Origin of the sequence: Lachnoanaerobaculum sanguinis, from assembly GCF_033242365.1 — a bacterium.
Taxonomy (GTDB): Bacteria; Bacillota; Clostridia; order Lachnospirales; family Lachnospiraceae; genus Lachnoanaerobaculum; species Lachnoanaerobaculum sanguinis.
Map to the genome: position 1 here is coordinate 1 of NZ_BTHK01000004.1, position 115,343 is coordinate 115,343.

General features: G+C 36.2%; 121 protein-coding genes, 2 pseudogenes, 1 riboswitch and 1 other annotated feature (1 of these 125 running past the window's edge). Of the genes and pseudogenes, 18 read left to right on the plus strand and 105 right to left on the minus strand.

The genetic code is table 11. The features are described 5' to 3' along the window. Positions 1-283, plus strand: a pseudogene (locus SBH76_RS03385) (IS1634 family transposase); the annotation flags it as partial. 299 nt (positions 284-582) lie between these two features. Further along, positions 583-996, plus strand: coding sequence for a TOBE domain-containing protein (locus SBH76_RS03390; RefSeq protein WP_034214430.1), 414 nt, complete (start codon positions 583-585; stop codon positions 994-996). Positions 997-1,063: 67 nt separating this feature from the next. On the opposite strand, the gene htpG is transcribed toward SBH76_RS03390, so the two are convergent. The 4 genes from htpG to SBH76_RS03410 form a co-directional block, all read right to left on the minus strand. After that, positions 1,064-3,112, minus strand: coding sequence for a molecular chaperone HtpG (gene htpG / locus SBH76_RS03395; RefSeq protein WP_317976778.1), 2,049 nt, complete (start codon positions 3,110-3,112; stop codon positions 1,064-1,066). A gap of 132 nt (positions 3,113-3,244) precedes the next feature. After that, a complete protein-coding gene (locus SBH76_RS03400) occupies positions 3,245-4,768 on the minus strand; it encodes a 4Fe-4S dicluster domain-containing protein (RefSeq protein WP_009662580.1) in 1,524 nt (507 codons plus the stop codon). Between the two features lie 242 nt (positions 4,769-5,010). Next, positions 5,011-5,640: a sortase B protein-sorting domain-containing protein gene (locus tag SBH76_RS03405; RefSeq protein WP_317976779.1), complete on the minus strand. Its 630-nt coding sequence runs from the start codon at positions 5,638-5,640 to the stop codon at positions 5,011-5,013. A gap of 143 nt (positions 5,641-5,783) precedes the next feature. Beyond that, positions 5,784-7,886 (minus strand): elongation factor G, encoded by a 2,103-nt coding sequence (locus SBH76_RS03410; protein WP_317976780.1) that lies wholly within the window; start codon positions 7,884-7,886, stop codon positions 5,784-5,786. 304 nt (positions 7,887-8,190) lie between these two features. Between SBH76_RS03410 and SBH76_RS03415 the strand changes: the two genes are divergently transcribed. Together SBH76_RS03415 and aroA are read left to right on the plus strand one after the other, a co-directional pair. Then, positions 8,191-9,282 carry a prephenate dehydrogenase gene (locus SBH76_RS03415; protein WP_317976781.1) on the plus strand — a complete coding sequence of 364 codons (1,092 nt, stop codon included), beginning with the start codon at positions 8,191-8,193 and terminating at the stop codon, positions 9,280-9,282. A gap of 10 nt (positions 9,283-9,292) precedes the next feature. After that, complete coding sequence (gene aroA, locus SBH76_RS03420) at positions 9,293-10,543, plus strand: 3-phosphoshikimate 1-carboxyvinyltransferase (RefSeq protein WP_317976782.1); 1,251 nt, start codon at positions 9,293-9,295, stop codon at positions 10,541-10,543. 53 nt (positions 10,544-10,596) lie between these two features. Here the strand turns inward: aroA and SBH76_RS03425 are convergent, their stop codons facing one another. Beyond that, complete coding sequence (locus tag SBH76_RS03425; RefSeq protein WP_317976783.1) at positions 10,597-11,403, minus strand: CAP domain-containing protein; 807 nt, start codon at positions 11,401-11,403, stop codon at positions 10,597-10,599. 196 nt (positions 11,404-11,599) lie between these two features. Between SBH76_RS03425 and SBH76_RS03430 the strand changes: the two genes are divergently transcribed. Beyond that, positions 11,600-12,082 (plus strand): RNHCP domain-containing protein, encoded by a 483-nt coding sequence (locus SBH76_RS03430; protein WP_290649608.1) that lies wholly within the window; start codon positions 11,600-11,602, stop codon positions 12,080-12,082. Between the two features lie 64 nt (positions 12,083-12,146). Here SBH76_RS03430 and thrS read toward each other — a convergent pair whose 3' ends face one another. The 5 genes from thrS to SBH76_RS03455 form a co-directional block, all read right to left on the minus strand. Next, a complete protein-coding gene (gene thrS / locus SBH76_RS03435) occupies positions 12,147-14,102 on the minus strand; it encodes a threonine--tRNA ligase (RefSeq protein WP_317976784.1) in 1,956 nt (651 codons plus the stop codon). A 44-nt stretch (positions 14,103-14,146) separates the two neighbouring features. After that, positions 14,147-14,339, minus strand: a binding site (T-box leader). A gap of 52 nt (positions 14,340-14,391) precedes the next feature. After that, positions 14,392-15,609, minus strand: coding sequence for an FAD-dependent oxidoreductase (locus SBH76_RS03440; RefSeq protein WP_034214449.1), 1,218 nt, complete (start codon positions 15,607-15,609; stop codon positions 14,392-14,394). A gap of 156 nt (positions 15,610-15,765) precedes the next feature. Beyond that, positions 15,766-16,131, minus strand: coding sequence for a metal-dependent transcriptional regulator (locus tag SBH76_RS03445; protein ID WP_317976785.1), 366 nt, complete (start codon positions 16,129-16,131; stop codon positions 15,766-15,768). A gap of 151 nt (positions 16,132-16,282) precedes the next feature. Then, positions 16,283-18,319 carry a heavy metal translocating P-type ATPase gene (locus SBH76_RS03450; protein ID WP_009662584.1) on the minus strand — a complete coding sequence of 679 codons (2,037 nt, stop codon included), beginning with the start codon at positions 18,317-18,319 and terminating at the stop codon, positions 16,283-16,285. 134 nt (positions 18,320-18,453) lie between these two features. After that, positions 18,454-18,720, minus strand: coding sequence for a DUF6110 family protein (locus SBH76_RS03455; protein WP_007591321.1), 267 nt, complete (start codon positions 18,718-18,720; stop codon positions 18,454-18,456). A gap of 297 nt (positions 18,721-19,017) precedes the next feature. Here SBH76_RS03455 and SBH76_RS03460 point away from each other — a divergent pair, with 297 nt between their 5' ends. The 4 genes from SBH76_RS03460 to SBH76_RS03475 all read left to right on the plus strand — a co-directional run bounded on the left by SBH76_RS03460 (position 19,018) and on the right by SBH76_RS03475 (position 21,893). Continuing rightward, the gene (locus tag SBH76_RS03460) at positions 19,018-19,230 is read left to right on the plus strand and encodes a FeoA family protein (protein WP_007591319.1); all 213 of its coding nucleotides are present in this window, start codon (positions 19,018-19,020) and stop codon (positions 19,228-19,230) included. A 106-nt stretch (positions 19,231-19,336) separates the two neighbouring features. Then, positions 19,337-19,561 (plus strand): FeoA family protein, encoded by a 225-nt coding sequence (locus tag SBH76_RS03465; RefSeq protein WP_317976786.1) that lies wholly within the window; start codon positions 19,337-19,339, stop codon positions 19,559-19,561. Between the two features lie 9 nt (positions 19,562-19,570). Beyond that, positions 19,571-21,700, plus strand: coding sequence for a ferrous iron transport protein B (feoB, locus tag SBH76_RS03470; protein ID WP_317976787.1), 2,130 nt, complete (start codon positions 19,571-19,573; stop codon positions 21,698-21,700). 52 nt (positions 21,701-21,752) lie between these two features. Beyond that, positions 21,753-21,893: a FeoB-associated Cys-rich membrane protein gene (locus SBH76_RS03475; RefSeq protein ID WP_317976788.1), complete on the plus strand. Its 141-nt coding sequence runs from the start codon at positions 21,753-21,755 to the stop codon at positions 21,891-21,893. Between the two features lie 51 nt (positions 21,894-21,944). Here SBH76_RS03475 and SBH76_RS03480 read toward each other — a convergent pair whose 3' ends face one another. The 11 genes from SBH76_RS03480 to rpmG form a co-directional block, all read right to left on the minus strand. After that, positions 21,945-24,554: a translation factor GTPase family protein gene (locus tag SBH76_RS03480; RefSeq protein WP_317976789.1), complete on the minus strand. Its 2,610-nt coding sequence runs from the start codon at positions 24,552-24,554 to the stop codon at positions 21,945-21,947. Positions 24,555-24,563: 9 nt separating this feature from the next. Beyond that, the gene (gene ybaK, locus SBH76_RS03485; RefSeq protein WP_317976790.1) at positions 24,564-25,031 is read right to left on the minus strand and encodes a Cys-tRNA(Pro) deacylase; all 468 of its coding nucleotides are present in this window, start codon (positions 25,029-25,031) and stop codon (positions 24,564-24,566) included. A 24-nt stretch (positions 25,032-25,055) separates the two neighbouring features. Further along, positions 25,056-26,420 (minus strand): DNA repair protein RadA, encoded by a 1,365-nt coding sequence (gene radA / locus SBH76_RS03490; protein ID WP_317976791.1) that lies wholly within the window; start codon positions 26,418-26,420, stop codon positions 25,056-25,058. A 54-nt stretch (positions 26,421-26,474) separates the two neighbouring features. After that, complete coding sequence (locus SBH76_RS03495) at positions 26,475-26,885, minus strand: hypothetical protein (protein ID WP_007591309.1); 411 nt, start codon at positions 26,883-26,885, stop codon at positions 26,475-26,477. 302 nt (positions 26,886-27,187) lie between these two features. Further along, entirely contained in the window at positions 27,188-28,843 is a 1,656-nt protein-coding gene (locus SBH76_RS03500) for a leucine-rich repeat domain-containing protein (protein ID WP_317976792.1), read from the minus strand. Between the two features lie 203 nt (positions 28,844-29,046). Beyond that, positions 29,047-29,235 (minus strand): hypothetical protein, encoded by a 189-nt coding sequence (locus tag SBH76_RS03505; protein ID WP_317976793.1) that lies wholly within the window; start codon positions 29,233-29,235, stop codon positions 29,047-29,049. 96 nt (positions 29,236-29,331) lie between these two features. Next, positions 29,332-30,027, minus strand: coding sequence for a 50S ribosomal protein L1 (gene rplA / locus SBH76_RS03510; RefSeq protein ID WP_007591304.1), 696 nt, complete (start codon positions 30,025-30,027; stop codon positions 29,332-29,334). 17 nt (positions 30,028-30,044) lie between these two features. Continuing rightward, on the minus strand, positions 30,045-30,470 hold the full coding sequence (gene rplK / locus SBH76_RS03515) for a 50S ribosomal protein L11 (protein WP_009662424.1): 426 nt from the start codon (positions 30,468-30,470) through the stop codon (positions 30,045-30,047). Positions 30,471-30,541: 71 nt separating this feature from the next. Then, complete coding sequence (gene nusG / locus SBH76_RS03520) at positions 30,542-31,075, minus strand: transcription termination/antitermination protein NusG (RefSeq protein WP_007591300.1); 534 nt, start codon at positions 31,073-31,075, stop codon at positions 30,542-30,544. Between the two features lie 8 nt (positions 31,076-31,083). Beyond that, positions 31,084-31,281 carry a preprotein translocase subunit SecE gene (gene secE, locus SBH76_RS03525; protein WP_007591298.1) on the minus strand — a complete coding sequence of 66 codons (198 nt, stop codon included), beginning with the start codon at positions 31,279-31,281 and terminating at the stop codon, positions 31,084-31,086. 8 nt (positions 31,282-31,289) lie between these two features. Then, the gene (gene rpmG, locus SBH76_RS03530; RefSeq protein ID WP_278321299.1) at positions 31,290-31,454 is read right to left on the minus strand and encodes a 50S ribosomal protein L33; all 165 of its coding nucleotides are present in this window, start codon (positions 31,452-31,454) and stop codon (positions 31,290-31,292) included. Positions 31,455-31,625: 171 nt separating this feature from the next. On the opposite strand from rpmG, the gene SBH76_RS03535 reads away from it, so the two are divergent. Beyond that, complete coding sequence (locus tag SBH76_RS03535) at positions 31,626-32,714, plus strand: PTS sugar transporter subunit IIC (RefSeq protein WP_007591297.1); 1,089 nt, start codon at positions 31,626-31,628, stop codon at positions 32,712-32,714. 49 nt (positions 32,715-32,763) lie between these two features. Here SBH76_RS03535 and SBH76_RS03540 read toward each other — a convergent pair whose 3' ends face one another. From SBH76_RS03540 to SBH76_RS03610, 15 genes are all read right to left on the minus strand, one after another. Further along, the gene (locus tag SBH76_RS03540) at positions 32,764-33,891 is read right to left on the minus strand and encodes a glycerate kinase family protein (protein WP_317976794.1); all 1,128 of its coding nucleotides are present in this window, start codon (positions 33,889-33,891) and stop codon (positions 32,764-32,766) included. 80 nt (positions 33,892-33,971) lie between these two features. Then, entirely contained in the window at positions 33,972-34,712 is a 741-nt protein-coding gene (locus tag SBH76_RS03545; protein WP_317976795.1) for a hypothetical protein, read from the minus strand. 56 nt (positions 34,713-34,768) lie between these two features. Then, positions 34,769-35,176 carry a hypothetical protein gene (locus SBH76_RS03550; RefSeq protein WP_317976796.1) on the minus strand — a complete coding sequence of 136 codons (408 nt, stop codon included), beginning with the start codon at positions 35,174-35,176 and terminating at the stop codon, positions 34,769-34,771. A 262-nt stretch (positions 35,177-35,438) separates the two neighbouring features. Next, on the minus strand, positions 35,439-36,770 hold the full coding sequence (locus SBH76_RS03555; protein WP_317976797.1) for a tagaturonate reductase: 1,332 nt from the start codon (positions 36,768-36,770) through the stop codon (positions 35,439-35,441). Between the two features lie 256 nt (positions 36,771-37,026). Further along, positions 37,027-37,293: a hypothetical protein gene (locus SBH76_RS03560; RefSeq protein WP_317976798.1), complete on the minus strand. Its 267-nt coding sequence runs from the start codon at positions 37,291-37,293 to the stop codon at positions 37,027-37,029. 49 nt (positions 37,294-37,342) lie between these two features. Continuing rightward, entirely contained in the window at positions 37,343-37,759 is a 417-nt protein-coding gene (locus tag SBH76_RS03565) for a 2-thiouracil desulfurase family protein (RefSeq protein ID WP_317976799.1), read from the minus strand. Further along, positions 37,756-38,271: a GrpB family protein gene (locus SBH76_RS03570; RefSeq protein ID WP_317976800.1), complete on the minus strand. Its 516-nt coding sequence runs from the start codon at positions 38,269-38,271 to the stop codon at positions 37,756-37,758. The genes SBH76_RS03565 and SBH76_RS03570 overlap by 4 nt, the downstream gene beginning before the upstream one ends. A 37-nt stretch (positions 38,272-38,308) precedes the next feature. Then, positions 38,309-38,815: a GNAT family N-acetyltransferase gene (locus SBH76_RS03575; protein ID WP_317976801.1), complete on the minus strand. Its 507-nt coding sequence runs from the start codon at positions 38,813-38,815 to the stop codon at positions 38,309-38,311. Positions 38,816-38,948: 133 nt separating this feature from the next. Then, on the minus strand, positions 38,949-39,263 hold the full coding sequence (locus tag SBH76_RS03580) for a hypothetical protein (RefSeq protein WP_317976802.1): 315 nt from the start codon (positions 39,261-39,263) through the stop codon (positions 38,949-38,951). Positions 39,264-39,406: 143 nt separating this feature from the next. After that, positions 39,407-39,952, minus strand: a complete 546-nt coding sequence (locus tag SBH76_RS03585; RefSeq protein ID WP_317976803.1) for a DUF1697 domain-containing protein — start codon at positions 39,950-39,952, stop codon at positions 39,407-39,409. A 25-nt stretch (positions 39,953-39,977) separates the two neighbouring features. Beyond that, complete coding sequence (locus SBH76_RS03590; protein WP_317976804.1) at positions 39,978-40,523, minus strand: DUF6609 family protein; 546 nt, start codon at positions 40,521-40,523, stop codon at positions 39,978-39,980. Positions 40,524-40,560: 37 nt separating this feature from the next. Then, a complete protein-coding gene (locus tag SBH76_RS03595; RefSeq protein WP_317976805.1) occupies positions 40,561-41,589 on the minus strand; it encodes a S66 family peptidase in 1,029 nt (342 codons plus the stop codon). 39 nt (positions 41,590-41,628) lie between these two features. Further along, complete coding sequence (locus SBH76_RS03600) at positions 41,629-42,264, minus strand: hypothetical protein (protein WP_317976806.1); 636 nt, start codon at positions 42,262-42,264, stop codon at positions 41,629-41,631. 167 nt (positions 42,265-42,431) lie between these two features. Next, positions 42,432-43,394: a ComEC/Rec2 family competence protein gene (locus SBH76_RS03605; protein ID WP_317976807.1), complete on the minus strand. Its 963-nt coding sequence runs from the start codon at positions 43,392-43,394 to the stop codon at positions 42,432-42,434. After that, positions 43,391-43,936: a hypothetical protein gene (locus tag SBH76_RS03610; protein WP_009662573.1), complete on the minus strand. Its 546-nt coding sequence runs from the start codon at positions 43,934-43,936 to the stop codon at positions 43,391-43,393. Before SBH76_RS03610 ends, SBH76_RS03605 begins: the two co-directional genes overlap by 4 nt. 187 nt (positions 43,937-44,123) lie before the next feature. Here SBH76_RS03610 and SBH76_RS03615 point away from each other — a divergent pair, with 187 nt between their 5' ends. Beyond that, the gene (locus SBH76_RS03615) at positions 44,124-45,620 is read left to right on the plus strand and encodes a BCCT family transporter (protein ID WP_314098971.1); all 1,497 of its coding nucleotides are present in this window, start codon (positions 44,124-44,126) and stop codon (positions 45,618-45,620) included. Here SBH76_RS03615 and SBH76_RS03620 read toward each other — a convergent pair. The 8 genes from SBH76_RS03620 to SBH76_RS03655 all read right to left on the minus strand — a co-directional run bounded on the left by SBH76_RS03620 (position 45,607) and on the right by SBH76_RS03655 (position 55,387). Further along, positions 45,607-45,834 (minus strand): helix-turn-helix domain-containing protein, encoded by a 228-nt coding sequence (locus SBH76_RS03620; RefSeq protein WP_317976808.1) that lies wholly within the window; start codon positions 45,832-45,834, stop codon positions 45,607-45,609. The genes SBH76_RS03615 and SBH76_RS03620 overlap by 14 nt on opposite strands. Before the next feature lie 87 nt (positions 45,835-45,921). Further along, on the minus strand, positions 45,922-46,851 hold the full coding sequence (locus SBH76_RS03625) for a glycosyltransferase family 2 protein (RefSeq protein ID WP_317976809.1): 930 nt from the start codon (positions 46,849-46,851) through the stop codon (positions 45,922-45,924). Then, a complete protein-coding gene (locus tag SBH76_RS03630) occupies positions 46,844-47,689 on the minus strand; it encodes a LicD family protein (RefSeq protein WP_317976810.1) in 846 nt (281 codons plus the stop codon). Before SBH76_RS03630 ends, SBH76_RS03625 begins: the two co-directional genes overlap by 8 nt. A 102-nt stretch (positions 47,690-47,791) precedes the next feature. After that, the gene (locus SBH76_RS03635) at positions 47,792-49,132 is read right to left on the minus strand and encodes a hypothetical protein (RefSeq protein WP_317976811.1); all 1,341 of its coding nucleotides are present in this window, start codon (positions 49,130-49,132) and stop codon (positions 47,792-47,794) included. An 11-nt stretch (positions 49,133-49,143) separates the two neighbouring features. Next, positions 49,144-50,994 (minus strand): beta-carotene 15,15'-monooxygenase, encoded by a 1,851-nt coding sequence (locus tag SBH76_RS03640; protein ID WP_317976812.1) that lies wholly within the window; start codon positions 50,992-50,994, stop codon positions 49,144-49,146. Positions 50,995-51,002: 8 nt separating this feature from the next. After that, positions 51,003-51,797 carry a glycosyltransferase family A protein gene (locus SBH76_RS03645; RefSeq protein ID WP_317976813.1) on the minus strand — a complete coding sequence of 265 codons (795 nt, stop codon included), beginning with the start codon at positions 51,795-51,797 and terminating at the stop codon, positions 51,003-51,005. 137 nt (positions 51,798-51,934) lie between these two features. Then, entirely contained in the window at positions 51,935-53,602 is a 1,668-nt protein-coding gene (locus tag SBH76_RS03650) for a DUF5722 domain-containing protein (RefSeq protein ID WP_317976814.1), read from the minus strand. 102 nt (positions 53,603-53,704) lie between these two features. Beyond that, positions 53,705-55,387, minus strand: a complete 1,683-nt coding sequence (locus SBH76_RS03655) for a DUF2142 domain-containing protein (protein ID WP_317976815.1) — start codon at positions 55,385-55,387, stop codon at positions 53,705-53,707. Positions 55,388-55,464: 77 nt separating this feature from the next. Here SBH76_RS03655 and SBH76_RS03660 point away from each other — a divergent pair, with 77 nt between their 5' ends. Next, a complete protein-coding gene (locus SBH76_RS03660) occupies positions 55,465-56,028 on the plus strand; it encodes a hypothetical protein (protein WP_007591250.1) in 564 nt (187 codons plus the stop codon). Between the two features lie 22 nt (positions 56,029-56,050). On the opposite strand, the gene SBH76_RS03665 is transcribed toward SBH76_RS03660, so the two are convergent. The 7 genes from SBH76_RS03665 to SBH76_RS03690 form a co-directional block, all read right to left on the minus strand. Then, complete coding sequence (locus SBH76_RS03665; protein ID WP_007591248.1) at positions 56,051-57,397, minus strand: citrate synthase; 1,347 nt, start codon at positions 57,395-57,397, stop codon at positions 56,051-56,053. 1 nt (position 57,398) lies between these two features. Continuing rightward, positions 57,399-58,031 (minus strand): cytidylate kinase-like family protein, encoded by a 633-nt coding sequence (locus SBH76_RS03670; RefSeq protein WP_034214528.1) that lies wholly within the window; start codon positions 58,029-58,031, stop codon positions 57,399-57,401. A gap of 22 nt (positions 58,032-58,053) precedes the next feature. Further along, the gene (locus tag SBH76_RS03675; protein WP_034214530.1) at positions 58,054-58,851 is read right to left on the minus strand and encodes an ABC transporter ATP-binding protein; all 798 of its coding nucleotides are present in this window, start codon (positions 58,849-58,851) and stop codon (positions 58,054-58,056) included. A gap of 1 nt (position 58,852) precedes the next feature. Then, positions 58,853-59,704, minus strand: a complete 852-nt coding sequence (locus SBH76_RS03680) for an ABC transporter permease (RefSeq protein WP_432706862.1) — start codon at positions 59,702-59,704, stop codon at positions 58,853-58,855. After that, a complete protein-coding gene (locus tag SBH76_RS13915) occupies positions 59,676-59,759 on the minus strand; it encodes a hypothetical protein (protein ID WP_432706863.1) in 84 nt (27 codons plus the stop codon). Before SBH76_RS13915 ends, SBH76_RS03680 begins: the two co-directional genes overlap by 29 nt. Before the next feature lie 140 nt (positions 59,760-59,899). Then, on the minus strand, positions 59,900-60,889 hold the full coding sequence (locus SBH76_RS03685; protein ID WP_317976816.1) for an ABC transporter substrate-binding protein: 990 nt from the start codon (positions 60,887-60,889) through the stop codon (positions 59,900-59,902). A gap of 88 nt (positions 60,890-60,977) precedes the next feature. Next, positions 60,978-61,844, minus strand: a complete 867-nt coding sequence (locus SBH76_RS03690) for a patatin-like phospholipase family protein (RefSeq protein WP_317976817.1) — start codon at positions 61,842-61,844, stop codon at positions 60,978-60,980. Positions 61,845-61,976: 132 nt separating this feature from the next. Here SBH76_RS03690 and SBH76_RS03695 point away from each other — a divergent pair, with 132 nt between their 5' ends. Next, positions 61,977-62,495 (plus strand): COG2426 family protein, encoded by a 519-nt coding sequence (locus tag SBH76_RS03695; protein ID WP_007591235.1) that lies wholly within the window; start codon positions 61,977-61,979, stop codon positions 62,493-62,495. A 45-nt stretch (positions 62,496-62,540) separates the two neighbouring features. On the opposite strand, the gene SBH76_RS03700 is transcribed toward SBH76_RS03695, so the two are convergent. From SBH76_RS03700 to SBH76_RS03775, 16 genes are all read right to left on the minus strand, one after another. Continuing rightward, on the minus strand, positions 62,541-64,145 hold the full coding sequence (locus tag SBH76_RS03700; RefSeq protein ID WP_317976907.1) for a potassium/proton antiporter: 1,605 nt from the start codon (positions 64,143-64,145) through the stop codon (positions 62,541-62,543). Positions 64,146-64,147: 2 nt separating this feature from the next. After that, positions 64,148-64,513, minus strand: a complete 366-nt coding sequence (locus SBH76_RS03705) for a phosphoribosyl-AMP cyclohydrolase (RefSeq protein WP_314758074.1) — start codon at positions 64,511-64,513, stop codon at positions 64,148-64,150. Positions 64,514-64,550: 37 nt separating this feature from the next. After that, positions 64,551-65,084 carry a Holliday junction resolvase RecU gene (locus tag SBH76_RS03710; protein ID WP_317976818.1) on the minus strand — a complete coding sequence of 178 codons (534 nt, stop codon included), beginning with the start codon at positions 65,082-65,084 and terminating at the stop codon, positions 64,551-64,553. Next, a complete protein-coding gene (locus tag SBH76_RS03715) occupies positions 65,056-66,078 on the minus strand; it encodes an RluA family pseudouridine synthase (RefSeq protein ID WP_317976819.1) in 1,023 nt (340 codons plus the stop codon). Before SBH76_RS03715 ends, SBH76_RS03710 begins: the two co-directional genes overlap by 29 nt. Next, positions 66,078-66,617 carry a hypothetical protein gene (locus SBH76_RS03720; RefSeq protein ID WP_317976820.1) on the minus strand — a complete coding sequence of 180 codons (540 nt, stop codon included), beginning with the start codon at positions 66,615-66,617 and terminating at the stop codon, positions 66,078-66,080. The genes SBH76_RS03715 and SBH76_RS03720 overlap by 1 nt, the downstream gene beginning before the upstream one ends. Beyond that, positions 66,614-67,258: an HAD family hydrolase gene (locus SBH76_RS03725; RefSeq protein ID WP_317976821.1), complete on the minus strand. Its 645-nt coding sequence runs from the start codon at positions 67,256-67,258 to the stop codon at positions 66,614-66,616. Before SBH76_RS03725 ends, SBH76_RS03720 begins: the two co-directional genes overlap by 4 nt. After that, positions 67,255-70,413 (minus strand): AAA domain-containing protein, encoded by a 3,159-nt coding sequence (locus tag SBH76_RS03730; protein ID WP_317976822.1) that lies wholly within the window; start codon positions 70,411-70,413, stop codon positions 67,255-67,257. Before SBH76_RS03730 ends, SBH76_RS03725 begins: the two co-directional genes overlap by 4 nt. After that, on the minus strand, positions 70,410-71,111 hold the full coding sequence (locus tag SBH76_RS03735) for a pseudouridine synthase (protein ID WP_317976823.1): 702 nt from the start codon (positions 71,109-71,111) through the stop codon (positions 70,410-70,412). The genes SBH76_RS03730 and SBH76_RS03735 overlap by 4 nt, the downstream gene beginning before the upstream one ends. Beyond that, positions 71,111-72,517 (minus strand): RsmB/NOP family class I SAM-dependent RNA methyltransferase, encoded by a 1,407-nt coding sequence (locus SBH76_RS03740; protein ID WP_317976824.1) that lies wholly within the window; start codon positions 72,515-72,517, stop codon positions 71,111-71,113. The genes SBH76_RS03735 and SBH76_RS03740 overlap by 1 nt, the downstream gene beginning before the upstream one ends. A gap of 66 nt (positions 72,518-72,583) precedes the next feature. Beyond that, entirely contained in the window at positions 72,584-73,249 is a 666-nt protein-coding gene (locus SBH76_RS03745) for a hypothetical protein (protein WP_034214565.1), read from the minus strand. Then, the gene (gene coaD, locus SBH76_RS03750) at positions 73,242-73,745 is read right to left on the minus strand and encodes a pantetheine-phosphate adenylyltransferase (protein ID WP_315086317.1); all 504 of its coding nucleotides are present in this window, start codon (positions 73,743-73,745) and stop codon (positions 73,242-73,244) included. The genes SBH76_RS03745 and coaD overlap by 8 nt, the downstream gene beginning before the upstream one ends. 2 nt (positions 73,746-73,747) lie before the next feature. After that, on the minus strand, positions 73,748-74,302 hold the full coding sequence (rsmD, locus tag SBH76_RS03755; RefSeq protein ID WP_317976825.1) for a 16S rRNA (guanine(966)-N(2))-methyltransferase RsmD: 555 nt from the start codon (positions 74,300-74,302) through the stop codon (positions 73,748-73,750). A gap of 3 nt (positions 74,303-74,305) precedes the next feature. Further along, on the minus strand, positions 74,306-75,865 hold the full coding sequence (locus SBH76_RS03760; protein ID WP_317976826.1) for a L,D-transpeptidase family protein: 1,560 nt from the start codon (positions 75,863-75,865) through the stop codon (positions 74,306-74,308). Positions 75,866-75,875: 10 nt separating this feature from the next. Further along, the gene (gene recG, locus SBH76_RS03765) at positions 75,876-77,927 is read right to left on the minus strand and encodes an ATP-dependent DNA helicase RecG (RefSeq protein WP_317976827.1); all 2,052 of its coding nucleotides are present in this window, start codon (positions 77,925-77,927) and stop codon (positions 75,876-75,878) included. Between the two features lie 70 nt (positions 77,928-77,997). Beyond that, on the minus strand, positions 77,998-79,653 hold the full coding sequence (locus SBH76_RS03770; protein ID WP_317976828.1) for a DAK2 domain-containing protein: 1,656 nt from the start codon (positions 79,651-79,653) through the stop codon (positions 77,998-78,000). Between the two features lie 12 nt (positions 79,654-79,665). Then, positions 79,666-80,025 carry an Asp23/Gls24 family envelope stress response protein gene (locus SBH76_RS03775; RefSeq protein ID WP_007591205.1) on the minus strand — a complete coding sequence of 120 codons (360 nt, stop codon included), beginning with the start codon at positions 80,023-80,025 and terminating at the stop codon, positions 79,666-79,668. Between the two features lie 288 nt (positions 80,026-80,313). Between SBH76_RS03775 and SBH76_RS03780 the strand changes: the two genes are divergently transcribed. Next, positions 80,314-81,036, plus strand: a complete 723-nt coding sequence (locus SBH76_RS03780; RefSeq protein ID WP_317976829.1) for an AzlC family ABC transporter permease — start codon at positions 80,314-80,316, stop codon at positions 81,034-81,036. Continuing rightward, the gene (locus SBH76_RS03785) at positions 81,029-81,331 is read left to right on the plus strand and encodes an AzlD domain-containing protein (RefSeq protein WP_315086326.1); all 303 of its coding nucleotides are present in this window, start codon (positions 81,029-81,031) and stop codon (positions 81,329-81,331) included. The genes SBH76_RS03780 and SBH76_RS03785 overlap by 8 nt, the downstream gene beginning before the upstream one ends. Before the next feature lie 31 nt (positions 81,332-81,362). On the opposite strand, the gene SBH76_RS03790 is transcribed toward SBH76_RS03785, so the two are convergent. The 34 genes and pseudogenes from SBH76_RS03790 to SBH76_RS03955 form a co-directional block, all read right to left on the minus strand. Next, complete coding sequence (locus SBH76_RS03790; protein ID WP_317976830.1) at positions 81,363-82,052, minus strand: response regulator transcription factor; 690 nt, start codon at positions 82,050-82,052, stop codon at positions 81,363-81,365. A 10-nt stretch (positions 82,053-82,062) separates the two neighbouring features. Then, entirely contained in the window at positions 82,063-83,019 is a 957-nt protein-coding gene (locus SBH76_RS03795) for a sensor histidine kinase (RefSeq protein ID WP_317976831.1), read from the minus strand. A 74-nt stretch (positions 83,020-83,093) separates the two neighbouring features. Beyond that, positions 83,094-84,278 carry a methionine adenosyltransferase gene (metK, locus tag SBH76_RS03800; RefSeq protein ID WP_317976832.1) on the minus strand — a complete coding sequence of 395 codons (1,185 nt, stop codon included), beginning with the start codon at positions 84,276-84,278 and terminating at the stop codon, positions 83,094-83,096. A gap of 60 nt (positions 84,279-84,338) precedes the next feature. Continuing rightward, positions 84,339-84,434: riboswitch (SAM riboswitch) on the minus strand. A 96-nt stretch (positions 84,435-84,530) separates the two neighbouring features. Continuing rightward, complete coding sequence (locus tag SBH76_RS03805; protein ID WP_317976833.1) at positions 84,531-85,490, minus strand: DUF4846 domain-containing protein; 960 nt, start codon at positions 85,488-85,490, stop codon at positions 84,531-84,533. A 44-nt stretch (positions 85,491-85,534) separates the two neighbouring features. Continuing rightward, complete coding sequence (locus tag SBH76_RS03810; RefSeq protein WP_317976834.1) at positions 85,535-86,152, minus strand: SAP domain-containing protein; 618 nt, start codon at positions 86,150-86,152, stop codon at positions 85,535-85,537. A 77-nt stretch (positions 86,153-86,229) separates the two neighbouring features. Then, positions 86,230-86,640 (minus strand): annotated as a pseudogene (locus tag SBH76_RS13825) (GNAT family N-acetyltransferase). Positions 86,641-86,719: 79 nt separating this feature from the next. Further along, positions 86,720-87,004, minus strand: coding sequence for a hypothetical protein (locus SBH76_RS03820; RefSeq protein WP_317976835.1), 285 nt, complete (start codon positions 87,002-87,004; stop codon positions 86,720-86,722). 38 nt (positions 87,005-87,042) lie between these two features. After that, the gene (lsa(C), locus tag SBH76_RS03825; protein WP_317976836.1) at positions 87,043-88,521 is read right to left on the minus strand and encodes an ABC-F type ribosomal protection protein Lsa(C); all 1,479 of its coding nucleotides are present in this window, start codon (positions 88,519-88,521) and stop codon (positions 87,043-87,045) included. A gap of 27 nt (positions 88,522-88,548) precedes the next feature. Further along, positions 88,549-88,938 (minus strand): bleomycin resistance protein, encoded by a 390-nt coding sequence (locus SBH76_RS03830; protein ID WP_317976837.1) that lies wholly within the window; start codon positions 88,936-88,938, stop codon positions 88,549-88,551. A gap of 28 nt (positions 88,939-88,966) precedes the next feature. Further along, a complete protein-coding gene (locus SBH76_RS03835) occupies positions 88,967-89,725 on the minus strand; it encodes a class I SAM-dependent methyltransferase (protein WP_317976909.1) in 759 nt (252 codons plus the stop codon). A 108-nt stretch (positions 89,726-89,833) separates the two neighbouring features. Beyond that, positions 89,834-90,244, minus strand: coding sequence for a GNAT family N-acetyltransferase (locus SBH76_RS03840; RefSeq protein ID WP_315086338.1), 411 nt, complete (start codon positions 90,242-90,244; stop codon positions 89,834-89,836). Between the two features lie 151 nt (positions 90,245-90,395). Then, positions 90,396-90,920: an ORF6N domain-containing protein gene (locus SBH76_RS03845; RefSeq protein WP_331678087.1), complete on the minus strand. Its 525-nt coding sequence runs from the start codon at positions 90,918-90,920 to the stop codon at positions 90,396-90,398. Between the two features lie 14 nt (positions 90,921-90,934). Further along, the gene (locus tag SBH76_RS03850) at positions 90,935-91,255 is read right to left on the minus strand and encodes a DUF2651 family protein (RefSeq protein WP_317976838.1); all 321 of its coding nucleotides are present in this window, start codon (positions 91,253-91,255) and stop codon (positions 90,935-90,937) included. A gap of 47 nt (positions 91,256-91,302) precedes the next feature. After that, positions 91,303-91,683: a hypothetical protein gene (locus tag SBH76_RS03855; protein WP_007591136.1), complete on the minus strand. Its 381-nt coding sequence runs from the start codon at positions 91,681-91,683 to the stop codon at positions 91,303-91,305. Between the two features lie 274 nt (positions 91,684-91,957). Continuing rightward, positions 91,958-92,800, minus strand: a complete 843-nt coding sequence (locus tag SBH76_RS03860; protein ID WP_317976839.1) for an AraC family transcriptional regulator — start codon at positions 92,798-92,800, stop codon at positions 91,958-91,960. Between the two features lie 136 nt (positions 92,801-92,936). Then, on the minus strand, positions 92,937-93,296 hold the full coding sequence (locus SBH76_RS03865) for an inorganic diphosphatase (RefSeq protein ID WP_317976840.1): 360 nt from the start codon (positions 93,294-93,296) through the stop codon (positions 92,937-92,939). Continuing rightward, positions 93,297-93,719, minus strand: coding sequence for an Imm12 family immunity protein (locus SBH76_RS03870; protein ID WP_317976841.1), 423 nt, complete (start codon positions 93,717-93,719; stop codon positions 93,297-93,299). A gap of 100 nt (positions 93,720-93,819) precedes the next feature. Next, the gene (gene ispD, locus SBH76_RS03875) at positions 93,820-94,515 is read right to left on the minus strand and encodes a 2-C-methyl-D-erythritol 4-phosphate cytidylyltransferase (protein ID WP_317976911.1); all 696 of its coding nucleotides are present in this window, start codon (positions 94,513-94,515) and stop codon (positions 93,820-93,822) included. Positions 94,516-94,550: 35 nt separating this feature from the next. Beyond that, positions 94,551-95,567 (minus strand): tRNA (adenosine(37)-N6)-threonylcarbamoyltransferase complex transferase subunit TsaD, encoded by a 1,017-nt coding sequence (tsaD, locus tag SBH76_RS03880; protein ID WP_317976842.1) that lies wholly within the window; start codon positions 95,565-95,567, stop codon positions 94,551-94,553. Beyond that, positions 95,554-96,465: a ribonuclease Z gene (locus SBH76_RS03885; RefSeq protein ID WP_317976843.1), complete on the minus strand. Its 912-nt coding sequence runs from the start codon at positions 96,463-96,465 to the stop codon at positions 95,554-95,556. The genes tsaD and SBH76_RS03885 overlap by 14 nt, the downstream gene beginning before the upstream one ends. Then, the gene (gene rimI / locus SBH76_RS03890; protein ID WP_315086289.1) at positions 96,459-96,899 is read right to left on the minus strand and encodes a ribosomal protein S18-alanine N-acetyltransferase; all 441 of its coding nucleotides are present in this window, start codon (positions 96,897-96,899) and stop codon (positions 96,459-96,461) included. The genes SBH76_RS03885 and rimI overlap by 7 nt, the downstream gene beginning before the upstream one ends. Beyond that, complete coding sequence (gene tsaB / locus SBH76_RS03895) at positions 96,889-97,599, minus strand: tRNA (adenosine(37)-N6)-threonylcarbamoyltransferase complex dimerization subunit type 1 TsaB (RefSeq protein ID WP_317976844.1); 711 nt, start codon at positions 97,597-97,599, stop codon at positions 96,889-96,891. Before tsaB ends, rimI begins: the two co-directional genes overlap by 11 nt. Next, positions 97,577-98,038, minus strand: coding sequence for a tRNA (adenosine(37)-N6)-threonylcarbamoyltransferase complex ATPase subunit type 1 TsaE (gene tsaE, locus SBH76_RS03900; RefSeq protein WP_034214653.1), 462 nt, complete (start codon positions 98,036-98,038; stop codon positions 97,577-97,579). Before tsaE ends, tsaB begins: the two co-directional genes overlap by 23 nt. 52 nt (positions 98,039-98,090) lie before the next feature. After that, on the minus strand, positions 98,091-98,579 hold the full coding sequence (locus tag SBH76_RS03905; protein ID WP_317976845.1) for a YcxB family protein: 489 nt from the start codon (positions 98,577-98,579) through the stop codon (positions 98,091-98,093). A gap of 1 nt (position 98,580) precedes the next feature. Next, entirely contained in the window at positions 98,581-100,734 is a 2,154-nt protein-coding gene (locus SBH76_RS03910) for a Tex family protein (protein ID WP_009662412.1), read from the minus strand. Between the two features lie 24 nt (positions 100,735-100,758). Next, positions 100,759-101,112: a hypothetical protein gene (locus SBH76_RS03915; RefSeq protein ID WP_007591106.1), complete on the minus strand. Its 354-nt coding sequence runs from the start codon at positions 101,110-101,112 to the stop codon at positions 100,759-100,761. A 13-nt stretch (positions 101,113-101,125) separates the two neighbouring features. Further along, positions 101,126-101,467 carry a DUF2752 domain-containing protein gene (locus SBH76_RS03920; RefSeq protein WP_009662703.1) on the minus strand — a complete coding sequence of 114 codons (342 nt, stop codon included), beginning with the start codon at positions 101,465-101,467 and terminating at the stop codon, positions 101,126-101,128. 50 nt (positions 101,468-101,517) lie between these two features. Further along, positions 101,518-102,735 (minus strand): homoserine dehydrogenase, encoded by a 1,218-nt coding sequence (locus SBH76_RS03925; protein WP_317976846.1) that lies wholly within the window; start codon positions 102,733-102,735, stop codon positions 101,518-101,520. A gap of 3 nt (positions 102,736-102,738) precedes the next feature. Next, positions 102,739-103,182, minus strand: a complete 444-nt coding sequence (locus SBH76_RS03930) for an ACT domain-containing protein (protein ID WP_007591092.1) — start codon at positions 103,180-103,182, stop codon at positions 102,739-102,741. A gap of 125 nt (positions 103,183-103,307) precedes the next feature. Beyond that, positions 103,308-105,023 (minus strand): phospho-sugar mutase, encoded by a 1,716-nt coding sequence (locus tag SBH76_RS03935; RefSeq protein WP_009662532.1) that lies wholly within the window; start codon positions 105,021-105,023, stop codon positions 103,308-103,310. A gap of 71 nt (positions 105,024-105,094) precedes the next feature. Beyond that, on the minus strand, positions 105,095-105,943 hold the full coding sequence (locus SBH76_RS03940) for a DNA-3-methyladenine glycosylase family protein (protein ID WP_009662613.1): 849 nt from the start codon (positions 105,941-105,943) through the stop codon (positions 105,095-105,097). Next, complete coding sequence (locus SBH76_RS03945; RefSeq protein ID WP_009662712.1) at positions 105,936-106,829, minus strand: RluA family pseudouridine synthase; 894 nt, start codon at positions 106,827-106,829, stop codon at positions 105,936-105,938. The genes SBH76_RS03940 and SBH76_RS03945 overlap by 8 nt, the downstream gene beginning before the upstream one ends. After that, positions 106,829-107,101 (minus strand): metal-sensing transcriptional repressor, encoded by a 273-nt coding sequence (locus tag SBH76_RS03950; protein WP_009662435.1) that lies wholly within the window; start codon positions 107,099-107,101, stop codon positions 106,829-106,831. The genes SBH76_RS03945 and SBH76_RS03950 overlap by 1 nt, the downstream gene beginning before the upstream one ends. Then, on the minus strand, positions 107,101-109,647 hold the full coding sequence (locus SBH76_RS03955) for a heavy metal translocating P-type ATPase (protein ID WP_009662559.1): 2,547 nt from the start codon (positions 109,645-109,647) through the stop codon (positions 107,101-107,103). The genes SBH76_RS03950 and SBH76_RS03955 overlap by 1 nt, the downstream gene beginning before the upstream one ends. A gap of 273 nt (positions 109,648-109,920) precedes the next feature. Between SBH76_RS03955 and SBH76_RS03960 the strand changes: the two genes are divergently transcribed. From SBH76_RS03960 to SBH76_RS03970, 3 genes are all read left to right on the plus strand, one after another. Continuing rightward, a complete protein-coding gene (locus tag SBH76_RS03960; protein WP_255347314.1) occupies positions 109,921-110,220 on the plus strand; it encodes an HU family DNA-binding protein in 300 nt (99 codons plus the stop codon). Beyond that, on the plus strand, positions 110,220-110,459 hold the full coding sequence (locus SBH76_RS03965) for an RNA-binding S4 domain-containing protein (RefSeq protein ID WP_007591079.1): 240 nt from the start codon (positions 110,220-110,222) through the stop codon (positions 110,457-110,459). Before SBH76_RS03960 ends, SBH76_RS03965 begins: the two co-directional genes overlap by 1 nt. A gap of 94 nt (positions 110,460-110,553) precedes the next feature. Then, complete coding sequence (locus tag SBH76_RS03970; protein WP_317976847.1) at positions 110,554-111,441, plus strand: class I SAM-dependent methyltransferase; 888 nt, start codon at positions 110,554-110,556, stop codon at positions 111,439-111,441. A gap of 94 nt (positions 111,442-111,535) precedes the next feature. Here the strand turns inward: SBH76_RS03970 and SBH76_RS03975 are convergent, their stop codons facing one another. From SBH76_RS03975 to msrB, 4 genes are all read right to left on the minus strand, one after another. Next, positions 111,536-112,855 carry an HAD-IIIA family hydrolase gene (locus SBH76_RS03975; protein ID WP_317976848.1) on the minus strand — a complete coding sequence of 440 codons (1,320 nt, stop codon included), beginning with the start codon at positions 112,853-112,855 and terminating at the stop codon, positions 111,536-111,538. After that, positions 112,852-113,811, minus strand: a complete 960-nt coding sequence (locus tag SBH76_RS03980) for a carbohydrate kinase family protein (protein ID WP_009662535.1) — start codon at positions 113,809-113,811, stop codon at positions 112,852-112,854. Before SBH76_RS03980 ends, SBH76_RS03975 begins: the two co-directional genes overlap by 4 nt. Positions 113,812-113,862: 51 nt before the next feature. Next, positions 113,863-115,269, minus strand: a complete 1,407-nt coding sequence (locus SBH76_RS03985; RefSeq protein WP_317976849.1) for a sodium-dependent transporter — start codon at positions 115,267-115,269, stop codon at positions 113,863-113,865. A gap of 67 nt (positions 115,270-115,336) precedes the next feature. Beyond that, positions 115,337-115,343 carry the end of a peptide-methionine (R)-S-oxide reductase MsrB gene (gene msrB, locus SBH76_RS03990; RefSeq protein ID WP_317976850.1) on the minus strand. The gene runs 938 nt beyond the window's last position, so 7 of the gene's 945 nt are visible here — the last part of the coding sequence; its start codon lies beyond the right edge, outside the window; it ends in the stop codon at positions 115,337-115,339.

The window sequence follows — 115,343 nt, forward strand, 5'->3', positions numbered from 1 at the left end:
AATCTATGGGCATTTTTTGATATGCTACCTTAGCTTGTTTCTTTTAAGAGTATTAGAAATCAAGTGCTTCAAAAATAAAATAAACTCTTATGACTTGATTAACTTTATGCGTGATTTTAGGGTGGTAAATAAAGTTGATAATACATATATAAATATATCAAGAGACCAGGCCGTTAACGAAAAGGTTAAAAAACTGGTTGGTTTTAGTAACCTTGATGCCCTTTATTTAACCAAAGCTGAAGTCGACAATTTCTTTCAAAACTGCATGCTCTTGGATACCTAGAGTACTAGGTTTTGAGAGAAACGACGGAAGTCAGGTTTTATATAAATGTCAATATAAAAATACATATTTTTTATATTTAGTATAATTATAACAGCTATCGTTTAGTGTTTTTTATAGAACAAGTGATTATTTTAATTTAATAAATATTATTATTGAAAGTCTAATTAACAACACACCCTCCAACCTTCTCCTACACCTCCTCTATAAATACCGCTTGCTATAATTAAAATTTATGCTAAAATCTATAGTATTGCTTAAGTTTTTTAAGCAAAATATTTTTGACCGGAGGTTTTTACACAATGAAATTAAGTGCAAGAAATCAATTCAAGGGAATTGTAAAGAATGTTAATGAGGGTGCTGTTAACGGCATCGTTACTATTGAAGTAAACGGAGAGGCTGTTTCAGCTACTATTTCTGTTAATGCTATCAAGGAGCTCGGATTAAAGGACGGAGCTGCCGCAATCGCTGTTATCAAGGCTACAGAGGTTATGGTTGCTACAGAGCTTCCAAAGATTTCTGCAAGAAACAAGTTCAAAGGTGTTGTAAAGAGCATTGAGGAAGGTGCTGTTAATGATATCGTAGCTGTTGAGACAAAGCTTGGTGTAGTTTCCGCTACAATCTCAAAGAATGCTGTAAAAGAGCTTGAACTTGCCGTAGGTAAAGAAGCTTATGCTATTATCAAGGCTACTTCGGTAATGGTAGGTATTGAATAATATTTTTAATCAAAAAAGACTGCCCTTAAGATTTCTCAATCTTTAAGTAGCAGTCTTTTTTATTTTATTATTTTAACTTAAGCATAAGCTCATTGCTTCTTTTTATAAACGCACTCATTCTCTCAGGTGAAAGCGGACTGTGTGATATTGAAGCCAGATCATACAACTGTTCACAGATCATGTCAAATAACTCTTCATGATTGTTTTCAAGAAGTTCCTTTACAAGCGGATGATTTGCATTGAGAACCAAAGTCTCTCCCTCTCCTCCAAACATTGAAGGATCCATACCCATCATTCCGTACTGCTTCATCATCTCCTGCATTCTTCTGCTCTCTTCAGATATTGTGATTACTGAAGAAATATCATCGCTCTTTAAAAGCTGTACAGAAACTTTTAATCTGTCATTGTGAAGAGCGGTCTTTACCTTTTCAGATAATGCATCATATGAAGACTTTGTATCTTCAGCTACCTCCTCAGTTCTCATATCATCTGTCATATCGGAATCTATTCTAAGGAATTTTACATTATCTCTTTTCATCTCAAGAGTTGAGATAAAAGGTACATCAATGCTGTGTGGCAATACTACAGCATCCTTTCCGGCAGACTTAAAGATATTTACATACTGGCTCTGCTCTTTTACATCATTTACATAGAATATCTGAGTTTTTTCAACCTCTTTTTTCTCTTCGGAGTTCTCAATATTCTCATCTGCAGAAGTTTCAACCTTATCCTCGGAATTTTTACTTTCATCAACAAGCTCGTTTAATGTAAGGTATTTATCATTTATATTTTTAAATAATATATAATCTTCTACCTTTTTACCGAACTTCTCGTCCTTAAGATAACCGTACTTTATAAACGGTGCGATATCATCCCAGTATTTCTCATACTTATCTCTCTCGGTCTTGCACATACCTGAAAGCTTATCTGCAACTTTCTTTGCAATATATTCAGAGATTTTTCTTACAGAACCGTCATTTTGCAATGCGGATCTTGAAACATTAAGCGGAATGTCCGCACTGTCTATTACACCCTTTAACAGTAATAAAAACTCCGGAATAACTTCCTTTATATTGTCGGCGATAAATACCTGATTGTTGTAAAGTTTTATTGTTCCCTCTATAGAATCATACTCCGTATTTATCTTAGGGAAGTATAAGATTCCTTTTAGGTTAAAAGGATAATCCATATTTAAATGAATCCAGAAGAGCGGCTCCTTATAATCCATAAAGACTTTTCTGTAGAACTCAATATATTCTTCATCGCTGCACTCATTAGGATGCTTAGTCCAAAGCGGATGTATATCATTTAGCGCTACAGGACGCTTTTTAATCTTTATCTTTTCCTTTGCAGGCTCTATTTCAACCTCTTCCTTAGTACCGTCTTCTTTTTCTTTTTCCTCTGTCTTTGCAGGCTCAATTATAGTCTCTATTACGGTATCGCTTTCTAAAAGCTCATCCTTTTCTATAATTTCAGTAGCTTCCTCGGCATCGATATCCTTTAAGAATATCTCTACAGGCATAAATGAACAGTACTTGTTAAGTATCTCTCTTACTCTGAACTCGTTTGCAAACTCATGGCAGTTATCATTAAGGTATAATGTAATAGCAGTTCCTCTCGAAGCTCTGTTGCCTTCTCCCATCTCAAACTCAAGACCGCCGTCACTTACCCAATGTACAGGCTTTGCGCCTTCTTTGTATGACAGTGTGTCAATGCTTACCTTATCCGCTACCATAAATGCGGAGTAAAATCCAAGACCGAAATGACCTATTATCTGCTCTTCATTTGTCTTATCCTTATATTTTTCTATAAAATCCACAGCACCTGAAAAGGCTATCTGATTTATATACTTTTCCACCTCTTCTTCAGTCATACCTATACCGTTATCTATAAAACGAATAAGTTTTTGTTTAGGACTGACTTCTACATTTATCTTATATTCATCTCCTTCAGGCTTTGTAAACTCACCTGCAAGGCTTAATTTTTTCAACTTTGTTATAGCATCTGTTGCATTTGAAATCAATTCTCTTACAAATATATCATGATCTGAATACAACCATTTCTTTATAATCGGAAATATGTTTTCACTGTTTATTGATAAGTTTCCCTTTTTCATTTCATCACCTCTCTAATAAATTTGCAAATATATTATTTGCTTTGCTATAACTATTATAACCATGAAAATATAAAAGTCAATAAAAAATTGGCACTCACCTAATATGAGTGCCAACAATCTTTTTTATATGTATTATTTAACCAACTTATCAAGCTCTTTTACAGATTCAGTCTCAATAGCAATACCATGTGTTGCCTTAGCCGCATACTGATTTACCGCACCTTGGGATTTCTTGATATTCTGCATTGTTCCCGGTCCTGCCACGCAGCCTCCCGGACATGCCATTCCCTCAAGAAGATATCCCGGATACTTTCCTGCTTTAGCCATTGTCATCATCTTTTTGCAATCTGCAAGGCCTTCCGCATTCATTACCTTTACTTCTCTGTCAGGATACTGACTCTTAATAACTCCTACAACCGCCTTTGCAACTCCTCCGGATACCGCAAAGTTTCTTCCGTCTGTAGATGCATCGTTGACACCGTTCGGATCTTCTTCAAGGTTTTCAATATCTATATGTTTTGCATCAAATATTCCGGCCATCTCTTCAAATGTAAGCACAAAGTCCACTTCACTTCTTACCTCTGTCCACATAGCCTCAAGCTTCTTTGCGGAACATGGTCCGATAAATACCACTTTTCCGTCCGGATGCTGTTTCTTTATAAGTCTTGCCGTAAGTGTCATAGGTGTAAGTGCCATTGATATACATTCAGCCTGATCCGGGAACACTTTCTTTGCCATCAATGACCACGAAGGACAACATGATGTACCCATAAAAGGTAATTTCTCAGGCACTTCATCAAGGAAGTCAAACGCCTCTTGTGTGGCACAAAGATCGGCACCTATAGCAACCTCAAATACATCTGCAAAGCCCAGCGCTTTCATTGCCGCACGAAGTTTTCCCGGTGTAACCTTAGGACCGAACTGACCTACGAAAGCAGGAGCAATAGCCGCATATACTCTGTCTCCCGACTGAATAGCTCTTATAGTCTGGAAGATCTGTGATTTATCTGAAATAGCACCGAACGGACAGTTTACAAGACACTGTCCACATGATACACATTTATCGTAGTCAATATCGGCCTTACCGTTTTCATCTGAAGATATTGCATCCATACCGCATGAAGCCGCACAAGGTCTTGTCTGAATAATGATTGCATTATATGCGCAAACATTTGCACATCTTCCGCATTTGATACACTTTTCCTGATTGATACTTGAGAATCCGCTCTCTTTATCTATCTTTACGGCACCTGTAGGACAAACCTCCGAACATGGATGTGCTAAGCATCCCTGACAACCGTTAGTTACATATACTCTCTTTTCAACACAACCATGACATGCAAATTTAATTATATTAATTAACGGTGGTGTATAATATGTCTCCGCCTTATCCGCAAGCTCTATACCCTCAGACAAAGGAGCATGATTAGCCGCACTTCTGTAAGGCAATCCCATAGCAAGTCTGAGCCTCTCACCTACTATAGCTCTTTCCAGGAAAACATTATTTCTGAAATTTCCCACTTCACCGGGAATAATCTTATAAGGAAGCTCCTCTATTCTTTTATCTACCGGCCACTCTGTGTGATAAGCCATTCTGGCAACTTCTCTAAAGATTCTATGTCTTATTTCCTGAATTCTTGTTTCAACACCTCTCACAATTTTCCTCCACTAAAAAAATTTTCCGTTTATAGTGACAATAGTTTCAGTATTTCTAAAACCGTCTTCTATACTGAGCAATGATATAATACTATATTTAAAAAATAAAATAAAGGCATATTGTTATTTTTTTATCAATTTCTTGTTTTTTATAAGAAACATACAAAATTGCATTAAAAAAAACGCAAAAACGGCAGACTGTACAGCCTGCCGTAAAATGTCTTATTTAATTTAACTTAAGATTAGTTCTCTTTCTTCTTTGTTGCAATTACAAATGCACCTGCTACAGTTGAAAGACCGAGTAATGCTGCATAAAGTCCCATTGCTGAAGCATCAGCTGTCTTCGGTACATTTAATTTTCCGCGCTTAGCTGCTGTCACATCACCCTTAGTAGAAACATTTGTGTTTCCTGCTGCAGGACCTACATTAGTTGCAGGAGCAGATGTGTTTGTAGGTGCAGGACCGTAGTTTGAAGCAGGAGTATTTGTAGGTACTGTTGTTGCAGTAACAGCTCTTGAACTTCCACTTCTTGATGAGCTGCTTGATGAACCGCCTCTAGATGAACCGCCTCTGCTGCTTGACGCTGTAGAGTTTGAATAAGTAGCTATAGATGGTGTTGCATTAGATGCTGTTGATCTTACTACAACTGTAGAAGTACCCGGTATAATAATCTTTGAAGGTGCCTTCTCTCCCTCTATTCCTATAATACGAGTTACATTTCCCTCATTAATAACCTGTGCGCTTGCAGCATCTGCAGGTTTTCCAGGAACGATTATCTGTGATGGTGCAGCAAAAGCAACTACACTACCTGAAACTAAACCTAAAGCTAATGTTAATGATAAAACTGTTTTTTTGATTATTGATAAATGCATGATATGATATCTCCTTTTTCATATAAGTTTTTTGATGAAGCTAATATATAACCTTATGAAAAAATTTTCAAGCACTTTAGTCAATATGTAAAGTTATAGTAAGATTTCTTACGATTGAACATATTTTCTTATAAATATATTTATTATTCCGTATCATTTTCAAGTTTGGAAGCTCTTGCCTCAACTTCCTTCTTCTGGATATCTCCCGGTGTCTGCTCATACCTTGCAAATTCATAGCTGAATACACCCATACCTCCGGTCATTGAACGAAGCTCGGTATTGTATCCGAAAAGCTCCAACATAGGAACATCGGCTCTTATAAGCTGTTTTCCGTGATTGATTGACTCCATACCGAGAACCCTACCACGTCTCTTGTTAAGATCACCCATAACATCACCTGTGAATTTATCGGGAACTATTACACTTACTGTATAAATAGGCTCCAAAAGTACAGGTGCGGCCTTCATAAATCCGTCCTTGAATGCGATTGTGGCAGCCATCTTAAATGCCATCTCGGAAGAATCAACAGGGTGATATGAACCGTCCAAAAGCACAGCCTTTACACCTACTACAGGATATGCGGCCAAAGGTCCCTTAATACAGCACTCAGCCACTCCCTTTTCAACTGCAGGGAAATAGTTCTTAGGTACCGAACCTCCGAATACAGTCTCCTCAAATACATATGGCTTCTCAAGATCTCCTGAAGGTTCAAAGCTCATCTTTACATCACCGAACTGACCGTGTCCACCTGATTGCTTCTTATATCTTCCAGCAGCCTCAACCTTTTGTCTGATAGTCTCTTTGAAAGCCACCTTAGGTCTTGAAAGTTCTATCTTTACTTTATATCTATCTAAAAGTTTGCTAACTACGATTTCAAGTTGTTGATCACCTATTCCGTAAAGAAGAGTCTGTCTGTTTAAAGTATCGTTCATATGCTTTAATGTCAAATCTTCTTCCATAAGTTTTGACAGACCTGATGAAAGTTTATCCTCTTCGCCCTTGTTTACGATCTTATATCTCATACATGTGTATGGTGATGAGATCTTTGGTCCGTGATAAAGGATAGGTGCATTCTTTAATGCAATAGTATCACCTGTAGTTGTTACACTAAGCTTAGCCATAGCGCCGATATCACCGGCAACAAGCTCAGGTACTTCTATAGCGTTCTTTCCTCTGAGTACATATATCTTTCCGGATTTCTCCTCTGTTTCCTTACCTACATTGTAGATTGTACTGTCAGGCTTTAGTGTACCTGTACAAACCTTAACCAAAGAGTATTTTCCTATGAAAGGATCCACTATTGTCTTAAATACTCTTGCAGATAATGAAACCTCTTTATTATATTTTGCTGTGAAATGCTCACCGTTACTTACGTCCACTCCCACACACTCTTTATAATCAGGTGACGGGAAATACTTTTCAATTGCCATCATAAGTGCCTTAAATCCCTGTGCGTCCACTCCTGAACCCATCATTACAGGCACGATATCTCCGTTGCAAATATTTTCTTTGAGTGCTGTTGAAATTTCATCATCACTGAATTCCTCACCTGAAAGATATCTTTCCATGTATTCTTCGCTTGTCTCGGCAACGGCCTCCATCAAGGCCTCTCTTGCAATCTTTAGGTTGGCTTCAACATAATCAGGTATCTCACACTCTACATAATCTGATAAATTTGTAAATCTTCTACCCTTCATCTTTACGACATTTACAAATCCCACGAACTTCTCATTTTCTCTAATTGGAAGATGGAAAGGTGCCACTTTTCTTCCGAAGCGAGTTTCAAGCTTCAGAAGCAGTTCACGATAGCTTGCCTTGTCATCGTCCATATTTGTAACAAAGAATATTCTCGGTAAACCGTATTCTTCACACAACTCCCATGCTTTTACTGTACCTACTTCAATTCCGGCCTTGCAATTGACTACAATAATGGCAGCGTCTGCAGCTGATACGGCTTCTTCCACCTCGCCTACGAAGTCGAAATATCCCGGAGTATCCAAAAGATTTATCTTTACACTTCCGGTATCTCCTTCATATTCTACCGGAATCAAAGATGTACTGATGGAAAAACCTCTTTTAATTTCTTCTTTGTCATAGTCGCTGATGGTATTTCCGCTTGAAATACTTCCCATCTTTGAAATATTTCCTGCAACAAAGCTCATGGCCTCTGCCACTGTAGTCTTACCCGAGCCTCCATGGCCAAGTAGTACGACGTTACGAATCTGTTTAGTTTCATAAACCTTCATAAGAGTATCCCTCCTTTTTAGTCAATAGACTTTTCTGATAAAGATATTTTACTAAACATACGATAAAATTTCAAGTTTTATATTCAATTTAGACAATGTAATTTACACTTTTATTATAGTTAAATCGTAATATATTTTTATAAAGTTTTTGTATAAATAGACTGTTTTAGTAAAGATAAATAGTCCGTATAAAGCCATATTACTATATCACTTTAAATTATTAAAGTAAAAGTAATTGACTAATGACTCCAAATGTACTAGACTTTTTATATTTAAAATTGACGTAATGTCGGAACGGAGGATTATGCAATACAATAATATAGCTTTTATAGGCTTTGGACTTATAGCTGGATCTATCGCCAAAGCAATAAGAAAATACAGACCCGAATCAATAATCTATGCCTATACAAACAACCGTTCCGAGCTGTTAAAAGGTAAAAGCGACGGGATTATCGACATTATTCTTGAAGGTATAGACAACACTCTTTCAGACTGTGATATAGTGTTTTTATGTACTCCGGTAGAGTTCAATGATAAATATCTTAAAGATATAAAACCTTATATAAGAAAGGATGCAATCATAACGGATGTGGGGTCCACAAAGTCCTCAATTCACAGTCTTGCAAAAGAACTTGAACTTGAGGATGTCTTTATAGGCGGACATCCTATGGCAGGTTCTGAAAAAACGGGGTATGACGCCTCGGATGCTCTGCTTTTGGAAAATGCTTATTATATGATCACTCCTTCCTCAAAAATAAATGCCGAAAAATTAAAGGTATTTTCAGGAATAATCGAATCAATAAAGGCTATTCCCTTTGTAATAGATTATCAAAAGCATGACAAAGTTGTTGCCACTATAAGCCATTTGCCTCATATTATTGCGGCTACACTTGTAAATCTGGTAAGTGAAAATGACTATGATGACAGAGTAATGAAAAGAGTTGCCGCAGGGGGATTTAAAGATATTACAAGGATAGCCTCGGCTTCTCCAATCATGTGGGAACAGATATGTATGCTTAATTCCGAGCCTATAAATATGATGCTTAGAAAATATATAGATACTTTAGAGGATGTATACTCACATTTGTCTTCCAAGTCAAGTACATATATCAACAATATGTTTGCAAAATCCGGTGAATACAGAAATTCTCTTGATACAAACTCTCAGGGACTTATTATTTCAAAACATGATTTAAGCGTGCATATACAGGATAAACCGGGAGCAATTTCCGTTATCTCCGCCATATTGGCCGCAAATTCTATAAATATTAAAAATATCGGTATCAATCACAACAGAGAAAAGGGCGAGGGTGCTTTAAATATTTCTTTCTATGATGCCGATTCCTGTGAAATGGCAGGCAAATTATTGAAGGAATATAATTATAAAATTATTTAACGGAGGAAATATGATAAAAGGTAGATTAAGGGTTCCCGGCGATAAATCAATTTCTCACAGAGCTGTTATGTTCGGTGCCATATCCAAGGGTATTACAAATATAAAAGGCTTTTTAACAGGTGCCGACTGCATCTCAACAATATCAATTTTTAAAAAAATGGGTATTGATATAGAAATAAAAAATACTGATGTTACAGTAAAGGGAAAGGGACTTTACGGCCTCTCTAAACCGGGTGAAATACTTGACTGCGGCAACAGCGGTACTACAACCAGACTTGTAAGCGGTATTTTATCCGCACAAAACTTCACTTCTGTCCTCACAGGTGACAAGTCTATACAAAAAAGGCCTATGAACAGAATTATAGCTCCTCTCACATTGATGGGCGCCGATATTAAAAGTAATAACGGTTTTGCACCTCTTACCATTACAGGAAGCTCGCTTCACGGTATTGAATATAACTCTCCCGTTGCCAGTGCGCAGGTAAAATCTGCAATACTTCTTGCAGGATTATATGCAGATTCTCCGACTACTGTGATTGAGCCTGCAAAATCAAGAGACCATACCGAATTGATGTTAAAAAAATTCGGTGCAGATTTATATACGACAAAAACCTCAGCAACAATAAATCCATGTAAGGAACTTTTTGCAACCGATATAGACATTCCTTCCGATATATCATCAGCTGCTTTTTTTATGGCTGCCGCAGTTTTGGTCCCGGGTTCGGAGCTTATACTTGAAAATGTAGGTATAAACCCTACAAGAGACGGTGTAATAAAAGTTTTAAAAGATATGGGTTCAAATATAGAAATAATCAATTCAAATGATGAGTTTGAGCCTGTAGCCGATATCAAAGTATCCTATTCAAAGCTTCATGCAACTACTATAGGAGGAGAAATTATACCGACTCTTATAGATGAACTGCCTTTACTTGCCGCCGTAGCTTCATTAGCTGAAGGTAAAACAATTATAAAGGATGCTGCAGAACTTAAGGTAAAAGAATCCAACAGAATAAAGGTAATGTGTGAGGAACTTTCAAAACTCGGTGTAAATGTAGTAGAAACCGAGGACGGTATGGAGATTGAGGGAACAAACAAACTTTTGGGAAATGTCACCATATCTACTCATGACGATCACAGAATCGCAATGACATTTGCAATTCTTGGACTGATTTCAGACGGTGAAATAAAACTTGATAATAAAAACTGTGTTGAAATATCATATCCGGGATTTTTTGACGATTTAAGAAAAGTAAATATTTAAAAAAAGCCGCCATCGATATATAACTGTGAGTATATACCGGTGGCGGCTTTTGTTTATTTCTGATGTCCGAAAAGCATTGCTACATAATAAAATCCGTTACTGTAATAATATCCGACTCCGGCATATATTGTAGATGCCGGCAGATTTTCTATAAACCCCTCACTTTGAAGCATAAGTTCATTATGCTTTGGTGAATTCTTAAATGATGCAATCTTTATATCTGTAGATGAGGAATTGTCCATTGTCAATATCTCAGATACTCCGATATAATTATTCGTTATATTGTTCACAGTATAAAAAGCCTGTCCGTCAGGTCTGGTATGTGCAAACGATACTGCACTCTCCTTTGCTCTTTGCTGTGCCGCAGCCATAAGTTCACTGCTTATCACCATTTCAGGCAATCCCTTGCTTTTTCTGTACTCATTTAACTTAATGAAAAGCTCCGCTCTTTCACCTGTATTCTCTCCTGTGATATGCATTGCCATATCAAGTCCTGCCTGTCCGGATTTTGTCATTACAATTCCGTTCTGCGTCCAGGCGCCCTCTCCGTTTAAATCATATCCGTCAGGTGATTTGGTATTCCTTAGCATTGCACTTTGCGGAAAAGCGCTGTTTCTTCCGTCATTAAAGAAATAAGCTTTACCGTCCACCCACTGCCAGCCTGTTAAAGTATATCCCTTTGTATTGAAGTAATACCAGTTTCCGTCGATATTTTTCCACTGTGATACGGGATATTTGTAATCATCAGTCAAGTACCATGTTCCCTTTGAATCATGCTGCCAATTACCTGCATATGAGACCATAGAAAGTCCCATACTCATTGACAAAGCCGCTGCCAAAACAACTAATCTCTTCTTCATTTTTTCTCCTACAACTCATCCTAAATCCATCAAAATATATTTTACATATGCAAATTTCTTGAGTATAATACAAAAACAAGTATTTTTATAACTTTTATACAATATAATTATATCAGACACATTAGGTAATTCATAGTGCCTGTTTGGTTAAACCAAATGAAGTATATTGTAAGAAATAGACAATGGAGAAGAAAATATGAGTCAAGATAAATTTGATTTGGAAGCGGCTCTAAAAAACCTTAACAGCGCCCCTTCATCACAGAAGAAAACCGGTACAATCAAAAAGAAAAATTCCGTAAAAATAGAACCTGATTACAGATATGAAGCATGCAATGACTCTTTCCCCTGTGCCAATTGTGGAAAAATGATAAATCCTGAAGGTGCAGGTACACATCACAGAAACCATTGCCCCTACTGCCTGTCTTCCATTCATGTGGACAATGAACCCGGAGATCGTAAAAGTGATTGCAAAGGCATTATGGAGCCTATTTCCATATGGGTTAAGGATAAGGGTGAATGGGCAATAGTTCACAGATGTAAAAAATGCGGTAAACTTAACACAAACAGAAGCGCCGCAGACGACAACCCTGTACTTTTGATGTCGATAGCCGTAAAGCCTTTGGCCTCACCGCCTTTCCCGCTACATTTACTGGAAAACGCACTTGATAAACAAAAATAAAGAGAGGGCAAAGATCTTTTAAAGGTCTTTGCCCCCTTCTAAATTCACATTTTATTCAGTTATTTTATTCAGTTACTTCTTCTTTTCTGATTTCTTTTGTTCTTATCTCTTTGCAGATCATATCCACAAAGTCTGAAAGCTTTTTACTTCCCTCATCTCCTGCAAATCTGCTTCTTACAGATACGCTTCCTTCAGCTTCTTCCTTTTCACCTACTACAAGCATATATGGAAGTCTTGAAAGTCTTGCATCTCTTATCTTAAATCCTATCTTCTCCGTTCTGGTATCAACAGTAGCGTCAACACCGTTTCTCTTAAGTTCTTTCAAAACGGAGTTTGCATAGTCTGCATATTTGTCTGATATAGGAAGAATTCTTACCTGCTCAGGGCATAACCATGTAGGGAACTTTCCTGCATATTTTTCTATAAGCCATGCAAGTGTTCTCTCATAGCAACCAAGTGAAGTTCTGTGTACAATATAAGGTCTTACCTTTGCACCGTTTTGGTCTATATAGTAAAGGTCAAAGTTTTCTGCAATAGCGGCATCAAGCTGAATTGTAATCATTGTATCCTCTTTGCCGTAAACATTCTTTGCCTGAATATCAATCTTAGGTCCGTAGAATGCAGCCTCACCGTCAGCCTCTGTAAAAGGAAGTCCCTTTTCTACCAGAATATTTCTAAGTGCAGCCTGTGTTCCTTCCCAATACGCCTCATCTCCAAGGTATTTTTCCTTATTATTCTTATCCCACTTTGAAAGTCTGAATGTTATATCATCTCTAAGACCAAGTGTATCAAGTACATATATTGCAAGGTTAAGACAGCTTTGAAGCTCTTCTTCAGCCTGATCCGGTCTTATTACATTGTGACCTTCGGAAATAGTAAACTGTCTTACTCTTGTAAGTCCGTGCATTTCTCCCGAATCTTCATTTCTGAAAAGTGTTGAAGTCTCACCCATACGATATGGAAGATCTCTGTAGGATTTTTGAGTATTCTTGTATACATAATACTGGAACGGACATGTCATAGGTCTGAGTGCAAGGATTTCTCCGTCATGCTGAGGATCTCCCAAAATAAACATACCGTCCTGATAGTGATCCCAGTGTCCTGAAATCTTATAAAGATCCGACTTTGCCATAAGAGGAGTCTTTGTTCTTACATAGCCCCACTCATTGTCCTCAAGATCTTCAATCCATCTTTGGAGTTTCTGAATCATCTTTGTACCCTTCGGTAACATAAGAGGGAGTCCCTGACCCACTACATCTACAGTTGTAAAGAGTTCCATCTCTCTTCCAAGCTTGTTGTGATCTCTAAGCTTGATATCCTCAAGATGTTTTAAATGTGCCTCAAGCTCCTCTTTTGAATTATAAGCTGTACCGTATATTCTTTGAAGCTTTGCCTTATTTGAATCTCCTCTCCAATATGCCATTGATGATGATATAAGTTTAAATGCCTTTATATCCTTTGTTCTTTGAAGATGAGGTCCGGCACAAAGATCAGTGAAATCTCCCTGTTTATAGAAAGATATCTTCTCACCCTCCGGCAAATCTTTTATAAGCTCTACCTTATAAGGCTCATTTTTTTCTTCCATAAACTTGATAGCTTCTTCTCTTGGAAGCTCAAATTTTTCTATATGCGCACCTTCTTTTATAATCTTTTTCATTTCGGCCTCAAGCTTGTCAAGGTCTTCTCTTGAGAAAGGCTCGTGGTCAAAATCATAGTAAAATCCTTCCGCAATGCTTGGTCCGATAGCAAGCTTGGCATCCGGGAAAACCCTTTTTACAGCCTCTGCAAGTACATGTGATGCTGAATGTCTTATAACTGAAAGTCCTTCCTTATCCTTTAGTGTAATAAGATTGAGCTCACAATCAGCTTCAAGTTCATCTCTTAAATCATGCATAACACCGTTTACTTCACCGGCAACCACATTTCTTGCCAAACCCTCACTGATGTCCTTAGCAATATCAATAATACTTTTTTTGCTCTCATATTCTTTTACTGAGCCGTCTTTTAATGTTATCTTCATATTTCCTCCATTTCCAATAATAAAAAATCGCCCCTAAACTTTCGTTTAAGGGCGATTGACGCGGTTCCACCTTAATTCAGATATATAAATATATCCCTCATTTGATTATAACGTAATCAACGTGCTGTATTAAAGCCACTCCGAGACGGTCTTCACATATATTTCCATAAGTTGCTCTCAGCCTCCAACTCTCTCTGTAATTTCCACATATGCTACTTTTCTCTTCTTCGTTTATGCACAATATAATATTACTTGATTTTACCTTTGTCAAGGTCTCAGTGTATTTTATTTATAAATTTTCCAAATAATTGAGCATACCTTCTACAGCAACCTTTGCCTGAGCGACCGCATCAACTACGGTTTTTGAGCCGTGAACCACATCACCTGCAGCAAAAACACCTTCAACAGTTGTCATGCAGTTTTCATCTACTATCAAAAGCCCTTTATCCGATGCTCTAAGTCCGTCTGTTGTAAGAACAAGCTTATTCTTAGGTCCGTTACTTACCGATATGATTGTGGAATCGGCATCTACATAGTCGAGTTCTTTTTCATAGTCGATTACATTGTCTTCTTCATCAAATATTGCAGTCTTAAATACAGGACCGTCATATGTAATAGCTTCAATAGCCTTACCGAATATAAACTCGGCGCCTTCATATTTGGCCGCCTCCACCTCTACAGAGTTTGCTGCAACTCTTTTACTTCTGGCATAGAGCTTTACCGTTCTTGAACCTCTCCTAAGAGCTGTTCTTGCCACATCCATTGCGGCATTTCCCATACCGATTATAGCAACACTGTCTCCAAGCTTATGTCCGTCAGGATTTGCCAGATAGTCCACACTGAAATGTACATTCGGCATACTCTCACCTGCAATACCAAGAGTCTTTGCTCTCCACACTCCGGTTCCTACAAATACAGCCTTGTAGCCGTCTCTGAAAAGATCCTTTATCTCCAAAGCTCCGCCTACTGCGGTATTGTTTCTTATCTTTATTCCCATTTTTTCCATCTTGTCATAGTATCTTTGCATTAAAGACTTCGGCAATCTGAAATCAGGAATACCGTACTGAAGCACTCCGCCTATTGTATTCTTTTCATCAAAAATAGTTACATCATAGCCTTCTTTTATCATCTTAATCGCTACAGTCATACCCGCAGGACCTCCGCCTATGACTGCGACCATCACATTCTTTCTCGGCTTTTTTACAAATTCCATTCTGTCCAGATAAAAGTCCGATATAAACTTTTCTATATCACAAAATCTTACCGGATTGTTTTTTCTGTTCATTATACAATTACCGAGACATTGAGCTTCATGGTCACAAACTATTGAGCAAACCAAAGATAAAGGATTGTTATCAAAGAGAATTTCTCCGGCCTCCATTATCTTTCCTTCTTTAAAAAGTGATATAACCTGTGGTATTGATGTTGTTATAGGACAATGACTGCTGCAAAGCGGTTTTTTACATTGCAGACATTTATTGGCCTCATTTACTATATGTAATCCCATATTTTACCTCTTACTTCCAACTAACTTAATATAAATCGGGTTAAGTTTACAGTGTAAATAAATATTTTTCAATAAAGTATCTGATAAAATACATTTAGATATTTTTTTGACAAAAGCCCATAAATCCGTCACAGATCTATAGGCTTTTTCTTTAGACTATTTATTCTTAAAATATTCCTTAAAACATTCAAATGTCTCTTCACTGATATAGTGTTCTATTCTGCAGGCATCTTCTATCGCTGTTTCCTTGCTTACACCCATCTTTTGTAAAATTTCACCTAATGCGATATGTCTTTCAAGTGTAGATTCAGCAATCTCCAGGCCCTTTTCAGTCAATGTGATATGTCCTTCATTGTCAACTTCAACATAGCCGTTTTCTCTGAACTTTTTCATCTGCTCACTTATAGTCGGCTTTGAATATCCCATTTCTCTTGCAATGTCAACTGCCCTTACAACTCCCGTCTTTTTCTTTAAACTGAGTATTGTCTCCAGATACATCTCGGCAGCTTCCTGTATAACCATAATTACCTCCTTCTTTAATAAATTCCTGCTTACTGTTTATGCTGATATTATACCTAAAAATGTCACAATTATCAAATATTTGCAACTTTTTTGGTTATCTTTGTAAAAATCGGACATCAAAAGATGTCCGAATATATTAAAATCATTTTTCTTAATTCTCCGGTAAGAGATTTGTCATACTTGAAAGTGATATACCTACAGTTGACAAATTGTGAAGCAGTGATGATGTTCCCGGAGCAAGTATTCCCAAAATACCAAGACCTATCAGAGAACCGTTAAATCCCATAATAAATCTGAAGTTTGAGTGAACTCTTCTTGTAAGCTTATTTGAAAGTTCTTTTAATCTTACAAGATCATTTAAATCATCAGCTGATATACATACATCAGCTATCTCTCTGGCAATTGCCGCACCTTCACTGATTGCAATACCGCAGTCTGCAGCCGATAATGCAGGTGAGTCGTTTATACCGTCACCGATCATTATTACGGTTCTGCCCTTTGCCTTTTCTTTTTCCACGTAGCTTGCCTTATCCTCAGGCAATACTTCAGCGTAGAATTTATCTACTCCTACCTCTTTTGCAATAGCTTCGGCCGTGTGGATATTATCTCCTGTCATCATAACTGTCTTTTTAATTCCGAGAGCTTTTAATTTCTTTAAAACATCCTTTGCTTCGGCTCTTAGAGGATCTGCAATCTCAATAATAGCTGCAAGTCTTCCTGCAATAGCCATAAACAGATGTGAATATCTGTGATCAAGCTCTGAAAGCTTTTTCTTAGCATCTTCACTAAGAAAAGCTTTTTCATCCTCAATTACAAAATGATAACTTCCTATTACAACTTTGTCACCTTCTATTTTACTTGCAATACCATGTGCAACTATATACTGCACCTCTGAATGCATCTCTTTATGACGAATCTTTCTTTCTTTAGCCTCTTTTACCACAGCATTTGCAATAGAGTGAGGATAGTGCTCCTCAAGACATGCAGCAATCTTTAAGAGCTGATTCTCATCATCTCCGTCAATTCCGATAATTCTTTCTACCTTTGGGCAAGCATAAGTCAGAGTACCTGTCTTGTCAAATACTATAGTATCCGCATTTGCAATTGCCTCCATAAACTTTCCACCCTTTACAGTGATTTTACTATTTCCGGCCTCTCTCATTGCAGAAAGTACCGCAAGAGGCATGGAAAGCTTCAATGCACATGAGAAATCCACCATAAGAACCGACAATGCTCTTGTTACATTTCTTGTAAACAGATATGTAAGTCCTGTTGCAAGTAATGAATAAGGTACAAGTCTGTCTGCAAGTCTGTTTGCCATATTTTCAGTATTTGATTTAAGCTTTTCACTCTCCTCAATCATAGATACGATTTTATCATATCTGCTCTGTCCTGTAGTAACAGTTACCTTTAACAGACATTCTCCCTCTTCTACTACTGTTCCTGCATAAACTCTTGATCCTGTTCTTTTTTCCACAGGAACGGATTCACCTGTAAGAGATGCCTGATTTAACATAGCCTCACCACTTACCATCTCTCCGTCAACAGGCACTACATTTCCTGTATGTACTCTGATTATGTCACCTGACTGAATCTGTGAAATAGGAACCGAAACCTCGCCGTCATCTGTTACAAGCCATACCTTATCTACATTTAATGACATACTTCTCGCAAGGTCGTCTACAGACTTCTTATGTGTCCAGTCCTCAAGCTCATTACCTACACCAAGCAAAAGCATAAGTGAACCTGCTGTTGAGAAATTACCCTGTGCAATAGATATTCCTATTGAAAGTGCATCAAGCAAATCAACCTCAAACTTTAACTTAAACAAACACTTAAGTCCTTTATATATGTAAGGAGCAGCCTTAACAATTGTATAAATATTGTTGATTATATTTGGGAAAAACATATTTCTCACGCCTGTAAACATGAGCATTCCCACCATCTTCTCCTGAAAATCTCTTGTTATCTGTCTTCCTGAAGTACTTGGCATACTCTCAAGGAGCTTAGGATTATTATAATCAAATTTTTTAAGTTTATTTATAACTGCATCTCTTGTATTATCCTTATAATAAATAGCGACATCGCAGGTTCTTTCATATACAACGGCTTTTCTGATAAAATCAAAGCCTTCCAAATAATACTGAAGCAAATCCGCTTCTTTTACCGACATTCTTTTTTGAGCCATGCGCACACGCATTCTTCTGTTTGACTCATGCAAAATTCTACAATTCACTTTTTATCCCTCTACATCTTCTTATAACTTAAGGAAGAGTCAGACTCTTCCTTATACTAAAAACTTTATATTACTGATAAGAGAAATTACTCTTCGATGTTACCTTCAGCTTCCTTTGCTGCACGCTCTTCGTTGATATCCTTAGCCTCTGCTAAAATATCACTTGCATTCTCCTGTACACATGAAACTGTATCCATTACACATTCCTTCATACGAAGCACTGCTGCTGTACCCTGTGCATATGCCTTCTTAGCATCCTTGCTTGAAAGCAACTTAATTCCTGCTGTACCAAAGAGTGTACCTGCTGCAAACAAACCGAACTTCTTCCATCCAAAACCATTAAGTAAAAACATATTAACCTCCTTAAGTTAGCTTTAACTAAATTTAACAATTATATTTTATAAAATTTATTACGGTAATAATATAGCATAAACTTAAATTCTTGTAAATAGAAAATTTACCCCAAAACAAGGCTTTTCCACGTGAATATTGTATTTTATTAAATACTTTTTAGTTAGTTTTTGCTAATATTTGGCAAATTCAGTAAGTAAACTCTAACTTTTCCTTAAAAAAATCTTGCATTTAATGTTAGTGTATGCTAACCTATAGAATGTATTAGTATTAGACATGTTTCATGAAAAGGAGGAGTTATGATGCCATTACTTATGGCTAACTTAGGTGAAGAATACACAATAAAGCAAATCGGAGGTCGTGAAAAAGATAAGACTTTTTTAGCAACCCTCGGCTTTGTTGTTGACGGCAAAATCACTGTTGTCAATGCTATGGCAGGAAACTTGATAGTTAATATCAAGGATTCAAGAGTAGCAATCAGCAAGGAATTGGCCTCAAAAATAATGATCTAAGTTGCCCCTAAATTTTAATTATAGAATGTAAGCACTACATTCGCCAATGGATTTTCCATTGTATGTTTTCAGAAATCACTTATTATAATGCGGAAAGGAGAATGGAATGGATACTTTAAGAGATGTAAAAATCGGTGAGACCGTTACTGTTGCCAGAGTTCATGGCGAAGGTCCTATAAAAAGAAGAATCATGGATATGGGTGTAACAAAGGGTACAACTATTCATGTACGTAAGGTAGCTCCTCTTGGTGACCCTATTGAGGTTACTGTTAGAGGATACGAGCTTTCTATCAGAAAAGCAGATGCGGAAAATATTGAAATAACAAGATAAGGAGCTAATATGGCAATCAGAATTGCGCTTACCGGAAACCCGAATACCGGTAAAACTACTTTATTTAATGCCTTGACAGGTTCAAACCAGACAGTTGGAAACTGGCCCGGTGTTACCGTTGAAAAGAAGGAAGGAAAACTTAAAGGACATACAGATGTTATTATTACAGACCTTCCGGGTGTTTATTCTCTCTCTCCATATACATTGGAGGAAGTTGTAGCAAGAAACTATGTTCTCAATGAAAAGCCTGATGCGATACTTAATATAATCGACGGTACAAACCTTGAGAGAAACTTATATCTTACTTCACAGGTCACAGAGTTAGGTGTACCTGTTGTTATCGCGGTAAACATGCTCGATGTGCTTGAAAAAAGCGGAAACAAGCTTGATCTTGATAAAATGAGTGAAAAGCTTGGCTGCCCTGTTGTGGAAATATCCGCACTTAAGGGTACAGGTGTTATGGAAGCTGCAGAAAAAGCTATTGAAATAGCTAAGAGTCACACTCTTCCAAAGGAAAAGCAAGAGTTTGACAAGAATGTAGAAGAAGCTATCAAAGATATCATCGCTCTTCTTCCAAGCAGTGTACCCGAGCTTCAAAGAAGATGGTACGGAGTTAAGTTGTTCCAAAGAGATGACAAGGCTATTGAGCAGTTAAATCTTTCAGACAGCACATTGGCTAAAATTGAAAAAATTATAACAAAATGTGAAGATACTATGGATGATGAAGCCGAAAGTATTATCACATCCGAGAGATACAATTATATATCAACAGTTATTGCAAGTTTTTATAAGGTTAAAAATAAAGACTATGTAAGTCTTTCAGATAGGATTGATAAGATAGTTACAAACAGAATTTTGGGTCTTCCGATATTCGCAGCTATCATGTTTGCCGTTTATTATATTTCTATTACCACTGTAGGTACAGCAATGACCGATTGGGTAAATGATGTTTTGGTTGCAGAAATTATTCAGCCCGGTGTTCAAGGTTTCCTTGAGTCTGCCGGCGTTGCCGAGTGGCTTGTCGGTCTTATTGTAAACGGTATTATTGCCGGTGTAGGTGCCGTACTCGGATTCCTTCCTCAGATGCTTACACTCTTCTTCTTCCTCGCTTTCTTAGAGGCTTGCGGATATATGGCGAGAATTGCATTCGTTATGGACAGGGTTTTTAGAAGATTCGGACTTTCAGGTAAGAGCTTTATTCCAATCCTTATAGGTACAGGTTGTGGTGTTCCTGGAATTATGGCTTCAAGAACTATTGAGAGTGAGCATGACAGAAGAATGACGGTTATTACAACCACATTTATTCCATGTTCTGCAAAACTTCCTATTATAGCACTTATATCAGGTGCATTGTTTGATAATGACGCGTGGGTTGCTTCATCAGCTTACTTTGTAGGTATTGCCGCTATTGTCGTCTCAGGTATCATGCTTAAGAAGACCAAGCTGTTTTCAGGCGATCCTTCACCTTTTGTTATAGAGCTTCCTGCATATCACCTTCCTACAGCAGGTTCAATCCTCAGATCAATGGCTGAAAGAGGTTGGAGCTTCGTAAAAAAGGCAGGTACAGTTATTACACTTGCAACTATCCTTATATGGTTCCTCAGCTATTTCGGATTTGTAGACGGTTCATTTACATATCTTACTGAAGATCAGATGGATATTTCTCTTCTTGCAAATATCGGAAACGCATTTGCTTGGATTTTCGCTCCTCTTGGATGGGGTACATGGAAGCCTGCAGTTGCAGCTATCACAGGACTTATGGCAAAAGAGAATGTCGTAGGTACATTCGGTATTCTATACCATGTATCTGATGTCAATGCCGACACAGGTGAGGGTATCTGGCAGCTTTTACGTGCCGACTACACACCTATCTCAGCATATTCATTCCTTGTATTCAACCTTCTGTGTGCTCCTTGTATTGCAGCGATGAGTGCTATCAGAAGAGAGATGAACAGTGTAAAATGGTTCTGGACTGCTGTAGGATATCAATGTGTGTTTGCCTATATCGTAGCTATGATTATATATCAGATAGGATCACTTATAATTACAGGTAAGTTCGGTATCGGTACAATCTTCGGATTTATCGGAATCGCAGCTATTATTTACGGTCTTGTGCGCAAGCCTTCTGAAGAAAAATAATATATTCTAAAAGCTTACGCATAAATTGTTTTATTAAAGAAAGGAGATCATTATGGTAGCAACAGTTGTTATTTCAGCTGCATTGGTCGGCGTAGTAGGTCTTATTATAAGATCAATTTATAAAGATAAGAAAAGTGGAAAATCCTCCTGTGGTGGAGGATGTGGTGGTTGCTCAGGCAGCTGTCATACCTGATTCTTTATTCAAATATTGGTATCCAATAAAAAGAAAGAGCCCCGGCATTTGCTAGGGCTCTTCTTTTTTACCAAGTCTGATGTTTTCTATTTTTTCTTTTAACTCTCCTTCTAAAGAATCAAACAATCTGTTTGTAACTGAAGTCTTTTCTATATGTTCTTTTCTGAAAGCCTCTTTGGTATCCTCAAGATTCTTTAAAAACTCCCTTGCAGAGATAAGTATTGCCCCCTTACCTCTTATAATAATCTGCTCAATACCGTCTGATGTTGCTACGGTGACATCATATCTTTTTATCATTTCATGTGTTGTCTTTTCTATATACTGATCGGCTGTTTCCGCAGTCTTTGTATATACCACATATACACCCGAGAAATTCTGCACCTCCGTAGGATGATTTACAAGTCTGTAGGCATCAAATACAACAATAATCTCATAATCCTTATAGGCATTATAATCTATAAGAAGTTCAACAAGTCTGTCTCTTGCCGCATCTATATTTATCTGTGCAAGTTCATTTAACGACTTTGAAGCAAAAATAATATTATATCCGTCAACCAGCAAGTAATGTCTCTTTTTTGCTCTTTCTTTATAAACATACTCTCTTTCAGGTGTTCTCTTTACAGGTGCATCCCAGTCTCCTATTCTTGGAGTCACCTTACCGTATGTTCTTTCAAATATGGCCAAAAGCTCTTCGCTGTCGGCTTTTGTGGCATCATAAGTGGAACGTACTGTCTCTATCTTCTCCTCTTTTTTTACAAGCTCAAACTTCTTTAAAGGCAAATGCATATAGTTAAATACTTCACTCCACGGCACTATAAAACTCTCGCCATGAGAACAAAATACGGAGTCCGGAGTATTCTTTGTATCAAACTCCGCAATATACGAACTGCTCTCTATAATCTCATCTGCATTATGGCATGGCAAAAATCCTCTTAGACTAAATCCTATCTGTCCAAGACCTTTGGTATATGATAAAAGCGTACTTCCATAGTTTTGTATATTGACGGTAGGTGCATATCCCGTCACTCTGAGAGTCTCTCCACCCTCATAGCTTATATCCTCTGCATTCATATTGTTTAAATCATTTAAAAGCCTACCAAGCGAAGTCATAGGTATGTTTATTTCAAAATCATAGTACGGCTCCAATAAAATTGATTTGGCATACATCAATCCATGCCTTACAGCTCTGTTTACAGCTTCAAGAAAATCTCCGCCCTCGGTATGCTTTTCATGCGCTTTACCTGCTACCAAGGTAAGCACCACATCAGTAAGCTCGCTGCCTGTAAGTACACCTCTAAACTTTGAAGATTCAACAATATTTCTTACCTGACTCTGATAATTTTTAGGAAGCTCATCATCCGACACCTCATTTACAAATACTATGCCGCTTCCTCTCTCGCCTTCACTGATAAGTATATGCACTTCGGCATAATGTCTTAAAGGCTCAAAGTGACCTACACCCTCGATATATCCTGCTATAGTTTCCTTATAAATAATACCGCCGTCTATAAAATCGCAGTTTAACCCGAGTCTCTCACCGATAAGATTTTTTATAAGATCTATCTGAACTTCACCCATCAAGTTTACCTTGATTTTAGCAAGTTCTTCATCATACTCCATTTTTATTTCAGGTATCTCATCAAATATCTGTAAAAGCTTCGGGTATATTTGATTTATACTTATATCGTCGGGGAATACCATATTGTAGCTGAGTACCGGTAAAAGCTTTTGTACAGGCCTTTTCACATCTCCGAATGTATCACCTGCATGAACTTTTGACAGTCCTGTTACTGCTATAATATCACCTGCAAAGGCATTTTCTATAGCTATGTATTTTTCACCGTCATAAGCTCTTATCTGATTTATCTTTTCATCAAAGAGTGTATCCTTTACCTTCAGGCTTCCACCAAGAAGCTTTATAAAGGAAAGTCTGTTTCCGTTTTCATCATATTTTATCTTGTATACTATTCCTGAAAGTTCATCCGAATACGTCTTTTCGTGTACATATTCTTTTATAATTTCAAGTATTCCTTCTATATTAATAAGTTTTAATCCGGAACCGAATATAGTAGGAAATACCTTTGAATTCTCTATACAAAAGCTTATATCGGATTTTGTTATATCTTCCCCTTCAATAAACTTTTCTATAAGGTCCTCATCACAGGCTGCAACCTCTTCTAAAAGCATCTTATTTTCCTTTGAAAAGTCCACTATATTTTTTGAAAGAGATTTTTTAAGACCCTCCAATACTTTAGCCTTGTCAAACTTATCACTGTCTATTTTATTTACAAATATTACAGTAGGTATATTTGCTTCTCTTAATAATCTGAAAAGAGTATGTGAATGTGATTGTACGCCTTCACTTCCGCTGATTACGAGAACTGCAATATCAAGTACGGAAATAGTTCTTTCCATTTCCGCACTGAAATCTACATGTCCCGGGGTATCAATTATATTTATTTCTATATCATCTATACTTGTTCTTGCAAGCTTTGAAAATATAGTTATTCCTCTTTTCCTTTCATATTCGTCATTATCCAAAAAGCTGTCCCCGAAATCCACTCTTCCTGTTTTTCTGAGCTTTCCTGTCTTGTAGAGTATCGCCTCTATCAATGTAGTTTTTCCGGCATCTACATGTGCCAACACACCGACATTTATCATGGACTTAACCTATGTCAATGCGGCAAAACTTACAGGCACAAATTTTTCAATTTCTTTTGGATCCATCTCCACCTGATAACCGATTTTGCCTGCACTGAATATAATATTTTCATAATCCAAAGCTGTTGAATCAACTACAGTGGTAAATCTCTTTTTCATACCTATCGGAGAACAACCCCCATGTATATATCCTGTAAGAGGCAATAAATCCTTTGACTTCAACATTTCTATAGATTTTTCACCTACAGCTTTTGCCGCCTCCTTTAAGTTAAGCTCCTCTGCCACCGGTATTACAAATACATAGTTTGCCTTACTCTTTCCAACTGTTACCAATGTCTTAAAAACCATTCTCTCATCCTGATTTAAGAGATTTGCAACTTCTACACCATTTGTAGCCGGAGTATCTATATACGAATAATGATTATACTTTATCTTCTTTTGATCCAAAAGTCTCATTACATTTGTTTTCTCATCCATTTTTTCTCTTTCCTTTAACTTTTATCAATTTAAAAGTGAGACCGCTTCATTTATATTTCTTACACCTATAAGCTTTATATTTCCCTTAAATGAAATCTTCTCAAGGCATACCATCGGTAAAATACAAATCTCAAATCCAAGCTTCATAGCCTCTCTAATCCTAATCTCAGGCATACTTACAGCTCTTACTTCGCCTGATAGTCCCACCTCTCCGAATATTACCGTCTTTTCATCTATTGTCCTGTTTTTCATACTTGAGATAAGCGACATAATAATTGACAAATCCAGTGCAGGCTCATTTATTCTAAGTCCACCGGCTATATTTATATATGCATCATATCTGCTCATTGCAAGTGCACATCTTTTTTCTATAACCGCCATCAAAAGATTTATTCTGTTTACATCCGTTCCGGTGGAAGTTCTCCTCGGAAGTCCGAACGCCGTGGGTACCACCAAAGCCTGTACTTCAACCAGTATCGGTCTTGTCCCCTCCATCAAACAAGCTACGGCCGCTCCTGTAGCATTCTGCGGTCTGCCGGATAGCATAAATTCGGAAGGATTTTTTACTTCTATAAGTCCCACCTGCTGCATTTCAAATACACCTATCTCATTTGTAGAACCGAATCTGTTCTTGACAGCACGGAGTATTCTGTATGAAGCAAATCTGTCACCTTCAAAATATAGTACCGTATCTACCATATGCTCAAGCACTCTCGGACCTGCAACCTGTCCTTCTTTTGTTACATGTCCGACTATAAATATAGCAATATTATTTTCCTTTGCCACCTGCATTAATAGATTTGTGGATTCTCTTACCTGACTTACACTACCCGGAGCCGACGCCACCTCTTCATTAAACATAGTCTGTATAGAGTCTATGACTACCACATCCGGCTTTTCACTCAGCACGGTTTCTTTTATAATATTGAGATTGGTCTCACATAGAAAACTTAAATTATCTGTGATTTCTCCCACTCTCTTTGCTCTCATCTTTATCTGCTTTAAACTCTCCTCACCTGAGATATAAAGCACTGTTCTGTTATCATCCGATATGTTCTTACAAACCTGAAGCAATAATGTGGACTTTCCAATTCCCGGATCTCCACCTACCAAAACAAGTGAACCTCTTACCACTCCACCGCCAAGTACTCTGTCAAGTTCCTCAAAACCTGTCTTAAATCTGTCCTCATCTTCCAGCTGTATTTCAGACAGCTTAGCAGGCTTTTTATATGTATTTGCAGATATTCCTCTGCTTACCGTCTTTGTCTTTGCTACAGGCTCTTCCACAAGACTGTTCCATGCCTTACACATAGGGCATTGTCCCAACCATTTCGGTGACTCATATCCGCATTCCTTACAAAAGAATGCACTGGACTTTGCTTTTGCCATAAAAACCTTTCTATTTAAAATGGGCATATCCGGCTTACCGATATGCCCATGCAACTATCTTTTTTTGATTAAAACCTTTGATCCGTTCTCACTTAGCTCAACACTAAATATAAGCTTACCTGATAGATTGGTCTTCATGCCTCCGATACTTACATCATCGACATAAACCTCATATTCCGTATCTTCTTCCAAGCCGATAGTTATTTGAGTATCCCCAAAACCGTATATATCAAAAGAAGTTATATTTGGTGTGGTTTCAAATTCCATTACTGTACTACCCGGAACCGATTCATACACAAAAGCCGAATTTCTTTCAAGCTTTGTTATCTCCTTAAATGTCTTTACCTTATATACGTCCCCCTCATGTGCAAAATCTTCTACCTTTGATTTTGTACCAAGAATATAATTTCCAAAACTAAGTTTACCATCCGCCTCTTTGCAAATCAGACTCTCTACTACAGGCATATAAACCTCCTACCAAGCTATGTTTTTGTAGAAATAGTATACAACATTTGGAAAGTTCAAACAAGTATATTATTGAGAATTAACATCTATTTTAGCTTCTATAGCCGGTTCATACTCATCAATCCAATCCCGGCTTTGTACACAAGCTACAAAATCCTTATTATCTGATAGGTGTATAGTATTCTCTTTGCCTTAACATAATAACACTGTGTATATACTGTGTCAATTTTACGAAAGGCAGTTATTTATTTTGAACATAGCTGTCCTCTCCTCTGATTTCGCTTTATCTATGATAAATGAATTTAATAGTATATAACTTTAGGATGTGCACCTCCAAAATTAATTGATTTTTTTACTTTTTCAAATTTATTTTTTATGTTTAAAGGTACCTCTATTTGCTTCAGATTCTTACATATCTCCAGAGCGGAGCTGTCTATATACTTTATACTTTCGGGAAATCTTATTTTTTCAAGACTTTCACAATATGAAAAAGCGGCAAAATATACCTCTTCAAGACTTGAAGGTAAAGTGATTTCTATTAAATTAGAGCAACCCCAAAATACTCCCATATTCAATATTTTGATATCACAACCTTCCTTAAATACAACTTTTTCAAGTGACTCACAATCTTCAAAGGCTTTTCCACCCAGATAAGTGGTACTCTCAGGAATCTCTATTTCTTTAAGGCTTGTACATTCCTTAAAGGCTTCCTCATAAATTTTTTTAATATTGCTTTCTTCCTCAAATATACACTCCTTTAAATTTGTGCATCCGCTAAAAGCTTTCCTACCTATAATTTCTACACTTTTTGGAATCTCAATCTTTTCTATTTTTTCAGAGTTTAAAAACATCTCATCATTTATATACTTTATTCCTTCTTTGATCTTTACATAGCCTTCCCCGTCTGTATATTCCAGGAGTATATTTTTAAAATATTTACATCCATATTCGTCTTTTTCCAGATGCTCAAGCCAGTATGTATTTTCAAATGCTCCTACACCTACTGTATCCGGATTTGTTTCCATTTCCACATACGATAAATTTCTGCAATTTGCAAAAGCTCCATCCCCTATAGCCACAATACTTTCAGGCAATACAACCGTAAGTAAAGAGTCTAATTCTGCACAGGATTTACTTGCAATCACTCTTGTACCCTCTCTTACTATTATTTTACTGTCTTTATTCTCATATTTTATAAGTGCATCACCTATATATATTCCATTTTCATCTTCCCCAATTCCTCTTTCATAATACTTTGTACCTTCAAATGTACCTTCCTCAATATATTTTATTCCCTTAGACATATATATTTCAGAAAGTTTTTTACAACCTTTGAACGCATAGGAATTTATCCGCTCGACTGAATCCGGGATTTCTATACTCTGTATTTTTTCGCAGTCTGAAAAGGCTTCACTTCCTATATTTTTTAAACCTTCATTCAGCTCTATTTCTTTCAATTCTTTACAGTTTGAAAATGCAGACTCGTCAACCTCATTTACTCCCGGAGGAATATTTATTTTTTCCAAAGCAATACAATCTTTAAATGTTGCAGCATTTATTTTCTCCAAACCTTCGGGTAATTCCACATTTTTTAAACTTGAACATTCATAAAATGCCCCCATACCTATATCTTTTACATTTTCCGGTATTTTAATATGCTTAAGTTTTCCACAGCCCATAAATGAAAGTTCTCCAATACTTTCAAGTGTATCAGGTAATTCCACAACTTCAATATTCTCACAGCCTAAAAAGGCATACGTAGATATTGATTTAACTCCTGCAGGAACAGTTAATTCTTTTAGACTGAGTTTACTCTCAAATAGACCGTCTTCAACACCATAGAATATATTATTCTTTATAATTATTTTTCTTTTCACATGTGTAATTACATATTGTGCAAAAAACAACACAAACAATAATATTGTAATAGTCAGTCTGAATTTTACTCCTTTGCCCATAAGCATATCCCCTATATATTCTCAAATATTTTAAATATTTATTTAGTTGTAAATATAATCACGTTATAACATCCGAATTTTCTTACCTATATGTTAATATATACATATACTATTTTCAAGTTTTAAAATCAAATTATCTATTTTAACTATAACTTTGGCAACAGTGACTTTATACCGGCATCATTGTTTCTATTACTCCCGCCTTAATCTACATACCTTGCCGCCGGCTTATTAGAATCGTTTTGATCTTCTCTATTGTTGTTCCCTTTATTAGCTATCTTTCTAACAGCATTACCTGTCAATCTAAATGCACCTCTCATAAGCATGCGCATTAGATAACGAAGTCCGAAACCTATCACAAATAAAAGTATAACACCTAAAACTTTTTCCATTACATACTCCAATCTGAAATTTTTGTCTATACAGTAAAACTGCCACATACTCTTTACGAGTACATGGCAGTCTGCGCGTCTTTATTATATTAGCTATTAGCCTGTAATTTTAGCAACGTTGAGTCTGATTCCCGGACCCATTGTTGATGTTAAAACTACACTCTTAAGATAAGCACCCTTAACTGTGCTTGGTTTTGCCTTATTGATAGCATCCATAATGCTCTGGAAGTTCTCCAAAAGCTGCTGCTCACTGAATGAAGCCTTTCCTACAGGTACGTGAACGAGGTTTGTCTTATCAAGACGATACTCTACCTTACCTGCTTTGATGTCTGCGATAGCCTTTGTAACATCCATTGTAACTGTACCTGCCTTAGGGTTCGGCATAAGTCCCTTAGGTCCGAGTACCTTACCAAGGCGTCCTACAACGCCCATCATATCAGGTGTTGCAACGATAACATCAAAATCTAACCAACCGTCATTCTGGATCTTTGGAATAAGCTCCTCTGCTCCAACATAGTCAGCTCCGGCAGCCAAAGCCTCATCAGCCTTTGGTCCCTTTGCGAATACTAAGATTTTTACAGTCTTACCTGTTCCGTGTGGTAGAACTACTGCACCACGAATCTGCTGGTCTGCATGACGTCCGTCAAGACCTGTTCTTATATGTAATTCTATTGTTTCATCGAACTTAGCAACTGCTGTCTTCTTAATTAAAGCTACTGCCTCGCTTGCATCATACTGTACGCTACGATCAACTAATTTGGCAGCTTCAACATATCTTTTTCCGTGTTTCATGTATATTACCTCCTAAATTAGTCTTCTACTGTGATACCCATTGAGCGGGCTGTACCTGCTATCATAGAGATAGCTGAATCAATATTTGCTGCGTTAAGATCAGGCATCTTAAGAGTAGCGATTTCCTCAAGCTGTGCTCTTGTAATCTTAGCTACCTTTGTCTTGTTAGGTACGCCTGAACCTGAAGCGATTTTACATGCTTTCTTAAGTAAAACTGCAGCCGGTGGAGTCTTAGTTATGAAACTAAAGCTTCTATCTGCATAAACTGTGATAACAACAGGGATGATTAAGTCTCCCTGATCTGCTGTTCTTGCATTAAACTGCTTTGTAAACTCAACTATGTTTACACCATGCTGTCCGAGAGCCGGACCGACAGGTGGAGCCGGTGTTGCTTTACCAGCAGGTATCTGCAATTTGATATATCCTGTAACTTTCTTTGCCATATGGCACCTCCTTGTGGTAATTTCGGGGATTTCCCTCCCACGCATTTAAATAAATGCAACTATGTAATAAATTACATCTTCTTAACTTCTGTGAACTCGAGCTCTACTTTTGTCTCGCGTCCAAACATTTCTACGTTAATAGAAACAGTTTTCCTCTTTTCGTTGACAGCGGTAATCACTCCCACGGTATCCTTCCATGCTCCGCTGATGACTGTAACCATATCGCCTTCCTTAAGGTCAACCTCAAGTCTTGCTTCAGGCTTTGCGGCATTGCCGCTGTAGCCAAGTGCTACAAGTTCATCTTCGGTGAGTGGTACCGGCTTGCTTCCCGGGCCTACGAAACCTGTAACGCCTCTGGTATTCCTTACAACATACCAGGTTTCATCATTCATATACATATGTATAAGAACATATCCGGGGAAAAGTTTTTTATCTGACGATTTTTCGACACCATTTTTTACTTCAAGTATGGTCTCCATAGGAACCGTAACCTCAAGTATCTGATCTTGAAGTCCGCGATTCTCAATTGTCTTTTCAATATCTACTTTTACTTTATTCTCATAGCCTGAATAAGTATGGGCTACGAACCATTGTGCCTCTGCCATATTTTCACCTATTTAAGAACAAAGTTTAGTAAAAATTTGAAGATAAAGTCAAGTATTGATATTATAATACCAAGTACAATAGATGATGAAATAACAGCAATAGTCTGCTTTACAATATCATCCTTTGTCGGCCATACTATCTTTTTAAACTCTGTCTTTATTCCCTTCCAAAAGTCAGATATCTTTCCGCTTTTTCCTTCAGCCATAATTACTCCTATTTTGTTTCCTTATGCACTGTATGAGTTCTACAGAACCTACAATACTTTTTAATTTCCATACGGTCAGGATGATTTTTCTTATCCTTTGTCGTATTATAGTTTCTCTGCTTGCACTCTGTACAAGCAAGTGTTATCTTTGTACGCACAATCTCCACCTCCATTGTTCGAATTAGACTTGAAAATCCAAAAAAAAAGGACTTTGCATCCTTAATCCTTAGTATTCTATCATATACAAGTATAACCGTCAATATATAAATATTTTTTCTTGACAAATTTCAATTTAATCCTAGAATAAACATTGAAACAAAAATACACGTCTATGGAGGACTTCTATGGAAAAGCTAAAATTATTTTTCAAAAGGAAAGATATTGTAATTTCAGCCAAGCGTTACGGCATTGATGCATTGGGCGCTATGGCACAGGGACTGTTTTGTTCACTGCTTATAGGTACTATTATAAATACTGTAGGTAAGCAATTTCAAATTTCTTTTCTTACGAGTACGGTTGCTACTATTGCAGGGGTTGAATATACTGTAGGATCTCTGGCAAGTGCTATGAGCGGTCCGGCAATGGCTGTTGCTATCGGCTATGCACTCAATACTCCGCCACTTGTACTATTTTCTTTGATTACTGTAGGTTTCGCTTCCAATGCACTGGGGGGTGCAGGCGGACCATTGGCAGTATTATTTGTTGCTATTATAGCGTCTGAAGTCGGAAAAATGGTTTCAAAGGAAACCAAGATAGATATTCTTGTTACACCTCTTGTAACGATATCTGTCGGTATCTTCTTATCCGCTATACTTGCTCCAACTCTTGGAAAAGCCGCTATGAAACTTGGAACAGTGATTATGTGGGCTACAAGCCTTCAACCTTTCCTTATGGGTATACTGGTTTCACTCCTTGTCGGTGTAGCACTTACACTTCCTATATCATCGGCAGCCATTTGTGCGGCTCTTGGACTTACAGGACTTGCAGGCGGTGCCGCTTTGGCAGGCTGCTGTGCACAGATGGTCGGCTTTGCAATTATTTCATTTCCCGAGAACAAATGGTCAGGACTTATATCTCAAGGTATTGGAACATCCATGTTGCAAATGGGCAATATAGTAAAGAATCCACGCATTTGGATTGCACCATGTATTACATCAATGATTACAGGACCTATTGCTACATGTATATTTAAACTGCAAATGAACGGTGCTGCCGTATCATCAGGTATGGGTACATGCGGTCTTGTAGGGCAGATCGGAGTGTATACAGGTTGGGTAAGCGATATTGCAAACGGAAGCAAAGCTTCCATTACTTCATTTGACTGGATAGGACTTATATTTATATCATTTGTTCTTCCGGCTGTTATCACACCTGTTATTCATATGTTCGTGAAAAAGATGGGTCTGGTAAAGACAGGTGATCTTAAATTATAAAACTAATCCTCGGGATTTGGTGAATTCCAAAATCCCGAGGATTTTATTTTTACAATAACCTGAATACCTGCTCCGCAGTATCTGTCAGATTCTTCTTTGCAGTATCTGTTTGCATCGCTTCTTCCAATGTAACTATTCTTCTTAAGATAGGAAAGAAGGCGTCAATACCGTGTTCATTACAAACTCCTGCATCCTCTGTTACACTTCCTGAGAATGCTATAACTTTTTTGTTATACTTCTTTGCGATGTTTGCTACACCTACAGGAGCCTTTCCCATAACTGTCTGATGATCGAGTCTGCCCTCTCCTGTAACCACTATATCCGCATCCTTTACATATTCCTCAAGCTTTGTCTCACCAAGGACTATTTTTATTCCCGATTCAAGCTTTGAATTTGTAAAGTTAAAGAATGCATATCCAAGTCCGCCTGCCGCACCGGTTCCGGGATATTCACTGTCTGCAGTAGGATATTTTTCTTTTACAATTTTTGAATAGTTCTTAAGCCATCCGTCCATATCAGCTACCATTTCCTTGGTAGCACCCTTTTGAGGTCCGTATATTGCAGAACATCCCAAATCTCCGCATAAAGGATTGTTTACATCACATGCCACTCTGAAATAACATTCCGAAAGCTCTTTTATTACATTCTCATCTCTTATGCTTACAATATCTCTGACACCGCTTGCTCCAAATCCCACCTGATTACCTTCTTTATCAAGGAACTCATACCCCAGTGCCTGAAGCATTCCTATTCCACAGTCATTTGTTGCGGAACCGCCTATTCCAACCACAAAATGTCTGCAGCCTTTATTTATGGCATCCTTTATAAGCTCTCCTACTCCGAATGTTGTAGTATATAAAGGGTTCTTTTCATTACCGTTTACAAGTGTAATGCCTGCAGCCTGTGACATTTCTATTATAGCTGTTTTACTTGAATCGACTATTCCATAAACAGCGTTTACTTTTCTCCCTATAGGTCCTGTTACATCAACATTTATAAGTCTTCCACCCATACCGATGGAAAGAGCTTCCACAGTACCCTCACCACCGTCTGCAAGCGGTCTTATTTCAACTTCTGCATCCTTATGTGCGTTTCTTATTCCCTTTGATATAGCTTCACCTGCCTCCAAAGAAGACATACTTCCTTTAAATGAATCAATGGCAACAACAACTCTCATTTTGCTGTTTCTCCTTTCATCTGTACTGATGCAAGTTTATCATATAAATACATCAAAATACACTTAAAAAATCTACTAGTTTATAAAATAATTCTTATACTATATTTTTTATATAAAATAAATCCTACCGATAAAACAGCGATTATTCCCCCGATTAATACTATAATTGAATTGCCCACACTGATTTTATCTGAATTATATAAAGCTATAAATTTTTTGATTTCATCAAAGCTATACCAGCCCTTTTTTATGGAAATCTTATCTCTCTCAATATCGACTAAAACCCCTACTTTTAATGAATTATCATCAAAAACTTTCACCAACAATACTGATCCGAAGGGGGTGGCTCTGTCTGCCCCAAGCACGAGGATATTTGTCATTCCTGTATTGTATTGTTCACCTAAAAGCTCAGACATCAGAGCTATTGTTGTGTAATTTTTGTCCTCATAAATTAAATTTTCGGCTTCAAAAAGATTACCGTTTTTATCATACGAAAGTATTCTTTCCAAATATTCATTTGACGGCTTATATTCCGTCACAACCCAGTTGGAGTCCTTCATATCAATAGTATCTGTATTCGACTCAAAGACAAGTTTTCTAAGTTCATCCTCAGATTTAATTTTGCTGACAGTCACCGCATTATATACAAAGAATAGATCGGTATTATTTACAACATTTTGATTAGGCTCCCCATTTTTTGAAAGAGCATTTATCAAAACATCATTTGAAGGAGGAGTGATACCAAATGAATTGATGCAAATATTTAAAGAGAAAATACTAAAAAATATAAATACCGATATCTTTGCAGCTTTATTATTCATCTTAACCTCCATAAAACAATTAAATCAATAGACTGTGAAAATAATATTGATTACTCCTAATCATGTTTTTGTAGAACAAATGCTCCGCTTGAATTTCCCACTCTTGTATAATATTTTATCCCTACTCCCGGTGTAATAACACAAACTGTATTCTTATAATCATATATGGCGTATGAGCCGTTGTCCAATGTAATAGTACAAAAACTCTCACCGGGATCTATTGTATAGTTTCTATATTCACGGGTCTTTGTGTCCATATATGTCCCATCTCCATAGAAATCAGTTCCAAAAAAAGAAATAGCATCTGAATTCACTACATCAAAAATTTGATCTGCACAATATGTACTACCTATTGGCTTTTTTATAGAATTAAATCCATTAATACACAATATAAGAATTATTATAATAAATTCTATACTGCATATGGCAAATGCTATAATCCGCTCAATCGACTTTTTTTGCATAGGCATTTCCCCCATTTATTTCTTCCGACTCTTGATTAAACTGTATCTCACGTCCGATAGCTGTAGTTGTATGTGATGACACAAAATAACCGTCATTAACTCCTTCCTAATTAATTTTCACAGTCTATATATCTTGACTGAATTATATCACTCTTCATATTTTTTTCAATTGATATCTTCCCCGGGAATAAGAATTTGCAGCCAACACTAAAGCCTTTAGAACAAAATAAAAAAGGTGAAGTTTCCTCCACCTTTAAACAACTTATTTTAAGAGCTCATCATAGCAAGCCGCTACACCGTCTGTTTCTATCTTTTCAAACCATCTGTTTACGATATCATACATATCGCTAAGGTCTTCACCCCAGTAATCTTCTCTCTTTAAAATATCCGCTACCGAAGCGCTCTTCATAAACTGTACAATCTCTTCACCGTCATTTGCTTCGTCCGTCTTATAGAATGCAATAAGTGCAGCCAATGAAAAACTTAGTATCTCAGGATACTTTCCGTTTTCGGCCTTATATTCCAAGATTGTAGGAAGTACTCTTGCTCTGAACTTTGACACTGAATTAAGCGCAATTGATAAAAGCTGATGCTTGATAAAAGGATTTGAAAATCTCTCAAATACAGCCTCACCAAACTTCCTGTTGTCCTCGGTATCTCCTATTGTAGGTATTATTTCCTCAAACACAGATTTTCTAAGAAGTGATGATGCCTTTTCATCTTTCATGCATTCGCCTACCGTCTCAAGTCCGTACAATCTTGCAGCTAAGACCATTGAAGTATGTGCTCCGTTAAGTATACGAACCTTTCTCTTCTTATACGGATCCACATTGTCGGTCCAAACTACATTAAAGCCTGCCTTTTGCAGTGTAAGCTCATCTTCATGATTTCCCTGTATTACCCAAAGGTGGAAAATCTCGGCTGTATCCATCATATTGTCCTTTTGACCGATTCTCTCCTCAAGAGCTTTATGTTCATCTCTCGGAAATCCTGTAACAATTCTGTCTACCAATGTAGAGCAGAAGCTGTTTTCTTTTTCAAGCCATGAAGTAAAATCCGCTCCAAGCTCCCATTTGGAAGCATACTGCTTACAACATTTTAAAAGCTCTTCACCATTGTGATCTATAAGTTCGCATGAAAGTATAATAAATCCGGACAATCCTGCTTTAAATCTTTCATAAAGAAGCGTTGTTAGTTTTGCCGGAAAGCTGTTTGCGGGTGAATCAGAGAGTTTATTATCATCTTCATACACTATTCCTGCTTCTGTAGTATTTGACACAATAAATCTGAAATCAGGATTCTTTGCCAGACTCAAATATCCTTCATAGTCCTCATATGGATTGATACATCTGCTGATAACATCTATATGAGTATGTTCATCTACCACCTTACCGTTATCAACTCCTCTTAAGAAAAGATTGTATTCACAGTTTTGTGCTTCAAGCATCTCACACATACCCGTTTTTATAGGCTGAACGACAACTACAGAGCCTTCAAATAAGCCCTTATCATTTAATTTCTGGAAGAAATAGTCTACAAATCCTCTCAAAAAACCGCCTTCACCAAATTGGATGATTCTCTCTTTAGCCTTCATATTATACTCCTAATATTTTTTATTAACTACTGCAGCCATTGCCATCAGTAATCCGTTATCATTGAAATAATTTTACCTACTTCAATGTTATCTTTCAGCTTCCACATCTTAGCTTTATACATCGATATATTTGCTTCATATCTTCAGACTTTATTTTCTTTTTCGCCCTCTAATAATGTAAGCGTTTACATTTTTGAGTATATAATATTTGAAATTCTTTGTCAATCAAAAAAAGACAGCTAAAAACTGCCTATAATTACTCATCCTTCCAAATATATTTTTCAGGATTGCACCATCCACATATATAATCAAGCATATCCGCAAGCCACTCTTTTGATAATCCTTCCTCTAAGCTTTTATAATATTCAAAAAAAATATTATATACAGAATCTTTTGAAATTCCCAAATCATGTATAGCGATTAATAAATCATACCCCTGTTTACTGTAATCAGAAAATTTCGATTCTGTAACAGCTTTAGAAAGTTGTTTTATCTTATCAAATAATATATCAATATCATTCATTTGTTTACCTCTATATTTTGATTAAGAAAGCCGACAGCCCCCTGTCTATCTATAAATCCTCGACATCTATCGCCTTTATTCCGTTTCTCCTTAATAAATCTGCAAATACACCCTGTCCCGGTATAATTTTTCCTGAAAATGATCCGTCATATATTGCATTAACTCCACATGAGGGACTTCTGGACTGTAATATAACAATATCGGCATTTTGCTCTTTTACTGTCTCAAGTGCTCTCCTTGCTCCTTCATGGAATTCTTTATCAACAGATGTGCCGTCCTTGAGACTGACTATACCGTTTACTATTTCCGCAGGTTCTCTTGGAATGGGCAGTCCGCCAAGGACTTCCGGACAAACAGGTATTACCTCATGTCCTTTGGTATAATATCTTACCTTTTCACTGTAATTATTTCCGCCGTTATATTTACAATTTTCTCCAAGTAAACAGGCACTTACCGCTATTTTCATTCTAATAACCTACACTTCTTATAAATCTTTTCAATAATTTTTGATTTGAATTCCATATACTTATCTATATCATCAGGATAGAGTACTGCAGCCTGTTCTTTCACATTTGAATACTCAGCTGCTAAATCAGGATTATTTTTCAAAAAATTTCTAAATGTAATATGTTTGAAGAGTTCTTTGGAGTCTTGAGGACATACATATAAATGATGTGTCATCAATTCTTCTTTTCCGGAGTATGAAAAAGCTTCTCTACCTTCAATACCCAAATCCCCCTCGTATTCATATCCTTTTTTATTAAGTAATTCTTTAATAATTGCAAATTTGTCCTTTTCAATAACAATATCAAGATCAATGACGGGTTTTGCTGACAGTCCTTCAACTGATGTACTTCCAACATGTTCAATTTTGATTGAATTGTAAATGATATCTTTGCCTAATGAAGCTACTATCTTTTCATATTCATATTTCCATTGCGGATTCCATTTTTCTACTACGACTCTTTTTGTTCTCATTTACCGGTCATCTCCACAAATTCTAACTATTATTTCTCTATCTCAAATCCAAATACATTATATCAAAATCTATATATGAATCTCCTATTTTAAAATATGCCGGATAGGTTCCGATTTTTCTGAATCCGAACTTTTCATAGACATGAATTGCCCTAAAATTATCGCTTCTGACTTCAAGATTTATTATCTCAATACCATGTGACTTGGCATACTCTATCGCCATTTTAAGCAATCTGCTTCCAAGCCCTTTATTCCATTCGGATTTCAAAACCGTAATACCAAGTTCCGCCCTGTGATTCATCCTCCTTGGCAATCCGCTTAGGCTTACATCTCCAATAATTTCTCCATCTCTACATGCAAAAAATGAGCAGGATCTTTCATCTTTTAAAACAGAACGGATATATTCTTCCTCTCCTTCTACGGAAATCGGAAATCCCCCCGCTCCAAATGATAAATTATCTGTTTCCGATCCTATCTTTTTTGAATATTCTATTCTCGCCAAAGCATCCTCAGGAGAGGCTTCTTTTATAATTATATTGTCCATTTATCTTTCCTTCTCAATAATCTTAGCTGTCTTTTCAAATAAATTCCCACCATTATATTTACAATTTTCTCCAAGTAAACAGGCACTGACTGCTATCTCCATCCTCAATCCATTCTTCATAAATTATATATCACTATCCCTGTCTTCTGTTCGTATTATTGTAAAATAACTCTGCCAACTCTTTTGTAAGTTTACCCTCTTTTTCAAGTCTACTCACAAAGTTTTCTTCATATCTTTCAAAATCCTCTGCACATCCGACATTCCCTGCAAGGAGTAATAGGGCTTTTGATATCATTTCTTGGCTTTTATTTTCTCTAAATTCAGATTCTATGCATTCACATAAGCTATCCAAAACCTCATAATTTTCTTTTTCAGCCTTTTCAAAGTTTCCATTCCAATCTATCGAATCAAGCTTTTCTCTAAAATATCTTAAATCTTTACTATCCATACTTCTATAATAAATATACTTCGTCTAAAACTATCTTATGTCTTATATGTTAAATCCTAAATTAGTGAAGGGATTTATCCATCATTTCAGCTCTCTTTAATAAAAAACCAATAATACTATCCAAATACTCATCCATCTCTTTTTTATTTTCCGTTTTCAAGAATCTCTGCTATCTTTTCAAATGTATTTCCATTCCTTATTGTTACCTGCTTGTAAAAATCCTGTTTTATCAGCTTTTTGTGATAGGTGGTTTTCAGATATTCCGATTCATCATACTTTCCCCAAAATACAGCATTTTTTCCAATATAAACTATTTCATTATAAAATGTGGATTTATCTATAAAGTCAAGGATTTTACTTCTATCCAAATCATAAGAAAAGAATAAAACATCTCTTCTTGCCATTTCTTCATACCACCATTTGGGAAGGCTCTCCTTCTCTTTCAAGTACTCTTCTTTGCTTATTAAAGTAAAAGGGATTGAAAAGTCAAAGTTCATTTCCAATAAATGTTTTATCTTAGAGATACAACTTTCATAGGTTTCCCCACTGTTAAAAAATAAATTCCCGCTGTTAATATAAGAATCAACATCCTCAAATCCCAATTCAGTTAACAAAACTTTCAATTCACTCATAGCGACTTTATTCTTTCCACCAACATTTATACCACGCAATAAAAGTATATATCTCAACTTACTTACCTCTATACACTAAAAATCATTTCTGTTTTGACGGCTTTGAAAAAAACAACAGGTAAATTCCGAATATGAGCTTAATTGACGCATCAATATATGCAATCACAGTTACAGGAACGCCTGAGAAAATATATCCTGCCAAAATATTCAAAGTACAAACAGCACCTAAATAAATCATTGATTTTCCATGTACAAAGTAATACATAAAAAAGTGTATTGCTGTCGCCATCAATGCTCCCAACCAAATCAATCTCCAATTCTCATCGGCAAAGAAAGGTCCACCAAGTAGTGACATTAAAACAAGCAATAAAATGATCGCATATAATGACACTTTTCTCTGAAATTCAGAGGAACTTCCATAAGACAATTTATTTAGTACTTTTTTATTCATATTAACAGAAAAAAAGCTGATAATATATCCTATGCAAAACACCTGCATATTTATGATTTGTTTTCCGCCAACAAAAGTAGCCACTAAAATAACTGCTGCTACCAAAATCAACCATAAGCCACATGCCCTCTTATAATTGAATTCCAGCTTCTCGTTTTTATTATATTTTAAAAACACATAGCCTCCTTAAGTATTTCTGCAACAAGCATCCGATTTAATTATCAAAAACAATCACCTGCTTATCTACATTTACCTCGGCTTCAACTCCGAAAGGAATAATGCACCTTGGTGTTGCATGCCCCACATTTATATTATAGACAACGGATAAGTTTTTATCTCCGATTTCCTCAATTAAAATTTGCTTATACTCCTCATAATATACCTCATCTTGAGGCTTGCCGACTAAAACACCTGAGAGCACATCAAATATTCCGTAATCCTTTAAAGCTCCGATCATCTTTCTATATAGCTTCGGTTCAGGCTTTTCCTCACTTGTCTCCAATAATAAAATTTTATTCTCCCACTCCTTAAGACTTGGGAATAAATCATATTTTTTACAAAGAGATACCGTATCTTCAAATCTTGAATTATCAAATATATCATAGATTGAATCAATACAACCGCCCAAAATCTTACCTTTAAATACCGGCTTGCCGCAAAGTAATTCAAATCCGGTATTTTTATATTTTTCCATATCAACTCCGATAGAATTCTCACTGAAATCTTCTCTTTCCTTGTACCAAAACTCACTCGGACGTATTTCTTTTATTTTGCCTGTTGTGATAAGCTCCTCAAAGTATTTTTTTGTATATGGCAACATATCATTTGAGAGCTCACATATATCAGGTAAAAATGCCTGGCCGTAGAATGTTTTTATTCCCACTTTATTTAGCATAAAATGATTTTTGGTGGTATCTGAAAAGCCTAAGAATATTTTTTGTTTAACAGCCGCCTTAAGCTCATTGTTTTCAAAAAGATATGGCAAAAGTTTATATGTATCCACTCCTCCTATTGCACATAAAATCATATCAATAGAGTCATCCTTAAACGCTTCTATCAAGTCTTTAGCTCTACATTCGGGATGTTCTTTTATAAAGTCCATACCCTTAAGTGCATTAGGCAAAAATTCAACCTCAATACCGTATTTATTTAATCTTTCCAGACCTATTTTAAGTTCATGCTTAATAAAGCTTTCTCCTAAAACACCGCTTGATAAACTTACTATTCCTATTTTCTTTACCATAAGTACCTCCATATATTAGCCGTATTGTAAACCTGCCTTTTACCCTTTAACTCTTCCGCTTTCAATTTCTTCTTTTGTCATACCTGTAAGCTCTGTTATCCACAAACCTATATTATCTGAAAGTATGGAATCACAAATATATTCATCTTCACCATCCATATATTTACAAGTAAAAGCCGGCTCTCTTAAAGCAGCCTTATAAAAGCTCATTGCCATATCAGGCAGTTTATCAGGATCAAAACATAGAGAGAGTACATTTGCAATATTACCTCTGATATTGTCCAGGTCCATATCTTTTCTGTGATATTCTTCTCTCGCCTTTGAAATATAGCCTGTACAAAAAGCTTTCAGCAAGCTTTCATTTTGATAAATCTGCTTACAATTAAAATCAAAAATACTTCCTCCGGAAATTAAAAAGTTCAATAATTCCTCTAAACTTTCTGCAATTCTTCCTACTTCTCCCTCACTGCCGATAAACCCTATACTTTCATCATCTAGGAATACATATTCTCCACCACTTGCGTCACGTGCAAAGGCCTTACATTTCATAGAATAAATTTCATTATTTTCTAAAAACTCAACATCCTTGGTTTGCTTGTAAAAACAAATATCACACTCTTGCATAAGTAATGTATTTATCTCATTGTTATCCTTAATATATTCAAATAGATCCACTACTTTTACCTCCCTCAAAACATATAGTTCAAAAAGATTATACTACACAGTCATTATTATACTATCAATTTTCATAAATTCACTATATTATTTATCATTAAAACAAAAACCGGTACAAGTATTGAATCCACAACACCTGTACCGGTTCATCATTTTTGGGTATTAAATTATTTGATGGTCTGGTCTCCGTCCTTTATAACAAAGTTCTTCTTTGTTCCCAACTCTTCCATCCAGGATCTAACCTCAAGAGTCTTATAATTTCCGGTATTGTAACCTGAACCTCCGTCATTGTCCCAAAGCCACTCAGGAGCATTCCACATAGCTACCTTAGGTGCGATGAGCTCATAAACATCTTTGTTTACACCGTACTGACCGTGATGAGCCATCTGTACGATATCAGCCTTTAACTCTGAAGCAGGTACATCCGCCTTAAGTCTCTCACCTGCTGCAGGTCCCATATCTCCTAAGAATAATACTCTGGTACCGTTGTCAAAGTCTAATCTGAAAACTACGGATGAATTGTTGATAGAGTTTGACTCTATCCAATAAGGATCATTGAGTACATGTATGGCTACACCGTCTACATAGTAAACCTCACCCTTGCTTGTCATATGAGATACACCTGCAGGTAATTTTGCTATTGAGTTTCTGATAGTATTTACCATCTCGGCTCTATAGCTTTCATATTTGTCATACCATGCCTGCTCTCTTATGTTGTAGTAGAATGCATCTATCTGCAATCCCTCAAAACCGTTCTCTGCAAGCTTTGTAAATGCGCCGCCGTGATCGCTGTGAGGATGTGATAAAATCCATGCACTTACTTCATTACCGAAACTCTTTATAGTTTCTACCAAGTGTGGCTCATCATCCGGAAGACCTCCGTCTACTACAATAATCTTGCCGTTCTTTGTCTTAATGACAAAGCTCATCATCTGACTCTTTGTAGATGAGGTGAGCATATGGATTTCGGCACCGTTTAAATAAGTATCCGCATCTGCCGGTGCACCCATTACAACCTTAGGATACTTTGATGAACTCTTACCTATAACACCTGCAAATGATGTCATACTTGTACTAAGTACCATCAATGAACATAATGACGCCATCAGAATTTTCTTTAGAAGTTTCATTTATCCCCCTTTTTATTCTGTAATTCTAAGTTAGTATTAGTCCCTGCTTCAATAACCTGATTCACAATATATCTGGAGTTTTCCATAATATCATCTTCTCTAAAAAGCTGTACCTCAAGATCATACTTATCAAAGAGTCCGCCATAAGAGTTTTCGCTTGATTTTTCTATAGAAAAATCCTGAGTTGCGGCATAATCATTTACTGCTTTAATATATTCAGTTCCGTATGCCAATGCTTCATCATCACTGATTTCATTTGACAGTGACCATATAAGCAATACCCTATTTTCATCAGCCTTAAAAGCCATATCAATATAATCACTCATCGGGTATAGAGTTTTGTCATTGAATTGCTCTTCTGCGTCACTTCTTATTTGAGTCCAATCCAAAGTTATATTTTTTTGAGTTTCAAATACAGGCTCATCCACCTCTTTATTCATCGAGGAATCTCTGACGACTATATCCGAATTAGCACAGGCTCCTGAAGATAAGGCAAATATTATAGAAACAATTCCTATAATATGTCTTTTAAATTTAATCATACATGAATACCTTTCCTTAGACATTTACTAACTTTTATATTATATCAAAGGGTTTTGTTTTGTGTAGTGTTTTTTTGATTATTCCATTTTTTTTAAGATATTTTTTATATCTTGATTTATCGCTATAAAAATGTTATCATGTTCAATATCTTAGTAAATATTTTGATTTTGAACATTTGGAGGCGTTATGAAAAAATCTGATATTGATTATTTTGTCACTATAGTTCCTTTTTTACTTGTGATATCACTTGTAATGTTATTTTTCATATTTCCTGCTCAAGCCGGAAATATACTCGCACAAATAAGGAGCTTATTAAACAACAGCCTGGGAATATTTTACCTTATATTCGGTTTGTTTATATTCTTATTATCCATATATATTGCATTTTCAAAATACGGCAGTATAAAGCTTGGAAGCGGCAAAAAGGAACATTCAAACTTTGCATGGGGCACTATGATGTTTACCGCAGGACTTGCGGCTGATATATTATTTTATTCACTGTGTGAATGGATGCTTTATGCAAATGAAGGCAGAATCAGCTCTCTGGGAGATACTACACTTTGGTCCGCCACTTATCCTTTATTTCACTGGGGTCCTATTCCTTGGGGATTTTACGTTGTACTTGCATCATGCTTCGGCTTTATGCTTCATGTAAGGAAAAGAACAAGGGCAAAATATTCAGAAGGACTTAGAGTACTTCTGGGTTCCAAAGTTGACGGTATTTGGGGGAAAATTGTGGACTTGATAGCGGTATTTGCACTTATAGCCGGTACGGCCACTACATTTTCACTTGCCACTCCGCTTCTTTCACAAACAGTTGCCAAACTTTTCGGTGTTTCAAATAATAATATACTTACTATAGCTATTTTGATTGTAACCTGTATTATTTATTCCGCCTGTGCTTATCTTGGCATTGACGGTGTATCAAAACTTGCATCCTGCTGTACGTATCTGTTCTTTGCACTTTTGATATATGTATTCTTCGGTGGAGGACATGGAAAGTTTATTCTTGAGCTCGGTTTTAGTTCACTTGGAAACCTTGTGAACAATTTCTTTTCACTTTCAACTTATATTGACCCTACCGGGCAGACAACTTTTGCACAGGACTGGACAGTATTTTACTGGGCGTACTGGATGGTATGGTGTGTAGCCACTCCGTTTTTTATAGGAAGTATCTCAAAGGGCAGAACAATTAAAGAGGTTATACTTGGCGGATATATATTCGGTCTTTCAGGTACATTTATGTCCTTTATAATACTTGGAAACTACGGTATTGCACTTAATGTGTTCGGACAGGTAGACTTATTAAAGATATACAATGAAAGTCAGAACCTATACCAAACCATAGGTGAAGTAATATCATCTCTTCCATTGCCATTTATAGCAATGATACTTTTGATCCTTGCTATGATTACATTTTATGCTACTACATTTGATTCCATAACACTTGTAGCCGCATCTTATTCATATAAGGATCTTGAAGATAAAGAACCTTCAAAAAAGATAAAACTTTACTGGTCAATACTTTTGATACTGCTGCCTATAGGACTTATTTTTTCGGACAACTCCATGTCAAACCTTCAGACTGTGTCCATTATCGCGGCATTCCCTATAGGAATTATAATGCTTTTACTTATAATTTCATTCTTTAAGGATGCCGATATGTACCTTAACGGTAAGTAAAAATTTCGTGATTCCAAAACTCGCCTATGGATATTGAAAATCCTATGGCGAGTTTTTCTATACTCAAAATACTTGGATTTTTACTCCTGCCTGAAATGATGTCTTTTATAGTAGTCTTGGGAACTCCGGATCTTTTTGATAATTCATAGATTGTAATATTTTTCTCATAACATAATAATATAATTCTTTTAGAAATTGCCTGTGATATATTCATATGCTCTCCGATTTTAGAAATGTATTTAAATTTAGAAATATACTTTTATTCTATCAAAAAAAGAGCCGTTTTCACAGCTCTTTATATTTAAAAATTAATTTTTTCCTCAACTATATATAAAGGACGGTCCTTTTGCTCAGCCAGAATAAGTCCCAAATATTCTCCTATTATTCCCACTATAAAGAAAAGTACCGAGAACATAAAGCATATCAAACATATAATTGTTGCATAACCGCTCGGTGTACCTACTCTTAAAAAAGATACAACAGTATAAATCATCATTATTATAGCTAAAAATGCCGCCATTCCACCTGCATACATTCCAAGTTTAAGCGGAAGATTTGAGAATGTCATTATAGTATTCATCGAAAATCTGAAAAGTTTCTTTATTGAATACTTGCTCTCGCCCGCATACCTTTTTCTTGCCTCATACTCTATATTTGTGGTATTGAAACCTACATTCTGAACATAACCGCGAAGGAATCTTGTCTTCTCTCTGTAGTTATTTCTTAAAATGTCGGCAACCCTTTTTGATATTCCGAAGAAATCGGATGCATTACTTACAAGCTTCATATCGCTTACTTTATTGATCACTTTGTAAAAGCCCGCCGATGTTATATTTTTCAATATACCTGCAGATTTATTCTCGGTTCTGACCATGTTTATTATATCAAAGCCCGAATCAAATTTTCTAATTATTTCAGGCAGTAATGTAGGAGGATGCTGTAAATCGGAATCCATACAGACAATATAGTCTCCGCTTGCATAATCTATACCGGCAATCATAGCCGCCTCATGTCCGAAGTTTCTTGAAAAATGTATAACCTTCACACTCTCATCATCTCTTGATAATTTAAACAAAGTGCTTCTTGATCCGTCAGTACTCCCGTCATTTACAAAAATTATCTCATATGGATTATCAATTAATAGAAGAACCTTTATTATCTCTCTGTAAAATTCAAATAAAACTTCCTCTTCATTATATACAGATACAATAATTGAAATCTTCTTACTCATATACTTCTATCTCCGTACTTCCATGCGTCGGTACTCTGTCAGCTTTTGGAGGAGGTGTCATATAGTCTCCGTAAACCAGCTGTAATACATTTTCGTATTCATCTATGATTGATAATGAAATATCTTCAAACTGAATTTTGATATATTTCTCATACCATCTGCTGTTTACCTCTATGTCTATATAATCCGGTTGATAATTGCTGTAATACCAGGTGTTATTTTTTCTGCCTTTATAAAACAATTTTGAAATCTTATCCTGTATACCGAATAGAAATTTCATAGGTATTATTTTACCGAAGATAGAGAAAAACAATATGGCGATTTTCATCATACCCTTATACTTCTTGAAATCAAGCTTCTTTCTATGTCCCATGGAAAGAAGATATATAAGCTTTTGAGTAAATAGTGTAAACCTTTTTAATGTTTTCCTGTTCGGCAACTTATCTATTATAAATATATCAACCCAAAGATGATTGAGTTTACCTTCATATGGATCTTTTTTATCCTGTTTTTTATGTCTGATACTGGGCTTATAAATGATTCTTGGAGTAAAATCGTAAAATACCTTTCCTCCTTGAAATTCATCAGGCATTATAAATTCCAGCTTATCCGATAATTCTCTCTTAACAATTTTTCTGAAAGACTCAAAATTAGCTCTTGTCATTGCAATATCGGCATCATCATCCCAAGGTATAAATCCCCCATGTCTGATAGCTCCAAGCAATGTACCCGAGTCCAAAGTATAGTTTATTTTGTATTTTGTACATATTCTATCTATTTCCTGTAAAATATATAGATTTGCTTTCTGCAAAGCCAACATTCCGTAAGAATTATCCATTTATAGGCCTCTTTTCAAAAATATTTATATTTAAATATTAACTACATCATTCTACACTCTTTATACCTTACAAATCAACAGGAAACTACAATATTTATATCGCTATTCAGAAAAAATATTAAGTTTTTTTGACTTGATAATACCAAGTGCTTCTCTTGTCTTCTTCGGATTATGATATTGCAAGACTTTTTTCAAAGTCTCGTCACTTTCATTCTCAAAATTCTTTGCCACTTCCATCTTTACTTCAAAGCTTTCCAAACGATACTTTGCCATTCTGAGCTCATTTCCGGCAGTAGAAATATTTCCTATAAATACCAGTAAAACAAACACAGAGACAGCCGCCTTTGCCAATGGTGTAATACTTTGTTTCTCTTTATTTATATTCACATAAGCGAATGTCAATATCACACCTATAAGCCCCGCACCGAATTGAAGTGCATATCTTGAGCTCATGGCATACAAAGGATTTAAAAAAATCCACCTTGTCAAAATAACCATGGCATGACTTAAAAGTCCTGATACAAGCATAAGCATCGGGAATAATGTAGACTCGTATATTTTATTTTTAAAATTCAAATACAGAGCATACAGATAAAAAAATATAACTACAGCTCCTATAATACTTGTTATAAGAATACCTATTTCATATCTTTCCACTATTCCGATGCTTAAAATATCTGATGCAAAAGTATTTAACCCGAATAAAACAAAATACAACGGATTTCTTCCGAATACGGCAGTCAGACTTTCTGTTGTTGCTCCTGCATGTTCCGTATAAGAATTTGCGTATGAATACATAAATGCAGTCAAGGAAAGTATCACAGGTATTGCGAGTGTAAACATAATTTTATTCTTTTTCTTAATTGCATATAAAACGTATACAATTATCAAAGTAACACCATATGCAAGTGAATATGAGCCTGCCGCAAACAGTATCGTGAACACAGGCAAAATAATATTTAAACAAAACTTTACTTTTGTTTCCCTGTGTATATAAGAATCAAGTATGTAAAAATGCAGTGCAAACAGAAAGAATGTAAAAAAATGTACCCAACCTGTTCCGTTAGTAATCATTTCCCATTGAGAAAGTGAAAAAACCAGCAGCATTACAAGGATAAAATATCTGAGATTTAAATTTTTGTTCGCCATAAATATCCCGATTATAATTCCCATAAGCGAAAGGAATATAACTCCCAAAGCCATATCAAACATTGTTGAATATTTAAAAAAGGCTACATTTATCATTCTTTCAAAATATGTTATAGGCAATCTTGTAAGTACATCCTTGCCAAAATAAGGCTTCGGCGAAAACGGATCCTTAAGATAGGTATTTATTATCCTAATATAATCCGTATAGACCACATCAAGCATTGCACTTCTTATATATGCACTCAAATATATGGCTCCGAATACCGGCATGAAAAACGCTAAAAACTTCTTCATTCACACACTCTCTAATCTATTTTTATATTTAAAATGTAACTCAATCTGTCTTCACCTCTTTGTTCCGAAGCATCAGGCAGATAAAAATTGCTCTTTAAATGTATATCCGTCAATGAATTCGGAGCGGTATCTATTTCATACTGTGTTATATTTGATATAAGATACAATGTCTCCTTTTCTCCGTTGACTTCTATTTCTATTTCTTCATCTCCGTCAAGCTCACCCGGATACATTATCTCAAAGTGAATCTCACCGTTTTCTCCTGACATCACATTAAGTTTAGCTTCTTCGTCGGTCCAACCGTCCGAATAATGCCCGTATACATTTTCAATCTTTATATTCTTTAGAAAATCCGTTACATCCTGATATGAATTGTTTTTCAAATCTTCGGATAAAACTATCATATCATCATCGATCTGACCTATGGATCTGTAGCTTTCAATAAAGGTAACGATATCTTCTCTGATATTTTGATCATAGGCTCTGAAAAACTCAAGTGAATCAAATTTACTGAGCTTAAAATCATTTTTTATTATATAAATTCTTTTATCGCTTAAGTCCTTACCATACTTATAATATGTTTCATCTGCCAGCGAATTTGCTCTGTTTTGACCTATGAAGATATATATATTATCATAATACCCTCTGTAATATACATCTGCCGCTATCATGCAAAATGCCCATACGGAAAGTAACACTACCGCAGTAAATGATACATGGAAAAGCTTTCCCAGTGAGGCTTTTACTCTTTTACTTTTCAACCTCTTTACTATGATACTTTTATCCACACCGTAAATATATGAGAACAATAAAAGCATAAATAAATACGGTGCATATACCCATCTCATCTCCACTCTTATAGTAACGGCGGATGACACCATACTTCCTATTATAAATCCTGTAAAAAGTAAAATATTTTTTATCCACGACAGTTCAATTTTTTTTCTGTATACCGCTATCGAATAAATAAATTTTATTATAAAAGCAAATGCAGCCAATATTCCTATTATTATAACAAGCTTTAGCACCGTATTTACATTATGAAAATTTATTCCGTTAAGATGTTCAGGTCCCGTATTGATACCCAAGAGATATAAAATTTCAATTCTCATTGACAGGAAAAAGTCCGCAAGATTAAATGTCTCACTTACTTTTGAACCTCCGGTACCTTCAGGTACAAACGACTTCAGTGCAAGAAGTCTTATAAGTGTTATCATTGCAAATAATGCTATAGATATTAAGACATTTAAAATTTTTCTTCTTTTCCCGACAATTGCCGCAAAAATAAGCATCGGCAAAAGAACCATAAATCTTTCATGTGTAAAGCAATTTAAGAAATAAAATCCACATGCATAATAAAAGTGAATATTTTTTCCGTTATTGATATATAGATATAAAAAATATAACATCAGGAGTGCAAATACCAAAGCCATGGCCTCCATCACACCCAAAAACTGCCCTATATTATAATATGAAAATCTGGATATCAAAAACATTGAAGCCAGTGTAAATGCCAAACCTCTTGACTTTGCCATACTTTTTGCAAAAAAGTAAACTCCTATTGCTATAATTGCAGCTATAATTATATTTATAGGTACTATAAGTGAAATATTGTTTTTTAAAATACCCTGATATATCCATGCAACTATCCAGTATACCGGTCTGAATTTTCTGGTTTGTTCAGGAAATACATATTTAAAAAACCCCACTCCTCTTCTGGTTGACCACATAAAGAGGTCGTCCTGATAGAGTCCTCTTATACTCATTCCTGCATTTATCACAAATGCAATGCCTATAAGAAGTATTGAAAGCAGAACATCTTTCAGATACTCATACTTTTCCTCAATTTTAATAATTGCCATAAATCCTCCTAAAAGTAAGCATTGTATGAACTTTGATATATTTTCTTATAAATATCCGCAACCGGCTTCGGCAGTAAAGTATCAAACATTATACTTTCCTCCATCTGCCTTGAATTATCCATTATGCTTTTTTTAGTTGTAGCCTCGTCATGTATTCTATAGCAAATACCCGGTCTTTCAGACAACACAATTCTTCCTTCAAGTTTAGACAGCTTAAGAAGACACTCCCAGTCAAGTGCAAATTTAAGCTCCGATATAAATAAATCCTTGGGACAAAGTCTCTTATCATATGCACAGCTTGGTGCAATTATAGGATTACCGAATGTGATTGCAAGTCTTTTTATAAAAGATATATTATTTAAAGCGTTTACTCTAAGAGGTAATCTGAGTATTTTTTTTACAATCTCCACCTTGCCGAATTGCTTTATCCTGCCGTTTTTTAATGTGATTGATGCTGTTGTAAAAAGAGTCATATCAGGATATTTTTTCTTATACTTAAGCAAATCTTTTGTATAGTTTTTTAAATAAATATCATCCTGATGTGCAATGGTTACAAGCTCGGTTTGTGCCGTATTATAGGCAAACTGCCAGTCAAATCCGATATTTGATACATTCTCAGGCTTCTTCTTATCATTTACAAACACTTCAATATTATATTTTTTTGCTATGTTATATATATAATCGTTCGGTGTGGATGTGGCAATCTTTATATCCAATTTTACAATCTGTGCCTTTAAAGATTTTATACAGCTTTCTAAATATGGTGATTCCTTATATGCGCAAATAACAAATGTATGTTTCATAACTTCCCCGTCTTTGCTACTTTCTTTTTATAATGTCCTTTATTATACCATGAAAAGACAGCCATTGCATTATGTCGGGACATTTAAAAAATCCATGAAAAAGATTTTGCTTCTTCATGGATTTAAATTAAAAGAAATTATCTTCTGTTTTCCTGTGCCGCCCATCTGAAGTTCGGTACCAATTCCTGCCACTTACTTATACCTAAAATGCTCTTTGCAAAATCGGTATTGTCAAGAGTGTACTTTGACTTGTCAATATATCTGTATACTGTCCAAAGTTTTCTCTTTGATATAGCCTGAATTTCATCTCCTACATTCATGCTGCAGGTCCAAAGTCCGAATGAAAGTCCCTGTCTTACCTCAAGCGGTGCATCCACCTGACGGCTTAAGATATATGCCTCTATATACGGGTTTGAATCTACAAGATAGTATGAGTATGCAAATGCCGCAGCCTGCTCATTTTCAAGATTTCCTCTTGTAGGATTTGTAGCTGTAAATCCTTCCTCTGTAAGCATAATATGTCTTACGGAACCATCATGCTTTTTAAGTGCATCCTGTGCAAAATAATCTGTAAGCTTATTTAAGTTTGCAAAGTTTATTACAGGAGAATCAAAGCTGTCCTTTATCCATCCTGTCTTTTGAGCATCATCCCAGAATTCCGGATCTGTCATAGGTGCAGGATATGGGTGATATGCAAGTCCCCAATCAATATCTCCATGCTCAAGCACAAGAGAATTGAAATTGTCTACTATCTGCTTTCCACCGTATTTATTCTTATTGTTTATCTCATTATTCCAGTTATAATCAAGTGAATAGAATACTCTGTCTGTAGAAGAATTTGACTTGATTGCATTATAGAAAATTCTGAATGCCTTCTCATATTTTCTTGTATAACTTCTTACATCCATATCACCGATATAATTCCACTGCTGGTTGTTAATCTCATTTCCTATAATCCAGTTGGATACCTTACCGTGTGCGGTATTTTTTCCGTTGTATCTTTCCGCAAGGAATGATGCTATAGCCTCAGTGGTCTCAGTGCCCTCTTTTGAAGACGCATTGAACATATAGTAGAATATGCTGTCTCTTCTCGGCATATTCGGATACATAAGCTCAGGATGAGCCTCATTATAACCGTTCAAAATAATAGCTGTAACAGTCATATCTTTTCCCGAGAAAGCACTTATTGTCTTATCATAGCTTTCTATAAGTGCCTTATTGAAATGATATGTCTTGCCGTTATAATTGTAATCTATACCGCTTCCTAAAATCTGGTTGAAAGCAATATTTGTAGATGCATGCTTTACACCGAGGTTAAATGCATCATCAAGCATCTTAAGCTCTATCTGCAAACCTTTCTTTGATGCCTGTGCCTTGTACGCATCAGTATTTGCCGCAACCGCCTCCGGATTTGTAATATATTTAAGTGAACTTACCTGAACATATTTCGATCCGTCAAAAACAGCAACCGCATAACTATTGTACAATCTGCTGTTTTCACTGCCTTTATTAAGCTGATATGATTTTGTAACATTACCTGCACTTACCTTTTCAAGGTAGTCGGTTCTGTTTCCGATTCCTTCCTCATACGGCTGTAATTCAAAAAGATAAAAATTACCGTCGGTACCTGCCATATCACCCGAGTTATTCATAGTGATATCTACTGTAGACTTATTTTCTCCTATCACAACCGATTCAATATTTGATGTTGCACTAAGAGCATATGCATTACTATGTAATCCGAGTCCAAGCATTGTTACTATAGCTAATGCAGATGCAAGTTTTATTAAATTATTTCTCTTCATCTTGCCTCCTTCTTTATATATTATAACTTATTTACAAAAAAGCTTTGTTAATTTTTTTTTACATTTTTGTTATATCGTAAGTAAGTCTGTTTGCCCTTTTTATTACAGTCTTATACATACTGTACTGAATATTTTCAGCAAAGATATGGCATTTATAAGTATAAACAGGAATATAATATTTCTCTTTGTCTCATCCTTTATCACTATCTTATTATTCCTGCATATCATAAGCAGAGGCAGTAGTATCGGAATAAAATATCTTCCGCTCACACCTTCTATAAATTCGGAACTTATCGGAGTCCATGCAATAAGCATTGATAAAAGCACCAAAAATACTACAAAAAATATACTGATACCTGTAAGCACCCTTTCTTTTACCAACAGCTGCTTTTCTTTCGCCTCCCCGAAAACAGAAAATATCATTCCTATATTAAGTACTAAAAATCCTATATACGGAATACCTACCACATCGTCCGCATGTCCGAGATATGCTCCGAACATTGTTTTATGATAATATTCAAGTTGCAAAAGCAATGTATTGTAAAACAGCTTTACGGCCTTTAATTTGTTGTGCAATAAATAACCTATGGTGTAGCTCTCCTCGCCTGCCCACTCAAGGCTTGAAGTAGTGCTTGTGGAATATCCCACAACTGTAGCTCTGTTTACCAGATACATTGCAAATACCCATGACAATAGCACAACTACCGCAGATGCAAGAAAAAAAGCTATATTTTCTTTTTTTATCTTGGCGTCCACCTTACCTCTGAACTTAAACTTATACAACGGTATACTGAAAAGCAACAAAAGCATAGGGAAGTAAACCATTTTACATGGTAAAACAAGTCCTGCAATAAGAGAAACTATGACCAGATCTTTTATATCAAAGTCCTTTTTTTCATGTGCAAGATAAAATACATAGGACGCAAAAAAAATCATGCTTGAAATCATAACCGCATCATAGGAATATGAAGCCGCCAGTTCAATTGTGGTAGGAAGAAGGCTGACTAAAAAAATAAATTCTTTAAATCTTGGCAGGAAATATATTCCGAGAGTGCCCAATAATATAAATAGAATCAGATTTGCCGTTCTTCCAAACAGTACAAGATAAATGCTGTTAAGCCCCATTATTCGGGCTACAGTGATACCTGTTGCAGGTAAAAAATATACACTCGGTATGGTATTTACAGGCGCGTGTAGCGACTGGGCCTTTTCATAATCTTTGCCGCCAAAACTGATATAATTATCAGTGCCGCGAATATTCCCCTCTCCATAAAAAACCTTGTAAGATGTTTCTTCAAGTTTGCTTGAAATAATTTTCCCATGACTTCCCTCCTCAGGTATTAAAACTTTCTCTTCTTCACTTTTACTTTTATCAAAAGTGTACTCTCCGTCCACATCTTCCAGCCAAAGATCTTGAGCCCTGATTATCACATGGCCGTCTTTAACTGTTGCCTGCTTTCCAAGCATCTTATTTGATATTTTATAAGCCGATATAAAATGTGCTATTTCATCAGGTGCAGACATGGCAGGAAAAACATACATATATCCAAGTCCGAATATAAGCATTACAATCGGATATATCTTAACTATACTGAATTTTGTTATATTCAAATATATTCCCGATACTATTAACAGCAAAAGAGCTGCCACAGATAATATAATATAGCTCTTACTTAAAAAGTAATCACTTGTATGTGATACTCCCAAGTTTACATATAAGCTTTGAATATAAGCAATCACAATAAATCCTGCTATGCAACCAAATAAACAGATGACTTTTTTCATAAACTCTCCAAATAATGCTTGTACTTTTTATAAATAGATATTACACTGTAATTACTACTATTGTAAAGGAGGTTATTATGGCAGGTTTAAAAAAGTTAATGTTTTGGGCAACTGTTGCAGGTGCTGCGGCAGCCGGAGTGTCATATATACTGAAGTATAAAGAATATCAAAGAGAATTGGAGGGCGAATTCAAAGATTTTGAAGACGAACTTTCAGATTATAAAACAGAAGATGCTACCGCAAACAGAAAGTATACGGCATTAAAGTCTACAACAGATGAATTCGTTACGGCGGCAAAGGACACCGCAAACAGTGCAAAGGGCATGGCAAATGCGGCTAAGGAAATGTTAAAGGATGTGGCAAACATTATTACAGATAATGTTTCTGCTGCCGGTGATGTGGCAAAGGACAATGCTAAGCCTTTGTTTGAAAAAGCTAAATCAAGCGTTGAGCCTGTAGTTGACAAGGCTAAAAAACAGCTGGATAAATTCGGAAAAGATGCCAAAAAATCCGATATAGTTGAAAACGACCTTGATTCCGATGTGGAAGTTGAATTCTATGAGATGGACTCCGACGAGGACAAAAAAGACTTGGCACAAAAGATTGATGATATTTTAGAGAGCAGTAAAGATAATAAATAAAAAGAGGCCTTGGGCCTCTTTTTTATCTGTCCTTAAAAGGTGTATATTCTTTCAATTCTCCCACATACTTTGTTGCAGGTCTCATTATTCTACCGTCATAAAGCTTGTTTTCCACATTGTGAGCAACCCAGCCTATATTTCTTGATATAACAAATAAAGGTGTATAAAGATCTTCAGGAATACCAAGCATATTGTATGCAAATCCTGAATAAAGGTCTACATTTGAAGAAATAGTTGTTCCCTTTCTCTCAAATACCACCTTCTTTACTGTCTTTTCAAACTCCTCATAGAAATGATACTCGTCCAGTCTGTCCTTATCTTTTGCTACCGTCTCACAGTACTCTCTTAAAAGCTCCGCTCTAGGGTCTGTGATAGTATATACCGCATGGCCGAATCCGTATACAAGTCCGCTGCAATCAAAGAAGTCTTTATCAAGCAGTCTGTTTACGATATTTCTTATCTTCTTCTCGTCTGTGGTTATACCTATTTCATCCTTTATCGCCTTCATCATCTGTACAACGGAAATATTTGCACCGCCATGCTTAGGTCCTTTTAACGATCCTATGGACGCCGCTATAGTTGAATAGATATCCGTACCTGTGGATGAAACCACTACATTGGTAAATGTAGAGTTGTTACCGCCGCCATGGTCTGCATGAAGGATAAGTATTGTATCAAGAAGAGCCGCCTCATTCTTTGAAAACTTCTGATCTACTCTTAGCATCTGCAATATATTCTCAGCCATTGAAAGCTTCTCATCAGGATAATGTATTATCAAACTGTCATTATAAAAATAATGTCTCTTTGCCTGATATGCATAGCACATAATTACAGGAAGTGATGCAGATATTCTAATACCTTTTACAAGAGTGGAATATACGTCCACATTGTCAGGTTCTTCATCATAGTTGTATAGAGTAAGTACAGCATTTTGAAGCACATTCATCAAATTTTTTCCGGGATTTCTAAGAAGTACACTCTCAAAAAAGTTGCTTGGCAGTGTATACATACTTCTGAATACCTTTGAGAAATTGTCAAGTTCCACTTTATTTGGTAAAAATCCGAATAAAAGCAAGAACATTACTTCCTCATATCCTCTTGTGGACTTTGCACTTCCGTCTACAAGATCGTTTAGGCTGTAACCTCTGTAGTATAACTTGCCGTCTACATTGGTTTTTACACCGTCTATTATATCATAGCCCACTACATCGGATACTTTTGTAAGACCTACTCTTACTCCTGTACCGTCTTCGTTTCTGAGACCTTTTTTTACATTGAATTCACTGAAAAGACCGTTCTTTATTTCATTATAATTTTGGCTCTTTCCGAATTCCTGTGCCAAAAAGCTGTCAATATAATTATCCTTCATTCTATAACTTACCTCTGATTTTCAAGTATTCCAGTATCAAATCCACACCCTGTTCAAGTGTAATCTTTGATGTATTAAGCGGAAGATCGTAATGTGTCATATCATCCCATTCTTCGCCTGTATAATACTTGTAATACTCTTTCCTTATTCTATTGTTTCTTTGCACTCTTCTGAGCGCTTCCTTGGCATCAACTCCGTCAACTTCCATTACTCTGTCAACTTTCTTTGACAAATCGGCATATACAAAAAGTGAAATAAAATCATCTTCTCCTGCCGAACTGAGTACAAAATCCGCACATCTTCCTATAAGTATGCAGGATTCGCTTGCTACCAACTCTCTTATAACTTCGCTTTCAAATCTGAAAAGATTGTCGGGTGAAACGATATCGTCTCCTATTGACGGCTTATTATTTGCATTTTTTATTCCGCCTATTATTCTTTGTAGAATATTATGCCCCGGTCTTTCGTCATTCATTCTGAAATATTGTTCTGCTACAGCTGAATGTTCTGACGCCATTTTTATTATTTCATCATCATAATACGGTATTCCAAGTTTCTCTGAAAGCTGCTGTCCTATTATTCTTCCACCGCTTCCATATTCTCTGTTTATGGTGATAATAAGTTTCTTATCCATAGTCCCCTCCTATTTGAATTCACTAATTGGCCAACATCATTCTGTCATTGGCAAACTCACCGCCGCTTGCCTCTTCAAATTTTCTTAAAAGGTCTTCAACCTTAAGTTTCTTCTTTTCCTCACCGCTTACATCATAGATCACTCTGCCCGAATGCATCATTATAAGTCTGTTACCTATATTAAGGGCATCCTTCATATTATGAGTTACCATCATTGCGGTAAGATTTTGCTCAGCCACAATTTGCTCTGTAAGATCAAGAACCGTCTTTGCAGTCTGCGGATCAAGTGCCGCCGTATGCTCATCTAAAAGTAATAGCTTAGGCTTTTTTAGTGTAGCCATCAAAAGTGTCAGCGCCTGTCTTTGTCCTCCCGATAAGAGTCCTACCTTTGATGTCATTCTGGTTTGAAGTCCAAGTCCGAGTTTTGCAAGTATTTCCTTGTAAAGCTCTTTTTCGCTCTTTTTAATTCCCCAGGATAAACCTCTTTTTTCTCCTCTTCTGAAAGCAAGTGCAAGGTTTTCATCTATCTGCATTCCTGCACTGGTTCCCATCATAGGATCCTGAAAAACTCTTCCGATATACTTCGCTCTCTTATGCTCAGGCATTCTTGATATATCAACACCGTCTATTATAATCTGACCGCCGTCAATGGGATATACACCTGCGATCATATTAAGCATCGTTGACTTACCTGCACCGTTTCCTCCGATTATGGTTACAAAGTCTCCCGGATTCAACTTGAGTGATAATTTATTTAAAGCTTTCTTTTCGTTTATTGTACCTATGTTGAAGGTTTTACTGACATTTATAATCTCTAACATCTTATTCTCCCTTCGGTGAATAGGCTCTTTTAGCCCTTATTTTTGCACTCATTACAGGTACGGCAAGCGCAAGTGCCACTATAATTGCAGAAAGCATTTTCATATCGTTTGCATCCATTCCAAGCTGTAATACAATTCCTCTGATTACAAAGTATACAATAGAACCCACAACAGCCGCAGAAAGCTTCATCCAGAAAGATATTACTTTTCCAAGTATTACTTCACCGATAACTATAGCTGCAAGTCCGATAACTATAGCTCCCGTTCCTGCATTGATATCGGCATACTTCTGGCTTTGTACTATAAGTCCTCCTGAAAGACCTATAAGTCCGTTACTTATCACCAAGGCAAGAAGCTTTGCATGACCTGTATTTACTCCGAGAGCTCTGATCATAGCTTCATTATTTCCGGTTGCTCTGAGCGCGGAACCGAGCTCCGTACCGAAGAACCAGTATAGTATCATTATAATAAGTACAATAATAATTCCGCCGAGAATAACTCCGGCTACGGCATTACTCATACCTGTAGCGTCTGTAAGCCATGAGAATATGGTATTTGTCTTTAATAGCGGTATATTACTCTTTCCCATTACTCTAAGATTGATAGACCAAAGAGAAATCTGAGTAAGTATACCTGCAAGAATAGCCGGTATTTCAAATATTGTGTGCAATGCTCCCGTGATAAATCCTGCAATCATTCCCGCAAAAGTTGCAAAAAGAAGTGCAAGTAAAGGATTCATGTTGAAGTTTACAATCATGACCGCACATACACATCCGCCAAAAGCAAAACTTCCGTCTGCTGTCAAATCCGCTATATCCAGCAGTTTATAGGTAATATATACCCCAAGCACCATTGCTCCCCAAAGTATTCCCTGAGCAACGGCACCTAACAGTGCTGTAAACATTTATACCTCCAAAAAATTATATTTCCATTTAGGCTTTCATTATTTTATATTATATCACAAATTACTGCAATATTAATTTACATATTGAAAATCTGTATAAAATTAACAAAACCGGCATATACCGGTCTTATTAATCCTTATATCTCAGTTCATTGAAATATTTGATGTATCTATTCCAAGTTCCTTTGCAACCTCTTCATTTATTGTAAGTTTGCATTTATCCTTTGACAAATAAGCTATCGGAATATCTGCAGGTGATTTTCCGTTTAAGATTTCAACAGCCTGCTCTCCTGCAAGCTTTCCAACTTCGAAGTAATCAATACCGTATGTTGCCAAGGCACCGTTTTCCACATGTGCGGACTCCGCTCCGATTATAGGAATCTTATGCTCCGTAGTGGCAATCATAGCAACCGTTGTCATACCTGCCGCAATAACATTATCGGTAGGTACATATATGGCGTCTACCTTACCTACCATTGACTCAACCACTGTCTGAATCTCATTTGAACTTGAAACTGTGTACTCAACTCCTGTCAGCCCCTTCTCTTTAAGAGCATCCATAGCCATTTGCGCCTGCAACTTTGAGTTTGCCTCGGCTGTACAATAGAGTATACCTACATTCTTTGCTTCAGGTAAAAGTTTTGTCAAAAGCTCAATCTGATCCGCTACCGGTGTAAGATCCGAACTTCCTGTAACATTTCCTCCCGGTGCGTCATTGCTCTCCACAAGTCCTGAAGCTGCAGGATCTGTTACCGCTGTTATAACTACCGGAATATCTGAAGTGGCTCCTGCTACCGCCTGTGCCGCCGGCGTAGCTATTGCAAGAATCAAATCCTTCTTATCATTTACAAGCTTGTTTGCTATAGTCTGTGCCGCCGACTGCTCACCGCCTGCATTTTGCTGCTCGATATCCACTTCAAGACCTGCTTCTTCAAGTGCTGCTACAAAACCTTCATTTGCTTTATCAAGTGCAGGGTGCTGTACATACTGCAAAACTCCTATTTTTTTTGCATCGGCACTTACTTCTGATGAAGAATCAGCCTTGCTGTTTGTATTATCCGCTTTTGATCCGCATGCCATAAGGCTTGCTCCAAGGAGCATTGCCATTGCTATTGTCAAAATATTTTTTTTCATAAACTTCCCTTCCATATAAATAAAACTTATTATGCAAGGGATTATACTATATATATTTTATCACGTCAATACCCTAAGACTTTAAACCTTAAAACTTTAAAGCAATAAAGTTCTTTATATTCTCGATATTTTTTGATCCCACTTCATAGCCTTCATTATACAGCTTTTCAAGTTTTACACTGCTGTGCTCAAGCCTTTGTACTGTAACCTTATTATGCGGTCTGATAATTAAAAGCTTACCCTCTTTAGCCAGCTCTTCCATTTCTTCCTGCATCTTGTTATATCTTTCCGGTACAGTCATCAATTTTTCAACCAGATTAGGAAGCGGCTTAAAATATCTTCTATAGATGCTTTCATTTATCATATTTACCGGCTTTTTTCTGTATCCTTCTTCTCTGGTAAGTACTACTATTGCTTTTGAATATCCGACATCAAATGCTCTTTTATATGCAATGGATGTTGATATACCTCCGTCAAGATATTTCCTGCCTTCCACATCTATCATCTTTGACATTACAGGCATGGATGCAGACGCTTTTACTGCCGATATAATATCGCTGCAATTATTCTTATCAAAAAATCTGCTTTCTCCGGTTATTACATCTGTAGCTACAACTTCATATTTTTTCGTTTTATCATTAAATGATTCCCAATCAAAAATATCGTATTTATTTGAAATATCATCAAATAAGAAATCGAAGTTAAATATCTGTCTGGATTTAAACATGTTTTTATAACTTATATATCTCTTATCATGCAGGTATTTTAAATTGATTCTCTTTGATCTGCCTCTTTGTCTTGAAATATAGTTCATTCCGTTCATCGAGCCTGCAGAAACTCCGTTCACATATTCAATATATACTTCATTATCAAGCAAAGCATCCAAAACACCGGCTGTAAACAGACCTCTTAAAGATCCGCCTTCCAGACACATTGCCCCTTTTAATAATTCCATCTTTCTACCTCCATATCTTAATATATTAGCACCTTGATTGTAATTACTCAATCTGTTACAATCTAACTTATTCTGATTTTGGTAGAATATAACAATGATTATATAAAAATATGTTAAAACGGAAGGTAGTTTATGGCGGAAAAATTAGCAAAATCACTTATAGGAATGATGGGAGGACTGCTCTCTCTCAGCTTCGGAAAGCAATTGATAGTATTTATTATATCAATGCTCCCTATTTTGGAACTCAGAGGAGGTCTTATAGCGGCTTCTCTTTTAAAGCTTTCACCCGTTGAAAGTTATGTTATAGCAATTGTAGGTAATGCTATACCGATTCCTTTTTTACTGCTTTTGATTAACAAGATATTAAGTGCTATGGAAAAATCTAAATTTAAGCTTTTTAATAAAATGCACTCATTCCTACATAAAAAGATTATGAAAAACAAAGACTCCATAGAAAAATACGGATTCTGGGGACTTGTAATCTTTGTAGGTATACCTCTTCCGGGTACAGGTGCCTGGACAGGTGCGATAATAGCCGCCTTCCTTGAGATGGACAGAAAGAAAGCCTTCCTTGCAATCTGCCTAGGTATGCTTATGGCAAGTATTATAATGATGATTATATCATTCGGCGTAATATCAAATGTTGTATAAAAATAAGGGACTGTTAACCGTTTTTTCTACGATTAACAGTCCCTTTTATTGTATAGGTCCATTGTTTAAAACCAGAGTATCTCCCTCATAAAGAGTTGTCTCACCGTTTGGAATAATAAAATCATCCCCTCTTATAATAAGCATTACAAGTGCATCAAGTTCACCTGAAAGTTCTGAAAGTGTGGTGCCTTTTGAAAGTAATTTCTTTGTTAAAACAAGCTCGGTCATAATATAATATTCTTCAAAGTCGATAGACTTTGCAGCAAGAACTATAGTATCACCGCAGCAAAGCACAGTTTGCCCGTTCGGGACTATATCCTCACCCTCTCGCTTAATTAAAACCATCAATGTATCAGGCGGCAGATTTATATCACTGATACTTTTACCGCACCAGTTTTGATTTTCACTCACAGTAAGCTGAATAAATTCTATAGGTATCTCATCTCCACTGTAATCCGAGAAGGTTTTCATTACATCATAGCCTTCATCAATCATATCAATTTTATTAGATATAAACGGAAGCAGGCTTCCCTGTACCAGTATTGAAAATAATACTATAAAAAATACATTGTTGAATATATCATAGTTTGCATTTGTATTTAATAATGCGGTTATTGCAAAAACTATGGACGAAGCGCCTCTAAATCCCGACCATGAAACAAGAAATATCTGATTCCATGTTGCCTTAAAAGGCTTCATAATTATTGTAATAACAAACGGTCTTACAACAAATGTTATAAAGCATGCCAGAGCAAATCCTGTACCTGCAACAAATAAAAGTCTTGACGGATAGGCTAAAAGTCCAAGCAGGAAAAATATCAGTATTTGCATAATACCTGTTATACCGTCAAAGAAAGGTACCAGCTCTTTCTTTCCTCTGATATCCGAATTTCCAAGTATAATACCGGTGATATATACACTCAAATATCCGTTTCCGCCGACCACGGTCGGTAATGAATATGAAAGCAGTGCAACCGCAATTACAAGTACCATATTAAATCCGGGTGTATTTATAATAAATCTGTTTATCAGATATTTGAAGATAAAAGCGATTAAAACACCTGATAATGCTCCCACAAAAAGCTGTAAAAACAGCATGTAAAAAACACTTCCGACTGTAATGCTTCCCGATATCATAGTCACTGCAATCATTGTAAGCATATATGCAAAAGGATCGTTACTTCCGCTCTCCACTTCCAAAATAGATGCGGTATTATATTTAAGATTCAAATGTCTGTCTCTTAATATGGAGAATACACTTGCCGCATCCGTTGAAGAAATCACCGCACCTATAAGTACCGAGTTTATCCATGAAAATTTAAGAACCAGGTATGCAAACATTGCCACAAACATTGAAGTAAACACTACTCCGACGCTTGACAAAAGTCCGGCCTTTAAAAGTACAGGCTTTGCCTCCTTTATATTTGTTCCGAATCCTCCGTAAAACATGATAAAAATAAGCGCAAATGAACATATGGTTTCCGCCTGTTTGAAATCATCAAATCTGATTTTAAATATGCCTTCAGACCCGAATACCATTCCCAGCAAAATAAATGCTAAAAGTACGGGCACACCTATTTTACTTGTTATAAGATTCAGTACTATACAAAGTAAAATAATAAATGATACAATCAGCAAAATATGGTTCATCATTATATTTCCTCTATCTCATTTGCAAAGCAGCTTTTTTTGCTGTCGTCACATGCAGGACCCATAGGATAAACTTTTATTAAAAGCGCATTCTTTTCTCCGTTTAAAAACAGTTCCCTGACATATTGATAATTTCCGTATTTTTTTCCCTTTACTATAGCCCTCTTATGAGATTTTGAGTAATAAGTCAAAAGTCCTGTGGCAAGTGTTTTCTCCCATGCATCTTCGTCCATATATGTATACATAAGTACAGTATGATCTATATAATCCTGTACTATCACCGGAAGCAGACCTTCACTGTTTAATTCTAAATCTTTCCACTCAAAGTTTGTTTTTCCGTTATAAATTCTTGCATCTATTTGTTTCATTTATGTCTCCTTTATATCCAACTTTTTCAATCCTCTTTTAAGATTCCTTACTGAGATATAAGCTAAGGCTCTCTAAATAATGCACTATAATATCACCCTTTTTAGGTATCAAATATTCCTCATTAAGCTCTTCATACTTAAAACTTTTTTTACCGCCTTCATTCATCCTTTCAAAAAAAACTTTAAGATCCTTTAGCGGTAAATATATTATCTTATCAAGTGATTTAAAAAATATAATAAGAAAAGCTATGCCTCCTTGCCTTTCAAACTCCTCCATGAACTTAAACTGGTGCTCATGCACATTTGCGAGTGAAAAGCTTGTACTTGCACATTCTTTGGCATCAAAACATACAGGTATTCCCTGAACGACTCCTATATAATCAACTGTGGACTTTTTCTCAAAATATGCCAAAGTGATATGCCTTGAAGCTTTGTCAATATCAATCGGAGTAATCGGAGTGGGAATCTTTTGAATAAGTGCAAGTCCGCTTTCTCTGTACTTTTCATTGGAGTAGTTGATATACTCTTCCAAAGCGGATCCTCTAAGGCCTCTTGTTTTCCAAGTACCCATCTCCTATCACCTTTCTGAAATCATTATTATATGAAGCCTCAAAGCACTTTCCCTTTAAAGCTTTAAATGTATCCGTATCTGAAATATCACTGTTAGGATATACAAGTCTGAATGAATGTAAAAGCTGAGACTTTATACCGTACTCTTTTTTAAACTTTTCATTCACAGACTTCTCTCCGTATTTAAAATCCCCTATTATAGGATGTGATATTGAGGATAAATGCGCCCTTATCTGATGAGTTTTTCCTGTTATAAGCTTTACCAAAAGCAGTGTAGCATCTTTAAAATAATCAAGTACCTCGTATTCTGTCTGTATAAAATCCGCACCTTCAAAGGACTTATTTTTGACGGTGACTTTATTGGTCTTTTCATCCTTATAAAGCCAGGCATTAATACTTCCAGTTTTTTCCACTCTGCCTTTTACCAAAGCCAGATAAAATTTGCTCACAGCCTTTGTTTTTATAAGTTCATTATTTACTCTCAGGCCTTCCAGAGTCTTTCCGCAAACCATAAGTCCTGAAGTGTTTCTGTCCAGTCTGTTACATATGGAAGGCTTGAATGTATTTAACGCCTTAGAATCAAATTCAAGATATTCAAGTAAAAGATCGTTTACCGATATATCGTTTTCATTTGATTTCTGTGATAAAAGACCTGCAGGTTTATTTATTATAACAGTATTTTCATCCTCATATACTATATATGATTTGAAGGCTTCTATACTTTTTTTATCAGCTTTGGGCTTTCCCTCTATATCTTTTATATTTATCGCCTTTTTCCCTGATAATTTTTCAAAACTTTCATCTGAAAACCAAAGCTTGATACTTGCCCCGGACTCAAGCCTTTCCTTACCGTCAGCTTTTTTATCATTTAAAGTAATATTCTTTTTTCTAAGCATCTTGAAAATAAATCCTGTATTTGCATTTACAAATATTTTTTCCAAAACCCTGTCAAGTCTTTGTCCGCTTTCATTTTTTCCTACAATTATTTCAATCATTATACTGAAAGGCTTTTAAAGATAGCCCTTATCTCATCTAAATTTTTGTCATTTGCATCTTTACTTTGAACAAACTTTTTCATTTCACTAAAGCTGTCACAAATCTTCACACTGACCTTGATACCGCCTATTTTCATTCTCTCTTTGATAAATTCCTCGGTTTTTGACTTATCCGCCTTATTGGAAAGAATGCCGAAGATTCTTTCTTCATTGATATATATTATATCAAGAGGCATTACCTGCTCCTTCATTGTAAGGATTATATCAAATAAAAAATGCTTATCATCAAGATATTCCTTTATCTTCTCATATTCAAAAGATTTATACTTAAACACCACCAAAAAAGGTGACAATAGGTTTGCCATAGGAAGTACCATAAGTATGGATGAAACCAGAAGTATCCTTGAAATATCGGCATTTTTTGTAAGCTTTGAAGATATAAAAAGCAAAAGTATAATAAAAACAAAAAATCCTATAATTATTCCGTTTTTTATTTTAAAGTACTTTCTGTACCCGTACTCGCCTTTTTTCTTTGTCATAGCAATTCCCTGTAGTCATCTATATAATAATCCGCCAGTTCCTTTTTTCTTTCTCTGACATCTCTTGAGAAATCATCCTCTATAGCACATACCTTCATTCCGGCAGCTTTTCCGGCTATGACTCCTGCTACCACATCTTCAAATACCAGACATTTTTCCGGTTTAACTCCAAGAAGTTCTGCCGTTCTTAAATAAACATCAGGTGCCGGCTTCCCTTTTTTTACCTCATCCGATGTGGTAATAACCTCAAAATAATCTTTCATATTTAAGGAATTCAGTACCGCATCCACCATGTTTTTGTTATTGCTGGTTGCAATTCCCATTTTGATTCCTCTTGACTTTAAATGCTCCAAAAATCTTGTGCAACCGGGCTTTTCTTTCACTTCATACTTATATTTATCAAGCGCCATATCTTCCCAGTCCTGACAGATTTTTTCCACACTGTCTTTTATACCGAACTTCTTTTTAAAATAAATCGCTGTTTCATGAAAGCTTATTCCGTCTATTTCATTTTTCAAATTATCATCGTACTCAAATCCGAATCTTTCCAAATACTCGGCATCTATATCAGGCCACATCCACATGGAATCTACCAAAGTGCCGTCCAGATCGAATATACATGCATCTATATCTTTTATCATAAACTACCTAAATCTGTATTCTCATCTATAAGCTCGGGATGTTCCTTACTGTAAGCTGTTATAACCTTATTCACTTTGCTTATCACTTCACTTCCCAAACCCATGTAAAGTTTTTTATCTCCTACTATATAAAATTCCTTCTTTGCTCTTGTAGCCGCAACATTCATCATATTGGCCTCGCTTACCGCCCAGCTTGCGGCACCCTTACTGTTTGTATCCGCTCCAAGCACCATAAATACTATCGGCGCTTCTTTTCCCTGGAAAGTATGTATGGTTCCTATATTTGTGACTTTTCCGTTTTCTCTTCTGGTAAAGCCTATCTCATCAAGCTTTCTTGACAGCCTATAAGCAACATTTTTAAAAGGTGATATTATATAAATAGTGTCACTCTCATTTTTATCCAATATCTTAGGATTTGACTTTGCCATATCCTGTATCTTTTTTAGAAGGAATTCTCCCTGTTCCTCAACATACTTATCTACTGCCTTACCGTTTATATCATACCATCCGGTTTTTCCATAGCCCTCATTGCCCTGTACCATAAGATTCTGATATGAAATCTCATTTGATATGGTAAACATAGGATATTTACAGCGCCTATGTACCCAAAGCGGAACACCGATCCAGGAATCCGCTTCCTCTTGCCCTTTTGTGTAAAAACCGTATTGACTTGCGGCATCCACCAAGGTCTGTACTGACGCAGACTCAGACAAGTACTTTTCACTTACATTATAGCTTTTTGAAAGCAGTGCAAGTAAACCTCCATCCAAAGTAAGCACAGGCTTTATCTGGAAAGGATCTCCCACTACCATAATACTCTTGCTTCTAAATATCGCACCTATTGCAGCCTGAGGTAGAGCCTGTCCCGCTTCATCTACAAATGTATGTCCCAGAATATTCTCATCAATATTTTTTAACATCCTTGAAAAGCTGGCAAAGGTAGAGCTGATAACAGGAATAGTAAGGTTTATCCAATTCCAAGAGATGTTAATCAATCTCTTATTTTCCATATATTTACTTTGGTTTCTCCATATGCTTACAGCAGCTTTAATATTTTTTCTGTTATCATATAAAAACTGCTTTCTTACACCTAAAGCCAATACAAAGAGCTTAGACTGCTCCACTCTGTAGTTTTCATCAAACCATGGATTTGAGAGCTGAAGCTTTTCATAATCACTACCAAAGTCAAGTCCTCTAGATATAATTGTATTATCAACATCGAATTCACTTATTATCTGAGTGCATTTTTCTTTTCTGTTATTTAAGTTTTGCTTCCACGCTTCATACTGAGTATTCTCATTATCTACCACATTCCTTTGAGTATCTATAGATTTTTTCAGCTCATTTATTTTATTTTGAAGCTCATTTTCAAGCTTTCTGTAGGTCTCATCTTCATCAAATAAAGCCTGAAGTTTATTTTGCAAAACATTTAATTCATTTGTAAAGTTCTTATTTTTATCAGAATTAAAAAGTGATGAGAAAAATCCGGGCTTTTGACTCTGCTTTGCTTCAAAAAGCATTTTTTGATTTGCAATACTTCCTGCAAGTTCTTCTCTTTTTCTTTTAGTATTATCAAGTGAGCTTGAAGCCTCATTAAGACTTACAATTTTCTCCTTTACAGACTCTTCAGCTTGCTCCCTTAATACGGCAATCTTTTTTCTTCTCTCTTCATCCTCATTTAATAAAGTATTCTCAATTTTATTAAGCTCGGACTTTGCATTATAATAAGCATCAAATTTATTCTGTAAGCTTTTTGCATCATTTCTAAGACTTAATACTTTTTTATATTGATTTTTAAATTTATTATAAATTTCATCATCAGGCTCATACTCATTTTCAAGACAGTTTACTATACATTCTATCCTGTTAAGTATATTGGTCATATTGTCGGACTTACCGCCCTCAAGGGAAAAAGAGCCCCAGAATTTTTCTTCACCGGTATCCTCAAGTATCAGTTCTTTTTTACTCTTTCCGTCTTCCTTAACCCAATTTTCTTTTACATTCTTGTTTGCAATCTCTTTAAAATAGTCTATAGCCTCAAGCCCAGGTAAAATATTTTCATCAATACCCTCTTTTAGAGGCAGTTCATTTACAATATTTTGCACCGCACCGTTATTTGAGCTTGCAACAACTATATTGTTTTTTGCAATACTATCAGGAAGCTCACCTATTGAAGCTTTATCAAAATATCTGGTTAATTCACTCCCCTTAATATATTTTTCAGAAAGTCCGCATATACTAAAAGCCTGATCTACAATAAGTTGTGCAAAGATATCTTTTAAAAGTGTAGTCTTACCCGTACCCGGAGGTCCGTTTACACTTCTCATTTGATTATTATCAAACCCTATAGTAAGATTTACAGCCACCTGCTGCATAAAAGAAAGCGCAAATTTTGTATTGCTTGGAAACCTTCCAAGAGGATAATTTTCAGGACTTAAAATCTTTTCAAACTCTGTCTTATTAAACCAAGAAGAATCTTTTTTGCTGTCCAAATTTTTTCTTCCGGTTGTTTTGCCATACAGGTAATCATTCAGATTTTTATTGTCTATTCTCTTAGCCTTTGTCAAATCGTCCACGAAAAATGAATGAAGATTTGTGGCGTCGGTTTCAATATTATTTAAAAGTTGTACACGACAATTCTTTAAATCTATTCCGTATTTATTTAAAACAGTTTCAACAGTCTTATCAAATTTTTCGGGATCATCTTCACAGTTTTCAAATCTTTGTTTCAGCTCATCTTTTAAATCCTCTTCAAACTTATGAAACTCCGACTCTGTAGGCACTTTTTTATAATATCTCATATATGCGCTTGCGCTGAAAAATAAATTTTCGTCAATATAACGCAAAGTTTTATCAAAATACAGTGCCATACTGAATTTATCACCGTAATTTATATCGCCTTCAGGCTTTGCTATTCCATATGTTTTCCTAAGAAAATCAACCACCTCGCTAAAGGCAAATATATCCAAATAAAATACCAAACCTGAATTCTTATATCTTCTGATATTCGCTTTTTCAATCAATGAATTAAAATAATCAAAGTATTTTTTATCTGTTAAATCGTCAAGTCTCAGATTCTTTTTATCCCTAAGACTTATATCTCCCTCAGAGAGATGTTCAACCATGATCCATGCGTCTAAAATATTATTTTTCATCTCTTCAGCATCTCCATCTCAATATCCGTTATTTTCCTGCTTTCCCCTTTTTTCAGTTTCAAATCTTCAAGTCTGAGTCCTCCGAAGGCAACTCTTTTTAAATAAGTCACCTCTCCTCCTAAAGCTTTTACCATTCTCTTTACCTGATGAAATTTACCCTCATGTATTGTAAGCATTATTTCATTAGAGGATATAATTTCAAGCTTTGCAGGTTTGGATACTTCACCCTCTCCTATGTCCAGCCCGTTTTTTGTCATCTCTACGGCATTTTCATTTAGTTTACCTTCAAATATCGCATAATAAGTCTTATCCACATGTGATGAAGGTGATACAAGTCTGTGATTTAAATTCCCGTCATTTGTAAGTATTAAAATACCCTCTGTATCCAAATCAAGCCTTCCTACAGGTACGATATTTTTTCTTTTTGAATCTATCAGCTCCATAACGGTTTTATGTACATTATCTTTAGTAGCACATACATATCCTGCAGGCTTATAGAGGATAAATGTTTCAAACTCATCTACTTCCACCTCTTTGCCTTCAAAGTATAATTTATCTTTTTCACTGTTCAGTTTTTCCTCAGGCTTTTTTACTACATTGTCATTTATCCTTATCTTACCGGCTTTTACATATTTTTTTATTTCCTGACGACTTCCAAAGCCAAGTTCTGAAAGGATTTTATCAACTCTGACAATCATTACATCCATCTCCAACCTTGATAATACTTATTTTTACAGCTCTTTTTATTCTGCTTTACAAATCCCAATGAAAATCCGTCTACACATACAAGTCTGATTCCCATATATTCGTCATCCGCTTCTATGGTTTCACCCTTTAAATACTTTATTACTCTTTCGTCCGTTGCGCTTAAGTTTAAAGGATTTTCCCATTCATCAAACTTTATATTCATTGCCAATGCCTGAAAAGGCTCAAATCTGTTCTTTTTTATCTCACCAAGCAGCAGGCCGGTTCTTATATAGTGTAAACTCTTATCTATCAAAGCATCCTTTGGAAGATAGTATGCATAATCCTTATTTATAAAGATTCTCTCATAATCCCAGTCTCTTTTTATTTTTCCAAGAAACTCAAATAATTCTTCCGGAAGCTTCGGTGATTTTCTTTTCTTTTTATCTTTTGTTTTATTTTCATTTTTTTCAACGGCTCTATCATCTTTTTTAAGCCTTGCTACAAAATGTCCTTCTCCCTTTATCTTGTGTGGGAAAAGTCTTATTGTTCCCGGCAAAATTTTAGACTCTTCAAATCCGAAATCCGGCTTTATTTTATCTATTTTAAAGTCAGGATGATTTTCTAAAAACTCCGATAAGCTTCCCTCATCTTCCACTTTAGAATATGTACATGTGGAATATACCAAGGTTCCGCCGGGCTTTAACATCTTCGCAGCCTCGTTTAATATACTGACCTGTAATCCTGTGAAAAACTCCGGACCCCTTCCAAGATATGCCCTAAAAACAGCACTGTCACGCCTGAACATACCCTCACCGGAACATGGTGCGTCCACTATTATCTTATCAAAATATTCAATATACACCTTAGAAAGATTCTTCGGATCCTCATTTGTTATCAAAACATTGTCAATTCCGCTGACCTCAATATTTTTTTGAAGCGCTTTTACTCTGGAAGCCGAAAAATCATTTGATACCAATAAACCTTCACCTTGAAGATATGATGCTGCCTGTGTCGATTTTCCTCCCGGAGCGGCACAAAGATCAAGCACCTTATCTCCCGGTTTTATACCTGCCACCATTGCAGGTGTCATAGCTGAAGGCTCCTGTATATAATAAAGCCCTGCAAAATAATACGGATTTTTAGATATACTCTTTATTTTTTCAATATTACTTAAAGAAGGTGTTGTCAGTACTCCCTTTTCTTCTTCAAAGTAAAATCCCTCTTTGACCCACGGAATCTCTTTAAAATCTCTGTCAAGAATCTCTTTAAGTTTTTCCTTGGTAAGCTTTAATAAATTTGTTCTGATACCTACATAAGGCTTTTCATCCAGAGATTTGATATATGCATCATAATCTCCTTCTAAAAGCTCCTTCATGGCATCTACATAGGACTTCGGTAAATCCTTTTCCTGTATCATATATACCTCAATCTAAATCAATCTTATTACGCAAAAAAGGGCTTGTTGCAAGCAACAGCCCCATAATTATTCCTGTGTATTCTGATCTGCCGGAACAATACTGGTTGCAAGTTCCTGTCTGTTCTTATCGATCTCTCCTGTATAAAATTGCAATGAACTCAAATATTGATTGAATCTGTTCTGACTCTCAATCATTGTCCCCGAGATTATTCCCTGAAGACTTTGAAGCAACTCATCGGTATAAGATATAGCCGCCTGTCTGACACTGTTGGCCTCATTTCTTGCGTCATATACAATATTGTTGGCTTCCATTCTTGCATATTCCAATATTTTATCGGATTCCGCATATGCAGTCTGCATAATCTGATTTTCATTTACAAGTTGTGACTTTAACTTGTTTGCCTCGTTCATTATTGCATCAGACTCTTTTCTTGCGCTCAGAACAATTGCATCAGCCTTTCTCTTTGCCTCATCCCTTATGGAATTGCTTTGAATATTTGCATCGAGTATAAGCTTCTCAGCTCTGTTTTTTGCATCTGTTAAAATGCTGTCCTTATTGCTGATAACTTTTTGTGACTGTGTGACCTCCTCAGGTATCTCCTGTCTCAACTCGTTCAATAAGGCTATAAATTCTTCTTTATTTACCTTTATTATTGAATTGGACAGTGCAACGGTTTTACACCTCTCCACAAATTCTTCTATCTCAGTTATCACCTGTTCAATTCTACTCATGATCTCTCCTCAAACCTTTTTCAATCAGTCTTTTCGTTACCATTTCTCTGATATGGTCTCTTACAAAATGACTGATATCTCCATTATATACCGCAATTTCCTTAACAATACTTGAACTCAAATATGAGTATTTCAAGCTTGAACTAAGAAAAACAGTTTCCAGATTCGGTGCAATTATTTTATTTGTCTGAGCCAATTGTAATTCATATTCAAAGTCTGTAATTACTCTAAGTCCTCTAACCAATATATTACAATTTTGCTCATGTGCAAAATCCACCAATAATCCTGCAAATTCTAAAACTTCCACATTAGGCAAATGTCCCACTACACTTTTTATCATGTCCACTCTTTCAGCAGGTGTGAAAAGAGGATCTTTGGTGTTATTGATAAGTACTCCTACAATAAGCTTGTCAAACATCTTTGATGCTCTTTCAATAATATCGATATGTCCGTTAGTAATAGGATCAAAACTTCCCGGATAAATAGCTTTAGCCATAGTCACCCTCGCTTATGCATAAAAATATGTTTATTAGACTTATACTCTTTGACCTTATCTATATACCAATCCTTTGATAAATGTGTGGTATCAGTCTTAAATTCTTCTTCAATTATAACCAATGTATGCTCATCAATCAATGTGGAATTTATTAAAATATCGAAACATTTATCTTCAAATCCCTTTTGATATGGCGGATCGATAAAAACAATATCAAATCTTTTGCCATGTGTTTTTATCTTTTCTAAATTTGCCTCAAAGCTTCCCTTTAGAATGGTAGCTTTATCTATCAGCTTTGTGTGCTCAAGGTTTTCTCTTATGCACCTTATAGCCTCTCTGTCTATATCACAAAAATATGCTTCTTTTGCGCCCCTGCTTAAGGCCTCAATACCTATTCCGCCGCTTCCGGCAAACAAATCAAGGAAGGTGGCGTTATAGAGTTCATTTGAAATCATATTAAATAATGTTTCTTTTATCTTATCGGTAGTAGGCCTTGTGGAAGTACCCTTTGGCGTTTTTAAAATAAGACTTCTTGCAGTTCCCGAAATTACTCTCATTTATTACTGTCCTATTTCAACAGCGGATTTGATTTCTCCTGCCTGTGTAGTGTCACCTATAGGCTCTACAGTAGCCTCTGTCGCACTGCTCTCACTTGAAGATGAGGATTCTGTAGGTGCAGGAGCGGCGACAGTCGGTGCCAAATTATAGCAAAGTACAGGAAAACCGCTGTCAACGTAATCGTATAATTGCTTTGCTATTGCAGGAGGAAGGTTTACACAACCGTGTGAACCTGAAGTCCTGTATATTTGACCTCCGAAAGCCGATCTCCACGGTGCATCATGAAAACCGATACCTCCGTTAAAAGGCATCCAATAATCTACCGGAGTTGAATATCCTTCACCCTTTAAAGTCGCATTTCTGGTCTTATAAGTAAGCGGGAATGCACCCGGAGGTGTAGTCCAGTTCTTTGCAACATTGCCCGATACAAAATCACTCTCAAGTACCTTTGAACCGTTCTTTATTACAAACATATGCTGAGTTGTAAGGTTTACTTCAACATATGAATTGCCGTAGTCATTCTCACCGTGTGAAGCCGCTTTTCTTGAGAACTCAGGTTCTCTCTTTGTGGTCTCACCTGCCTCGATAAGAGATTTTATAGTTGCCTTTTCCTTTTCGGCATCAACTTTCCATCCGTATGATCCACCTGATATTGTTACAGTAGGACCGTAAGATGTCTTCAATGTTTTCGGCTTACCTATAGTGTTATAAGCATTTGAAATTGTCTTTACAAATGAAGCAACTCCCTCATCCGATATATTTACAGATCCGTCACTGTTCACAGTTAACCATTTATGTATAGTATCGCCGTTCAAAACATTGAGCTTATCATATGAAATTCTGGCAGATATATACTTGTTCAGATTTGTAAGTGCAAGGTTAAGTGTAGGATCGTCCGATCTTTTTGCCGGCTTTTCATACAAGTCGTTTTCTTCATAGTCAAGATTTATATCATCGTTTAAAACGATGAGCTGACTCTTTATATACTCTTTTGCTTTCTTTACATCAAGTGTATTTCCCTCGACTTCAGGTATGATGGAGTATCCCGAACCCTGAACAAAATCGGAAATTTTAGCATCTACAGGCGCAACAAATTTGGACTCGTCAAACGCTCTCAGTTTTGAAACGGTATCCTCAAACTTGTTGTCATCCACCGTAAATGAGGATTTGATTTTCAAGTCCTTTTCACCGCTCATATTTGCAATCCATGCCATACTGTTTTGCTGATGTAATAAATCCTCAAGTGAAGAGTCCTCAACAAAGGCAAGACCTACATCACTTCCCTTTATTATCTCATCATTATTATCTCTTGATCTTATTTTACTCTCAAAATTATCTATCTGCTTGGACATCACCTGTCTGACTTCATCAACGGTTTTTTCCGAAGCATCTATGCCGTTTATTATTGTATGTGGGAAAAATTTTGTTCTGTAAGTGTTTGCTTTTACAGTATAGCAACCCGCTATGAATACAATTCCAAGCACCGCCACACCGAGTGCAAACTTATTTCCCTTCTTCTCTTTTTTACCTCTTTTTCTTGGTTCTTTTTTATTCTCAGCCATACTACTCCTATTAAAGTGCTAACTTTTTATAATGTAAATCCATGTAGTTATTTATTCTTTCTTCAAGCTTTTTACTTTCTTCTTCCCCTATATTCTCGCTTTGCACCATATCCACAGCTTTTTTTGCCATCTCAAATATATCATTGTCATTGTATATATCCGCAATTCCAAAATCAAGTTCTCCGCTTTGTGCAAGACCGAAAAGCTCTCCCGGGCCTCTTAAAACAAGATCCCTTGATGCAATATAAAATCCGTCATTAGAATTTCCAATGATTTCCAGTCTCTTTTTTGCAATATTTGAATTTGAAGTTCTGACAAATATGGCATAAGATTGTAATTCGCTTCTTCCGACTCTGCCTCGAAGCTGATGAAGAGTCGCAAGTCCGAACCTTTCAGCATTTTCAATCATAATAACTGTTGCATTAGGCACATCCACACCAACTTCGATTACAGTTGTAGAAACTAAAATATCTATCTCTTTATTTACATACCGAGACATTATATCATCTTTTTCTTTCTGTTGCAGTCTCCCATGTAACACTTCTATCTTACAATTTTGTGAAAATTTATCTGCTATTTTCTTACTGTACTCTATTACATTCTCCGCCTCGATGTTCTCACTCTCTTCAACCATAGGACAGATTATATATGCCTGATGGCCTTTACCTATTTCAAGTGATATATGCCTGTAGGCTTTTTCCCTGTCATTTTCCGTAATAACAGCGTTCTTTATAGGTAATCTGCCCACAGGTTTTGTTTCTATAGTGGAAATATCCAGATCACCGTAAAGTATAATTGCAAGTGTCCTCGGTATCGGTGTAGCCGACATTACAAGTACATGAACATCCTCTCCCTTATCTGAAAGAGTTGTTCTCTGCCTTACACCGAAGCGATGCTGCTCATCTGTTACTACAAGTCCGAGATTTTTAAATTTTACATCTTCTACAAGCAGAGCATGTGTACCTACTACAATATCTATCTCACCGGCTTCTATTTTTTCATAGACTGCCAAATGTTCTTTCTTTGTCATAGAACCTGTTAGAATCCCTATTTTAGGAGGATTTTCCAATTTCTCCAAGGTCTCTGACATGGATTTAAAATGCTGTTTTGCCAAAACTTCGGTAGGCACCATAACAACACCTTGAAAACCCGATTTTACAGCAATATATAGGCATATCAAAGCCACAACGGTCTTTCCCGAGCCTACATCTCCCTGTATCAATCTATTTGTAACCACACCGCTTGACATATCGTTTAAAATTTCATCTATCACATTATTTTGTGAATCGGTGAGCTTAAACGGCAGAGTGGACTTTATTTCTTCTAAATATTTGATTTCTTTTGATACTATATTTTTTGATTTTACTCTGAGCCTTTTATTTTTCAAAAGTTTCATTCCATATAAGAATCTGAAGAAATCATCAAAAGCCAGTCTTTTTTTAGATTCAAAAAGACTTGACTTACTTATAGGATCATGAATATTTCTTATTGCTTTATTTCTGTCTTCCAAGGAAAACTCTTTAAGTATGCTCTCAGGTAAATATTCTTCAAAATCCTTGTCATCTATATATTCAAAAGCCGATTTTATCAGCTTCTCCATTGCATTATTATTTATACCTGCCGTAAGTGCATATATAGGCTTAAAACTGCCTATCTTCTTTTCATATTCATCTACGGTATAAATAGTAGGATGTTCAAGCGTATTCTTGCTTCTCTTTGAGAATTTCCCCACAAAAATATAGCTCTCCCCCTGCTTTAGAGTTGCCCTTAAGTATGGGGAGTTATACCATATTACATCTAATACATCAATAAAGTCTGTAACTTTCGTTACAGCTATTTTTCTGTTTGGACCGGTAAGCGATATACTTTTAGTGATTGTAGCCTTTATAACTACTTCCTCATCCTTGTTTGCTTCTGAAATTTTTGTAGGAGCTTTGTATTCCAAATATCTTATCGGATAATGTTTCAAAAGATCTTTGACAGTCTTTATATCAAGCTTTTCCAAATATTCTGCTGTTTTTGCTCCTACGCCCTTTATATTTTTTACAGATATATCTATCAAGCCTACCTCCCTACAAAGTTTTAACTAGGTCGCCAAATCAGATATTTGACAGACCTAGTTATTAAAAATCTTATTCTACAGATATGAAATAGTAGTAAACAGGCTGTCCTCCAAAATGTAATTCAAACTCTACATTCTCATATTTGCCAACCAATTCATCGCATAACTTGGTAGCATCCTCTTCACTTACTTCCTCGCCATAGTAAAGGCATACCAATTCACTTGAATCATCAATCATATTGGCAAGTGCCTTGTCTACAGCTGAATCAATGCTCTTATCTACACCTATTATTCCACTGTCTCCCAATGCCATAACATCATTTTCATGTATTTCAACATCGTCTATAGTGGTATTCCTTACCGCATAGGTAATCTGTGCAGACTTCACATTTGAAATCTCTTCAGTAGCATTTTCAAGATTTTCCTCAGCGTTTCTGTCCTCTGAAAGACTTATCATCGCTGTGATTCCCTGAGGAATAGTCTTGGTAGGTATTACTACAACCTTCTTATCTTCCACTATCTTAGCCGCCTGCTCAGCCGCCAAAATAATATTTTTATTATTAGGTAATATATATATAGTTTCGGCGTTCAAATGCTCTACGGCATTCAGGATATCCTCTGTACTCGGATTCATTGTCTGTCCGCCTTCAACAACCACATCAACTCCTATTTCTTTAAATATTGATGTAAGACCGCTACCTGCACTGACGCTTATAACTCCCATTTTCTTTTTCTGCTTTTGAGATTCAAGGATTTGATCAACTCCTTTGATAACTCTCTCTCTATGCTCTTCACGCATATTATCAATCTTAAGATTGGTAAGCTCACCAAAGGTCAATCCTCTTTGAATAGCCAATCCCGGATCGTTTGTATGCACATGAATCTTAACCACTTCATCATCAGCTACACATACAAGTGAATCACCGATTGAAGTAAGGAATTCTTTAAACTCCTCCTCATCCTTATCTGTAAATTCCTTATTTAAATTTACAATAAACTCTGTACAGTATCCGAACTTGATATCCGAAGTATCGATATCCTCTCTTGCGGCACCGTTTGCACTGCTCTCAGACTTTGTCGAAAGTACCACATCGCCAAGCTCTATCACATTTCCCTTAAGGCCTTCAAGTATACCGTGAAGTATAACCATAAGTCCCTGACCGCCTGAGTCTACCACTCCGGCTTTCTTCAGTACAGGCAACATCTCAGGTGTTTTCTTTAAAGTCTCATCACCATAGGCCAATACAGCTTCCAAAAATGCGATAATATCATCATATTCATCATGTATTTCAAGGGCCTTTTCACCCATTGCTCTTGCAACTGTAAGTATTGTACCCTCTTTCGGCTTCATTACCGCCTTATATGCAGTCTCACTTGCCTTATCAAATGCAAGTGCAATTTCAAACACATCTACAACAGGTGATTCCTTTAATATCTTGGCTGCACCTCTAAAAAGCTGTGAAAGTATAACACCTGAGTTTCCTCTGGCACCACGTAATGATCCCTGTGCTATTGCCTTACACATAGATGCAATGTCATCGCCTTCTTCAGCCGCCAATGTCTTTGCCGCCGACATTATTGTCATTGTCATATTTGTACCGGTATCTCCGTCAGGAACCGGGAACACATTCAGTTCATTTATCCATTCTTTTTTTGCTTCTAAGCTTTTTGCTCCTGTTATAAAAGCACTCTTTAGTGATTGTGCATCAATCTGCTCTAGACTCACAAAAAATCCTCCTTAGTCTATTATTCGTACACCTTCTACGAATATATTTATTTTCTTTACTTCCATTCCGGTAAACTTCTCCGCCTTATACTGGATAGTCTCTATTAGATTTTGAGTTATAGCACTTATGCTAAGTCCATACGCAACTATGATATGGAAATCCAAAATCAACTTATTATCCTCTATTTTTACACTGATGCCCTTTGTGAGATTTTCTCTCTTCAAAAGCCTTGATATACCGTCTGTTACAGAAACTGCCGCCATACCAACTATACCGAAGCATTCAACCGCCTGTATTCCTACATAGAATGCTATAACATCCGGATTTATGCTTATCTGACCAAGATTTGTATTGATTTGACCTTTGTTCATATAACCCTCCAATCATTTTATCGTCAAAAGACTTTATACTGTGGTCCTGCCACTTAACTATGAAAGAGTAAATACTTTTCGTAGTTTTATAGATATTTTTAATATCTCCCAAATATGCTATTGAGGTCCATAACACATCTAAGATATTTAATCATAACATTTTTTTATAATAAAGACAATGCAAGCTTTTATTTTGCCAAATCGATTATAATAAAATCAGTGTAAATTTTTACTCCACAATATGATTTTTGTAGTACAATAGATACATCATTTTTTAGAAGGTTTTTTATGGAGTATAAATTCAGCAAAAATAAAGATATTTTCTTTCTAGGTCTAAGAGACGGTATTCCGATTGCTCTCGGATACTTTGCCGTATCATTTTCTCTTGGAATAATGGCTACAAAATCAGGGCTGTCTCCTTTTCAAGGACTAATAGCAAGTTTTCTAAACAATGCCTCAGCAGGAGAATATGCCGGCTTTTCAATGATTGCCGTATCTTCAACGTATATTGAAATCGCCGTTATTACTCTCATAGCAAACGCCAGATATCTTTTAATGAGTATTGCCATGAGCCAGAGAATAAGAAAGGATACACCTCTTCACCATATATTTATAATCGCACATATGCTGACAGATGAGGTCTTTGCCGTATCCATTGCAAGGCCCGGAGATATAAATCCGTACTACACTTTCGGTGTAATGCTTGTCGCCTCGCCTGCATGGTCATTCGGTACATTCTTCGGTGCAATAGCGGGAAATATATTGCCTGTAAGGTTGATTTCAGCTTTCAGCGTGGCGCTTTACGGAATGTTTATTGCCATAATAGTTCCTGCAGCAAAGTCTGATAAGATAATACTTACTTTGGTTATCATCAGCTTTTCACTCAGCTATATATTCTCCTTTGATTTTTTCCATATATCTGAGGGAATAAAAACAATACTTTTGACTGTGATAATATCTGCTCTCGGAGCAATATTCTTTCCTTTAAAGAACGGAGTAGCCGATGAATAAATGGATCTATATTTTTATAATGTTTGCAGTTACCTATATGATAAGGGTTCTTCCTCTTACAATTATAAGAAAAAAGATTAAAAACACCTTTATCAGATCTTTTTTATACTATGTGCCGTATGTAACTCTTTCGGTAATGACTTTTCCCGCAATATTAAATGCTACAATGTCAAAATCAGCAGCACTTATAAGCTTTATTGTAGGAATTATCGCAGCGTGGTTTGGAGCAAATCTTTTTAAGGTTGCACTTCTATGTTGCAGTCTTGTACTTATTATTGAATATTTTATTGTATAAATATAGGGCCGACCTTTGTCGACCCTTATCTTTATCCTCTAAATCTGTATCCAACACCCCAAATAGTTTCTATAAATTGGGGTTTTGAACTGTCCTGCTCTATTTTTTCTCTGATATTTTTGATATGTACGGTAACTGTTGAAATATCACCCATTGACTCAAGCCCCCATACTTCTTTAAAGAGATCTTCTTTTGAGTATACCTTGTTCGGATGTTTTGCAAGGAAGTAGAGTATATCAAACTCCTTTGCAGTCAGTGTTTTCTCTTCTCCATAGCCCCAAACTCTTCTGGAACCTGCATCGATTTTTAAATCTCTGATTTCTACAATGTCCTTATTTGCTGTTAGAACACCTGCCAACCTGTCATATCTGTTAATATGTGCCTTTACTCTTGCCACAAGTTCACTGGGGGAAAAAGGCTTGGTCATATAATCATCCGCTCCCAGTCCAAGTCCTCTTATCTTGTCAATATCATTCTTTTTTGCACTGACCATGATAATAGGTATCTCTTTTACAGCTCTTATCTGCTTACATATCTCATATCCGTCAACTCCGGGCAGCATCAAATCCAATAATACCAACTCATAGTCTTCATTTAACGCTCTTCCAAGTCCTTCTTTACCGTCAGTTGAAATATCGACCTCAAAGCCGGATATTTCCAAATAATCCCTTTCCAGCTCAGCTATACTTACTTCATCCTCTATTATAAGAACTTTGCCCATTTTATATCTCCTACTTCTTTAACTCTATGTCAACCTCTGTTCCTACACCGGGTTTAGACATAGCTACAACACTTCCCTCATGATTTTCTATTACTTTTTTTACAATAGAAAGTCCTATACCGCTACCTCCAAGTTTAGTATTTCTCGACACATCACTTCTATAAAATCTCTCAAATATATGCGGCAAATCTTTTTCATCTATCCCTCTACCATTATCCGAGATTTGTATGTTTATTGCATCCGACATTTCCGTGACCTTAAGATGAATTTCAGGTTCTTCCTTGTCCATATATTTCACAGCATTTGAAACAATATTGTTTAAGGCTCTCTTTATCTGTTCTTTATCCATATCTATAACAGTACTTCTGCCTACATTTACTATATATATAAATTTTATTTTTATTGTATCAAGCTCCAAATAAAGATCCTTCACATATTCATCAAAAAAATCTTTTACATAAATCTTTTCATATTTATATGACATGTGTTTTTCTGAAACCTGCGAATAATACAGCAATTCATCAATCAATGAAGTCATATCATTTGTCTTATTATATATTGTATTCAGGTAATCTCTAGTCTTTTGAGGTGAGGAGGCAACACCGTCAAGTATTCCCTCCACATATCCTCTTATTGCAGTAAGCGGTGTCTTTAAATCATGAGAAATATTACTTACCAACTCTCTGGCCGCATCTTCTGAAAGTTTTTTCTCTTCTTCATCTTCCTTTAACTTGATTCTCATTCTCTCGAAATCCTTGAATAAAAAAGGAATCTCAGAAAAATCTCTTTCATCTAATTGATAATCCAGATCTCCATCTGCTATCTTCTTTGTAGCTGTTTGCAATTTATCCAAAGGAACGAGAATCCTTTTATAGATCCAGATCCACATAACAACCGCCACAATATCTATTATGGTTACAAGAATGGTAAGCCAGATACCTATATTACCCGTGGTATCATAATTCATACTGTATATGAGAAGTATAGACGGTATGATTATTATAAGGCAAAATATCGAAAATAAACCGGAGCCGATTTTCATCAGATAGCCTTCTTAAGTTCTTCTACCTTATCAAGTCTTTCCCATGGAAGACTTAAATCATCTCTTCCAAAATGTCCGTATGCCGCAGTCTGCTTGAAAATAGGTTTTCTAAGATCAAGCATCTTTATGATTGCGGTAGGTCTTAAATCAAAATGCTTTCTGATAAGCTCTACTATTGCACTGTCACTTATCTTTCCTGTTCCGAAAGTATCTACGGAAATAGATGTAGGATGAGCCACACCGATAGCATAAGATAGCTGAATCTCACATTTTTTTGCAAGTCCTGCAGCTACTATATTCTTTGCTACATATCTTGCCGCGTAAGCTGCCGATCTGTCAACCTTTGTACTGTCCTTACCTGAGAAAGCACCGCCGCCATGTCTTGCATAGCCGCCGTAAGTATCTACTATTATCTTTCTTCCTGTAAGTCCCGAGTCTCCATGTGGTCCACCTATAACAAATCTACCTGTAGGATTTATAAAGTATTTTGTATTCTCATCGACCATATCCTGTGGAATTATTTCATCAAATACATATTTCTTTATATCTGTATGAATCTGCTCCTGCTCCACATCCTCGTCATGCTGTGTAGAAAGTACAACTGTATCTATTCTTACAGGCTTACCTTCTTCATCGTACTCTACTGTAACCTGTGTCTTACCGTCCGGTCTAAGATACTTAAGTGTACCGTCTTTTCTTACCTGTGTAAGTCTCTTTGCAAGATTATGTGCAAGATATATAGGGTATGGCATAAACTCCTTTGTCTCATCTGTAGCATATCCGAACATAAGTCCCTGGTCACCCGCACCATTGTCCTCATCCTCTAAATCGGTATGCTCTCTTGCCTCAAGCGCCTTATCTACACCCATTGCTATATCACTTGACTGCTCATCAAGCGCTACAAGTACACTGCAGGTATCACAGTCAAAGCCGTACTTTGCTCTGTCATAACCTATTTCTCTTACAGTTTCTCTAACTATCTTTTGAATATCAACAGTTGCCTTTGATGAAATCTCTCCCATTACAAGTACCATACCTGTAGTCGTAGCAGTCTCACAAGCCACTCTTGAATCCGGGTCTGCACTTAAATATGCATCCAATATTGCATCTGAAATCTGATCGCACATCTTATCAGGATGTCCTTCAGTAACTGACTCTGAAGTAAAAAGTCTTCTCTCTTCCATTTTTCTCCTATCTTTACACTTATATATAAAAAAGCCCACCAAATGGTGGACTAAGGCTTCCACTCATTGCTCGATTTCTCGCTCAGGTTGGCACCTTCCTAAAAGGGGTTGCCGTGACATCACAGATCCTTAACTCTCCGTCACTCTTAATAAGTGTATATGTATATACCCATCAGGGCAAATTTATTTTGTTGCAGTTATAGTATACCATTTTCATATAGTTATGTAAATATGGTATTTTAACATTTAGAACTAATCCAAATAGTTTAATCTCCTTAAGCTACCTTCATCGAATGTATAGCTCTGTGTTATAAAGGGATAAGTTACTTCACTTTCATAATACCACGGATCTTCACTGTGAGCAGGATTTTTGATTATATGAAAGCTTTGTGCCGGCATAAAGCCCTGTGCAAGCAAAAATGCCTTTTCTCCGGCTTCATTTTCACAGATATCTGCTACCATCACCACATGTCCCGGGCTTCCACCCTTTATAAAAATATCTCCTACTTTAAGCTCTGATATATCTACAGGTCTTGATTCATTTTCCATAGACAGAGTGGACGAATACGAAAAAACAATGCGCAAATATTTTTTGAAAGTTTCCTCACTGTCATCAGATGAGGCAACCTGCTCCCAGTAAGGCTTGTCATTCGCAAACTTCACTCTATACCCCTGTTTCCAGTGATTATAATCGCATACAAATCCGTCTACAAAATGAAAGTTGATCTTATCATGTCTACCGCTCTTATACAGATATTCAGCATATATTCTCATAATACTGTCTGCACACTGCTGTAAGTCTTCTTCCGCCACTTCCATAGAAAATACTGCAGCATGACCTTCTCCGCCCTTTTCCCTCTTATCAAAGTAATACACAGGAGTACCGTCAGGCTCAAGCGGATAATTCCCTATAAAATCTGCAAAGCTTCCTTCATCCGCTTCCACTCTTTTATATCCCTTTGGAGTAATAAAACGGGTAAAAAGTGTATTTCCCTCAGGATTTATAAAATCTGAAAGCTGTACAACACTTTCCTCAGTGTTTTCTTCCTTGCTCTCATTATCATTTGTTTTTGTATAATTACTATTTTCAACAATTGTGCTTTCTGCTTCCTCATTTGTGACGGTATTCATATTTTTACTCTTGCAACCCCAGCATATGCAAGCCATCATAATAAGCAGTAAATAAAATTTATTTCTCTTCATAAAATTCATCAATGTCTGTATACCCCCTTTCAAACTCTTAAAATCAGATTTATTTACTTTAAGTACTCCTCTATTTTGTCTTCATATTTTTTTAAAAGTTCCCTTGAATAAACTTTTTCATTTTTTGAGTCTCTAACTTCTTTCCAAAGGGTAGCTGCAGCTTTTAACTTATCAGAATAATTATTGCTACATTCATCTAAACAAAAATCTTTTAGGAACTGATTCCATTGACAAGCTGAATTATCATACTTAGCGTAATCTGATTCACCATAATATACTTTCAGCATATCTTGTATCGTAAAGCTTAAATCATTTTCGGCTTTTACTTTCCTCCAAGCTGTTGCCATATCAGCATTAAATTTAAATAGATTAACACCTGTTACAGCAGAAAAATAATCTCTAAATTTTTGGTTAAAGGAAAATCCACATTCAAGCAATGGCGTATTTAAATTTATCGATTCAGTTTGATTTTTGTTTACTTTCCTTACAGATTTTTCCACTCTATTTCCCTTAAATAATTGTTCTATAATTAAGTTCAGTTCTTGCTTTGTGCATCTATATTCCAGCCCAAGAGATTTACAAATTTGTGAAAGTTCTTCTCGATACCAATAATATCTGTTAAATTCTTCAAATGATTTTATATCTTTAAAATCCGGTCTAATATCTTTCATCATCCCTCCTCTATAAATACTGATTTATCTATAATATTTATCATAGTAAATAATCCAATTCAAAACTAAATTTCAAATCATAACTCTTTTGTATAATAGTATCTCTCACCTGTATAAGGGTAATTTTTCAATGCAAACACCTCTTTATAACCATGTTTTTTATAAAATTTCGGTGCTTGAAAATTAAAAGTATCCACAAATGAATACTTACAACCTCTATTTCTTGACTCATTTTCCGCCATTTCTAAGATCCTTTAGCCTAGTCCTTGATCACGTAAACTATCACTGACATACAGATATTCAATCTCAAGCCAATTCCCAAAAGTCTCCGCTACCATTCCTGCAACCAAATTTCCTTTTTCATCTTCCAAGTAAATATTAAGAGGTTCACTTTTAGACTGTTCTCTTTTGGCTCTGTTATAAGCTCTAATTAGATTTGCCAGTTCATGTGTTCTTTCCGATTCTGTATTTTCCAATTTCAATTCCATACTGTATAAGTCCTTCACTATTTTGTACTTCAATTTTTTAAATTCTAATTACCGAGCTTAGCAAACTGGGATTGTTAATCTATAATACCGTGGATTTTCTATTTCCTAGTAAATTTACTACTACTGTTCCTATAATTAAAACCGGAATGACAGTTTTTAAGGCTCCTAATGCGTTTACTATTAAAGTCCATTCATCACCATAATTTTTCATCATTAGTATTTGAACAAATATTGACAATAAGCATATTTTAAAACTTAGAATTATTTTTCCATCTTCGTTTCCATGTTTAATAAATGGAATTATCCAACTACCTAAACCCAAAATCAAACTGGTTAAAACATATAATATCCCCCTTAACTTCAAATTTACCAAGACCAGTAAACCGGAAGTTGTAATTTAGTTTATAATCGTATTATTTTATTAGCTATATCTTCTACAAACCTCTTATCGTGTTCCACAAATATGAGTGTAGGATTTGCTTCTTTTATAATTTCCTCAATCTGTATTCTTGATATTACATCTATATAATTTAACGGTTCATCCCAAACAAATATATGAGCCGGCTTTGATAAACTTACAGCAATTAAAACTTTCTTTTTTTGTCCATCGCTATAGTTCTTCATATCCATTTCAAATAATTCTCTTGCAAAATCTAATTTTCTAAGAATTGTTTTGCACAATGTTTCATCAACACCTTGCTCATGAATATACTTATTTAGACTACCCGTTAAATTTGATGTATCCTGAGGAATATATGATATTTTTAAATCACTTGCTAATTTTACATCACCTGAATACTCATGATGTAACCTTAATAAAATTTTAATCAAAGTTGATTTTCCGCTACCATTACCCCCATATATAGCCACTATATCACCTTGCTTTATCTCAAAACTTACATTACTTAATATCTGCCTTTCTCCATAATATGATGATAAATCGCAAACTGATATTAGAGGATTTTTGTGGTGATCTAACGGATGCAATAATAGTCTTTCCTTTGTTTCAATATCTTTTAGTAAATTTTGTTTTTCTTCTATTGCCTTATTTTGTCTATTCTCTAAATTCTTAGATTTTTTCATCATCTTAGCTGATTGATGACCTATATGTCCCTTGTCCGGCTTTACGCCTGATACTTTCACACCGTTTTTAGTATTTTCAACTTTATCAGACCAAATTTGACTTTGTCTTGCAGCTTCTTTTAATCGTTTAATACCTTTTCTTAATTTCTCGTTTTCACTGATTTCAAATTGGTCTTTCCTCAATTTATTTTCATACCACGATGTAAAATTTCCCGATTGGACATCAATAGAATTCCTGTTAATAGAAATAACATGATTGATACAGCCATCTAAAAAATCTCTATCATGAGATATGAGCAAAAAACCTTTTTTACTTTTCAGATATTCACTGACAATTTTTCTTCCGTCCATATCTAAATGGTTTGTTGGTTCATCTATAAGTAAAAAACCATCTTCTCTTGTAAACAAAATAGCTAAAAGGATTTTTGTTTGTTCTCCTTTAGAAAGCGTTTCAAACTTTCTGTAAACAAGACTCTCATCTACATTTAGCAAATTAAGTTCTCTAAATAATTTCCATTCTTCCTCATCTGATATTAGTTCTTTATATAACTTAATACCGAATTTTGAAGTATCACTTAAATTGGGTGGGAATTTAATAAAATCAACGCTTTTGCTGATTTTACCTTGATAAACTTCTTGGTTTAGAAGTAGCTTAAATAGTGTTGATTTTCCAATTCCATTTCTTCCTATTAACCCTGTTTTCCAGTTCGTATCAAATGAAAATGATACATTTTCAAATATAGGTTTTTCATATCCATAATATGAGAAACTAAGGTTTTCAATTTTAATTGTTGACACAAAAACACCCCCTAAAATTGGAAGTTATCAGTTTGTAAATCTCAATAAATATCCATTTGGATCTTGGATCAAGAACTCCATCTGTATTTCTTCCATTCCGTTAACCAAATATACACTTTTAGTCAGTTTTTTGTAAATCTCTAATTTTTTGTTTTTAACTAATGTATATAGTTTTTCAATATCATCAACTGCTATTGAAAAATTTATTCCTCTTCCTAAAGGATAAGTCAATTCTCCTGTGTTCCACCCCTCATCATGAATTTGTTCAAACATAAACTGACTATCTTGAAAAGACATAAAAATAAATTTCTCTTTCTGTCGTTCGTACTCTATTTTAAATCCTAATTCTTTGTAAAATTTTTTAGTTTGAAGAATATCAAAAACTGATAATTCAGGAATCAAATTATTAAAATCCATACCAACATCTCCTAAAATTCAAATTTATCTATTTCGATAATTTAGCTGATTTAGTTGCAATATATGTTTTAATATTCATTTCATGCAACCTACCGGAACCGTTTGTATCTTCATATATATCAAGCAGAGTAAACCCTGCCTTTAATTGTCCACCTATCTGCTCAGTTATATTGTGAGAGAACTGCATTCCTGAATTTCCTTTAATCATATATTCTTTAGCCGCTTCATCTTTTAATGGATTAAAAGGCATTTTCCAAACAATTTCTTTTTCTTCGTCATCCACAATGTAGTTTATCTCATTATTTAAACCTGCAAGAAGAATTCCACCCTTTTTCAGAACTCTATATGCTTCGTTAAAAACATGTTGCACATCTTCAACATAACAGTTTGAAACAGGATGAAACACTATATCAAAAGTTTCATTTTCAAAAGGCAAAATTTTTGTCATATCACCTTCAATTGCTTTAATATTATAGCCCTCTCTTTCAGCAACTAAAAATTCGTTTTCTATTTGCTTTGAAGAATAATCAAGCACAGTACATTCTGCCCCCAAAGCATTAAATATAGGCATTTGCTGACCTCCACCTGATGCTAAACCTAAGATTTTCTTTCCTTTTAAATCTCCCAGCCACTCATGTGGAACCGGAAATGTAGGAGTAAGAAAAACTTTCCATTCTCCATTTTTCGCACTGATATATGCATCATGTGAAGTTGGTTTCCCCCATTCCCAACCTTCCTCAACCCATCTGTCAATAGTTTCTTTGTTTATATCCTGATATGTTTTCATTATTTTACTTACCTCCATAACAACTAAAAATTCACTAACCTTGGTAAACCATGATTTAGCTATACTGTTTATCATAGTAAACAATCCACTTCCAAACTGCATTTCAAATCACAACTCTTTTGTATAATAGTACCTCTCACCTGTATAAGGATAGTTTTTCAATGCAAACACCTCTTTATAACCATGTTTTTCATAAAATTTCGGTGCTTGAAAATTAAAAGTATCCACAAATGAATACTTACAGCCTCTATTTCTTGACTCATTTTCAGCCATTTCTAAGATCTTTGAGCCTATTCCTTGTCCACGTAAATCATCACTGACATACAGATATTCAATCTCAAGCCAATTTCCAAAAGTTTCCGCTACCATTCCTGCAACCAAATTTCCTTTTTCATCTTCCAAATAAATATTAAGAGGTTCATTTTTAGACTGTTCTCTATTGGCTCTGTTATAAGCTCTAATTAGATTTGCCAGTTCATGTGTTCTTTCCGATTCTGTATTTTCCAATTTCAATTCCATACTGTATAAGTCCTTCACCAATTTTATACTTCTTGCACCCTGCTAAGGCTCATATAACTGTCTAATTTATTATTTACATACTAACTTTTCAAATCTTTATTGTTTAACATTCCACCAAACATTGTATCATATAAATCCTTTGCTGATTCTTCTATCTTGTTAATACTTGAGATTTTATTTCCTGCATCCTTCGATAATGCTCCACAAAGTAGGTGTCCGGATCTATGAAATTTTCCATCACTTTTTTCAAATCTTCTTTAGTAGCCATTTGAGATTTTATTTCTGCAATATCTTTTGTATTTTGGTTTGTCTGTACTGCAATTTGCAACAATTCTTTTGAACCAATAAAGTCTTGATTCTCAATAATAAAGTCTTTCATCTGCTTAAACATTCGTATTAAAGCCTTGCTTTGCTTAACAGCAAGTTCTCCTCTTAATATCGTCATAAGCATATAGATACCCTGTTCCGTAAAGACATAAGGTTTATACTTTATCTTGCTTCCTCTACCTGTTCCTTTGTTCAAGGTCGCATTTTGCGACCTTGAAATTTCAGATATTTCCTCTTCAGTCAATTGAAACATAAAATCATCATCAAATTTTTCGTTATTTCTTTTAACTTGTTCATTAAATCTTTTGGTAGAATACCCATAAATTTCAGCAAGATCAAAATCAAGCATAACCTTTTGATTTCTTAATTACTCATTTTTTTAATTAAGCTTCCCAAAAGATTTCCTGTTGTTGCAATTATACCGTATATCAATACATAAACAGCTGCACTTTCATTATAAAATATAAATATAGTCGGAACAAAGAGTATCATAATTAGCAATAAAAATATCAAGTTAAAAGAATGTCTAATCCCATAAATTAGGGAAGTTAAAAAACAGATAATCGGAATTAAAATTAGTAAGAAGAATATACCGGTTCCTGTATCATTAATTAAAACAGGTAACACATAAAAAGCTAGCATTATCACTATTAAGTAAAGAGACATTTCTCTTATTTTTTCCATTTTCTTTACCTCCGTAAATTCACATACTTTATTTCTACAAACCCGAATTATCCCTTAATAGATAATTTCATAGAATTCATAGGGATTACTTCCAAAACAAAGTGTTCATCACTAATTCCGGTATTGGGATGTGAATCTGCAATCTTTATGTTAAAATCTCCAACATAATATGAATTATCATTTGAAAAAGTACCAAAAACAATATACTGTACTCCGATATAATCAAGCATCCCACTTTCATCCGGTTCAAGGCTAATAACCTCAAGGGGTTTTTCGATATCGACACCATATTTATCCAGCCATAATGCCAATTCCGAAAATTCTTTTCTTGACTTAGCATAGTAAAGCTTACAGTAATCACAGTCACATAGCAATCCTGAGGACAATGAATTGTAGTACTCTCTCGTTTTAACTATATCTATCTTCATCCTTTAGTTCCTCTCCCGTAATATTTCCAGAAAACATTTCTAATATAGATTTTACTGTACTTTTCATATTCAGTCCATATTTTAGTCCCGGCCTGTAGAAAAACTCTTCTGTATCTGCTCCGCTACTATCGTACTTGCAAATTCTTCAAGCTTTACTACAACTTTTCCAAAAAAATTACCGAATACAGAAAAAGCACATAGCTGAAAGATTTTATAATCTTAAAGTTATGTGCTTAGTTTTTACGCTATTCGATTACTTAGACATACCGTTTTTTTAGGCTTTAGTTATAGGAATCCAAAGTTCCATTTTATAGTCTTTACTATCCATATCACCTTCGTAATAATATTCAAAGTCAGGTTTACCTGAATGTACATAACCATGCTCAGGGAAAAATACTTCAATCGCATATTTCCATCCGTTATGAATACAATCCGGAACACTTCCTATTAACTCTACAACGGCATACTCTGCTTCTTCCACTTCCAAAACATCTAAACCCATGCTTATGGCTTTGTCTACATCATTAACAATATAGCCTGCCATGTAGTTTATTTTGCTTGGATTTTCTACATCATGACAAACGCCCATACTTTGACCGCTTCCCAAACTTGCAAGTTCATCATAGCTATATTTTTTATATAGCTTATTCCATACACTCGGACATAATGATGAATTGATGTTTTGTTCATTTACACCTGCAACTGCAAATGCTTTTTTCTTTTGAATTGTAATATTCATAGTTCTTCCTCCTCTTACACTGAGTGTTAATTGCACTCGTGATACTAATTTGAACGGTTTCCCATTTCTTACCTCAGAGGGAGTAAATCCATGAAAATTCTTAAATGCTGTTCCAAATGAATCTGATGACTCATATCCGAATTTGAAAGCAACATCAATAATTTTTTCATCCGTATTTCTTAATATAACGGCTGCTTCCGTCAATCTTCTGCTTCTTAAATATTCTGAGAGCGTTGTTTCGGTCAGAATAGAAAACAATCGACTGAACATTGAATACGAATATCCGGATAACTGAGTTACTTTCTTTTCATCAATTTCATCATCAAGAACTGTTTCAAGATAATCAATCGTATTGTTAAACGACTTGATAATATTCATTTCAAATCCCCCTTTTTTCGGTTTATTTTAGTATAGAGGAAGATTTCATTTCCTACCCTACAACATACGTACAAGTTTTATAGGTTTTGTCTCATGGAAACTTATAGTTTGCCACGTTCAACAAATTCAGATTTGATCATAACATTTCAATATGAGACTTGAAATATTTCTCTTGAAATCTAACAGCTTGTTCAATTTCTTCTACTGTAAACTTTATTCCTATTGGAGCAATAACCCATTTTTCTTCTGCATCATCGTCCCTTTTGATAACAGCAATTAATTCTCCTTCATATTCATCTACTGCTTTATCAACCCCAAGTATATATACGTCTTGTTCTTCCCCATCAGGAGCGATTATTCCCTCAATATAACCATAATTGATTGGATAAATATGTTCAGGATAATCAGGATGAGCACTCCCAAGCTTACGATCAACTTTAACTTTTACAATTTTGCCAATCATATCTTCCTTCACCAAATTCAAATCTAAAATCATCTACAAATTCTCAAACACCCTTTTAATCCCATCTTCATAACACCTGCTATCAAAATTGGACTTATACTTCATCGTTTTCATCTTAATGATATCCGAAAGCTCTAAAAGATAGTCCTTATACATTTTAAGAAACTTACTTACACTTTCTATCTTTTTTGAATCCCACTCATTTAAGCTAAAATGAACATATACCATAAACTTCTTAGCTTTAGAATAATATCTTGCCTGATAAATTCCTGATTTCGGATAATACTTTGATACATTTCCGCTAAGACAAACGCAAATATCCATCTTCTGCAATGCCTCTATCTCAATGCTATCAAAAGTTTTTTTCATTTCTTTTCTTACCGTTCTTGCGGCAGATAGTATATTATCCAATATATCATCCGTTCCGCCGACAATAATATTCATATTAACTTTCATATTTTCCTCAAATCAACTGTTAAGTTGAACCCCTCCGACACTTGATATAATACCAAAAAAGCCGACGCAACCACAGGCTGCATCGGCTTTTAATCCATCACTATAAAAAGTTCCCGGCATTTAAAAACGCCTTAGCTATCACTATATCCTCAGGTGTGGTTACCTTTATATTTTTATAATCACCCTCTATCAGTCTTACCTTGGCATCGGTAAATTTCTCAACCACCATCGCATCATCTGTGATGCCTAGATTTTTATAATCTGTTTTATACAGCTTTTCAAAGGCAGACTTTATCAAAGCTACATCAAAGCACTGTGGAGTCTGGATGATACAAAGTGTATTTCGATCAATTGTCTCACCACCAAATCCTCCGTCTCTGAATCTTATAGTGTCCTTTGGAGCTACCACAGGTACAACAGCCCCATATTTAAAGGTCTCTTCTATACATCTGTTTATAAGCTCCACACTTATCATGGCTCTGGCAGAGTCATGTATCAGACAGATATCGCCTATGGCTTCTTTTAAACCGTTGTATACGGAATCATATCTTTCATCACCACCGGCTACAATACTTGTTACTTTAGAAAATCCATATTTTTTTATGACATCTTCTCTTACGAAATCGATATCATCTTTTGAAGTGACTACAATTATATCATCCGCATTACTTTCACTGAATGCTTTTAGTGAATAGTATAATAACGGCTTATCAAAAAGCTCTACAAACTGTTTCTTTTTCTTGGAACTAAATCTCTTGCCGCTGCCTGCGGCAAGTATTATCGCCGTACTTCTCATAATCATATTCCAATATCAATAAATACTTTTTAAAATCACAATTCCAGATTCGGCACCGCATTAAGTGTCAAATCTTTAAAGTTTTCATTTAAATACTCAAAGTATGCGGCTACACCTATCATTGCTGCATTATCTGTACAAAATATCGGTGAAGGGAAGTGAAGCTTCAATCCTTCTTCACTGCATTTTTCTTCCATCAAGCTTCTAAGTGCGGTATTTGAAGCCACACCGCCTGCCATAGCTACATTCTTTATATTGTAATCCTTTGCAACTTCAATAGTATGCTCCACCAAAACCTCTACAACAGCTCTTTGAAATGAAGCTACAAGGTCATTTACATTTATCTTTTCACCGGTCATATTTGCCTTGTTTTGATAATTTAACACGGCAGACTTTACACCTGAAAAGCTGAAATCATATTTGGAATCATTTACTCTTGCCTTCGGAAATTCTATCGCATGAGGATTTCCAAACTTAGCCGCCTTATCAATCTTCGGACCTCCCGGATATCCAAGTCCCACGCTTCTTGCCACCTTGTCAAATGCCTCACCTGCCGCATCATCTCTGGTTGTCGCAACTATCTCAAAATCATTGTAATCTTTTACAATCGCTATTTCAGTATGACCGCCTGAAACGATAAGACATACAAAGGGAGGTTTAAGCTCCTCATGTTCTATAAGGTTTGCCAGCACATGCCCCTTTATATGATGTACACCTATAAGAGGCTTGTTAAGTCCATAAGCAAGTGCCTTTGCTTCGCCTACTCCTACAAGCAATGCTCCTACAAGTCCCGGTCCGTATGTAACCGCTATTGCGTCTATATCATCAAAGGTGACATTTGCCTCTTTCAGTGCGTCTTTTATTACAAAATTTATATTTTCTATATGCTTTCTGGAGGCAATCTCAGGGACTACACCTCCGTATATTGTATGCAAGTCTATCTGTGATGAGATAACATTTGAAAGCACCTTTCTTCCGTCTTCCACAACTGCTGCCGCAGTCTCATCACATGAACTTTCTATTGCAAGTATTTTTACATTACTCTTCTTCATAACCAAGCTCTACACTCCATCCATCTCTTGCGGTTTCTATAACCGGACAGATTTTTTTCAGCTTATCGATATACTCATCCGGTTTATTCATTGACGGTGAATAATGTGTCAGCCACATTCTCTTCGGATTTGCCGTTTTTCCGAGAGTTGCCGCCTCCATCATAGTCATATGCTTATGTTCTTTGGCATTTTCTTCCTTTTCATCTTCACCATACATACCCTCACATATAAAGAGATCACAATCTGCGGCGTAATCTGCAATAATCGGAACAGGTCTTGTATCTGTACAATAATTTACCTTTATACCTCTTCTTGCCTCTCCCATTACCATATCGGGAGTATATGTGATATCTCCGTCAGTGATAGTTTCACCATGCTGCAATTTATTCCAGTATTTTAACGGTATATCAAGTTCCTTTGCTCTGGCAGCATCAAACTTGCCCTTTCTGTCAATAGAAATTCTGTAGCCGTAGCATGTTACTCTATGACTTACCTTATAAGCTTCTATCTTATAAGGTGCAAAATCTATCACTTCCTCATTTTCTCTAAGTTCATGGAACTGAATTTCAAAAGGAAGCTCCGGTGCTATAACTCTCATAGCATTTACAACTCTTTCAAGTCCCTTAGGACCTATGATAAGGAGTGGGGTGGTCTTTTCACAATTTCCGATTGTAAGCAGCAGTCCCGGTAAACCGCTTATATGATCCGCATGAAAATGTGTAAAACAGATCACATCTATAGGTTTCGGACTCCATCCCTTCTCTTTTATGGCAACCTGAGTACCCTCGCCGCAATCTATCAAAAGATTTACTCCCTCACATCTGGCCATCATTGAAGTCAGCCATCTGTAAGGTAGCGGCATCATACCCCCGGTACCTAATAAACAAATATCTAACATTTTATATATCCTTCCATTAACAGAGCATCATCTGTGGGATCAGAGTAATATTCTTTTCTGACACCTATCTTTTTAAAGCCATAATGCTCATACAGACTTATGGCGTCTTTATTTTGGCATCTGACCTCAAGAAAAACCTTTTTTACTTTCATATCTCTAAGATTTGAAATCATAAAGTTCATTAACTTATGTCCACAGCCCAATCCTCTGTACTGTTTATCGGTAGCTATTCTAAACAGCTCCGCTTCATCTTCATTTACTCTGAAAATAATATATGCCAAGACTCTATAGTCTTCTTCAATAACGATGCAATAATCGAATTTAGATTCTATAGAGTCTTTTATATTATTTTCGCTCCAGGCATCACTGAAAATATCACTTTCTAAGCTTCTTATTACTTCCACATCAGAAAGAAGCATGGGTCTAATCCACATTTCTCTCCCTTTCAGCCTGGCTTTTTCTAAGATATTCCGGTCTCATATCATCGGAAACCATAGTTTTTCCTTCTTTAAACATCTCCATGCCAAGCATTGCAATATTTGATGCCCTCTGTCTGTTCAAATTTGCCGGAGCAAAATCATGTGAAATTTCAAAGTTTTCATCAATATATTCCCTGAAAACCGGAACTCCGTCACCCAGGAAAACTATTCTTTCTATTTTTTCTTCTTTATCTGTTTCTCTTAGTATATCAAGTAATTCATCTATGGAAATCGCCATTGATTCTCTTATAACTTCCAATTTAGCTGTATTTTTATATATACCTGTATATACCTGATTTCTTCTGGCATCCATTATAGGCACGATTAGTGCATTACTTGAGTATATATTTAATGCCATAGCATCAAGTGTAGGCACATGAATAAGAGGCAAATCAAGTGCCAGCCCAAGTCCCTTAGCACTCGCAGCACCTATTCTAAGTCCGGTAAACGACCCCGGACCTCCTGAAATTGCAATAGCTGAAAGCTCTTTTGGATCCACTCCGGTCATTTTTACTATTTCATTAAGCATTGGCAATAATGTCTCTGAATGAGTCTTTTTAAAATTTGTGGTATATTCCGCTATTGTCACATTCTCATCTATTATTGCAACTGAAGCCACTAATGCAGCACTTTCAATTCCCAAAATCTTCATCATCTATGCCTTCCACTGCTATTTTTCTGTAATCAAATCCCTTTTCAAGATCCTTTGATATAACAACTCTTATAATATTTTCGGGCAATGCTTCTTTTATAAGCTTTGACCACTCTATAAGGACAATAGCATCATCATATATAAATTCATCAAATCCTATTTCATCAAGCTCGGAGATATCGGAAATCCTGTATACATCAAAATGATGCAGTCTTTTATCACCTTCATAGCTCTTTACTATATTAAAGGTAGGACTTACAATGTCTCTTTTTATTCCAAGCCCTGCACCGAATCCCTTTGCAAAAACGGTTTTACCGACTCCAAGATCCCCGTCAAGGCATACCACCGCAGAACCGGCTCTTGCCTTCAGATTATTTGCAATCCTAAAGGCAATATCAAATGTTTCCTTATCGGAAAAACTCTCAAATACCCTTGTATTCATCCTTATTCCAACCACCTTTATAAATTATAGGCTTTTAAAAGCACTTATAATTTTATAACAAACTTACCCTTGTCTTTTCTTTTAAAACAGCAACTATTTTTTCTTTGTTTTCCTTTGTATATCTGTCAGGTAATAAATAGCCTCTGACAGCATCCACATATATTATTATAATACCCGGCACTATCCTTGAACGAAATCCGTTCTCCCATTTAAAATCAATACTCTCTCCCTTTGATGAAACCACAATTCCCTCATCATTCATCTCAAGTGAAAGCCCTGCTCTTATAGCCTCGCTTCTTGCCTGTTTTGCAGATTTTAAATAAAGCATTGCCGGCTGTATTATCAAAAACATATTTGCCAATAAAACAAACATAATTTTTCTTGGAGTATCAATTTTATTCCAAGAGGTGATCATATAATAATACATTACTATTGTAAAAAGCACATTAAATATCAGTAGGAAACCTCTATTGCTGTGATACATGGAAAAAAGCCATATATCCTTTGCATTAAGCTGCATATCTATCTTTATTTTATTCATATCAATCTAATACCATAGACAGTGCTATTCTCTTCTTTTTCAGATCTACGCTGTCTACCCTTACTTCAACAATATCTCCTACACTCACTGCTTCAAGGGGATGCTTTATAAACTTCTTGCTAAGCTTTGATATATGTACAAGTCCGTCCTGATGTACTCCGATATCCACAAAGGCACCGAAGTCAATAACATTTCTGACTGTTCCCTTTAATATCATGCCCTCTTTTAAATCTTCCATCTCCATAACATCAGTGCGTAGTATAGGCTTTTGCATCTCATCTCTTGGGTCTCTTCCCGGTTTTTCAAGCTCTTTTACTATGTCCTTTAAAGTTATCTCACCTATGCCGATTTCATCGGATACCTTTTTAAAATCAGTAATTTTCTTTGAAATACCGTTAAGTCCGGCAACCGTGATATCCTTGGAACTGTAGCCTATACTCTCTAAAAGCTTCTTTGTAGCTTCATAGCTTTCAGGATGCACACTTGTCATATCAAGCGGCTCTTTACCGTCATTTATTCGAAGGAAACCTGCACATTGCTCAAATGCCTTAGGTCCAAGCTTGGAAACCTTTAAAAGCTCTTTCCTTGTCTTAAAGCTTCCGTTTTCCTCCCTGTATACAACTATATTCTTGGCAACAGCCTTTGAAATACCTGATATATACTCTAAAAGAGGTGCTGAAGCTGTATTAAGATCCACACCTACCTTATTTACACAGTCCTCTACAACTCCCGAAAGTGCTTCTGAGAGTTTTTTCTGGTTCATATCATGCTGATACTGACCGACACCAATGGACTTAGGATCTATCTTTACAAGCTCTGCCAGCGGATCTTCAAGTCTTCTGGCAATAGAAGCCGCAGATCTTTGACCTACGTCAAAGTTTGGGAACTCCTCTGTCGCCAGCTTACTTGCAGAATATACACTGGCTCCTGCCTCGTTTACAATAATATACTCAAGCTTTGTATCAACTTCTTTTATAAGCTCCACAATAACAGCCTCGGATTCTCTGGAAGCGGTACCGTTTCCAAGCGAAATAAGACTTATATTATATTTCTTTATCAGCTCTTTTAATATCTTCTTTGACTCTGCAACCTTATTTTGCGGTGCTGTAGGGAAGATAACTTTGGTATCAAGCACCTTTCCGGTCTCATCAACTACTGCAAGCTTACATCCTGTTCTGAAAGCCGGATCCCAACCAAGTACCACTCTTCCTGCTACAGGTGGCTGCATCAAAAGCTGTGTAAGATTCTTTCCAAATACCTTTATAGCCTCATCCTCTGCCTTTTCTGTAAGACTTGATCTGATATCTCTTTCTATTGAAGGCGCAATAAGTCTCTTATATGCATCATCAATAGTATCTTTTAATATCTGCTCTGTATGTTCATTATGCTTTTTTATAATGCATTTTTCCAGATATCTGATAATCTCCTCAACCGGAGGGTCAAGCTTTACAGTAAGTATCTTTTCTTCCTCTCCTCTGTTGATTGCAAGTATCTTATATCCTGCTGTTTTTGAAACGCTCTCTGCAAAATTGTAATAGTTTTCATATACAGATTCTACAGTTTCATCCTTTGCCACAGAAGTCAGTATACCCTGCTTAAATGAGAGATCTCTTATCTTATTTCTAAAAGCCGCATCATCAGAGATTTTCTCTGCGATAATATCCATAGCACCTGCTATAGCATCTTCAGGTGTTTCCACCTCAAGGCCTTCTTTATCTGAAAGGTATTTCTTTGCTTCCTCAAGTGCAGGCTGCTTCAGCTTTTCCTCGTAAATATCTGTGGCAAAATTCTCAAGACCTTTTTCAATAGCAATCATTGCTCTTGTACGTCTTTTCGGTCTGAAAGGTCTGTAAAGATCGTCAACCGCCACTAAGGTAAGTGCAGACTCTATTTCTTTTTTAAGTTCATCTGTAAGCTTTCCCTGCTCCTCAATTGCCGATAATACCTGCTCCTTCTTTTCCTCAAGATTTCTGAGATACTTTAATCTCTCATCAAATTGTCTGAGTATTTCATCATTTAGAGAGCCTGTCACTTCTTTTCTGTATCTTGAAATAAAAGGAATGGTATTGCCTTCATCTATAAGCTTTATGGTGGCCTCAACCTGTGTGGTCTTTATACCAAGTTCTTCTGCGAGTATTTTTACTATATCAGTCAAAGTCATCTCCTCCATTATCTACAATCACTGTGCTATATAAGTTTGGATATAATCCTGTAATATTTTGATTTGCTCAGGCTTAAACATACTCATAATATTAGGGTCTTTTAATTGTGTGATAACAAAAAGTATCATTAAGTATATAATTAAACCTATCAATATACCGAATATTCCTGTAATAATACCTGCAACCGCTCTTCCTCTTATTCCGCCTTTGGCTGAAATAATTCCGAATGCAACAGCAAATATTCCCATAGGAATACCCAGTGGAACTCCTGATGTCGGCAAAGCACACATATTCAAAACTATTGAAACTGTTCCGAATAGCAGAGCTCTGTTTTCCCATCTTCTTTTTGCAATACTTACGGTATCTTTCATCTATAATCCTCGTCTATTTTAATAAGTCAATTCCTCTAAAAATTAAAAACCAGTCTTTTATAATCCAGTTTAAAATCATTATGGCAATTCCTATATATAACATCGGCAAGACAATCTTGTCTTTATTCAAATGCTTGCCACTAATCTTATACTTTACTACAAAAGCGAAAAAAATAAAAGTTGCAATAACAATATAAAGTACTGTGGGGTTATAAATAAAGCTTTTCCATATATTTCCCCTTACCAAAAATCTCACTGCTCTGGTTCCTCCACAGCCCGGACAATATAGACCTGTAAATTCATGAAATGCACATGGAGGTACAAAACTTAATAAAAATTCTAATATCTTTCTCATTTTCTTCCCAAATATAATTTTGGCACCACCAATGGTAGTGCCAATAAAAATTAAACTATCTTTGTTCTTATATATTTTATCACACCGCTCAGATTATTCAAAGCACTAAGGAAATCTTTTTCCTTAAGTACTCCTGTTATCAAAGCGAATTCGTCCTTGCCGTCAAGGTATACTTCTCTTGAATCCTTGAATTCGGACTTGCATTTTTCTATAAACTCACTGTCTCTGCCCATAAATCTTACAAAGTATCTATGGCTTGTCTCCTGCATATCTACAACTTCCTGCTTGTTCTCACCCCATCCGAAAGGTACATTTCCATGCTTATTCTTTGCAATTGCAACAATGTCTGCAACTACTGCACTTGCAGTAGGAAGCTTTCCTGCACCGCTACCGTAGAGCATGCTCTTTCCAAGCATATTTCCCTCTACCATAATTCCGTTATATACATCATTTACCATAAAGAGCGGATGACTGCTCTCAACCATTACAGGTGCTACGAATGCGTAAAGCTTATCATTTTCAAACTTCGCATCACCGAAAAGCTTTATTGATGTATTAAGATGCTTTGCATACTCAAAATCCGTTGTATCTATCTTTGTGATACCCTCTGTATGAATATTTTCAAAGTTTACTTCCTTGCCTGTTGCAAGAGATGAAAGTATTGCAATCTTTCTGCAAGTATCATGTCCTTCCACATCAGCCTCAGGATTTCTCTCCGCATATCCGAGATCCTGTGCTGTAGCAAGTGCCCTTTCAAAGCTCTCACCCTCTGCATCCATCTTTGTAAGTATATAGTTTGTAGTACCGTTTAAGATACCTGTGATCTCCTTAAAATGCTCTCCGGCATAACTCTCTGTTAAAGTTCTGATAATAGGAATACCGCCGCCTACACTTGCTTCAAAGAAGAAGTTTACATTTTTTTCTCTTGCAATCTTTAAAAGTTCCGTGCCATGTGCCGCCACCAAAGCCTTGTTTGATGTGGTAACATGCTTACCTGACAAAAGCGCATCCCTTACAAACTCAAAAGCCGGTGATGTTCCGCCCATTGTCTCTACTACTACATCTATATCCTTATCTTCTATGATTTCTTTAATATCATGTACCAATAAGTTTTCCCATTCGGTTCCCGGGAACTCACGCAGATCAAGGATTTTTTTCACAACTATATCCTCACCTGTCTTCTCCTTTAAAAGTGCATTATTTTGCTTTATAACTTCATATACGCCTGAACCTACTGTTCCAAATCCCAATATCGCAATATTAAACATAATTTACTCCCTAGCCAATATTTTTATATCAAAGATGCCGTCCAAATTTCCGATTTCATCTACCATCTTAGATAAGTCTCCTGTATCATTTAAAACCTCTATAGATAAAGAAATAGTCGCCACACCGCTTACGGGTATGGTCTGATGTATTGTCAGGATATTGGCATGATACTTTGCAACCACTGCCAACAACTCCGATAAAAGTCCCATTTCATCCGATATCTGAATAGAGAGGGTGATATTCCTTCCCTTTGAAGAATCATCAAATGGAAAGATATCATCTTTATATTTGTAAAATGAGCTTCTGCTTATACCGCATTTATCTGTGGCCTCCTTTACAGTCATCATCTTGTCCGCAGTCAAAAGCCTCTTTGCCTCAACCACCTTAATGAGTACCTCAGGTATTGCTTTATCTTTTACCACATAATATTTGATATTCTGTTCCATGTTCGCCCCTAAAATACATTTGTACGTCTACCGCACAATGATAGCACACTGGATTTTAAATTGCAAGTAAAAATGTTTTATATTAATGCATTAAAAAAGAGGCCGTTTACACAGCCTCTAAAAATTTAAGCTAAACTCTTCTTTATTTCATTTGCTATTTTACTCTCAAGTTCTCTTGCACTTGCTTCATTCTCACTGCTTATAGCAAGATAAAGCTTTAACTTAGGCTCGGTTCCTGAAGGTCTGAGTACTGCGGATGAGTTGCCCTCAAGCATATACTTGATAACATTTGACTTAGGTAAGTCTATTGCTTTTTTCTCACCTGTAGCAAGATTTGTCTGAGTGGAAGTCTCATAATCTCTTACTTCCAAAACCTTTACCCCTGCAATTTCCTTTGGAGTATTGTTTCTGAAAGTATCCATTATTGCATCCATCTTCTTCATTCCGCTCTCGCCTTCAAACTCGAATGAATAAAGTGTGTTCAGATAATATCCGTACTTCTCATATAATCCGTTAAGTACATCAAGTAATGACTTGTTCTCAGCCTTATAGTATGCAAACATCTGTGCAATCAGATATGCTCCGTTTACAGCATCCTTATCTCTTACATAGCTTCCTGAAAGATATCCGTAGCTCTCCTCAAATCCAAGGAGGTATCTGTCAACTTCGCCGTCTTTTTCAAGATTTGCAATCTGATCTCCGATATATTTAAATCCTGTAAGCACATCTCTTGTCTCGATACCGTAGTTATCTGCAACTCTGTTTACAAGATCCGTAGTAACTATTGTTTTAACAACTACAGGCTTCTTAGGCATAATTCCCATTGCAACTTTTCTCTTTGCAATAAAGTCTGTAAGTAAAACTCCAACTTCATTTCCTGAGAAGAGTCTGAAATCATCTCCCTGCTTTACTGCAATACCTACTCTGTCACAGTCAGGGTCTGTAGCAATAAGGATATCCGCTCCAACCTCCTTAGCAACATTTAAACCTACTTCAAGAGCTTCTCTTATCTCAGGATTTGGATATGGGCAGGTTGGGAAATCTCCGTTTGGAGTAGCCTGCTCCTTTACTATCTCAATATTTGTAAATCCGTTTTTCTTAAGACAGGTTGTAACACATCTTAAACCTGTTCCGTAAAGAGGTGTATAAGCAATTTTTACATTCTTATCAACATCATCACCTATAAAAGTCTGTGTTGAAACCGCATCCATAAAGGCATTAAAGGTATCTTCACTTATATACTCGATAATACCCGACTTAAGGCCTTCCTCAAAATCAACCAGCTCATAGTTTGAGAATGTCTCCACACTGTTTATCTCATCAAGTATTCTGTCTGCCGCCTCATTGGCTATCTGACATCCGTCAGCACCGTATACCTTATAGCCGTTGTATTTTGCAGGGTTGTGGCTGGCTGTTACCATTATACCGCCGTCACATCCGAGCTCTCTTACCGCAAAAGAAAGTGCAGGTGTAGGCATAAGCTCTTTCCAGATATATACCTTGATTCCCGCTCCTGCAAATATACTTGCCGCTCTTTTTGCAAATACATCTGAATTGTTTCTGCTGTCATATGATATGGCAAGCTTAGGAGCCTTTGATATGGAATTTATATAATTTGCCAAACCTCTGCTGGCCTTTCCAACAGTATAAATATTCATTCTGTTGCTTCCAACTCCAAGCACGCCTCTAAGACCGCCTGTACCGAATGCCAATTCCTTATAAAATCTGTCATTGATAGCCTCTTCATCATTTGCAATGGATGCCATCTCTTTTACAAGAGCCTCATCAGCCAAGTCGGCATTTTTCCAAGTCTCATAAGCCTTTTTTGTAAGTTCGTTCATAATGCTCCTTTCATAGGAAATGTGTCCCTTTTCACCATTTTGATATGGTAATATAATATCAAATTTCTATGCTAATTACTACTATGTTTCACACTTTCTCTGCCATAATAGAAAATATATTGTTGAATAACACCTGCATAGCCTTCATAAAGCTCCAGTGGGAATTCTCCGTCATAGTGCTCATCAATCATTCTCTTTATCCATACATCTATAGGAAAGGCCGCAATTCTGTGATAACCGAATAATGCCACACAGTTTGCCACCTTTATACCGACTCCCTTAAGACTCATTAAAGCGGCTAAAAGTTCCGTATCGTTAAGCTTTGCAAGTGCCTCAAGTTCTATATCTTTTCTGAATACCGCCTTTGCAGTCGACTCTATATATGGGCTTCGGTATCCGAGTGAGCAGGCATTTAACTCGTCAATACTTGCATTTGCTAAAGCCTCAGGGGTTGGAAAGCTGTAAAATTCCGTATCAGGATCAATGTTTTTTATAAAATCAGGAACCTGCATATCTATTTTTTTTCCGTAGACCTTTGAAAGCTTTTCAACCGATGATTTAATAGCCGGTATACTCTTTCTTTGTGAAATAATAAATGATATAAGCATTTCCCATTTATCCTGATTTAATATACGAATTCCATATGAATATTCTGTCGCATTTATTAAAAACAGATCGCTCTTTGGAATATTCTTCTCATACTCTTTATAATCAAGTCTAAGGTCAAAATAATCCAGCCAAAAATTATTAAACTCCTCTTCACTGCAAGAGAGTATATATCCGTCCCCGTCCTCTTTTATAAACAGCAGCTTATCACCTGCCACAAGACTGAATTCATCCTCATAAATATTAAATCTAAATATCTGTCCGCTGTCTGCAATCTTTCTCATATCAAGATGTGGGTATTCTATTCTAAACATAATTCTTTCCTATCTTTTCTTTAAAATCTATTGGTAAATCACATTCCAAATACATTCTCTCACCTGTTATAGGATGTATAAATTCAAGGCTTTTTGAATGTAGGAGCGGTCTTACAAAATTTTTACCGTAATCATCTTCATTATACAAATAATCTCCTACAAGCGGTGCACCTATATGACTCATATGTACACGTATCTGATGTGTTCTGCCTGTTTTGAGTCTAAGCTCTATTAAAGAATATTTTTCAAATCTTTGCAATACTTTAAAATATGTCACCGCCCTTTGACCGTCAGGGCTTACTTTTCTTTTTATCAAGGTATCATCTTCTCTGGCTATCGGCAAGTCAACAGTACCCTCATCAGGCAATCTGCCGTCATCTTTTACTATAGCATTATACACTCTTTTTATCTGCCTGTTTTGCATAGCAATATTTAAAATACCGGCACTTAAGAAATGCTTTGCCACTATTGTAAGTCCCGTAGTGTCCTTATCAAGTCTGTTAATGCATCTGAAAACAAAGTTTTTGCCTTTATAATAATGCATAAGAGCGTTTGCAAGTGAGTTCTCATAATTGTTAAGACTTGGATGAATCGGCATATCATTGCTCTTATTTATAACTATAATATCATCATCCTCATATTTTATATCAAGCTTAATATCCACAGGTACTATATTTTCGCTCTTTTTATTTTCACATACACGCACAAGAAGCCGGTCATTTACCGCCGGCTTCTGATTCATATAAGCCCAAACTCCATTGAGCATTATACCGTTTTCGTATTTCTTCAGGTCTATAATATTTGAGGCTGAATATCCCTTTGCTTTTAAATAGCCTTGAATATCCTTATACTCCCCGTCTATTATATAAAGAATTTCTCTTTCCATTATTTCGTCATCTTCTTTATCATATTTGACAGCTCAGATATCTTATCTTTTCTCTCTTCCTCACTGCCTGTAGCTGCCGCATCCAAAATGCAACCCTCTATATGGGCTTCCAAAATAATACGGTTTGTCCTTTCAAGAAGAGCTCTGGTGGCAAGAACCTGATTTGATATATCAATACAATATCTGTCCTCTTCCACCATCTTTATTATGCCCTCAAGCTGTCCTTTGGCGGTCTTTAACTGCCTTAAAACAGTCTTAGAATCGGCTCTCATTATACTACCTCATAGCCTGCATCTGTAATAGCTTTTTTCACCTTCTCCAAGTCTGTATCGGCACTATGCTCTATTGTAACATTTTTTGCGTCCAAATTCACCAGTGAATTGCTCACACCTTCTACACCTCTTGTCACTTTCTCCACAGTTGCCTTACAATGCTCACACATCATTCCGTTTACATTAATTACTGTTGTCATATTTTTATCCTCTTTTCTATTATTTTCAATGAGTTCTATCTCATCATTTTCTACATTGTTTTTCTTTATTTCCTTTGGCTTAAATGCTCTAAGTCTAAGTGCATTGCTTACCACACATACACTGCTCATTCCCATTGCCGCTGCTCCGAACATAGGACTGAGCTTCCATCCCAGGCTTAGATAAAATACTCCTGCAGCCAGTGGAATTCCTATTGAATTATAAAAGAATGCCCAGAAAAGATTCTGCTTTATATTTCTGATTACAGCCTTACTTAAATCAATTGCTGTGGCCACATCCTTTAATGAGCTGTGCATCAATACTATATCCGCACTCTCTATAGCGATATCCGTACCTGCACCTATTGCAATACCTACATCCGCTCTTGCAAGTGCAGGCGAATCATTGATACCGTCACCGACCATTGCCACCTTATGACCTGCTTCCATAAGCTTTCTGATATGTTCTTCCTTATCGGTAGGTAAAACTTCGGCAATAACCTTTTTAATGCCTGCTTCCTTTGCTATAGCCATTGCAGTGTTTTTATGATCACCTGTAAGCAATACAACATCAATATTTCTGTTTTTAAGAGCCTGTATAGCTTCCTTACTGTCTTTTTTTATTGTATCCGCAACTGCAATAATTCCAAGCAGTTTGCCGTCTTTACCAAAGTACATCGGTGTCTTACCCTGAGAGGCAAGTTCATTTCCCTTTTTAAATACTTCCATAAAGTTTTCACTGTTTCCATACTGTTCTTTTATAGCCTGCTCATTTCCGGCAATAATTTTTGAACCGCTTACACTTGCAACAATACCTCTTCCGGATATCGCCTGAAACTCTGTAGGTGAAACAATCTCAAAACTCTTTTCCTTAGCCTTTTCTACAATAGCCTCAGCTAAAGGATGCTCCGAAGCACTCTCAACTCCCGCAGCCAGTTTTAAAAATTCATTCTCGTCTGTATCAAATGCCAAAATATCTGTAACTACAGGCTTACCCTCTGTTACGGTACCTGTCTTATCAAGTACTACAGTATCAATACTGTGAGTTGTCTCAAGTGCATCGGCAGATTTAATAAGTATTCCGTTTTCAGCACCCTTTCCTGTACCCACCATTATCGCTACAGGTGTTGCAAGTCCAAGTGAACATGGACAGGATATAACAAGTACCGCTATGGCACAGTTTAGAGCAAATGAAAAATCATATCCCAGTGCCAGCCATACTATGAATGTTATGAGTGAAATTCCCATAACAACCGGTACAAATACTCCTGCGACCTTATCAGCCATCTTGGCAATAGGCGCTTTTGATGATGAAGCCTCTTCCACCAAAGCAATTATCCTTGAAATAGCGGTATCCTCACCTACCTCTGTGGCTTTTATTCTTACACTACCGTTTTTATTTATAGTTGCGGCTATAAGCTTATCGCCTTTCTCCTTTTGCACAGGTATACTCTCACCTGTAATGGCACTCTCATCCACACTCGTACTGCCCTCAATTATCATTCCGTCTACCGGAATGCTCTCACCGGGTCTGACTATTACAATATCTCCCACTACAACATCTTCTGTAAGTATGTTCTCCTCTACACCGTCACGAAGTACATTTGCCCTCTTCGGTGATAAATCTATAAGCTTTGATATTGCATCTGTTGTTCTTGCTTTTGAACCTGTTTCAAAAAATTTTCCTAAAGTAATAAGAGTCAATATCATGGACACAGATTCAAAATAAAGATTCATTCTGTATTCCGTCACTGTATGCATATCTGCATTATTAAGTGCATAACCCATTACATAGATTGCAATTACTCCATATGTAAATGCGGCAACTGTACCTACCGCAATAAGTGTATCCATATTCGGTGAAAGATGGAAAAGAGATTTAAATCCGCTTATATAATACTTTCTGTTTACATACATTACAGGCAGTACCAGTAAAAGCTGTGTCAGGGCAAAGCCTACCGGATTACCCTCACCTGATAAGAATTTCGGAAGCGGTAAACCTATCATGCTTCCCATACTGAAATACATCAAAATAACCAAAAATACTATAGATACCTTCAACCTGAACTTCATAGAAGTTATTGCATCATCATTGGTCTTTTTTATACTCTTCTCTTCTTTTTTCTGTTTTGTAGCTGTAGCCAAAGATGCTCCATATCCGGCATCGGCTATATTTTTTATTATATCATTTGAACTCAGCTTATCTTCCCTATATTCCACCTGCATGGAATTAGTCAAAAGATTTACAGATACATTCTCCACACCGTCAAGCTTGCCTACCACTCTCTCCACTTTGGCGGAGCAGGCGGCACAACTCATTCCGGTAATATTATATTTTTCTTTTACCATATTTCTCCTTTCTACTACATTTCACACCCCCACGGGGTATTAGTATAGTACATCATTCTTTTCCCTTTGTCAACTAAAAATATACTTTTTCTTAAATAAAATGACTTTATAGAGAAAAAACCCTTACAAAATGGCTTTTTTGCCTTATTCTTCTTGACAAATCAGCCTAAACAGACTATATAAATTATGTTATGAGTGGTATCATATCTCATAATGATTTTGTATTGCCGACTAAATCCGGCAGTAATATTTTAGTATAATGTTTAGAACATTATTTTTAGGAGGAAGAAAATGAATAGAACAGAGTTAATCGATGCTATTGCTAAGAAGATGGATAATTCCGTTACAAAGAAGGACCTTGAGGCTACACTTAAGTCTTTTGTAGAAGTTGTTACAGAAGAACTTGCTAAGAAGGAAAAGATCCAGCTTGTTGGCTTCGGTACATTTGAGACATCTGTAAGACCTGCAAGAGAAGGAAGAAACCCAAGAACAGGCGAGACAATGAAGATCGCTGAGAGCGTAGTTCCAAAGTTCAAGCCGGGTAAGGCACTAAAGGATGCTGTTAATAAATAATGCGTATTGACAAGTTTTTAAAGGTTTCACGAGTAATCAAAAGACGCACAATAGCCAATGAAGCATGTGATGCCGGAAGAGTTCTTATCAATGATAAGGTTGTTAAAGCATCTGCTGAAGTAAAAGTAGGGGATATTGTAGAAGTATTATTCGGTGGCAAGTCTGTAAAATTTGAGGTACTTTCCTTGAAGGAAACTACTAAAAAAGATGAGGCACAGGAATTATTTAAATATCTTTAGTAAATAGCCGGTTTAACCGGTACAGACAATGCCGTATTAGGTTGTGAATGCAACCAAGCGGCATTTTTTATAATAAAAAACAGAGAGAAAAATTATGTGGATTGCAGATAATTGGAAGGACTATGAAATACTGGATACTTCAAACGGTGAAAAGCTTGAAAGATGGGGAGATTATATACTGGTAAGACCCGATCCTCAAGTACTCTGGAATACGGAGCATACACATCCTGCATGGAAGAAAAAAAACGGGCACTACCACAGAAGTAAGGCCGGCGGTGGACATTGGGAATTTTTTAATCTTCCTGATACCTGGAGTATTGATTATGAACTGCCTTCATCAAAAATAACATTTAATCTAAAACCTTTTACATTCAAACATACAGGTGTATTCCCTGAACAGGCTACAAACTGGGATTTCAGTTATAATAAAATAAAAGAAGCTACAGATAAAAACCGTGAAATCAAAGTGCTTAACCTTTTTGCATATACAGGTGGTGCTACTCTGGCCGCAGCCGCCGCAGGTGCCAATGTAACACATGTAGATGCCAGCAAGGGTATGGTAGGCTGGGCAAAGGAAAATATGGTAAGCTCAGGGCTTTCCAATGCTCCTATAAGATGGCTTGTAGATGATTGTATAAAATTTGTACAAAGAGAAATAAGACGTGGAAATACCTATGATGCCATAATAATGGATCCGCCTTCATACGGAAGAGGTCCTAAGGGTGAGATATGGAAAATAGAAGACTCCATATATGAATTTATAAAGCTGACAACACAGTTGCTTAGCAAAGAACCGCTCTTCTTCCTTATCAACTCATATACCACAGGTCTGGCCCCCGGTGTACTGACCTATATGATGAAGAAGTCTTTAGAAGAAAATAAGCTTCCTGCAGCAAGCATAGAAGCTATGGAAATAGGTTTACCTGTAAATAAATCAGACTTCATCCTGCCATGCGGCGCAAGCGCAAGATGTACTTGGTAGAAAAAACTTTAGAGGCTGTATTTTACAATCATTTGCAGTTGTTTTTAGACTGCTGCAACAATTGTAAAATTCCCGGCCTCTTTTTTTAATATTCTTATCTGAAATCTTTAATTATCTTCTCCACCGCATCAAAGAGATTTTTAGCCTCAATATCGCAGCTTCTGTCGTATTTGCCGTCATTTCCGGCAAAACCTGTATCTACAAGCACGGATTTTACTCCGGCATTTCTTGCCGTCTCAAGATCCATTGTGGAATCTCCCACCATATATGACTTTGAAAGATCTATATTATATTTCTCTACCGCCTCGTCAATCATACCGGTCTTCGGCTTTCTGCATTCACAGTCAAATTTAAGTTCAGGCACTTCACCCTCAAATCCCTTATCAGGATGATGTGGACAATAGAAAATATCATCTACAAAAGCTCCCTTTTCACCAAGAAGAGTCTTCAGCTTATTGTGAATATTGTGAAGTTCTTCAAAAGAACACTCGCCTCTTGCAATAACGGGTTGATTTGTTATAACTATTGCCAGTGCACCGCTCTTATTTATTGCCTTTATAGCCTCAATGCTTCCCGGGATCAGTTCAAGGTCATCAGCTTTTGATATAAATCCCTTTGAAACATTTATAGTACCGTCTCTGTCAATAAATATCGCTCTTTGCTTATTCTTTAAATTCTTTGACTGAATAAGTCCGCTCTTTAGCTCCTCTACCGTAGCATTTATTCTGTCCACGGTACCTACATCCTTCACATACTCAGGTGTATGATATGCATAAATATTTGCTCCGATTTTAACCTGATTTGCAAGTATATCCTTTTCAAAATCTGTCTTTACAGGTTCTTTTACCAAGTCAAGCAGTTTTCTGTTAATTATATACATACCTGCATTGACCATATTGTCATACCAGTAATCTCTTACATTATGCTTTGAATCAAATCCTATAACTCTTCCGGTATCATCCGTCCGGATAAGATCCGAATCATACGGATGGCCGTTTGGATGTGCAAGAAGCGTAGTCAGGGCTGAATTTTTGAAATGAAAATCTTCCATTCTGTCAAAATCCATATCAAAGAAAACATCTCCGAAAACAAGCATGAAATCCTTAGCATCTATCTTATCTTTTAAATAATAAAATGCTCCTGCAGTACCAAGCGGTTCCTTTTCAAAAATATAGTCAATCTCAACTCCGAAGTCTTTTCCATCCTTGAAGTGATCTACAATTTTTTCACCCAAATGCCCTACAATCATTACTATCTTTTTTATTCCATAGGCCTTTAACTTCTCCACCTGATATTCAAGTAAAGGTTTGCCGTCCACAGGCACCATGGGCTTCGGTATTTCATCATTAGTTATACTACGAAGTCTGCTGCCCTTTCCGCCTGCCATTATAACCGCCACATCGATATTTTTCATTGCTTTAACCTCTCTAAAGTTTCATCAAGTGAAGGTATACTTACAATTCCGCCTCTTTTTTCCACACAAAGACTTGCTACAGCATTTCCAAATCTTGCAATATCATACATCTGTTTTGAAGTTATATTGTCAAGATCCATATTTTCACTTAAAAATCTTGCAAGCAGACCTCCCCAGAAGGAATCTCCGGCTCCTGTAGTATCCACAACATTACTCTTAAATCCCGGTACTTCCACATATCCCGCTTTTGAAACGACCAATGCACCCTTTTCTCCAAGCGTAACTACAGCAAGTTTTCTTCCTCTTTCCACCAAGTACTTGCCTGCCTCAAGCGGTTCCATATATGGTGTAAGAAGAGATGTTTCTTCATCGGATATTTTCATAATATCCGCAAACTCAGACATCAATCTCATCATCTCCATGGCCTTATCCACACTGTCCCAAAGCGGCTCACGGTAATTGGGGTCATAGGATATAATTGCTCCCGCTTCCTTAGCAAGCTTTACCGCCTCAAATGTAGCACTTCTTGAAGGCTCATCTGTAAGAGAAAGTGAACCCACATGAAATACTTTTGTATCCGAGAGAATATCTTTATTTATCTCATCTATAGTGAGTCTTGTATCCGCTCCCGGCTTTCTTGCAAATGAGAAGGCTCTCTCTCCTGTTATTGAGAGACTTACAAAAGCCAAGGTGGTAAATACTGAAGGGTCGGTAATCAATCCGCTTGTATCAATAGGGACACTGTCAAGTACACTTCTTAAAAAGTCTCCATGCATGTCGGCACCTATCTTACCTATAAACGCTGTTTTTAATCCGACTCTGGATACGGCGGTCAGCATATTTGCCGGTGCTCCTCCCGGATTTTGCTCAAAAAGTCTCATTCCTGCAGGAGACAGTCCTGCAGGTGTAAAATCAATCAATAATTCTCCTAATGCAACTACATCCAATTTTTTCATTGAAAACTCCATTCTTTGTAAAGTCAAATATGAGCATAGACTAAGCCGATTTTACAGGCTGATAAATCCCAAGGTATTTAATATTGCACTCACCAATATTACGATTAAAAATATCGGTGCAAATACCCTCATTACTATATTATAAAGCTTTTTTCTCTTAAATGCTGAAGAATATGAAATTTCATCATCAATTTTCTTTAATGTAATCACTTTTACCACCAAATAACAGGTGGCAAGTGCCGCTATAGGCATCATAATAGAGTTTGTAAGGAAATCAAGGAAGTCAAGTATAGGCATCTTAAATATCAAAACAAAATCCCATATACCGTATCCTGCCGCAGAAGCGCCTCCGACAAATACCATTATCACAGCCATTAAAATTATAGATTTATTTCTGCTTAAATTAAGCTCGTCACAGAAAGTGGAAATACTGGTTTCCACAAGTGATATGGCACTTGTAAGTGCAGCCAAAAGCACAAGCAGGAAAAATCCTATACCTGCAATGCGTCCTGCTCCCATGCTTTCAAAAACCTTCGGCAAGGTAATGAACATAAGCGAAGGTCCGGCCTTAAGCTTTGCAGGGTCACCGCCCGAGAAGGCAAACACTGCAGGAATAACCATAAGTCCTGCCAAAACAGCCACACCCGTATCCACAAGCTCCACTCTTGAAGTTGATATCTCCACATCCACATCTCTTGTCAAATATGAGCCATAAGTGTACAAAATACCCATAGCAATGGACAGAGAATAAAACATCTGCCCAAGTGCCGCAACCACCGTCATTAATGAAAAGTTACTGAAGTTCGGAACAAAAAAATACTTCACTCCTGCCATGGCTCCCGGTCTTGTTACCGAATAGGCGGCAACAATAATTGCAAGTATGATGAGCAGAGGCATCATTATTTTTGACACTCTCTCAATTCCCTGCTCCACACCGCCAAGTATTACAACGAATGTAGCTGCTGCAAATATTATAAACCAAAAAAATACTATCTTTGTGTCACCTATAAAGCTACCGAAATATCCGTCACTTGCAAGCCCTGATACATTTCCCTTTATATACTCTACCAGATATTTTACTACCCAACCTCCTATTACACTGTAATAAGGCACAATAAGTACAGGTACTATCGCATTTATAAATCCGCCCACCTTAAGTATCTTGCTGTTTCCAAACTGATTGAATGCGCCTATTGCACTTCTCTTTGTCATTCTGCCTATGGTAGTCTCGGACATAATCATTGCATATCCGAACGTAAGAGTAAGTACAAGATAGGTCAATAAAAACATACCTCCACCGTACTTTGCCGCCAGATACGGAAATCTCCAAATATTACCAAGGCCTACCGCAGAACCTGCCACAGCCAGGATATATCCAAGGCCTCCTGAGAAATTCGCTCTTTTTTCAGTTGTCTTTTCAAGTTTCGTCTCTTCACCGTATTTAAAATTGTCAGTCATATTCATCCCCTTTAATTTTCTTTGTTTAGACTAACATTTTAAATGCTTTTTTACAAGGACAATTTACTTATGAA

Excerpts from the sequence above, each read along its gene's own strand:
- SBH76_RS03915 (WP_007591106.1), bottom strand. The coding sequence starts at position 101,112 with ATGAAAGATACCGTAAGTATTGCAAAAAGAAGATGGGAAAACAGAGCT.
- SBH76_RS03980 (WP_009662535.1), bottom strand. The coding sequence starts at position 113,811 with ATGAAAAAATTGGATGTAGTTGCATTAGGAGAATTATTGATTGATTTT.
- SBH76_RS03985 (WP_317976849.1), bottom strand. The coding sequence starts at position 115,269 with ATGACTGACAATTTTAAATACGGTGAAGAGACGAAACTTGAAAAGACA.
- SBH76_RS03725 (WP_317976821.1), bottom strand. The coding sequence starts at position 67,258 with ATGATAAAAGATATAGATGCATGTATATTCGATCTGGACGGCACTTTG.
- SBH76_RS03975 (WP_317976848.1), bottom strand. The coding sequence starts at position 112,855 with ATGAAAAATATCGATGTGGCGGTTATAATGGCAGGCGGAAAGGGCAGC.
- SBH76_RS03480 (WP_317976789.1), bottom strand. The coding sequence starts at position 24,554 with ATGATAAATGTCGGTGTGTTGGCACATGTAGATGCCGGAAAAACTACA.
- ispD (WP_317976911.1), bottom strand. The coding sequence starts at position 94,515 with ATGAGAAGTACGGCGATAATACTTGCCGCAGGCAGCGGCAAGAGATTT.
- SBH76_RS03865 (WP_317976840.1), bottom strand. The coding sequence starts at position 93,296 with ATGATTTTAGATTTGAATTTGGTGAAGGAAGATATGATTGGCAAAATT.
- SBH76_RS03635 (WP_317976811.1), bottom strand. The coding sequence starts at position 49,132 with ATGAAGAAGTTTTTAGCGTTTTTCATGCCGGTATTCGGAGCCATATAT.
- SBH76_RS03625 (WP_317976809.1), bottom strand. The coding sequence starts at position 46,851 with ATGAGTAAGAAGATTTCAATTATTGTATCTGTATATAATGAAGAGGAA.
- SBH76_RS03710 (WP_317976818.1), bottom strand. The coding sequence starts at position 65,084 with ATGGGTACTTGGAAAACAAGAGGCCTTAGAGGATCCGCTTTGGAAGAG.
- SBH76_RS03850 (WP_317976838.1), bottom strand. The coding sequence starts at position 91,255 with ATGGAAAAAATAAGAGAAATGTCTCTTTACTTAATAGTGATAATGCTA.
- SBH76_RS03465 (WP_317976786.1), top strand. The coding sequence starts at position 19,337 with ATGGATACTTTAAGAGATGTAAAAATCGGTGAGACCGTTACTGTTGCC.
- SBH76_RS03780 (WP_317976829.1), top strand. The coding sequence starts at position 80,314 with ATGGAGTATAAATTCAGCAAAAATAAAGATATTTTCTTTCTAGGTCTA.
- SBH76_RS03805 (WP_317976833.1), bottom strand. The coding sequence starts at position 85,490 with ATGAATTTTATGAAGAGAAATAAATTTTATTTACTGCTTATTATGATG.
- SBH76_RS03930 (WP_007591092.1), bottom strand. The coding sequence starts at position 103,182 with ATGGAACAGAATATCAAATATTATGTGGTAAAAGATAAAGCAATACCT.
- SBH76_RS03500 (WP_317976792.1), bottom strand. The coding sequence starts at position 28,843 with ATGGGCAAAGGAGTAAAATTCAGACTGACTATTACAATATTATTGTTT.
- SBH76_RS03795 (WP_317976831.1), bottom strand. The coding sequence starts at position 83,019 with ATGAATTATGATACCACGGGTAATATAGGTATCTGGCTTACCATTCTT.
- rsmD (WP_317976825.1), bottom strand. The coding sequence starts at position 74,302 with ATGAGAGTAATTTCGGGAACTGCAAGAAGTCTTATTTTAAAAACGCCA.
- SBH76_RS03545 (WP_317976795.1), bottom strand. The coding sequence starts at position 34,712 with ATGAATAATAAAGCTGCAAAGATATCGGTATTTATATTTTTTAGTATT.
- SBH76_RS03670 (WP_034214528.1), bottom strand. The coding sequence starts at position 58,031 with ATGGATAAGAAACTTATTATCACCATAAACAGAGAATATGGAAGCGGT.
- SBH76_RS03495 (WP_007591309.1), bottom strand. The coding sequence starts at position 26,885 with ATGCCTGTAGTAGAGAGTCTGATTTGCAAAGAGGCGGATGGTAAACTT.
- SBH76_RS03405 (WP_317976779.1), bottom strand. The coding sequence starts at position 5,640 with ATGCATTTATCAATAATCAAAAAAACAGTTTTATCATTAACATTAGCT.
- rpmG (WP_278321299.1), bottom strand. The coding sequence starts at position 31,454 with ATGGAGGTGGAGATTGTGCGTACAAAGATAACACTTGCTTGTACAGAG.
- SBH76_RS03690 (WP_317976817.1), bottom strand. The coding sequence starts at position 61,844 with ATGGAATTATTAAAAGGGGCAATGTGTCTGGAAGGCGGATCTTTAAGA.
- SBH76_RS03555 (WP_317976797.1), bottom strand. The coding sequence starts at position 36,770 with ATGAAGGCTAAAGAGAGAATCATCCAATTTGGTGAAGGCGGTTTTTTG.
- SBH76_RS03735 (WP_317976823.1), bottom strand. The coding sequence starts at position 71,111 with ATGATTGTCAGAGTTGATAAAATCCTTTCAGAACTTGGCTTTGGAAGT.
- SBH76_RS03745 (WP_034214565.1), bottom strand. The coding sequence starts at position 73,249 with ATGAGTAGAATTGAACAGGTGATAACTGAGATAGAAGAATTTGTGGAG.
- feoB (WP_317976787.1), top strand. The coding sequence starts at position 19,571 with ATGGCAATCAGAATTGCGCTTACCGGAAACCCGAATACCGGTAAAACT.
- SBH76_RS03840 (WP_315086338.1), bottom strand. The coding sequence starts at position 90,244 with ATGGAATTGAAATTGGAAAATACAGAATCGGAAAGAACACATGAACTG.
- SBH76_RS03595 (WP_317976805.1), bottom strand. The coding sequence starts at position 41,589 with ATGGTAAAGAAAATAGGAATAGTAAGTTTATCAAGCGGTGTTTTAGGA.
- SBH76_RS03730 (WP_317976822.1), bottom strand. The coding sequence starts at position 70,413 with ATGAAAAATAATATTTTAGACGCATGGATCATGGTTGAACATCTCTCT.
- SBH76_RS03905 (WP_317976845.1), bottom strand. The coding sequence starts at position 98,579 with ATGAATAAAATAAAGATAGATATGCAGCTTAATGCAAAGGATATATGG.
- SBH76_RS03475 (WP_317976788.1), top strand. The coding sequence starts at position 21,753 with ATGGTAGCAACAGTTGTTATTTCAGCTGCATTGGTCGGCGTAGTAGGT.
- SBH76_RS03935 (WP_009662532.1), bottom strand. The coding sequence starts at position 105,023 with ATGAACGAACTTACAAAAAAGGCTTATGAGACTTGGAAAAATGCCGAC.
- SBH76_RS03640 (WP_317976812.1), bottom strand. The coding sequence starts at position 50,994 with ATGGCAATTATTAAAATTGAGGAAAAGTATGAGTATCTGAAAGATGTT.
- SBH76_RS03775 (WP_007591205.1), bottom strand. The coding sequence starts at position 80,025 with ATGAACAAAGGTCAAATCAATACAAATCTTGGTCAGATAAGCATAAAT.
- SBH76_RS03705 (WP_314758074.1), bottom strand. The coding sequence starts at position 64,513 with ATGAAACAAATAGATGCAAGAATTTATAACGGAAAAACAAACTTTGAG.
- SBH76_RS03785 (WP_315086326.1), top strand. The coding sequence starts at position 81,029 with ATGAATAAATGGATCTATATTTTTATAATGTTTGCAGTTACCTATATG.
- SBH76_RS03455 (WP_007591321.1), bottom strand. The coding sequence starts at position 18,720 with ATGTTTTTACTTAATGGTTTTGGATGGAAGAAGTTCGGTTTGTTTGCA.
- SBH76_RS03535 (WP_007591297.1), top strand. The coding sequence starts at position 31,626 with ATGGAAAAGCTAAAATTATTTTTCAAAAGGAAAGATATTGTAATTTCA.
- SBH76_RS03550 (WP_317976796.1), bottom strand. The coding sequence starts at position 35,176 with ATGCAAAAAAAGTCGATTGAGCGGATTATAGCATTTGCCATATGCAGT.
- ybaK (WP_317976790.1), bottom strand. The coding sequence starts at position 25,031 with ATGGATGAGAAAACAAATGTAATGAGACTTTTGGATCAAAAGAAGATA.
- SBH76_RS03700 (WP_317976907.1), bottom strand. The coding sequence starts at position 64,145 with ATGAACCATATTTTGCTGATTGTATCATTTATTATTTTACTTTGTATA.
- SBH76_RS03575 (WP_317976801.1), bottom strand. The coding sequence starts at position 38,815 with ATGGACAATATAATTATAAAAGAAGCCTCTCCTGAGGATGCTTTGGCG.
- SBH76_RS03430 (WP_290649608.1), top strand. The coding sequence starts at position 11,600 with ATGAGTCAAGATAAATTTGATTTGGAAGCGGCTCTAAAAAACCTTAAC.
- SBH76_RS03560 (WP_317976798.1), bottom strand. The coding sequence starts at position 37,293 with ATGAATGATATTGATATATTATTTGATAAGATAAAACAACTTTCTAAA.
- tsaD (WP_317976842.1), bottom strand. The coding sequence starts at position 95,567 with ATGAAGAAGAGTAATGTAAAAATACTTGCAATAGAAAGTTCATGTGAT.
- SBH76_RS03645 (WP_317976813.1), bottom strand. The coding sequence starts at position 51,797 with ATGAAACATACATTTGTTATTTGCGCATATAAGGAATCACCATATTTA.
- SBH76_RS03605 (WP_317976807.1), bottom strand. The coding sequence starts at position 43,394 with ATGAAACTTCTAAAGAAAATTCTGATGGCGTCATTATGTTCATTGATG.
- aroA (WP_317976782.1), top strand. The coding sequence starts at position 9,293 with ATGATAAAAGGTAGATTAAGGGTTCCCGGCGATAAATCAATTTCTCAC.
- SBH76_RS03955 (WP_009662559.1), bottom strand. The coding sequence starts at position 109,647 with ATGGTAAAAGAAAAATATAATATTACCGGAATGAGTTGTGCCGCCTGC.
- SBH76_RS03440 (WP_034214449.1), bottom strand. The coding sequence starts at position 15,609 with ATGGGATTACATATAGTAAATGAGGCCAATAAATGTCTGCAATGTAAA.
- SBH76_RS03790 (WP_317976830.1), bottom strand. The coding sequence starts at position 82,052 with ATGGGCAAAGTTCTTATAATAGAGGATGAAGTAAGTATAGCTGAGCTG.
- tsaB (WP_317976844.1), bottom strand. The coding sequence starts at position 97,599 with ATGATGAAGATTTTGGGAATTGAAAGTGCTGCATTAGTGGCTTCAGTT.
- secE (WP_007591298.1), bottom strand. The coding sequence starts at position 31,281 with ATGGCTGAAGGAAAAAGCGGAAAGATATCTGACTTTTGGAAGGGAATA.
- SBH76_RS03870 (WP_317976841.1), bottom strand. The coding sequence starts at position 93,719 with ATGAAAGTTAATATGAATATTATTGTCGGCGGAACGGATGATATATTG.
- radA (WP_317976791.1), bottom strand. The coding sequence starts at position 26,420 with ATGGCAAAAGCAAAGTCCAGTGCATTCTTTTGTAAGGAATGCGGATAT.
- SBH76_RS03920 (WP_009662703.1), bottom strand. The coding sequence starts at position 101,467 with ATGAGAAAGATATTAGAATTTTTATTAAGTTTTGTACCTCCATGTGCA.
- SBH76_RS03410 (WP_317976780.1), bottom strand. The coding sequence starts at position 7,886 with ATGAAGGTTTATGAAACTAAACAGATTCGTAACGTCGTACTACTTGGC.
- SBH76_RS03540 (WP_317976794.1), bottom strand. The coding sequence starts at position 33,891 with ATGAGAGTTGTTGTTGCCATTGATTCATTTAAAGGAAGTATGTCTTCT.
- SBH76_RS03810 (WP_317976834.1), bottom strand. The coding sequence starts at position 86,152 with ATGAAAGATATTAGACCGGATTTTAAAGATATAAAATCATTTGAAGAA.
- SBH76_RS03945 (WP_009662712.1), bottom strand. The coding sequence starts at position 106,829 with ATGGAAAGAGAAATTCTTTATATAATAGACGGGGAGTATAAGGATATT.
- SBH76_RS03450 (WP_009662584.1), bottom strand. The coding sequence starts at position 18,319 with ATGGCTCAAAAAAGAATGTCGGTAAAAGAAGCGGATTTGCTTCAGTAT.
- SBH76_RS03445 (WP_317976785.1), bottom strand. The coding sequence starts at position 16,131 with ATGGTTATACAGGAAGCTGCCGAGATGTATCTGGAGACAATACTCAGT.
- SBH76_RS03415 (WP_317976781.1), top strand. The coding sequence starts at position 8,191 with ATGCAATACAATAATATAGCTTTTATAGGCTTTGGACTTATAGCTGGA.
- SBH76_RS03505 (WP_317976793.1), bottom strand. The coding sequence starts at position 29,235 with ATGGAAAAAGTTTTAGGTGTTATACTTTTATTTGTGATAGGTTTCGGA.
- SBH76_RS03615 (WP_314098971.1), top strand. The coding sequence starts at position 44,124 with ATGAAAAAATCTGATATTGATTATTTTGTCACTATAGTTCCTTTTTTA.
- SBH76_RS03885 (WP_317976843.1), bottom strand. The coding sequence starts at position 96,465 with ATGTTAGATATTTGTTTATTAGGTACCGGGGGTATGATGCCGCTACCT.
- SBH76_RS03740 (WP_317976824.1), bottom strand. The coding sequence starts at position 72,517 with ATGATACAGGAAAAGGATTTACCGAAGTCCTATGTAGATGCCATGAAG.
- metK (WP_317976832.1), bottom strand. The coding sequence starts at position 84,278 with ATGGAAGAGAGAAGACTTTTTACTTCAGAGTCAGTTACTGAAGGACAT.
- rplA (WP_007591304.1), bottom strand. The coding sequence starts at position 30,027 with ATGAAACACGGAAAAAGATATGTTGAAGCTGCCAAATTAGTTGATCGT.
- SBH76_RS03760 (WP_317976826.1), bottom strand. The coding sequence starts at position 75,865 with ATGGCTGAGAATAAAAAAGAACCAAGAAAAAGAGGTAAAAAAGAGAAG.
- rimI (WP_315086289.1), bottom strand. The coding sequence starts at position 96,899 with ATGTGGATTAGACCCATGCTTCTTTCTGATGTGGAAGTAATAAGAAGC.
- SBH76_RS03610 (WP_009662573.1), bottom strand. The coding sequence starts at position 43,936 with ATGATTAAATTTAAAAGACATATTATAGGAATTGTTTCTATAATATTT.
- SBH76_RS03675 (WP_034214530.1), bottom strand. The coding sequence starts at position 58,851 with ATGTTAGAGATTATAAATGTCAGTAAAACCTTCAACATAGGTACAATA.
- SBH76_RS03715 (WP_317976819.1), bottom strand. The coding sequence starts at position 66,078 with ATGATTGAAATAATTGTAGGAAAAAATGAAAGCGGACAAAGACTTGAC.
- SBH76_RS03685 (WP_317976816.1), bottom strand. The coding sequence starts at position 60,889 with ATGAAAAAAAATATTTTGACAATAGCAATGGCAATGCTCCTTGGAGCA.
- SBH76_RS03835 (WP_317976909.1), bottom strand. The coding sequence starts at position 89,725 with ATGAAAACATATCAGGATATAAACAAAGAAACTATTGACAGATGGGTT.
- nusG (WP_007591300.1), bottom strand. The coding sequence starts at position 31,075 with ATGGCAGAGGCACAATGGTTCGTAGCCCATACTTATTCAGGCTATGAG.
- tsaE (WP_034214653.1), bottom strand. The coding sequence starts at position 98,038 with ATGAATACAAGGGTATTTGAGAGTTTTTCCGATAAGGAAACATTTGAT.
- SBH76_RS03695 (WP_007591235.1), top strand. The coding sequence starts at position 61,977 with ATGGCGGAAAAATTAGCAAAATCACTTATAGGAATGATGGGAGGACTG.
- SBH76_RS03950 (WP_009662435.1), bottom strand. The coding sequence starts at position 107,101 with ATGAGAGCCGATTCTAAGACTGTTTTAAGGCAGTTAAAGACCGCCAAA.
- SBH76_RS03665 (WP_007591248.1), bottom strand. The coding sequence starts at position 57,397 with ATGAAGGATAATTATATTGACAGCTTTTTGGCACAGGAATTCGGAAAG.
- coaD (WP_315086317.1), bottom strand. The coding sequence starts at position 73,745 with ATGGCTAAAGCTATTTATCCGGGAAGTTTTGATCCTATTACTAACGGA.
- thrS (WP_317976784.1), bottom strand. The coding sequence starts at position 14,102 with ATGAAGATAACATTAAAAGACGGCTCAGTAAAAGAATATGAGAGCAAA.
- SBH76_RS03650 (WP_317976814.1), bottom strand. The coding sequence starts at position 53,602 with ATGAAGAGAAATAATTTAATAAAACTTGCATCTGCATTAGCTATAGTA.
- SBH76_RS03845 (WP_331678087.1), bottom strand. The coding sequence starts at position 90,920 with ATGCTTGATTTTGATCTTGCTGAAATTTATGGGTATTCTACCAAAAGA.
- SBH76_RS03970 (WP_317976847.1), top strand. The coding sequence starts at position 110,554 with ATGTGGATTGCAGATAATTGGAAGGACTATGAAATACTGGATACTTCA.
- SBH76_RS03655 (WP_317976815.1), bottom strand. The coding sequence starts at position 55,387 with ATGAAAAAAGTCATCTGTTTATTTGGTTGCATAGCAGGATTTATTGTG.
- SBH76_RS03570 (WP_317976800.1), bottom strand. The coding sequence starts at position 38,271 with ATGAGAACAAAAAGAGTCGTAGTAGAAAAATGGAATCCGCAATGGAAA.
- SBH76_RS03925 (WP_317976846.1), bottom strand. The coding sequence starts at position 102,735 with ATGTTTAATATTGCGATATTGGGATTTGGAACAGTAGGTTCAGGCGTA.
- SBH76_RS03855 (WP_007591136.1), bottom strand. The coding sequence starts at position 91,683 with ATGAAGATAGATATAGTTAAAACGAGAGAGTACTACAATTCATTGTCC.
- SBH76_RS03720 (WP_317976820.1), bottom strand. The coding sequence starts at position 66,617 with ATGACAAAGAAAAAAGGCGAGTACGGGTACAGAAAGTACTTTAAAATA.
- SBH76_RS03460 (WP_007591319.1), top strand. The coding sequence starts at position 19,018 with ATGATGCCATTACTTATGGCTAACTTAGGTGAAGAATACACAATAAAG.
- SBH76_RS03565 (WP_317976799.1), bottom strand. The coding sequence starts at position 37,759 with ATGAAAATAGCGGTAAGTGCCTGTTTACTTGGAGAAAATTGTAAATAT.
- SBH76_RS03390 (WP_034214430.1), top strand. The coding sequence starts at position 583 with ATGAAATTAAGTGCAAGAAATCAATTCAAGGGAATTGTAAAGAATGTT.
- SBH76_RS03680 (WP_432706862.1), bottom strand. The coding sequence starts at position 59,704 with ATGGTGCTTGGGGTATATATTACCTATAAACTGCTGGATATAGCGGAT.
- SBH76_RS03660 (WP_007591250.1), top strand. The coding sequence starts at position 55,465 with ATGGCAGGTTTAAAAAAGTTAATGTTTTGGGCAACTGTTGCAGGTGCT.
- SBH76_RS03425 (WP_317976783.1), bottom strand. The coding sequence starts at position 11,403 with ATGAAGAAGAGATTAGTTGTTTTGGCAGCGGCTTTGTCAATGAGTATG.
- htpG (WP_317976778.1), bottom strand. The coding sequence starts at position 3,112 with ATGAAAAAGGGAAACTTATCAATAAACAGTGAAAACATATTTCCGATT.
- SBH76_RS03860 (WP_317976839.1), bottom strand. The coding sequence starts at position 92,800 with ATGAATATTATCAAGTCGTTTAACAATACGATTGATTATCTTGAAACA.
- SBH76_RS03965 (WP_007591079.1), top strand. The coding sequence starts at position 110,220 with ATGCGTATTGACAAGTTTTTAAAGGTTTCACGAGTAATCAAAAGACGC.
- SBH76_RS03830 (WP_317976837.1), bottom strand. The coding sequence starts at position 88,938 with ATGGATTTTAATAATTTGATTCCTGAATTATCAGTTTTTGATATTCTT.
- SBH76_RS03580 (WP_317976802.1), bottom strand. The coding sequence starts at position 39,263 with ATGGATAGTAAAGATTTAAGATATTTTAGAGAAAAGCTTGATTCGATA.
- SBH76_RS03630 (WP_317976810.1), bottom strand. The coding sequence starts at position 47,689 with ATGGATAATTCTTACGGAATGTTGGCTTTGCAGAAAGCAAATCTATAT.
- rplK (WP_009662424.1), bottom strand. The coding sequence starts at position 30,470 with ATGGCAAAGAAAGTTACAGGATATATCAAATTGCAGATACCTGCTGGT.
- SBH76_RS03620 (WP_317976808.1), bottom strand. The coding sequence starts at position 45,834 with ATGAATATATCACAGGCAATTTCTAAAAGAATTATATTATTATGTTAT.
- SBH76_RS03940 (WP_009662613.1), bottom strand. The coding sequence starts at position 105,943 with ATGTTTAGAATAGAATACCCACATCTTGATATGAGAAAGATTGCAGAC.